Annotated in this window: 101 protein-coding genes, 1 tRNA gene, 2 pseudogenes and 1 riboswitch (2 of these 105 cut by a window edge); of the genes and pseudogenes, 36 read left to right on the plus strand and 68 right to left on the minus strand. The window is 41.7% G+C overall.

The features are described from left to right. From G4407_RS01545 to G4407_RS01670, 26 genes and pseudogenes are all read left to right on the plus strand, one after another. Nucleotides 1-662, plus strand: the 3' portion of a protein-coding gene (locus tag G4407_RS01545; RefSeq protein ID WP_173687501.1) for a phospholipase D-like domain-containing protein. It extends 181 nt beyond the left edge of the window; the window shows 662 of its 843 coding nt (coding positions 182-843); its start codon lies off the left edge, out of view; its stop codon occupies nt 660-662. Between the two features lie 189 nt (nt 663-851). Further along, complete coding sequence (locus G4407_RS01550; RefSeq protein WP_173687502.1) at nt 852-1,631, plus strand: hypothetical protein; 780 nt, start codon at nt 852-854, stop codon at nt 1,629-1,631. A gap of 164 nt (nt 1,632-1,795) precedes the next feature. Next, nucleotides 1,796-2,284, plus strand: coding sequence for a TnpV protein (locus tag G4407_RS01555; RefSeq protein ID WP_173687503.1), 489 nt, complete (start codon nt 1,796-1,798; stop codon nt 2,282-2,284). A 4-nt stretch (nt 2,285-2,288) separates the two neighbouring features. Beyond that, nucleotides 2,289-3,194 (plus strand): ParM/StbA family protein, encoded by a 906-nt coding sequence (locus tag G4407_RS01560; protein ID WP_173687504.1) that lies wholly within the window; start codon nt 2,289-2,291, stop codon nt 3,192-3,194. 21 nt (nt 3,195-3,215) lie between these two features. After that, a complete protein-coding gene (locus G4407_RS01565; protein WP_173687505.1) occupies nt 3,216-3,647 on the plus strand; it encodes a hypothetical protein in 432 nt (143 codons plus the stop codon). A gap of 448 nt (nt 3,648-4,095) precedes the next feature. Continuing rightward, complete coding sequence (locus G4407_RS01570; protein WP_173687506.1) at nt 4,096-4,464, plus strand: plasmid mobilization protein; 369 nt, start codon at nt 4,096-4,098, stop codon at nt 4,462-4,464. Then, entirely contained in the window at nt 4,437-4,892 is a 456-nt protein-coding gene (locus G4407_RS01575) for a relaxase/mobilization nuclease domain-containing protein (RefSeq protein WP_173687507.1), read from the plus strand. The genes G4407_RS01570 and G4407_RS01575 overlap by 28 nt, the downstream gene beginning before the upstream one ends. Next, the gene (locus tag G4407_RS01580) at nt 4,864-6,417 is read left to right on the plus strand and encodes a hypothetical protein (RefSeq protein WP_173687508.1); all 1,554 of its coding nucleotides are present in this window, start codon (nt 4,864-4,866) and stop codon (nt 6,415-6,417) included. The genes G4407_RS01575 and G4407_RS01580 overlap by 29 nt, the downstream gene beginning before the upstream one ends. A gap of 171 nt (nt 6,418-6,588) precedes the next feature. Further along, on the plus strand, nt 6,589-9,402 hold the full coding sequence (locus tag G4407_RS01585; RefSeq protein ID WP_243868740.1) for a Z1 domain-containing protein: 2,814 nt from the start codon (nt 6,589-6,591) through the stop codon (nt 9,400-9,402). Further along, nucleotides 9,392-11,479, plus strand: a complete 2,088-nt coding sequence (locus G4407_RS01590) for a hypothetical protein (RefSeq protein ID WP_173687510.1) — start codon at nt 9,392-9,394, stop codon at nt 11,477-11,479. The genes G4407_RS01585 and G4407_RS01590 overlap by 11 nt, the downstream gene beginning before the upstream one ends. Continuing rightward, nucleotides 11,479-12,420 carry a hypothetical protein gene (locus tag G4407_RS01595; protein ID WP_173687511.1) on the plus strand — a complete coding sequence of 314 codons (942 nt, stop codon included), beginning with the start codon at nt 11,479-11,481 and terminating at the stop codon, nt 12,418-12,420. Before G4407_RS01590 ends, G4407_RS01595 begins: the two co-directional genes overlap by 1 nt. Nucleotides 12,421-12,425: 5 nt before the next feature. Then, entirely contained in the window at nt 12,426-13,148 is a 723-nt protein-coding gene (locus tag G4407_RS01600) for a hypothetical protein (RefSeq protein WP_173687512.1), read from the plus strand. Further along, nucleotides 13,148-14,479, plus strand: a complete 1,332-nt coding sequence (locus G4407_RS01605; RefSeq protein ID WP_173687513.1) for a DNA cytosine methyltransferase — start codon at nt 13,148-13,150, stop codon at nt 14,477-14,479. The genes G4407_RS01600 and G4407_RS01605 overlap by 1 nt, the downstream gene beginning before the upstream one ends. A gap of 3 nt (nt 14,480-14,482) precedes the next feature. Further along, complete coding sequence (locus G4407_RS01610; RefSeq protein ID WP_173687514.1) at nt 14,483-15,382, plus strand: PD-(D/E)XK motif protein; 900 nt, start codon at nt 14,483-14,485, stop codon at nt 15,380-15,382. 16 nt (nt 15,383-15,398) lie between these two features. Further along, nucleotides 15,399-16,658: a DNA (cytosine-5-)-methyltransferase gene (gene dcm, locus G4407_RS01615; protein WP_243868741.1), complete on the plus strand. Its 1,260-nt coding sequence runs from the start codon at nt 15,399-15,401 to the stop codon at nt 16,656-16,658. Further along, nucleotides 16,655-17,410, plus strand: coding sequence for an HNH endonuclease (locus G4407_RS01620; RefSeq protein WP_173687516.1), 756 nt, complete (start codon nt 16,655-16,657; stop codon nt 17,408-17,410). Before dcm ends, G4407_RS01620 begins: the two co-directional genes overlap by 4 nt. Nucleotides 17,411-17,412: 2 nt before the next feature. Next, nucleotides 17,413-17,622, plus strand: coding sequence for a helix-turn-helix domain-containing protein (locus G4407_RS01625; RefSeq protein ID WP_012741086.1), 210 nt, complete (start codon nt 17,413-17,415; stop codon nt 17,620-17,622). A 13-nt stretch (nt 17,623-17,635) separates the two neighbouring features. Then, the gene (locus G4407_RS01630; RefSeq protein ID WP_173687517.1) at nt 17,636-18,079 is read left to right on the plus strand and encodes a very short patch repair endonuclease; all 444 of its coding nucleotides are present in this window, start codon (nt 17,636-17,638) and stop codon (nt 18,077-18,079) included. 52 nt (nt 18,080-18,131) lie between these two features. Beyond that, on the plus strand, nt 18,132-19,109 hold the full coding sequence (locus G4407_RS01635; RefSeq protein WP_173687518.1) for an Abi family protein: 978 nt from the start codon (nt 18,132-18,134) through the stop codon (nt 19,107-19,109). An 887-nt stretch (nt 19,110-19,996) separates the two neighbouring features. Continuing rightward, nucleotides 19,997-20,155, plus strand: coding sequence for a hypothetical protein (locus G4407_RS01640; protein WP_156331049.1), 159 nt, complete (start codon nt 19,997-19,999; stop codon nt 20,153-20,155). Nucleotides 20,156-20,179: 24 nt separating this feature from the next. Next, nucleotides 20,180-22,366, plus strand: a pseudogene (locus G4407_RS16990) (DUF3427 domain-containing protein); the annotation flags it as partial. Nucleotides 22,367-22,410: 44 nt separating this feature from the next. Further along, nucleotides 22,411-22,809, plus strand: coding sequence for a (deoxy)nucleoside triphosphate pyrophosphohydrolase (locus G4407_RS01650; protein WP_173687519.1), 399 nt, complete (start codon nt 22,411-22,413; stop codon nt 22,807-22,809). Between the two features lie 2 nt (nt 22,810-22,811). Then, on the plus strand, nt 22,812-23,831 hold the full coding sequence (locus G4407_RS01655; protein ID WP_173687520.1) for an O-acetyl-ADP-ribose deacetylase: 1,020 nt from the start codon (nt 22,812-22,814) through the stop codon (nt 23,829-23,831). A gap of 93 nt (nt 23,832-23,924) precedes the next feature. After that, on the plus strand, nt 23,925-24,584 hold the full coding sequence (locus tag G4407_RS01660) for a vWA domain-containing protein (RefSeq protein ID WP_173687521.1): 660 nt from the start codon (nt 23,925-23,927) through the stop codon (nt 24,582-24,584). Between the two features lie 70 nt (nt 24,585-24,654). Further along, a complete protein-coding gene (locus G4407_RS16995; protein ID WP_173687522.1) occupies nt 24,655-24,825 on the plus strand; it encodes an alpha/beta hydrolase in 171 nt (56 codons plus the stop codon). 95 nt (nt 24,826-24,920) lie between these two features. Beyond that, entirely contained in the window at nt 24,921-26,612 is a 1,692-nt protein-coding gene (locus tag G4407_RS01670; protein ID WP_173687523.1) for an AAA family ATPase, read from the plus strand. Nucleotides 26,613-26,792: 180 nt separating this feature from the next. Here the strand turns inward: G4407_RS01670 and G4407_RS01675 are convergent, their stop codons facing one another. Then, a complete protein-coding gene (locus G4407_RS01675; protein WP_173687524.1) occupies nt 26,793-28,679 on the minus strand; it encodes an ATP-binding response regulator in 1,887 nt (628 codons plus the stop codon). 113 nt (nt 28,680-28,792) lie between these two features. Here G4407_RS01675 and G4407_RS01680 point away from each other — a divergent pair, with 113 nt between their 5' ends. Both G4407_RS01680 and G4407_RS01685 read left to right on the plus strand, forming a co-directional pair. Continuing rightward, a complete protein-coding gene (locus G4407_RS01680; RefSeq protein ID WP_173687525.1) occupies nt 28,793-29,680 on the plus strand; it encodes a NifB/NifX family molybdenum-iron cluster-binding protein in 888 nt (295 codons plus the stop codon). 209 nt (nt 29,681-29,889) lie between these two features. Continuing rightward, nucleotides 29,890-31,422 carry a hypothetical protein gene (locus G4407_RS01685; RefSeq protein WP_173687526.1) on the plus strand — a complete coding sequence of 511 codons (1,533 nt, stop codon included), beginning with the start codon at nt 29,890-29,892 and terminating at the stop codon, nt 31,420-31,422. 68 nt (nt 31,423-31,490) lie between these two features. Here G4407_RS01685 and G4407_RS01690 read toward each other — a convergent pair whose 3' ends face one another. Next, nucleotides 31,491-32,348, minus strand: coding sequence for a LysR family transcriptional regulator (locus G4407_RS01690; RefSeq protein ID WP_173687527.1), 858 nt, complete (start codon nt 32,346-32,348; stop codon nt 31,491-31,493). 152 nt (nt 32,349-32,500) lie between these two features. On the opposite strand from G4407_RS01690, the gene G4407_RS01695 reads away from it, so the two are divergent. Together G4407_RS01695 and G4407_RS01700 are read left to right on the plus strand one after the other, a co-directional pair. After that, complete coding sequence (locus G4407_RS01695) at nt 32,501-33,895, plus strand: MATE family efflux transporter (protein WP_173687528.1); 1,395 nt, start codon at nt 32,501-32,503, stop codon at nt 33,893-33,895. Between the two features lie 91 nt (nt 33,896-33,986). Further along, entirely contained in the window at nt 33,987-34,688 is a 702-nt protein-coding gene (locus G4407_RS01700; RefSeq protein WP_173687529.1) for a DNA alkylation repair protein, read from the plus strand. A gap of 121 nt (nt 34,689-34,809) precedes the next feature. On the opposite strand, the gene G4407_RS01705 is transcribed toward G4407_RS01700, so the two are convergent. The 5 genes from G4407_RS01705 to G4407_RS01725 all read right to left on the minus strand — a co-directional run bounded on the left by G4407_RS01705 (nt 34,810) and on the right by G4407_RS01725 (nt 40,317). Then, nucleotides 34,810-35,886: a tyrosine-type recombinase/integrase gene (locus tag G4407_RS01705; protein ID WP_173687530.1), complete on the minus strand. Its 1,077-nt coding sequence runs from the start codon at nt 35,884-35,886 to the stop codon at nt 34,810-34,812. A gap of 205 nt (nt 35,887-36,091) precedes the next feature. Next, nucleotides 36,092-37,078 (minus strand): Gfo/Idh/MocA family protein, encoded by a 987-nt coding sequence (locus G4407_RS01710; protein ID WP_173687610.1) that lies wholly within the window; start codon nt 37,076-37,078, stop codon nt 36,092-36,094. Nucleotides 37,079-37,181: 103 nt separating this feature from the next. Continuing rightward, entirely contained in the window at nt 37,182-38,552 is a 1,371-nt protein-coding gene (locus G4407_RS01715) for a sodium-dependent transporter (RefSeq protein ID WP_173687531.1), read from the minus strand. A gap of 119 nt (nt 38,553-38,671) precedes the next feature. Beyond that, complete coding sequence (locus G4407_RS01720) at nt 38,672-39,631, minus strand: aldo/keto reductase (protein ID WP_173687532.1); 960 nt, start codon at nt 39,629-39,631, stop codon at nt 38,672-38,674. Between the two features lie 260 nt (nt 39,632-39,891). Continuing rightward, nucleotides 39,892-40,317, minus strand: a complete 426-nt coding sequence (locus G4407_RS01725) for a LysM peptidoglycan-binding domain-containing protein (protein WP_173687533.1) — start codon at nt 40,315-40,317, stop codon at nt 39,892-39,894. A 236-nt stretch (nt 40,318-40,553) separates the two neighbouring features. Here G4407_RS01725 and lexA point away from each other — a divergent pair, with 236 nt between their 5' ends. Further along, the gene (lexA, locus tag G4407_RS01730) at nt 40,554-41,174 is read left to right on the plus strand and encodes a transcriptional repressor LexA (protein ID WP_117834762.1); all 621 of its coding nucleotides are present in this window, start codon (nt 40,554-40,556) and stop codon (nt 41,172-41,174) included. 178 nt (nt 41,175-41,352) lie between these two features. Here lexA and pepV read toward each other — a convergent pair whose 3' ends face one another. The 10 genes from pepV to mnmL all read right to left on the minus strand — a co-directional run bounded on the left by pepV (nt 41,353) and on the right by mnmL (nt 50,028). Then, entirely contained in the window at nt 41,353-42,720 is a 1,368-nt protein-coding gene (gene pepV, locus G4407_RS01735) for a dipeptidase PepV (protein WP_173687534.1), read from the minus strand. Between the two features lie 78 nt (nt 42,721-42,798). Next, nucleotides 42,799-43,248 carry a D-aminoacyl-tRNA deacylase gene (gene dtd / locus G4407_RS01740; protein ID WP_173687535.1) on the minus strand — a complete coding sequence of 150 codons (450 nt, stop codon included), beginning with the start codon at nt 43,246-43,248 and terminating at the stop codon, nt 42,799-42,801. Nucleotides 43,249-43,387: 139 nt separating this feature from the next. Beyond that, nucleotides 43,388-44,023 carry a cytidylate kinase-like family protein gene (locus G4407_RS01745; RefSeq protein WP_173687536.1) on the minus strand — a complete coding sequence of 212 codons (636 nt, stop codon included), beginning with the start codon at nt 44,021-44,023 and terminating at the stop codon, nt 43,388-43,390. Nucleotides 44,024-44,106: 83 nt separating this feature from the next. After that, complete coding sequence (locus G4407_RS01750) at nt 44,107-45,024, minus strand: RluA family pseudouridine synthase (protein WP_173687537.1); 918 nt, start codon at nt 45,022-45,024, stop codon at nt 44,107-44,109. After that, nucleotides 45,014-45,541: a signal peptidase II gene (gene lspA / locus G4407_RS01755; protein ID WP_173687538.1), complete on the minus strand. Its 528-nt coding sequence runs from the start codon at nt 45,539-45,541 to the stop codon at nt 45,014-45,016. Before lspA ends, G4407_RS01750 begins: the two co-directional genes overlap by 11 nt. A 25-nt stretch (nt 45,542-45,566) precedes the next feature. Further along, nucleotides 45,567-46,343: a YlmH/Sll1252 family protein gene (locus G4407_RS01760; RefSeq protein WP_173687539.1), complete on the minus strand. Its 777-nt coding sequence runs from the start codon at nt 46,341-46,343 to the stop codon at nt 45,567-45,569. Nucleotides 46,344-46,360: 17 nt separating this feature from the next. Next, nucleotides 46,361-46,906, minus strand: a complete 546-nt coding sequence (locus tag G4407_RS01765) for a cell division protein SepF (protein WP_173687540.1) — start codon at nt 46,904-46,906, stop codon at nt 46,361-46,363. A 28-nt stretch (nt 46,907-46,934) separates the two neighbouring features. Further along, nucleotides 46,935-47,633 (minus strand): YggS family pyridoxal phosphate-dependent enzyme, encoded by a 699-nt coding sequence (locus tag G4407_RS01770; protein ID WP_173687541.1) that lies wholly within the window; start codon nt 47,631-47,633, stop codon nt 46,935-46,937. Between the two features lie 17 nt (nt 47,634-47,650). After that, nucleotides 47,651-49,066, minus strand: a complete 1,416-nt coding sequence (locus G4407_RS01775) for an HlyD family efflux transporter periplasmic adaptor subunit (protein WP_173687542.1) — start codon at nt 49,064-49,066, stop codon at nt 47,651-47,653. Between the two features lie 17 nt (nt 49,067-49,083). Beyond that, nucleotides 49,084-50,028 (minus strand): tRNA modification radical SAM protein MnmL/YtqA, encoded by a 945-nt coding sequence (gene mnmL / locus G4407_RS01780; RefSeq protein ID WP_173687543.1) that lies wholly within the window; start codon nt 50,026-50,028, stop codon nt 49,084-49,086. A gap of 80 nt (nt 50,029-50,108) precedes the next feature. Between mnmL and G4407_RS01785 the strand changes: the two genes are divergently transcribed. Then, nucleotides 50,109-50,315: a DUF378 domain-containing protein gene (locus tag G4407_RS01785; RefSeq protein ID WP_022221010.1), complete on the plus strand. Its 207-nt coding sequence runs from the start codon at nt 50,109-50,111 to the stop codon at nt 50,313-50,315. Between the two features lie 122 nt (nt 50,316-50,437). Here the strand turns inward: G4407_RS01785 and G4407_RS01790 are convergent, their stop codons facing one another. The 25 genes from G4407_RS01790 to G4407_RS01910 form a co-directional block, all read right to left on the minus strand. Continuing rightward, the gene (locus G4407_RS01790) at nt 50,438-51,424 is read right to left on the minus strand and encodes a D-alanyl-D-alanine carboxypeptidase family protein (protein ID WP_330585914.1); all 987 of its coding nucleotides are present in this window, start codon (nt 51,422-51,424) and stop codon (nt 50,438-50,440) included. Then, a complete protein-coding gene (locus tag G4407_RS01795) occupies nt 51,408-51,803 on the minus strand; it encodes a methylglyoxal synthase (RefSeq protein WP_008370250.1) in 396 nt (131 codons plus the stop codon). The genes G4407_RS01790 and G4407_RS01795 overlap by 17 nt, the downstream gene beginning before the upstream one ends. Before the next feature lie 14 nt (nt 51,804-51,817). Beyond that, nucleotides 51,818-52,942 (minus strand): FtsW/RodA/SpoVE family cell cycle protein, encoded by a 1,125-nt coding sequence (locus G4407_RS01800; RefSeq protein WP_173687544.1) that lies wholly within the window; start codon nt 52,940-52,942, stop codon nt 51,818-51,820. Beyond that, nucleotides 52,939-53,169, minus strand: coding sequence for a cell division topological specificity factor MinE (locus tag G4407_RS01805; protein ID WP_243259116.1), 231 nt, complete (start codon nt 53,167-53,169; stop codon nt 52,939-52,941). The genes G4407_RS01800 and G4407_RS01805 overlap by 4 nt, the downstream gene beginning before the upstream one ends. Nucleotides 53,170-53,180: 11 nt before the next feature. Then, on the minus strand, nt 53,181-53,972 hold the full coding sequence (minD, locus tag G4407_RS01810) for a septum site-determining protein MinD (RefSeq protein ID WP_173687545.1): 792 nt from the start codon (nt 53,970-53,972) through the stop codon (nt 53,181-53,183). Between the two features lie 13 nt (nt 53,973-53,985). Then, nucleotides 53,986-54,630, minus strand: a complete 645-nt coding sequence (locus G4407_RS01815) for a septum site-determining protein MinC (RefSeq protein ID WP_173687546.1) — start codon at nt 54,628-54,630, stop codon at nt 53,986-53,988. Nucleotides 54,631-54,648: 18 nt separating this feature from the next. Then, nucleotides 54,649-57,489: a penicillin-binding transpeptidase domain-containing protein gene (locus G4407_RS01820; protein WP_420314995.1), complete on the minus strand. Its 2,841-nt coding sequence runs from the start codon at nt 57,487-57,489 to the stop codon at nt 54,649-54,651. 61 nt (nt 57,490-57,550) lie between these two features. Beyond that, the gene (gene mreD, locus G4407_RS01825) at nt 57,551-58,078 is read right to left on the minus strand and encodes a rod shape-determining protein MreD (RefSeq protein ID WP_173687548.1); all 528 of its coding nucleotides are present in this window, start codon (nt 58,076-58,078) and stop codon (nt 57,551-57,553) included. A 2-nt stretch (nt 58,079-58,080) separates the two neighbouring features. Beyond that, nucleotides 58,081-58,968, minus strand: coding sequence for a rod shape-determining protein MreC (mreC, locus tag G4407_RS01830; RefSeq protein ID WP_173687549.1), 888 nt, complete (start codon nt 58,966-58,968; stop codon nt 58,081-58,083). After that, nucleotides 58,969-59,991: a rod shape-determining protein gene (locus tag G4407_RS01835; RefSeq protein ID WP_173687550.1), complete on the minus strand. Its 1,023-nt coding sequence runs from the start codon at nt 59,989-59,991 to the stop codon at nt 58,969-58,971. Nucleotides 59,992-60,012: 21 nt separating this feature from the next. Further along, nucleotides 60,013-60,696, minus strand: coding sequence for a RadC family protein (radC, locus tag G4407_RS01840; RefSeq protein ID WP_173687551.1), 684 nt, complete (start codon nt 60,694-60,696; stop codon nt 60,013-60,015). Between the two features lie 93 nt (nt 60,697-60,789). Further along, on the minus strand, nt 60,790-61,050 hold the full coding sequence (locus G4407_RS01845) for a DUF4321 domain-containing protein (protein ID WP_008370229.1): 261 nt from the start codon (nt 61,048-61,050) through the stop codon (nt 60,790-60,792). 105 nt (nt 61,051-61,155) lie between these two features. Further along, nucleotides 61,156-62,808, minus strand: coding sequence for an NAD(P)/FAD-dependent oxidoreductase (locus tag G4407_RS01850; RefSeq protein WP_173687552.1), 1,653 nt, complete (start codon nt 62,806-62,808; stop codon nt 61,156-61,158). Further along, nucleotides 62,801-64,036 carry a BaiN/RdsA family NAD(P)/FAD-dependent oxidoreductase gene (locus tag G4407_RS01855; protein ID WP_173687553.1) on the minus strand — a complete coding sequence of 412 codons (1,236 nt, stop codon included), beginning with the start codon at nt 64,034-64,036 and terminating at the stop codon, nt 62,801-62,803. Before G4407_RS01855 ends, G4407_RS01850 begins: the two co-directional genes overlap by 8 nt. Nucleotide 64,037: 1 nt before the next feature. Then, a complete protein-coding gene (locus G4407_RS01860) occupies nt 64,038-65,333 on the minus strand; it encodes a methionine gamma-lyase family protein (RefSeq protein WP_173687554.1) in 1,296 nt (431 codons plus the stop codon). After that, nucleotides 65,333-66,298, minus strand: coding sequence for a tRNA (adenosine(37)-N6)-dimethylallyltransferase MiaA (gene miaA / locus G4407_RS01865; protein ID WP_173687555.1), 966 nt, complete (start codon nt 66,296-66,298; stop codon nt 65,333-65,335). The genes G4407_RS01860 and miaA overlap by 1 nt, the downstream gene beginning before the upstream one ends. Before the next feature lie 9 nt (nt 66,299-66,307). Continuing rightward, nucleotides 66,308-68,428 carry a DNA mismatch repair endonuclease MutL gene (gene mutL / locus G4407_RS01870; protein WP_173687556.1) on the minus strand — a complete coding sequence of 707 codons (2,121 nt, stop codon included), beginning with the start codon at nt 68,426-68,428 and terminating at the stop codon, nt 66,308-66,310. A 22-nt stretch (nt 68,429-68,450) separates the two neighbouring features. Next, complete coding sequence (gene mutS, locus G4407_RS01875; RefSeq protein ID WP_330585917.1) at nt 68,451-71,108, minus strand: DNA mismatch repair protein MutS; 2,658 nt, start codon at nt 71,106-71,108, stop codon at nt 68,451-68,453. An 876-nt stretch (nt 71,109-71,984) separates the two neighbouring features. Continuing rightward, on the minus strand, nt 71,985-73,535 hold the full coding sequence (locus G4407_RS01880) for a peptide MFS transporter (RefSeq protein WP_330585918.1): 1,551 nt from the start codon (nt 73,533-73,535) through the stop codon (nt 71,985-71,987). A 274-nt stretch (nt 73,536-73,809) separates the two neighbouring features. Then, complete coding sequence (locus tag G4407_RS01885; RefSeq protein ID WP_173687558.1) at nt 73,810-74,241, minus strand: putative ABC transporter permease; 432 nt, start codon at nt 74,239-74,241, stop codon at nt 73,810-73,812. A gap of 75 nt (nt 74,242-74,316) precedes the next feature. After that, a complete protein-coding gene (gene miaB / locus G4407_RS01890; protein WP_173687559.1) occupies nt 74,317-75,765 on the minus strand; it encodes a tRNA (N6-isopentenyl adenosine(37)-C2)-methylthiotransferase MiaB in 1,449 nt (482 codons plus the stop codon). A gap of 15 nt (nt 75,766-75,780) precedes the next feature. Next, a complete protein-coding gene (locus G4407_RS01895) occupies nt 75,781-75,960 on the minus strand; it encodes a DUF4250 domain-containing protein (protein WP_008375347.1) in 180 nt (59 codons plus the stop codon). A 17-nt stretch (nt 75,961-75,977) separates the two neighbouring features. Then, a complete protein-coding gene (locus tag G4407_RS01900; RefSeq protein ID WP_173687560.1) occupies nt 75,978-76,517 on the minus strand; it encodes a DUF5662 family protein in 540 nt (179 codons plus the stop codon). Continuing rightward, the gene (locus tag G4407_RS01905) at nt 76,514-78,235 is read right to left on the minus strand and encodes an alpha-amylase family glycosyl hydrolase (RefSeq protein WP_243868742.1); all 1,722 of its coding nucleotides are present in this window, start codon (nt 78,233-78,235) and stop codon (nt 76,514-76,516) included. Before G4407_RS01905 ends, G4407_RS01900 begins: the two co-directional genes overlap by 4 nt. Continuing rightward, on the minus strand, nt 78,226-79,218 hold the full coding sequence (locus G4407_RS01910) for a sugar ABC transporter substrate-binding protein (RefSeq protein ID WP_173687561.1): 993 nt from the start codon (nt 79,216-79,218) through the stop codon (nt 78,226-78,228). The genes G4407_RS01905 and G4407_RS01910 overlap by 10 nt, the downstream gene beginning before the upstream one ends. A 129-nt stretch (nt 79,219-79,347) precedes the next feature. On the opposite strand from G4407_RS01910, the gene G4407_RS01915 reads away from it, so the two are divergent. Continuing rightward, a complete protein-coding gene (locus G4407_RS01915) occupies nt 79,348-79,662 on the plus strand; it encodes a DUF1292 domain-containing protein (protein WP_173687562.1) in 315 nt (104 codons plus the stop codon). On the opposite strand, the gene G4407_RS01920 is transcribed toward G4407_RS01915, so the two are convergent. The 18 genes from G4407_RS01920 to G4407_RS02005 all read right to left on the minus strand — a co-directional run bounded on the left by G4407_RS01920 (nt 79,663) and on the right by G4407_RS02005 (nt 103,418). Further along, entirely contained in the window at nt 79,663-81,525 is a 1,863-nt protein-coding gene (locus tag G4407_RS01920; protein WP_173687563.1) for an ATP-dependent helicase, read from the minus strand. Between the two features lie 99 nt (nt 81,526-81,624). Beyond that, nucleotides 81,625-83,082, minus strand: coding sequence for a glutamate--tRNA ligase (gene gltX, locus G4407_RS01925; RefSeq protein ID WP_173687564.1), 1,458 nt, complete (start codon nt 83,080-83,082; stop codon nt 81,625-81,627). Between the two features lie 139 nt (nt 83,083-83,221). Further along, entirely contained in the window at nt 83,222-83,746 is a 525-nt protein-coding gene (locus G4407_RS01930; RefSeq protein ID WP_243259120.1) for a threonine/serine exporter family protein, read from the minus strand. Between the two features lie 19 nt (nt 83,747-83,765). Continuing rightward, entirely contained in the window at nt 83,766-84,527 is a 762-nt protein-coding gene (locus tag G4407_RS01935; protein ID WP_173687565.1) for a threonine/serine exporter family protein, read from the minus strand. 247 nt (nt 84,528-84,774) lie between these two features. Then, nucleotides 84,775-85,929 (minus strand): glycine/sarcosine/betaine reductase complex component C subunit alpha, encoded by a 1,155-nt coding sequence (grdD, locus tag G4407_RS01940; protein WP_118217888.1) that lies wholly within the window; start codon nt 85,927-85,929, stop codon nt 84,775-84,777. Between the two features lie 18 nt (nt 85,930-85,947). Beyond that, nucleotides 85,948-87,486, minus strand: coding sequence for a glycine/sarcosine/betaine reductase complex component C subunit beta (gene grdC / locus G4407_RS01945; RefSeq protein WP_173687566.1), 1,539 nt, complete (start codon nt 87,484-87,486; stop codon nt 85,948-85,950). Between the two features lie 295 nt (nt 87,487-87,781). Beyond that, nucleotides 87,782-88,255, minus strand: a complete 474-nt coding sequence (gene grdA / locus G4407_RS01950) for a glycine/sarcosine/betaine reductase complex selenoprotein A (RefSeq protein WP_117558227.1) — start codon at nt 88,253-88,255, stop codon at nt 87,782-87,784. Nucleotides 88,256-88,388: 133 nt separating this feature from the next. Further along, entirely contained in the window at nt 88,389-88,706 is a 318-nt protein-coding gene (gene trxA, locus G4407_RS01955; protein WP_008375313.1) for a thioredoxin TrxA, read from the minus strand. A gap of 37 nt (nt 88,707-88,743) precedes the next feature. Then, nucleotides 88,744-89,688: a thioredoxin-disulfide reductase gene (gene trxB, locus G4407_RS01960; RefSeq protein WP_173687567.1), complete on the minus strand. Its 945-nt coding sequence runs from the start codon at nt 89,686-89,688 to the stop codon at nt 88,744-88,746. A gap of 48 nt (nt 89,689-89,736) precedes the next feature. Next, nucleotides 89,737-91,050 carry a glycine reductase complex selenoprotein B gene (gene grdB / locus G4407_RS01965; protein WP_173687568.1) on the minus strand — a complete coding sequence of 438 codons (1,314 nt, stop codon included), beginning with the start codon at nt 91,048-91,050 and terminating at the stop codon, nt 89,737-89,739. 20 nt (nt 91,051-91,070) lie between these two features. Next, entirely contained in the window at nt 91,071-92,351 is a 1,281-nt protein-coding gene (locus G4407_RS01970) for a glycine/sarcosine/betaine reductase component B subunit (protein WP_173687569.1), read from the minus strand. Nucleotides 92,352-92,432: 81 nt separating this feature from the next. Continuing rightward, nucleotides 92,433-92,819 carry a GrdX family protein gene (locus G4407_RS01975; protein WP_173687570.1) on the minus strand — a complete coding sequence of 129 codons (387 nt, stop codon included), beginning with the start codon at nt 92,817-92,819 and terminating at the stop codon, nt 92,433-92,435. Between the two features lie 183 nt (nt 92,820-93,002). Beyond that, nucleotides 93,003-93,127: riboswitch (glycine riboswitch) on the minus strand. A 167-nt stretch (nt 93,128-93,294) separates the two neighbouring features. Then, complete coding sequence (locus tag G4407_RS01980) at nt 93,295-94,668, minus strand: alanine/glycine:cation symporter family protein (RefSeq protein ID WP_173687571.1); 1,374 nt, start codon at nt 94,666-94,668, stop codon at nt 93,295-93,297. 426 nt (nt 94,669-95,094) lie between these two features. Next, a complete protein-coding gene (purB, locus tag G4407_RS01985; protein WP_173687572.1) occupies nt 95,095-96,528 on the minus strand; it encodes an adenylosuccinate lyase in 1,434 nt (477 codons plus the stop codon). A 13-nt stretch (nt 96,529-96,541) separates the two neighbouring features. Next, nucleotides 96,542-97,978, minus strand: coding sequence for an amidophosphoribosyltransferase (gene purF, locus G4407_RS01990; RefSeq protein WP_173687573.1), 1,437 nt, complete (start codon nt 97,976-97,978; stop codon nt 96,542-96,544). 105 nt (nt 97,979-98,083) lie between these two features. Next, a complete protein-coding gene (locus tag G4407_RS01995; RefSeq protein ID WP_173687574.1) occupies nt 98,084-98,845 on the minus strand; it encodes a hypothetical protein in 762 nt (253 codons plus the stop codon). Beyond that, a complete protein-coding gene (locus G4407_RS02000; RefSeq protein WP_173687575.1) occupies nt 98,820-100,109 on the minus strand; it encodes a DUF5716 family protein in 1,290 nt (429 codons plus the stop codon). The genes G4407_RS01995 and G4407_RS02000 overlap by 26 nt, the downstream gene beginning before the upstream one ends. 15 nt (nt 100,110-100,124) lie before the next feature. Next, nucleotides 100,125-103,418, minus strand: a complete 3,294-nt coding sequence (locus G4407_RS02005) for a DUF5717 family protein (RefSeq protein WP_420314993.1) — start codon at nt 103,416-103,418, stop codon at nt 100,125-100,127. Between the two features lie 132 nt (nt 103,419-103,550). On the opposite strand from G4407_RS02005, the gene G4407_RS02010 reads away from it, so the two are divergent. After that, a complete protein-coding gene (locus G4407_RS02010; RefSeq protein WP_173687577.1) occupies nt 103,551-104,645 on the plus strand; it encodes a pyridoxal phosphate-dependent aminotransferase in 1,095 nt (364 codons plus the stop codon). A 158-nt stretch (nt 104,646-104,803) separates the two neighbouring features. Here the strand turns inward: G4407_RS02010 and G4407_RS02015 are convergent, their stop codons facing one another. From G4407_RS02015 to G4407_RS02040, 6 genes are all read right to left on the minus strand, one after another. Beyond that, complete coding sequence (locus G4407_RS02015; protein ID WP_173687578.1) at nt 104,804-105,148, minus strand: cupin domain-containing protein; 345 nt, start codon at nt 105,146-105,148, stop codon at nt 104,804-104,806. A gap of 52 nt (nt 105,149-105,200) precedes the next feature. Continuing rightward, a complete protein-coding gene (locus tag G4407_RS02020) occupies nt 105,201-106,487 on the minus strand; it encodes an O-acetylhomoserine aminocarboxypropyltransferase/cysteine synthase family protein (RefSeq protein WP_173687579.1) in 1,287 nt (428 codons plus the stop codon). A 154-nt stretch (nt 106,488-106,641) separates the two neighbouring features. Then, nucleotides 106,642-107,625, minus strand: a complete 984-nt coding sequence (locus G4407_RS02025) for a DNA/RNA non-specific endonuclease (protein ID WP_173687580.1) — start codon at nt 107,623-107,625, stop codon at nt 106,642-106,644. Further along, a complete protein-coding gene (locus tag G4407_RS02030) occupies nt 107,622-108,113 on the minus strand; it encodes a ribonuclease Z (RefSeq protein ID WP_173687581.1) in 492 nt (163 codons plus the stop codon). Before G4407_RS02030 ends, G4407_RS02025 begins: the two co-directional genes overlap by 4 nt. Nucleotides 108,114-108,267: 154 nt before the next feature. Then, complete coding sequence (gene carB / locus G4407_RS02035) at nt 108,268-111,468, minus strand: carbamoyl-phosphate synthase large subunit (protein ID WP_173687582.1); 3,201 nt, start codon at nt 111,466-111,468, stop codon at nt 108,268-108,270. Further along, a complete protein-coding gene (locus G4407_RS02040) occupies nt 111,468-112,538 on the minus strand; it encodes a carbamoyl phosphate synthase small subunit (protein WP_173687583.1) in 1,071 nt (356 codons plus the stop codon). Before G4407_RS02040 ends, carB begins: the two co-directional genes overlap by 1 nt. Before the next feature lie 237 nt (nt 112,539-112,775). Between G4407_RS02040 and G4407_RS02045 the strand changes: the two genes are divergently transcribed. Further along, a tRNA-Thr gene (locus tag G4407_RS02045) sits at nt 112,776-112,848 on the plus strand. Nucleotides 112,849-112,938: 90 nt separating this feature from the next. Here the strand turns inward: G4407_RS02045 and G4407_RS02050 are convergent. Together G4407_RS02050 and G4407_RS02055 are read right to left on the minus strand one after the other, a co-directional pair. After that, the gene (locus G4407_RS02050; RefSeq protein WP_022220917.1) at nt 112,939-113,145 is read right to left on the minus strand and encodes an alpha/beta-type small acid-soluble spore protein; all 207 of its coding nucleotides are present in this window, start codon (nt 113,143-113,145) and stop codon (nt 112,939-112,941) included. A 227-nt stretch (nt 113,146-113,372) separates the two neighbouring features. Beyond that, nucleotides 113,373-114,634, minus strand: a pseudogene (locus tag G4407_RS02055) (peptidoglycan-binding protein). 128 nt (nt 114,635-114,762) lie between these two features. Between G4407_RS02055 and G4407_RS02060 the strand changes: the two are divergent. Then, nucleotides 114,763-115,343 carry the 5' end (the start) of a transglutaminase domain-containing protein gene (locus G4407_RS02060; RefSeq protein WP_173687584.1) on the plus strand. The gene runs 643 nt beyond the window's last position, so 581 of the gene's 1,224 nt are visible here — the first part of the coding sequence; its start codon is at nt 114,763-114,765; its stop codon lies off the right edge, out of view.

The raw sequence follows: 115,343 nt of genomic DNA on the forward strand, positions 1-115,343 counted from the left end.
TAGCTTTTATCACTCAAGGTGGAATCACACCTCTTCTCCAGACTTTACGTGAACTGGAGCAACGCGGGATCCCAGGTAAAATCCTTACAACCGATTATCTGATATTCAGTGAACCGAAAGCTCTCAAGAGGTTGGCGAATTTTAAAAATATTGAGCTTAAAATGTTCATGTCAGAAGGTCCCAAAGATGGTTTCCATACCAAGGGGTATATTTTCAAAAAAGAAGACATCTATCAGATTATTGTTGGAAGCTCCAATATGACACTTACAGCACTTACAACGAATCGGGAATGGAATACCAAGATTGTTTCTACAGAAGATGGCGAGTATACGCATACCATATTGGATGAATTTAATCAGCTCTGGAATGCCGAGCAGGCTTTACCTTATGAACAGTTTATCGATGCATATAGTGCGCTTTATACGAAAAATAAAATTATTCAGAAGCAAAAAGAAATTGCACGGCAGGCAGAAATTCCTTCATTGGAGATTTATCGGCTTCAGCCAAATTCAATGCAAGTTGGATTTATTAATAATCTGCGAAAAATTTATGAGGCAGGAGAGGACAGAGCCTTACTGATTTCTGCGACTGGGGAACGTGGTATATTTGTGACAGGTGGAAGAAACCTAGGATTTACAAGGGTTTCGGAAGCCTGGTCCTAGACGTTTCCGTGTGATAATTGTCCGGATTGGCTCCGGACGGGAAAACTTAACAGGTATTTTTACTGATAGGACTAAATTGACACAGAGAATCGGAGATTTAATCGGTTTCATATTGAAGTCAATATGGTCTTATTTTTTATACCCTTTTTTCGGGTGGCTCCCGATGGGTGGAAAGGATTGGTGATTGATATGAAGAAGAGATTTTTATTAGCAACTTTATCGGTGATTGTTATTGGAGTCGGATGTTCAGGTTGTGGTCAGTCGGTGGGGAATGATTTGGCAACTACAATGGAAACGAGTGCATCTGATATTGTAGCGGTAGATGAATCAGAGAATACAGAAAATAAGGATATATCTGATACAAGTTTTTCAGATACCGAAAATTCTGTAGTGCACGATGAGGAGACTGTTGTAGCTGATATCTCGAGCCATGAAACGGAGATTCCTAAAACAGTTCCGGATAAGAAGGGGGCGGAAGAAGAGACAGTAGTGTCGGTAGAAGCTTCATCAGCAAAAGAGGAAGAAACAACCGAAGCAACTGCTGAAAATTGTCCTTCTACAGATGTTTCGGAGGAAAAACCAAAGGAAGATGTCGTGGATGACAAATTTGTTGCTTATGATCCGAAATATGTTGTTTCACTGGCCATCGAAAAGACCAAAGCATATGGAAAAATACTTGTCTGGGAGAATCTTGACCGGATGCTTACAGAAGGAAAGATAACCCAGGAGGAATACGATGAGTATTATCCATATGACGGATTGGAGAACAGTTATTACAGCGTATTTGTTGAGGCAGATTTAAGTAAGGCATCAACCATTTCCGGAGAATTGCTTGGTTCAGAGGATGCAATTGCAAATTATATTGCAGAGATGATGGCATTGGAGACAGAACCATATTTTGCAATATCTTACGCTGGTATCCATAAAGGAGTAAATGGTGATTTTTATGAGTTCAGATGTCATAGATGATTTGACTGTCAGGCGTGGACAGTTTTGATACATAGCTTCGCAAGAGGCATTGAGAAAGGAGGTTTTTCTGCATGGCAGAACATTTGAGAGCAGTAACTCTCCGCAAGCCGGCGTTAAGGTAAATAACAATAATTTTAAGGCGTAAGACGCAGAAAGGAGCTTTTATGGAAGAAAAGGTAAAGGTGACTGCAGTACCTACAATTGCAGAAATGTGTGGCATTAAGTACAAAGAGGTGGATGGATTGTTTTATCCGATTTTTGGAGAGTCGGAGCCAGAGAGTTATGCAAGCCTTGGAAAGTACGGACACCGTTATCTCAGAGTTTTGATGGAGAATGACCGTTATCTGTATAACAAGTATTTTATGCAAGGGGTACTTTTTGATAAGGCAGCAGAATATGAGAATTATGCATGGCAACTGTATGACACTGTTTTACAGGGAATAAGCAAGGTAAGAGGCATTGGTTTGCATACTTTGGAGGAAAAAGGATTTCAGGTAACATTTCAGGAAAATATGCAGGCGGCAATGACGGCAGATGAGATTGTAACAGAGGATTTGTTTGCAACAATTGATTACAACAAGCGTGTACGCCTGGAACATGCAAAGGAAAATATCGCGTTTGAACAGGCGGAGACACAGAGAAAGGAGGCATGAGTTTATGGAAGAAAATAGAATCTATTATGTGGGCATTGACCATGGAAATCACTTGATGAAAACATCAAACCATGTGTTTGAAAACGGTGTGGAAAGGCAGGCGGTAAAGCCTACCTTCCAGGCTAATACACTGGTTTATGATGGTGCATTTTATAAGATTGGAGAAAAGCGTAACAGTGTGAAGGACAGTAAGCTTGCGGATGATGATTATTATCTGTTGACACTTGCGGCACTGGCAAAGGAATGTCAGTCAGGGAATATTCCAAATGGTGCCAGAGTGGTGCTTGGAGTCGGACTTCCTTTAAAACAGTTTGCAATGGTAAGGAGGCAGTTTGTGAAGTATCTGAAACGTGGAAATCAGCCGGTGCATTTTAAGTTTGAGGATGTGGCATATGACTTTACAATTGAAAATGTGCTGGCATTTCCGCAGTGTTATGCAGCAGTGGCAGACAGGCTTGGCAGTATGAAGGGTGAATATCTGATTGTGGATGTTGGTTCCTGGACGATTGATATTATGCATGTTAAGGATGGCGTTCCAGTGGAAAGCAAATGCGAGACATTCACAGAGTCCATGATTTCTGTTATTCAGGAAATCAAAAGCAGAAGCAGTGAGGTTTTTGGCAAGGAGATTTCGGAGAATGTGATTACAGATTATATCAGTAATTTTAGCAACAATTATCCGGAGAAATATGCAAGGATTATGGACGAGGCACTTGAAAAGTTTGTTGCAAGAGTGGAAGGAATTCTGAAAGAGAATGGGCACGATACGGAATTTACCAACATCATTTATGTGGGTGGTGGAGCAAAGGCAATGGAGAGATTTGGAAAACATGGGGATAACATTTCTTATGTGACGGATGTCAGAGCCAATGCAAAGGGCTATGAGTTTCTTGCGAAACAGATGGCATAAAGGCAGGTGGTACACATGGTAATGGGATTTAGAGAGAGGCGGCTTGGCTGCCGTCTCTATGTGGACCGCCAGTCGGATGCAAACATTTTGAAAAAGCTGGACAGGATGCTTGTGGATGGAAGCTTTTCAAATCAGACGGAGCTAATTAAGCGTGGCATTGAACTGGCTTATGAAGAAGTGTACGGGGAAGAAGGTGCCAGGTCCTTTGGTATGTCAGATGTTGGTATAAGTAAGCTTGCAGGAGAGATTGTTGGGGCATTGAAGCCGGAAATTGAGAAGTTACTTGTGGAGTATGAGGCGAGAGTTGCCACAGCGGAAAGGCCAGCATCACCAACACCTGCTTTAGCATCAACGCATGATGTTCCACAGGATAATACAGCACCTGTAACTGGTAATGAAGTCATTCTTCCAAGTCAGACATTCGATTTTCTAAAAGGACTGAATGATGATTAGGAAGATGAGCAAACGACGTCGAATTGACGACAGCAAAAGCACAATTGACGTCAACCATATATAAAATAAATATATCTGACGGCAAACTGACGCCGGTTGGCGAATGGTTTGCTGTCGATATTTTGGCACATATTTTGTGCCATATATTGGGTGCAGGAGCTCCTGCCAAGACGAAAAAATGGTAATTGCGGTCAGCAATTATATTTTTTTCGGGGAAAGGTCCGACCTTTCCCGAATCTTGCAAAACAAGCGAACAGTATTCAGGGCATGCTTGCATGAGGATGGATACTGTGAGCGACAAATACACCGAGCACGAAGTGTGAGGTGTAAAACAAGTGAACAGCAACAGAAGCAGGTTCTAAAGAAGAATTGAAAAAGGAGGTCACAGCCATGAGCATGGTAAGTGAAAATTTGATGAGATTAATTTTGAGGATCGGAGGTTATGTGTATGGCAGATGGAAACAGAAGATACAGGTCTAACAAAAAGCTATATAAGGTTTCTTTTAAGTTGTCGGAGGAAGATAAGAGACTGCTGGAAGATGGGGCGCAGAAGGCTGGAATGAATATCAGTGAATATTTACGCAATCTGGTACGTGGTGGCGGAAATATGGATGCATCTTTTGCGACAGACAGAGGAAATTTTATCAGACAGATAACAGGAATTGCTACCAATGTGAATCAGATTGCGAAGGTAGTAAATACCCAGGGATATGGTTACGCGAGTGATATCCTTTCTGTTAAGCAGGATTTGGAGGATGTCAAGATGCTGACGCAGGAGGTGCTTACGGTATGGCAATCACTAAGATACAGTGCCTGAATGAGGCACATACTGGGAATCCGGCGGCACATCTTAAGAATGCTCTTTCATATATTCAGAATCCGGAGAAAACAGAGGAAAATGTTCTGGTGGGCAGTATAAACTGCCTGCCGGATACAGCCTTTGAGCAGATGATGGATACGAAGGTTACTTTCGGAAAAACAGATAAACGACAGGGATATCACATTATCATTTCCTTTGCGCCGGGAGAAGCGACAGAGGAACAGGCACTGGATATAGTGGCACGTTTTGCGCAGGAATATCTGAAGGATAAATATGAGGCAGTATATGCAGTGCATAATGATAAAAAGCATATGCATGGGCACATTGTTTTCAATAGTGTCAGCTTTGAGACAGGTATGAAGCATGAATGTAAAAAAGGGGAATGGGAAGCATCGTATGCAGCCGATTACAAACAGATTATGTAAAGAGTATGGACTGTCTATTGTGCCGGCTGAGTACGTAAAGGAGCCTAAGAATTTATCAAGGAAGGAATGGGAGCGTGAACAATGCTTTCGCAAAATGATTCTGGCAGATGCAGAGTTTTGTCAGAGTCAGGCGGGAAGCTTTGACCATTTTATATTCCTGATGAAGAGAATCGGGTATCAGTTTGAGTATGGGAAGTACCTTTCGGTAAAGGTTCCGGGTGGTAAATGGTATCATGAACTGGATAAGCTGGATGAACGCTTTTCGGAAGAAAAATTCCGATTTTACCTGGATATGCCTTTTACCCGTCCTATATTTGTTGTGGGTAATACTGTGGCAATTCATAAACGTGGAATAACTGATTTTCAGATGAAGTATTACCGCAGAATCTACCAGGCGAGAATGGTGGAACAGCGTCGATTTGATAAGCATTCTGCATATCTTGCGAAGGAACTGGAGCGTATGAATCAGTTGCAGGAACAGTATCTTTTCCTTGTGAATAACAATATCAAGACGGTGGAGGGACTTGTGACTTATCAGGTTCTGGGAGAGCGGGATGTAGAGAAAATCTCTGAGCGTCAGCAGGAATTATATCAGCAAAACAGAGTAAGAAAACGCACTTGTAAAACAGAGGAGGATATTCGTGATTACCAGATCTGGCATATGGGAGTACAGGCGGAATTGGACAAACTTAAGACGGAGAAGAAAACGCTTAATAAGAATTTGAGGATTGCTGAAGGTTGTGTAGAAGAGTATAAGAAGTTTTCAATGCTGGATTTTTCAACTATTGAAGATGAGATTCGGAATTCAATAGAGGTACCGGAGTACCCGTATGCGGAGGAGAAAGATATTGTGTTATCTGTTAATGATGCAGTGTCTGATATAGATATGGATGGTATATCAGTGATGGATGAATCGGAGGATTATGATACTTCGCTAGGCGTAGAGGTATGTGAGCAGATTTCAGCAGAAGATACCATGAATGCAACAGTAGGAGTTGGCAGTGAAGCGAATATTGTGGAGAAATATGTTGGTGATCGGTCAAATGATAAAGGCGGCTATGAGGCGTACAAAAAGATGACACCTTTGAAAAAGGCTCAGACGTATGGATTCGGGGAACTGAAGAGTTACAACACAGTTAGGTCTATTGTAAAGATGAAGTTTCTGGATATGGGGCATATGGCAGATGTGGATGAACTTCTAGAAGAAACGGATTTGCTTTATAAGGGCATGTGTGAATTGGTTGTCAGAAACAAAACAGAAGAGGTATTGGATGAGATTAAACACCGAGGAACTTCTTTTGATGATTTGTCTGTTGTCGAGAAGGCAAGGATGTTACAGTTTCAGCCAGATAATAATTCATACAATATTCAGCTTTATAGTGCTGTTTGTAAGGCATGTGGAGTTGATACTTCTGATGAGGATAAGATATTTGAAGATTATCAGGTTATTTATGAAAAGACATTGGAGATGAAGCAAGAGCTGGTTATGGAAAGAAATGATGGAGGCAGAGAGAGGGCACGATAGGCGTGCCCTCTGTTAATATAGGGGCTTATTGATTGGAAATTTTGATTGGAGACATTTCCCTGAAAAGTAAAAAACAAAGTTGACGATATAAAACTCTGGTTTTATAATAGGGCTATGGAAAAGGTAAAAAATTGTCGATAAAATTTCAAATGTACCAATGGAGGAATGCATATGTCTAATTTTGGTTTGCCTGAATATGATCAACACAGAGAATGGATTCGTAATGCGAGAAATCGTAACATGAAGTGGGAAGAGATTGATTATGCGGGGCGTGGTAATGATGAAGGATTATCAGAATTCCTAACCCAACAGTCCTTATTGAATTTTTGGAAAGAAGTTAGTTGCAGTGAATGGAAAGAACTCGTTCGCTTACAAAAAGAGGCAGAAGAACAGACACAGGTTATAGATTATCTTAGTGGTCAGGCTATGATTATGGGTGAAGGCGAAGATAATGATGTTACGGTACCAGCAGATCCACAATCCGCATGGCAGTTATATAGAAAAAAATTGATTAAGGGTGGTTTTAAAGAAGAAATCGTTGATGAGATGGAGAGAACTACATTAAAGATTTTGAAGAGACTGAGCAGTGACACAACCGAAATGAAACCAGTTAAGGGATTGGTTATTGGTAATGTTCAGTCTGGAAAAACTGCAAATATGGCAGCTTTAATGGCTATGGCGGCTGACTGGGGATGGAATATGTTTATAGTTTTATCTGGAACCATCGAAAATCTTAGACAACAAACACAAAACCGGTTATTAAATGATTTAAATTGTCAGGGCAATCTCAATTGGAATGGTTTAGAGCATTTATCTAAAAAACCAATGCTAGGACAAAGGACACAGGATTTGCACTTTGATAAAACGTCAAAACAGAGATATTTTACAGTTTGTCTGAAAAATCCGGGAAGACTTAGGGGGCTTATACAATGGCTGCAATCTGATGGTAATAAACAAAAACAGATGAAGATACTGGTTATAGATGATGAGGCTGACCAGGCTGGTATTAACACAGCAAATGTTAATAGTTCAACGATTAGAACAATTAATAGATTGATAAGAGATTTGGTAAATGGAAGAAATGAGAAATCGCAGGAAATCAGTAATAAATATAAGGCGATGAATTATATTGGATATACAGCCACGCCATATGCAAATATATTAAATGAGGCTGGAGAAGATTCGTTATATCCTAGAAATTTTATATCAACATTAAGCGTGTCAAAGGAATATTTTGGACCACAACAGATATTTGGACTTGAGGGTGGGGATTATGATTATGATGGTTTAGATATCGTGAGAATTATTGATGAGGATGATCTTCAGGCAATCAAAGAAATTCATGAAGAAGGATCCCCGTATGTTCCGCTTGCGTTACAGGATGCTATATGCTGGTTTCTGTGTGGCGTAGCCTGTATGAGAATATGGGGATACGGAAAGCCGATTAGTATGCTGATACATACAAGTCAGAAAACTGATCATCATCAGAATATTGCAGAAGCGGTCAGAGATTGGATTGTGAGCAAAGATGTAGATGAGATGATTAGAAGATGTGAAAAAGTATGGAATACAGAAACCAGTCAATTTACATTTGAAAAGTTTAGAGAACAATATCCACAATACGATAGGAAGGATGAAGAAATAAACAGATATCCTTCATTTGAGGACATACGTAAGGAAATTACAATTTTGTTGAGTAAAGAACCAACTAATATTCCATTGGATGAGGACGATGAGTTCGCATATCACGAAGGAATTCATATGTGTATTGATAATTGCAAGAATAATGGAATTACCGACGATGGAATGTATGTCAGATTGGCATATCCTACGGCTGATAATATGCCAACACCAGCACCGGCGTTTATTGTTGTGGGTGGAGCAACTTTGTCCAGAGGTTTAACAATTGAAGGACTTATCAGCACATTTTTTCTTCGTTCTGTCAGTCAGGCGGATACACTTATGCAAATGGGGAGATGGTTTGGATACAGAAAAGGGTATGAGTTGTTGCCGAGATTATGGATTACATCTAAGACAAATGATCAATTTAAATTTCTTGCAGCGCTGGATCAGGAGTTACGTGATGAAATACATGAAATGGACACCTTAGGAAAGAGTCCAGCAAATTATGGACCAAGAGTGAAAAATACTCCTAAAGCAAGTTTTATACGTATAACTGCAAAAAACAGAATGCAGAGCGCACAAGCAACAGATATGGATTTCAGTGGCTCTTTTAATCAGACATATTTGTTTGATAATGATGTAGCAGTGCTGAAACATAACATTGTTGAGACTGAAAAGTTTATTGCTTCATTAGGACAACCGGAAGAACGAAAAGAATGCAATCAACATGCGGAAAATTCTTTTATTTGGAGGAATGTTGAATTCTCTTTGGTGAAAAAATATCTTGAAGAGTACAAATTTAATTCGAGATTAGGAGTTTTCAATGATATAGCTTCTGTTATTGCTTGGATTGAAAAAATTTCAGCAGAAGGGAAACTTGAAAATTGGAATATTATTTTGGCTGGAAAAGGTAGTGGTTCTGTTTGGAATTCACCAGTAGGTCCGGTAAAAAAAGTAAGCCGTACAAGGAAGAAATTGAAGAATGAATCGGATACGGTAATAAATATTGGTGTTTTAAGGGATCCAAAAGATATTATAGCTGATATAGATTTGGAAGGACAGCCGCAAGAGATTGTGAGCAAGGTTAAGGATTTTAAATCAAAATATGCAAAAGAGATTAGAAGTTTAGCTGGTTTAGATTCAACTCCACAGTTGATTGTTTATGTAATAGATAAAGATTCAAAAGCGGTAAAAGGCTCTGATACGAGAGAAGATCTAAATTCGGTTGAGGATATTGTAGGTATTTGTATGAATATTCCGGGTGGAAAGCGCGGAACAGATTATACAGCGACTGTATCTATACATATGCAAAATAATCCGTTTGACGACGAAGGTGACTTGGAGGGAACAAATGAAAATTGAAATTGCTGAACCTGGTAGAATGACCCAGTCGGGGAGTTCATTACTAAAATTGATACAAAATAATAACATGCCTATTTTAGATTTGTTGGTTCGAGAATCCATACAGAATAGTCTGGATGCAAAAAATGATACAGACCCATATGTGACTGTAGATTTTTTTACAGGAGAATTTAATAAAATATCTTTAAATAAGGAATTAGAGGGCATAACAGAAACTTTAAATAGAAAATATTGGAAAGACACGTACAAATTCATAGCAGTACGTGATTCAAATACTGTTGGATTGACGGGCAAGCTGCATTATGATGAAGTAACAGATAACCAGTATGGAAATTTATTAAAGTTGATTTATGAAATAAGTAAACCACAGGAAGCAGAAGGTGCAGGTGGTTCATGGGGACTTGGTAAAACTGTATATTTCAGAGTTGGAATAGGACTGGTTGTTTATTATAGCAGAATACTGAATGAAGAAGGAATATATGAGTCGCGATTAGCAGCTTCACTGGTGGAAAATGAAATGAATGCTGACTCACTTATTCCTGCTTTGCCGGGAAAATCAAAGCGAGGTATAGCATGGTGGGGACAGGAAATCGGAAGCAACAAAACAAAACCTATTACAGATGAAAAGTATATTGAAAAAATTTTAAATATATTTGGAATTGAACCATATGAAGGTGATTTAACAGGAACCACAATAATCATTCCTTATATTGATGAACAGATGTTACTTGAAAATAATCAGATAGAATATAAAGATAGTGAAGATAATAGAATACGTCCTTTTTGGAGATGCAGTATTGAAGATTATCTTCGAATCGCTATACAAAGATGGTATGCTCCGAGATTAAACAATGAAAAATATCCATATGGGAAATTTCTACGCGCACGAATCAATAAAAAAGGAATTGGTTTAGACAATATGGAACCTGCATTTCAGATTGTACAAGCACTTTACAATAGGGCTGTGTCAGAAGAGGCTGGGAATGATATTTTGGCACAAGACGGCGTGGAGTGTAAATCAGAAGACATTCTTTTGCGTAAGGTATTGGAAACAACAAAGGCTGGTACGATTGCGTATACGAAAGTTCCACGTAAAATATTGAAAACAGGATATCCAGATAACAAACCAGAGCCGTACATGTATTTTAATTGTGAAATGAAGGATAAAGAAAAGAATAAACCTGTTTTATTTTTTACTCGTAAACCAGGGATGATTGTATCATATGAGGATGTGGGAAACTGGGTTGATGGAATAAGTGCTTCTAATAAAGATGAATTTATTTTTGCTATTTTTGTGCTAAACTCAGAAAATAAACTTACTAATACAAGAGAGCCATATAGTCTTGAGGAATATGTAAGAAAAAGTGAGATGGCCGATCATACTTCTTGGGGAGACTTTAGTATGGGTAATAATAACCCGAGAATTGTGTCAAAGGTACAAGCGCAGGTTAATAGTAAAATTTCTAAGGAATTTTTTGTAGAGGAAGAAGATACAACTAGCAGATTAAACTCTGGTCTTGGAAAAATGTTTGGAGATTTGTTATTACCACCTGAAAATTTTGGTAAAAAGCCAAGTGGCGGAACAAGTGGTGGACAAGGCGGAAGTGGACACACCGAAACACATAAAAATGTTGTTTTTGGTTATGAATCATCAAAAACAAAATATTTTGCAAATGGGATGACGGTTAAGTTAACAATCAAATCGCGAAGAAAGATTTTGGCTACAGGGATTAATTTGGCAATTGATTCTGAGACAGGTGCAATTAAACCTAAAGACTGGGAAGAAAAAATGGGATTATCCATGCCGTTCGAGATAGTTTCTGCAGATATTGTTGTTACAAAAGTAGATAAACTTAAAACAAATTTAAAAATGACAGTAGATAGCAGTAATGAAAGAGCTGGAATAAGTGACATTTCCTGTGAATTACTTAAAACGAAAAATGGTGCTGGCTATGGTATACATGTAAGGTCAGATGTTGAGCATTTGATAGAAATGGAACTTGATATTACTTTGCAGTTGAATAGAAAAGATATTAAACCATTGTTTAATGTTGAAAAGAATGAAGGTGATAAATAATGGCAGCGAATATTTCACTTTTTCCGGTAATAACGGATGATTTGTTAAGTAAAACTAGATTCCAGGCATCACCATATCAGCTTTATTATGTAAGAGATGAACAGGAATATGTATTGCGTACGGAAGAAGTAGATAGCAGTACTATAGTTCATAAAGTGATCGATGATGAGGGAATATGGTCTCCGGATGATTATCAGCTATGTATTAGAAGAAAATATTCAATTCGTACATATCAGTGTTTGTTTGGACCAAACGGAATAGCATGTAATAATGCAAAACTGGGAATAGCATTAATGTGGACATCCCCTGATTCAAAGCAAAGAGGCGTTATTCCGATTGGAGAGATAGAAAATTCTCAAAGAGATTTGGAATTTGAGTTAAATTATGAATTCTCAGAAGCTCAATTAAGAGGAAGTGTAGAATTTTCGACAATTATTTATTTGAAAGAAGCAGGCACTCCGCTTTGGGGAGAGGAACATCTGGCTAATCAATATGGATGTATTTTAGGAGAGTTAGATAATAAATTTGTAATAAGGCTAGATGGAAATGGTTCAGTATTTCCTATGTATGAAATACATGAACCGGGTCAGCCATTGTGGTATGTAAAATGTGATTGGATAGATCCTACATATGACCTGTTTTCAGACAGTGTTTCTATATACATAAATACTGCACACAAAAATTACAAGTATTTAGATAAAACGAAAAGAACATTTGATGAGCAACTTTTAAAGGAAATAATGGCAAGTGCACTAGGTGTTATTATTACAAAATTAAAAGAACAGGAAGATTATTGGGATGTAACTACTTCTGGTGAGGATTTGCAAAGTGGTAGTGTGTCCGAAGCTATCCACTATTTCATTGATACATTGGAGTGGGATGTTTCTGGACCGGAGGCAATGTCATTGTCTATAAGAAAATTTTTTGATCAAAGGATATAGAAAGTATGATTATTAAAACATTAAATCGTTCGGAGGCTCAGAATGCAATGAAAGAATGGGTTTTGAATTATCCTTCATTGCCGGAAGTCGAGGGAGATTATTTGAAGATACGTAAAGATATACAAGAGTTTAATCAAAAGGTGAGAAGTGAGTGCCCGGATAGTATAGCAAAAAAAGACTACTACATAGATGCTCACATTGGAATTTTGTTGTACGACTATTTGTGGCGTGTGCCGGGATTTAACCTTAGAGCTGCAGCTAATGACGATTTTTGGAGATATCTTTCGATAAAGGTTATACCAGATGTCGTTGCTGAAAGATGGGGATATGATAATGAGAGTCATTATTGGAGCAAACCTGCAAGAATATGGCTTAGATCAATTTGGTGGTACGTACATTTGTCGTGGCAGGGAGATATGCAGACAACTGCCAAAGTATTGGAGGCTCCATGCTTTACAACTGACAGTATATTGAATTTAGAGGAAAGAACAGGACGTAAGGGAACGTTTATAAATGTATATAGATACATTATGTATTACTATAGTCATATACCGCAACAGGTTCTTGATGAATACAATAAGAACACAAAAACGCAGCAGGATGATTTATTCAGAATTGTAATGAAATTGAACACTGCTAAAGTGATGGTTGTGGATCCGGCATTATATTTGGGTGGCGAAAAAGAATATGTACGCTCTTTATTTATGGACGCGGGGGTGCGTGTGTAATGTTACCTAAAATTATTGATCTGTTTTCAGGGTGTGGTGGATTGGCACTCGGATTTGAAAAAGCGGGTTTTGATATTGTGGCAGGAATTGAATTGATGCCAGAAGCATGTAAAACCATTTCTTACAATCTTTCCTGGCGCTATGGAAAAAAAGAAACACATATATGTGGAGATATAACAGAAATAGAAGCAAGTGTGTTTAAAAATAGTTTTGGAGATGAGGGGTGTATTGTTATAGGAGGACCGCCATGCCAGGCGTATTCTATGGCAGGTCGCGGAAAACTTAGATCACTCGGTGAAGATAGAGTAAATATAAAAGATGCAAGAGGATATCTGTATCAGGATTTTTTGAGGTTTGTATTCGAATTGGAAGCAAGAGCTGTTGTGATGGAGAATGTTCCGGAATCAACAAATTTTGGCGGTAAAAATATACCAGAAATAGTATGTACTGAGTTAACTAAAAAAGGTTATAAGGCATATTGGACAATACTTAATTCTGCCGACTATGGTGTTCCACAGGTAAGAGAGAGAGTTTTTGTTGTAGCAATCAAGGGGGATGAAGGAAAAGAGATAAAATTACCAAATCCAACACATCGAAATGAGGTTGATGTATTGACCCAGCATCAAAAACGATTTGAGGGATATAAGCAATGTCAATTTTTTGTGGAACCCAATGGAACAACAGATGAATTAAAACCATGGGTTACTGTAGGAGATGCTTTTTCAGATTTACCAGAAGTATTCCCGACAACAGACTCAAAATACAAATTGGTGTCATTAAATATTGAGTATCCATATAAGACGGAAGCACAGAATGAATATCAAAAATTAATGAGAACCTGGTATGGTAAAGAGGGATTTGGTGTTTCGGCAAATGCATTCAGAAGGAATACCAGAGATTTCCCGATCTTTGAGAGAATGCAACAAGGAGATAATTATATTGCGGCGACAAAGATAGCAGAAGAGCTATTCTATGAAGAGGCAAAACTTTTTGGGTATGAGAAGGATAGTGAGGAATACATTAGTCTCTATAATAAAATGGTTCCGCAATATGATAAAGATAAATTCGAAAATAAATGGAAGCGGTTGGATGAAACGAAACCATCACATACATTAGTGGCACATTTGGCAAAGGACACGTATAGTCATATTCATCCGATTGAACCAAGAGGAATTACAGTAAGAGAGGCAGCAAGGTTACAATCTTTTCCGGATGATTTTTTCTTTGATTGTTCTATGGGGGATGCATTTAAGCAAATTGGAAATGCGGTGCCTCCGCTATTGGCGTATGGAGTTGCAAGAACAGTGTTGAATACTTTTGAGGAGGAATAGACCATGGGAATACTAGAGGAGATTAGAGAGTATTTTGCATCGACACAAAATGGTGCAAGAGAAATTAAAGCGTTGCCAAAAGAATATTCAGCAATGGTTATCCGTAATAATGAAGGATATGGTGTTGCTATTGAATTTAATGATACTAGAGATATTTCAGAAAAATTTGCCAATAGCAGATTGTTTTCAAGAACTCTTGCAATTGGCGGGATAGAAAAGAAGTATCTTATACTGAGTTGTATGCTGGATAGTTTACGATATGAATTTGCTACGGTCTGTGCGCAATTTGTAGAGCCTGGGATTGATGGTATAGATAGAAAAAATCTTATGTCTGAACCATTGGAATGGTGGAAAAAGTGGCGTGAGTTAATGGGAAATACCATTTCTAATAAGGAAGCCTACAGTGTAATTGCAGAAATGATGGTTTTAGATGATTTATACACTCAGGATAATACTGTGGAATGGACAGCTGTTAATTCTGGGAGCCACGATATAGAGGGAAACGAGAGCAGCTATGAAGTTAAGTCAACAGTAAAACGTTATGGTGCTACTATTACTATATCTGGACAGCATCAGCTCCAAAGTTTAAAAAGATTACAGCTATATTTCTGTAGATTAGAACAGTCAAGAACAGGAATATCTATAAATGATATGAAGGATAGACTGGTTGCAGATGGATATGATAAAGATAAGATTGAACAGCAGTTATATCAGTTAGGATATGAGCGGGGTGCAAGTATAAGGGAAGAAAAATACAAAGTACTAGAAAAAAGAAAATATGAGGTCGATGATACATTTCCGAAGATAACAAAAGCCTCATTTAAGGATGATCATATACCGGAGTCAATAACGCAAATTACATATACCATTGATTTGGATGGCTTGGAATATACTGTATGGTGATCCCGGGAGAAAAGAAATGTTTAGAGTAATTGAAACCTTTAGTGGAATTGGCAGTCAGGCAAAAGCATTAACCAGGATAGGAAAACCTTTTGAAATTGTAAATACTGCAGATTGGGATATTAACGCAATACTGGCATATTGTCTGATACATAAAGGCAAAATTGATATTAATAAATATGCAGGAATTTCAGATGAAGATGTTATAAATTTTTTAAAAGGTTTATCGCTGAGTTCTGATGGAAAGAAACCTATGAGTGATGAGGCGTTCAGGCGAATGCCAATGCATTTGAAACGAAGATTGTATGTAGCAATAAAAGAAACAAGAAACATGGTAAGTATTACGGATGTTATGGGAAGTGATATACCTGACAATATTGATTTATTCACATATTCATTTCCTTGCCAGGATTTATCATTATGTGGATGTTGGCATGGAAATAAAAGTGGAATAGCAAGGGATGCACATAATCGTTCTGGTATGCTTTGGGAAGTTGAACGTATATTGCTTGAAATGAATGAAATGGGAAAAGAATTACCTCGTTTTCTGCTTATGGAAAACGTGACCAATATTCTGTCAAAACCACATGCTGCAGATTTTGGTGATTGGAAGGCAACTTTAGAAAATCTGGGATATTATAATAAAATATATAGGCTTAATGCTCAAAATTTTGGTATTCCTCAAAAAAGAGAAAGAGCATATATGATCAGTATATTGTGCAAAAATAATGCAGAAACAATAGAACAGGTAGAAAAGTACTTTGAAGAACATAATTTGGAAAAGGATGAGGCAACACATTTAAAGCAAAGAGATTTAAGGTTAAAAGACATTCTTTGTTTAGATTACGATAATGTTCCCCAATATAAGGAAGAAGCTGATGCAAGTAAACCTAATGATACGCCTTCCAGAAGAAAAATATGGGAAGATAATGAATTGCTGTATGATGGAAAAGAGATTAGGGACATAGTTGTTAATACAGTAACGACAAAGCAAGACCGTAATCCTAATTCTGGATTGATTATTTATAAGAATCGGGCAAGAGGAAAGACAAAATGGCGATATCTGACTCCAAGAGAGTGTTTTAAGTTGATGGGGTTTGATGAATCGGATTTTGACAGGATAATCAGTGACAATCCTATGGTAACAAAGAACAGATATTTGTATTCAACAGAGAAGCTTATTAAACTGGCAGGTAATAGTATCGTGGTTGATGTTTTGGAAGCTATTTTCCGACAGATAATGGATATTAATGAGAAGATTTTAGGTGAAAGAAAATGACAATAAATCAGAAAAAGTCACTAGTGGCATTTTATATTTCAAAGTTCAATGATGATGCATTTCGTGAATTGGGATATGGTGGACCGGTGTCAAAAGCGATGGATGACTTATCCGTACGAATTACTGGTCCGGGTGTTGCACCTAATGCTTATTTAAGACGAAGACGGGATGAATTTGATGTGTTTTTTGATAATGGAAGAGCTGGACAATGTAACAGAAAACCAACAGCGACTGTAACAGAACTTTATGAGCAATGGGATGTAATGGAGTTTGAAGAAATAACAGAAATTGTGAAATCAGTTTTGGATGGAACAATGGAAGAAACTCAGGTGATAAATTTAGATGTTGATGGAGAAAAAGTTTCAGAATATGATGTTGAACAGTATTTAAACTTTGATGATAATACAGCAGCATTAAATAAGACGGTAAAATCTGTGATAGAACGTACCTATTCTAAAAAGAAAGTAGATATGTTAAAGCGTCTATATGCGTATAGATGTCAGATATGTGGTCAAAATGTTGGTGAAGAACATGGCGTTAATATTGCGGAAGCTCATCATATTAAGTATTTTTCAAAGAGTGTTGATAATTCATCAGATAATCTTCTTATATTGTGTCCAAATCATCATAGTCTGATTCATGCATTAAATCCAGAATTTGATTATGATGAATTGCAGTATATCTATCCGGACGGAACGATTGATAAAATTGTATTGGATTTGCATTTGACCCGTGGTAAGGAGGAAGAATAAAAATGACAATATCTGAGCAAATAAAAGTATTATGTGTTAGACAGAAAATAAGTCTGGCAGAGTTGGCAAGGAGATTGGGAACAACACCTCAAAATTTTAATGCAAAACTGAAAAGAGAAAGTTTTACTGTGGCAGAGCTGGAGGATATAGCAGAAGCTGCGGGTGTTACTTTTGAAAGAAGTTTTGTGTTGGATGATGGAGATACAGTATAAGAAGGTGATATATATGGCGGATGTTTTGACTAAAGAACAACGGCATAAAAACATGAAAAATATCCATGGAAAAGATACTAAAATTGAAATTATCCTTAGAAAAGCTTTATGGGCAAAAGGTTATCGGTACCGGAAGAATTATAAAAAGTTACCGGGAAATCCGGATATTGTGCTGACAAAATATAAGATAGCAATTTTCTGTGACGGAGAATTTTTCCATGGAAAGGACTGGGAAGTATTAAAACCAAGGCTGGAGAAGAGCAATAATAGTGAGTTTTGGATAAGCAAGATATCTCGCAACAGAGAGAGGGATGACGAAGTAAACAAGAGATTATTATTTGAAGGATGGACGGTTATCCGCTTTTGGGGTGATGATATTAAGAAGCACACGGATGAGTGCGTGAAGGTTGTGGAAGAAGCAATACAGGATATGGTACTTGAGGATATGGAATTGTAAATGGTAATAGTAGTATATAAATGAAACAGATAGTTTGGTGAGTGGGGCGAAGATGAATAGAACAGATAAACCAAAGATGACATCAAAAGCATTAGTAGATAAATTACGTGATGAAAAGGGTGTCTCATTCAAATATGTAACAGAAGATAATGCAGAAAAATATTTAGCGCAAATAAATAATTATTTGCGTACTGCGTCATATAGAAAAAATTATCAGAAATACTTAAATGGTCCGTCAAAAGGAAAATACATTGATTTAGATTTTGCATATTTACAGGAATTGTCGACGGTGGATATGCATCTGAGAAATTTGGTTACAAAGATGTGCATTGATATTGAACATGATCTAAAGGTGTTACTTTTGGAGAATCTTGAAAATGATTCCGGGGAAGATGGTTATGATATAGTTGATAATTTTTTGAGTAATAATCCATATATTGTTGGTAAAATAGAAGCTGCAAGTTCATCTCCATTTACCGGGAACCTAATCAATAAGTATTTTACGGTACATAGAGTATATAATGCCCAGAAAGGAAAAACGGAAAATAGAATAACAGCATTTGACTGTCCGGCCTGGGTATTGATGGAATTATTGAGTTTTGGAGATTTCATTCGTTTTTATGAATATTATTATGGATTGAAGGGTGGTATGCCAGTTGATATATCTATGATTAATCTGGTAAAGAGTTTAAGAAATGGATGTGCACATAATAATTGTATCATTGCGGATTTGAATCCGGGAAGTTCTATAGCACCGGCAGCCATATATCGAATAATCAAGACAATGCCAGATATAAATAAAAATCAGAGGCAAAAGAAATTGTCCTGTCGTGCGGTTTTAGAGTTCGTTAGTATGCTTTGTGTATATGATATGGTCGTATCCGAAAAAGTAAAAAAACACCGAATTAATGAGCTTAAGCGATTGTTTGATGTTCGTATTAGAGAAAAAAAGGGATTTTTCCAAAAGAATCAGCTGATAACAAGTACTTTTGATTTTGTTTACAAAGTTATAAAAAATTTGTTTGGATAAATTTGGACAAGTAGATTTTAGGAAAAGTATTGACTTTTTCAAAAAAACTACATATACTATGAATAGAATCATAAAACACTTATGTGTTTTTGTAAGGGCGGCGTTGCGACGGCGCTCTATTTTTTTGTTTAAATGCAAGCACTAAAAGCACCAAATCCCGGTGCAAATTTCCCCAAAAAACACCACCCCTGTCCATAGACAAACACAAAACCCCATCGTATAATGAACACACGGTTTGCAAATTTCATACTCTGCAGAAGTGTACAATTACTGGCCGTAGCAGTATGATATTTTGCGGAAATCAGAAAAAGGTCAAAAATTGGCGCTTTTTAGAAAAAATAAACCATGATAGTCCCTTGTGGACGGCACAGGATTGGTTTATCCTATATCCAGGCTTGAGACAAGCCAATGAGAAAATGAAAATTGACAACTGAATAGCAGTTACAGATTTGAGTAAAATTACGGATCATATACCCGCAGGATGAAAGTCACAGTTATCATATTAGTAGGCTGATGGATTGAGAGATGAAGGCTGAGAGGCTGGACGGAAGTCTGGGCAATGCGGGAGCAGGTATGTTGCGTAAGGATAATAACCCATGAGGGGCGAGAAGATCGTCCCGATCCCCGCAATGCAGGTAGGGGAGATAGTGCTTCTCCAGAATGGAGGAGGGCGTCGTGAACACAGCTAGTGGCTCGTCTGTAATTCCCGGAGGTGAGTACACCTTTACGTATACGGGGCGATGAGGGGTCAGGAAGACCGGCGTATACCTTCATAGGACGTTAAGAGAAGTCCAAAACAGAATTAGTGATAATCAGAATCGTTATCCATAGTTTATGCATTTTCGAATGAGCTATGGGTAGCGATTTTTTTAATGGAGGTAACTCAGATGGAGGAAAAAATAGATATTAAAGCAAAAACAATTAAGGTGGATACGGGTAAAGGAAATGCCATAAAAGTAACCATGTCATATGGTGAACAATCAACGCTGGAAGAGTTGTTGATAGCATATCTGGGACAGGAAATAGCAGGCGACAGTGCAGCATAATAGCGGCTACCCGATGATGCATAAGGTACTGGAAAAACATACGCCTCTGCATTTGCAACGCGTGAATTAGGCTTTAAACGTGTTCTCTTTTTGGTACATCGGAATCAAATTGCAAAGCAGGCAATGAAATCCTATCGTAAGGTATTTAATGGAACAGTATCTATGGGAATGGTTACTGGGAAACAACAGGATTATGATGCAGATTTTGTTTTCGGAACCATCCAGACAATCAGCAAAGAAGAAACTTTGAAACACTATGAGCGGGATCACTGGGACTTGATTATTATTGATGAAGCTCACCACAGTTCTGCTGCCAGTTACAAACGCATCATGGACTATTTTACCCCTCGTCTCTGGCTTGGAATGACTGCCACACCGGATAAACGAGATGACAATCTGGAAGGCAGAAATATTTATGAGATTTTCAATCATCAGATTGCTTATGAAATCCGTTTGCAAAATGCGATGGAAGAGGATTTACTTTGTCCTTTTCACTATTTCGGCATTACGGATCTGGAAATTATCAGTGACTGTGGAAAATCATCGGAAGAAAAGATGGAAAACTTCCGGTATTTAACTTCGGATACCAGAGTCTTAAACGTTATGAAACAGGCTGAATTTTTCGGGTACAGTGGAGAACGTGTCAAAGGACTTATTTTCTGCAGCCGGATTGATGAAGCAAAAGAATTATCTGCCAAATTCAATGAAAAAGGGTGGCGGACGCTTGTTCTCAGCGGAAGTGACTCAGAATCAGTACGTGAAGACGCCATTGACCGCCTTACGGGAGATGACAACCAAAATGCATTAGACTATGTCATTTCTGTGGATATATTTTCTGAAGGTGTGGACGCACCAGAGATCAATCAGGTGATCATGCTACGTCCAACTGAATCACCGATTGTATTTATCCAACAGCTAGGACGTGGTCTCCGAAAAGCAGAAGGGAAAGAATATGTGGTTGTATTGGATTTCATTGGAAATTATCGGAATAATTTTATGATTCCAATTGCCCTGTCCGGCGATCGCAGCTACAATAAAGATAATATCCGCCGTTACATCACAGAAGGTGGCAGGGTAATTCCTGGCGCAAGCACGATCCATTTTGATGCGATTTCCAGAAAACGAATTTTCCAGGCGATTGATAATGCAAATTTCAGCGATATCAAGTTAATCCGCGAAAATTATACAAACCTGAAAAATAAACTTGGACATATTCCTGCGCTTGCTGATTTTGATAAATATGGTGAGATGGATGTTTTGAGAATCTTTGATAATAACAGTCTGGGGTCTTATTATAAATTCCTTGTGAAATATGAGAAAGAATATAAAATCCGTTTATCTGCTGATGAAGAGAAAGTAATTGAGTTTGTTTCAAAGAAACTGGCAAGTGGTAAACGAATCCATGAACTGGAATTGCTGAAACGTTCATTAAAATATCATCACGGTCTGCTTGGGCTTTTGCAGGAATCACTTTCTGAAAATTATCAGCAGTCCATGAATGAAAATTGTGCTGAGAATATCGTAAACTTGCTGACCAATCATTTTCCGACAAACGCTGCACAAAAAACTTATGCAAACTGTGTTTTCCTTGAAAAAGAAGATGGGGATTATGCCATTTCCAAGACTTTTGAAGCAATGCTGCAAAACCCGGATTTCTATCATATTTTAGAGGAATTAGTGGACTTTGGCATTTCACGATATCATGCAAACTACAGTAACCGCTATCAGAATACAGATCTGGTATTATACCAAAAATATACATATGAAGATGTCTGCCGATTGCTGAACTGGGAACGAAATGAAGTTCCTCTCAATATTGGTGGTTATAAGTTTGATAAAAAAACAAAGACTTTCCCGATTTTTATCAATTATGATAAACAGGATGATATTAGTGATACCACCAAATATGAAGATCATTTTGTAGGTTATAACTGTTTGATTGCTATTTCCAAAAGCGGAAGAACTCTTGTTTCAGAAGATGTACAGAATTTTCTGCATGCGAAAGAACGTGGCATTGATGTTCAGCTTTTTGTGAGAAAGAATAAAGATGATAAGATTTCCAAAGAATTTTATTATCTTGGACGCGTGAATGCGACCGGGCAGGTAAAGGAATTCGTGATGCCGAATACGGATAAGACAGCAGTGGAGATCGAATGGATTCTGGATACACCGGTGAGAGAAGATATTTATGAATATATTGTAAATGGATAAAACGAAAACACTTTAACACTACTATACAACAGGAGATAACTACCATGAAAACAATCAGAGTTGTTGCAGCAATCATTCTTGCTGACAATAAAATATTTGCAACCCAGCGAGGCTATGGAGAATTTAAAGACGGCTGGGAATTCCCCGGTGGAAAGATAGAACCAGATGAAACGCCAGAACATGCCATCATAAGAGAAATTAAAGAGGAATTAGATACAGAAATCGAGGTCATTCAGTTACTTGACACCGTAGAATATGACTACCCAAAATTCCACTTATCGATGGATTGTTTTATCTGTCATATAAAATCCGGTGATCTGGTCCTGAAAGAGCATGAAGCTGCCAAATGGCTCACAAAAGAGACACTTTATAGCGTGGACTGGCTTCCGGCGGATCAGGCACTGATTGGAAAGATTGAAAAATATTTAGAGGAGCATGCCTAACTATGCCATTACAAATCGTCAGAAATGATATCACCAAAATGTCCGTAGATGCCATCGTCAATGCCGCGAATTCCTCCCTGCTTGGCGGCGGTGGAGTCGATGGCTGCATTCACCGCGCCGCAGGACCAAAGCTTTTACAGGAATGCCGCACTTTAGGCGGCTGTCAGACCGGATATGCGAAGATTACAAACGCGTATGATCTGCCTTGTAATTATGTCATTCACGCAGTAGGTCCTATATGGAGAGGCGGACAGTTTCATGAACGGGAGCTGCTTACTTCCTGCTATGAAAAATCTTTAGCACTTGCCAAAGAAAAACATTGCGAAAGCATTGCATTTCCACTGATTTCTTCCGGAATTTACGGCTATCCGAAGGACCAGGCACTGAAAATTGCGATCGACACGATCAGTGCATTTCTTATGGAAAATGATATGATGGTCTACATCGTTATTTTCGATAAAGCAGCTTATCAGATCAGCAGCAAACTGTTTTCTGATGTTGCTGCGTATATTGACGATCATTATGTGGAAACACACATTGATAGAAAATCCGAAGCACTGAGACGCCAGAAGCAGTTCCGGGAAATGGATTTCTGCGAAAGTGCAAGTGTGTCATCATTGCCACAACAGTCCATTGCACCATTAAACAAAAGCATGACACTGGAAGATGCCTTGCAGCAAATGGATGAAAGCTTTTCCGAAATGCTGATCCGGAAGATTGATGAAAGTGGAATGACCGATTCTCAGTGTTATAAGAAAGCTAATATTGATCGGAAACTATTTTCCAAGATTAAGAATGACAAGTATTATAAGCCATCAAAGCCAACGGTTCTTGCATTTGCGCTGGCACTTGAGCTGTCGCTTGTGGAAATCCAGGATATGCTGATGAAAGCAGGCTTTGCCTTATCGCATTCCAGTAAATTTGATGTGATCGTTGAATATTTTATTTTGAAGCAAAATTATAATATTTACGAAATCAATGAAGCGCTGTTTGCCTTTGATCAGAATCTGATCGGAGGCTAAAAAGTGTCGCTTTCCATGCGACCATTTCTCCTGAAAATGGCTGTATCTTATAGTTACAGACAAAAACAAGCCATTACTTAGGAGGAATTTATCATGAGAAAAAATCTGACAGAAGTTGTATTTATTTTAGATCGCAGCGGTTCCATGAGCGGACTGGAAACAGACACCATAGGTGGATTTAATTCTATGATCCAAAAGCAGAAAATGGAAGCCGGACAGGCTCTGATTTCTACCGTTCTTTTTAACAATTACAGCAAGGTACTGTATGACAGAGCCGATGTGCAGAAAATCCCACAAATGACAGAAGCCGATTTTTTTGTGCACGGCTGCACGGCACTGCTGGACGCAATCGGCGGTGCCATCCATCACATTGGAAATGTCCACAAATACGCACGTCCGGAAGATGTACCGGAGCATACCATCTTTATTATCATGACCGATGGTATGGAAAATGCAAGCCATATTTACAGCAGTGATAAGGTAAAGCAAATGATTGAACGACAGAAAGAAAAATATGGCTGGGAATTTCTCTTTCTCGGCGCAAATATTGATGCGATTGAAACAGCCGGTCATTTTGGAATTGACGCAGATAAAGCTGCCAATTATCAGTGTGACGGCGAAGGAACTGCACTGAATTATGAAGTATTAAATGATGCCATATCTGCGGTCCGGTGTAATGCAGCACTTGATTCCAATTGGAAGAAGCGCATTGATAAAGATTACGAAAAGCGTAGACAGCACACTCGTGTATAGAGTGTATACCGATGAAAGCAGATGAACATATCCAGGCGCAAAAGTAGACACAGCTGCTTACGCACGACTGATGCGAAGGCTTGCGAGTTTCGCAACAAAGCATACAAATCAGATAGACGGACTGCTGCTCCTTGCTTCTTATACAACAAAAGATTTATCCGATACGGATCTTTCGGTTGTGACAGTATATGGAAGTGAAGACGGCGTGCTGAACCGGGAATTTTACTTGGATAGGAAATAGAAAGCGAAAAAATAGTAATTGCGAAAAAATCTGACCTGCGATACTATTATAATAACACGATAATCATTCCATATTTTAGGAAGGCAGAATCATTTATGGTAAAAAAGAAAAAACTGCCAATTGGCATCGAAAGCTTTGAAGAGCTTCGGAAAGAAGATTTTTATTACGTCGATAAAACAAAACTAATCGAACAGGTTTTAAATAAATGTGGAAAAGCAAATCTGTTTACCCGCCCACGCCGCTTTGGAAAATCATTAAACATGAGTATGCTTCGGCATTTCTTTGAAATTGGAGCAGATCCTGCATTATTTGAAGGGCTTTATATTTCTGAAAATCCGGCACTTTGTGAAGCATATATGGGGAAATTTCCGGTTGTATCGATCAGTTTGAAAGGGATCAATGCCAGTTCCTTTGATGGAGCCTGCAGATTACTGAGCAAGGTTATTAATGAAGAATGCAGACGTCTTGGATTTCTGGAAGAAAGTCCAAATCTTACAGAAAATGAAAAAACTATCTTTCGCGAGCTACTGAAAAATAATTTAAGTGAAGATACATTGGCTTACAGCCTCAGAGAACTGACAGAACTTCTGGAAAAGCATTACCAACAAAAGGTTATCGTTCTTATTGATGAATATGATGTCCCACTTGCCAAAGCAAATGAACAGGGGTATTACGATGAGATAACACTTCTCATCCGGAATCTTTTTGAAAATGCATTAAAAACAAATGACAGTCTCAAATTTGCAGTTCTTACAGGTTGTCTTCGTGTTGCAAAAGAAAGCATTTTTACAGGACTAAATAACTTCAAAGTATTTCCTGTTACTAAAGTAATGTTTGATGAATGCTTTGGTTTCACGGATGCAGAAGTAAAAGAGATGCTTCACTATTATCAGCAGGATGAACTGTACGATACCGTAAAAGAATGGTACGATGGATACCGTTTTGGAAATGTAGACGTCTATTGCCCATGGGATGTCATTAATTACTGTGACGAACATTTGGATGATCCTTCTGCAAAGCCAAGAAATTATTGGTCAAATACAAGTGGAAATGATATTATCCAGCATTTTATCACAGATATCTATAGTGGAAAGGATACCGCAAAAGCAGAATTGGAGCGTCTGGTAAATGGAGAATCCATTCAAAAAGAAATCAGCGAAGAATTGACCTATAAAGAATTATATACGTCTATTGAAAATATCTGGAGTACACTTTTCATGACCGGATATCTGACGCAGAGAGGGGAAGCGGAAGATAACCGCTATAATCTCGTCATTCCGAACCGGGAAATTCGGAATATTATGACCGAGCATATTATGAAAATGTTCAAATCGGATGTTTCAAAAGATGGTGCAATGGTTGATTCTTTCTGTAATGCACTTTCCGATGGAAAACCAGAAGTAATCGAAACGCTGTTTACCGAATATATGAAAAAAACAATCAACGTCCGGGATACCTTTGTCAGAAAGCCGATAAAAGAAAATTTTTATCATGGTATTTTATTAGGCATTCTGTGTTTCAAAGGTGGATGGATTGTCAAGTCAAACAAAGAAGCTGGAAATGGTTTTAGTGATATCCTGATCTGGATTGATAATTTGAGCCTTGGCATTGTGATTGAAATAAAATATGCAGAAGTTGATTCTTTGGAAGATGAGTGCAAAGAAGCACTCAAGCAAATCCAAGATAAACATTATACCAATGTATTTGATGAAGATGATATTCACACCATATTAAAATATGGAATTGCCTGCAATCGTAAAAAATGCAGGGTTTTGATGGAAAAATGACATATTTTTATAAATGCCTCAAAACATGGCGCAGTGCAAAATAGCAGTTCCTCTGCTACAATGTCTACATCATAATTTGAGGCATTTTTTATGCCGCTTTTTTAACCGACGACATTCCGGAAGTTCTTCTTTCTGATCATGGAAGATGTCTATCTAAGATTTCAGAATGTTCCAGGTATTTTATCCCATCACTTTCCCAATCACTTTCATCATCTCATCTACCCGGAACGGCTTCGTAATAAACCCGTCCATTCCGGCATCCAATGCATGTTTCCGGTCTTCTTCAAATGCATTTGCAGTCATGGCAACGATCGGGATCTGTGCTTTCTGCGCATCTGCCATCTGGCGGATCTTCCGTGTGGCTTCGTATCCATTCATCCGCGGCATCTGCACATCCATCAGGATAAACTGATAGGTACCTGCTGCTTTATCCTGGATTTCTTTCACGCAGGCGCATCCATCCGGAACCCAGGTTACAAGAACCTCTTTGTTTTTTAGAACTTCCATCGCAATTTCTGCATTTAACTCATTATCCTCAACCAGCAGCACATGTATTCCGGTCAGATCGAATTTGTGTTCCCTTGCTTTATCTGACGGATGCAACTGATTTTCCGTTGCAATCCGAAGTGGAAGTGTAATCTGGATCCTGGTTCCCTGACCAGATTTGCTGTAAATATTTACCTCACCATTCATCAGATTCACCAGCTTCTTGACAATTGCAAGTCCAAGTCCCGTACCTTCCGTTTTACTTTCAGTCGAAGTCCTTTCTCTTTCAAATGCCTCAAATGCATGCTTCTGAAATTCTTCTGTCATTCCGATTCCGGTATCCTTTACCGTGAACTGATATTCACCCAGCCCAGGAGCAATCATTCGTTCTGTAGTACTAAATACGATTGTTCCTCTCTCCGGGGTAAACTTAACTGCATTGTTTAATACATTTACCAGAATCTGTTGCAGCTTTGTCGCATCACACCATACCAGACGATTTTCTATATGGCTTTCAACCCTGAAATCTATTTTCCCTTTATTGATACTGTATTCCAGCATCATTTCCAGCTTTTCTGTCATCTGTTCCAGATCCGTTACCGTCTCCACAACTTCTGCCTTGCCACTCTCAATCTTGGACAGATCCAGCACATCATTGATAATCTTCAGAAGGACATCGCCCGATGCCTGGATTTTCGTAACAGCATTTCTGACAACGACCTCATCATCCGGGTGCTTCGCTATGATATCAGCAAATCCTATGATTGCATTCATCGGAGTACGGATATCATGGGACATATTTGCAAGGAAGGTATTCTTGACCGCACTGGCCGCTTTCGCTTTCCTGGTCGATTCCTTTTCCAGTTCTAATGCATTGGAAAGTTTTTCCCTGTGCTCCGATTCCAGCTGATTCTGCTGGTGCTCGACCATGAACAGGTAGGATAGCAGTGCGCCGATGACCAGACAGTACGGCTGAAACGGACACACACCATAAAATGGGATCACGTAGGTATTTACCAGAATCCCAATCAGCGGAATTGCTGAGAACAGTGCCGATTTTATGAGATATTTGATTCCCCCGGTATTGTTCATAAATAAAATGCAGAATGTCTGTGCAAATGCATAAAAATAATAGAACAGGTTGAGTACGGTAAATACGCCAAAAAATGTACCACGTATATAAGTCCGGTTTCTTGAAAATCCCCATACAATTCCGGTCGGAACAGAAAGCAGCACCATCGCAGTCAGAAGAAGCAGCGGAATCATTTCTACGAATCTTCGCTTCTTCGAACTGCTGATTCCCATATAGTTCTGCATAAACAAATGCCACACATACGGCATGATCACGTAGATCAGATAAAAGAAAAATACAATCAGCTTAAACTGCAGGATACTTCCTGTCTTACTTAAGAATTCCCGCATAAACAGGGCGTCCAGTAACACGTAAAGCTCTACCACACCAATAAAGATCATCGCATATTTTTTACTCGGACTCCATGTAATATAATACCGGATCCTTAGCAGGATGATCGTCAGTATTACCATCATAAATACTGCGTTGTTCAAATAAATACTACTCATTTTCTATTCCCTTTTTTCTTTCGTTTTCTAGGATTATTGTATACTTTTTCTATGCGTTTCGCAATCCATATGTTATACTATTAAATAAAGGTATTTCAAGGAGGATTTTAGAAATGAAAATAGCAGTAACATACGAAGGCGGATCGATTTTCCAGCACTTCGGTAAGACAGAAGCTTTTAAAATGTATGAAGTAGAAGACGGCAAGATCACTTCCATGCAGATTGTTCATGCTGGTGGCGCCGGACACAGCGCACTTGCAGGCTTCCTTTCTGAGCAAGGCGCAAATGTTCTGATCTGTGGCGGGATCGGAGAAGGTGCACAGACAGCACTGAAGGAAGCTGGCATTGAAGTTATATCCGGTGCAGCAGGAGAAGTAGATGCAGCAGTCAATGCATATCTTGCAGGAGAACTGGAATCTGCCGGAACTAATTGTGACCATCATCACGAAGAAGGACATTCCTGCTGTGGACATCATGAGGAAGAAGCAGAAAAAGCTCCGGAAGAAGAACATTCCTGTGGCGGACACTGCAGTGGATGCAGCGGATGTGGCGGCGCACAAGTACCGGATTTTGAAGGTCCGAATGTGGGAAAGACCTGCCGTACTCATTACAGAGGAACCTTCGATGACGGTACCCAGTTTGATTCTTCCTATGACCGCGGAGAACCACTGGAATTCGTATGCGGAGCCGGACAGATGATCCACGGATACGACAAGGCGGTTGCAACAATGGAAGTAGGACAGACCATTAACATCCATCTGATGCCGGAAGAAGCTTATGGTATGCCGGATCCACGCGCCATTTTCACGCTGGAGATCGCACAGCTTCCGGGATCTGAAGATCTGGAAGTCGGCGCACGCGCATATCTGACCAACCAGTACGGTCAGCCATTCCCGGTAACTGTAACCGAAAAGACAGAGACCAACATCACGTTTGATGCCAACCATGAGATGGCTGGAAAAGAACTGAATTTCCAGATTGAACTGGTAGAAGTAAAATAACACATACAAACTATCATTTTCAGGCGCCCCCTTTATTTCATCGTAAAGGAGGCGCTTAAGTTATAAGACCAGAATGATACAAAAGAAGAAAGCGTACCGTCTTTTTGAAAATTAAGTAATTCATAAGACAATCCTTGTTCGGATTGTTATATACTAAGATTATATTTTTTCGGAAATCGATAATTAGACAACGGAAAGGAAATTTGCCCGTGCTAAATTTAGAATTTAAAAATTATCCATGGAAGCAGACCGTGAAAAAGAAAGCCCGCCGCGTGTTCATGCTGAGATGGATGATTGTCATTCTGGCTATCCTTGCGATCTTTTTTCTGACCTGTCAGAAACTTATCTCCAATGTCTGGACACTTCCTGCATTCCTGTGCCAGCTTCTTGCTGTTATTGAACTGGCTTTCGGGATGCAGGCTGTGGAAGCAGGCTGGAGCAGAAAAATATCAAGCAGGATGCCATTAGACGAACATTATGAGTATGCTCTTTATATGTATCATGCACAGTCAATCCGTGATCTTGCTACAAATAATCGCATGCTGTTACTGATTGCGCGTCTTGAAATCCAGCTTGGAAAATACGAGCAAGCCACACAGACCATCACACAGATTTCTACTGAAAAATGTACACCAGTCCAGTTAAAGCAGTTATATTATATGCAGATTTTGCTGGCAGCAGAAGCGGACGACACTGATGCATGGAACCAGTTTTTAACCCGTTATACCGGAATCCCGGACACAAATGGAATCTATCCATCGGAAACAGAACTGACCACCTGGATCGAACAAAACGAAATGGATCAGCTGATTTCTGCATTAAAGAAATTCACTCCCACAAGAAAAGAACATCCCCTGCGTACCTGTCTGATTACAATCATTCTGGCATACAGTACCTTTTTCTACGGTGCATGGTATGGAATTAACAAAAGCGCAGGGTATGCGATCCGTTACTATTTTGCGGAAATATCCGGTGTCTGTGTTTCCATCAGTTTGTCTTGTCTGCTGATATGGGGCATGATCTGTCTGTATAAAAAGCAAAAAAGTCTTCTGAATGGAAAAGCAGCCAGACGGATAATTGCGGTTTCTTATGCTGTGCTGACTCTTTTCTTACTTTCGTTAATCGGTTACAGCTTTTTAAATGTAAGCTTTGGCGTAGAAGGAACAGAAACCGTAACCGGTCAGGATCAGCAGTATACCTACCTTTCTGTACAGCCTGATTATGGTTATGTTACGCAGTATCGGACTGATAATTTTATTTACATGCAAAAAACAGGTTTGCTTTTACCAAATACAGATACCCTGACAGAATCTTCTGAACCTGATTCTGACCTGAATGGTTCCGAAACACAAGATAGTAGTACCACTGATTCCACCGAAAATTCTCCGGCACAGGAATCACAGAAGGCTTCACCGCTCCAGGACGAAATGCGTGCTGTTTATCAGTATATCCAGCAGAAGAATATGCTTCCAGATATGAACTTTACTTACACGGCGAATGCAAAAGGTGAAAACTATGCCATCCTCTGTGAGACAACAGAAGAGAAGGATGGCACAACAGTAAATGTCAATTACTGTCTGTATGATAACGGGTCGAAAACGGACGAAAACAATACTACCTTCGAGGAGCTGGTTCTGGAAAAGGTATATCCGGATGGTGGATATGAGACAGAACTGGTTGATTTCTATCTGGTAAATCCAGAGACTCTGGAAGTTATGGATGAACACAAATCAAGCTGGTAATTATTTTTTCTGAAATATTTATTAGAAAGAGCAGAGTCATCATTCGGATGTACCTCTGCTCTTTTGCTTTATATTATTTCATCAAATAACTTTAGAAAATCCTGCAATTCCACCGGCATCCTGCCTTTCCTCCACGCAAGAAGAATCTCAGTTGTAAGATCAGCTCCTGTGATATCATATGCTTTTAATTTATTAGAGAGTTTCAACATGGACTCTGGAAGAATTGCGATTCCGAGTCCTTTTTCTGCCATCGTCATCGCAGTCCGGGCATCCTCGCAGGCAAAATAAATATCGCAGACCAGTCCGGCACTTTCAAATGCGGCAAGCATGTATTTGCGGTAGCGGTGGGAGAGGATCAGCGGCTGTTCAGAAAGTTCCTGAAGGCTGACCGATGAATGCTGACCTTGCAGAATAGGATGATCCGGAACTGCCATCACAAGCAGCTTTTCCCTGGAAAGAGACTTGGTTTCGCAGCCGTTTAATACGATCGGTGTACGAAGTGTAGTCAGATCGATCATTCCGTTTTCCAACTGATCTTTCAGTGTAAATGTGGATCCCTCATGTACATCAAAATGAATCTGTGGATATTTTTTTGCAAAGCGTAGCAGATGTTCGGACATCATCGATACGGTGGATGGCGTGATCCCAATGTGCAAGGTGGCTGCCTGACCGGATTTAACGACCTCCTGTTTGGTCAGATCTGCAAGCATCAGAAGATTCCCGGCCTGCTCATAAAGCGTCTTTCCTGCATCTGTAAGCGTAATTTTCTTCGTTCCACGCAAGAAGAGCGGCACTTGCAACTCTTCCTCCAACATCTTCATCTGATAACTCAGTGGCGGCTGTGTCATGTGAAGTGCCCTTGCCGCACCGCTGATCGTTCCGGCATCTACGATCGCACGGAAGTATTCTAACTGTCTGATTTCCATAAAATGTATTTCCTTTCCTCATTATATAAAATGAAAAACTTATATTCTATATAAATTTTATTGAATTACCATACAAAAACAATAATTTACATATATAATATCAGATGTTATACTAGGAAAGCAAGAACAAGAAAAAAGGAATGAATTTACAAATGAAACGAGTTGATTTTGAAAATGGAACAATAACCAGCAACATTCTTGGAGCAGCACTCCCGATGCTGGTTGCCCAGATCTTAAGCTTACTTTATAACATTGTAGACCGCATCTATATTGCACGTATCCCAAATGTCGGAACTGCAGCACTTGGTGGGGTCGGTCTTTGCTTCCCGGTAATTGTTATTATTACCGCATTCAGCAATCTGTTCGGAAGCGGCGGTGCACCATTATTTTCGATTGAGCGCGGAAAAAATGAACCACAGGAAGCTAAGAAGATCATGAACACTTCTTTTTCCATGGTTTGTATCTGTGCCGTTGTCCTGATGGCCATTGGCTTTTTATTTGCCCGCCCGATTCTGGTGCTGTTTGGCGCATCAAAAGACGCCCTGGTCTATGCATACCCGTACTTGATGCTTTATCTGATTGGAACGTTGCCATCGATGATTGCAACCGGTATGAACCCGTTTATCAACGCACAAGGATATTCAACAATCGGTATGCTTTCAGTTACCATCGGAGCAGTGGCGAATCTGCTGCTTGACCCGTTATTCATTTTTGTATTTGGGCTTGGCGTGCGTGGAGCGGCAATTGCAACGGTAATTTCACAGACACTCTCTGCTGCATTTGTCTTTTTCTTTCTTACCCGAAGAGCTGAGTTGAAAATGCGGCTTCTCAAAAAAGAAGAATTTGCAGCGTGTACTGTCTATGCAAAGAATATTGTCAGCCTGGGAACTGCCGGATTTATCATGCAGCTGACAAACAGCCTGGTAACGATTGTCTGCAACAATGTACTTTCTGTCACAGGTGGAGATATCTACATTTCTGTTATGACCATCGTATCCAGTGTCAGACAGCTTGTAGAAACTCCGATTTATGCAATCAACGAAGGAACTTCGCCAATCCTGAGTTATAATTACGGTGCAAGACGCCCGTCCCGTGTGAGAAAAGCCGGTGTCATGATGGCACTTATGATCCTCGGATATACGGCAGTGATGTGGAGTATTATTATCATCGCGCCAAAAACCCTGATCGGTATTTTCAGTTCGGATGCTACGTTAATGAAAGATGCTGTTCCAGCCCTGAAGCAATATTTCGCAGCCTTTATCTGCATGGATATGCAATATATTGGTCAGACGGTCTTTAAATCCCTAAATAAGAAGAAACACGCAATCTTTTTCTCCCTGCTTCGGAAGGTATTTATTGTTGTCCCTCTGACCTACCTGATGCCGTATGCCCTGAATATGGGTACAGACGGCGTATTTCTCGCAGAACCGGTTTCTAACGTCATTGGTGGTGGATTATGCTTCATCACCATGTTACTTACCATATTGCCGGAATTAAAGCGTATGGAGCGGAAGAATACGCTCTATGAGACAGGAGTGCTCTTGTAATGCACGAATTTTGTTTGGAAATTTCTGTTAAAACGGACGGATTTTTGCTATACTGAATGACATATTTAACAATATCCAGGAGAAATGACAAATGAACAGAAGAGAAGTAATAGAAAAAGTGCAGGCAGAACTTTTTGAAATGCAGGATCTTACTTACCGTGATTTTCATGCAAAGCTGATGCCAACCATTGATAAAGAAACAGTCATCGGTGTACGGACTCCGATGTTACGTGCCTATGCGAAAAAGTTTGGAAAAACGGCTGATGCGGTTACCTTTCTTGAAGTGCTTCCACACAAGTATTACGAAGAAAACAACCTGCACGGACTGCTAATTGAACAGATCAAAGATTATCCAGCCTGTATTGCCGCGATAGAACGTTTTCTCCCTTATGTGGACAACTGGGCAACCTGCGATATGATCGCACTTCGTACAATGAAAAAGCATCTGGATGTATTTATCCAGGAAGTCTACAGCTGGATGGCATCGGATCACCCTTATATCGTCCGTTTTGGAATTGGAATGCTGATGCGGTATTATCTGGACGAACAGTTTAAACCAGAATATCCGGAAAAAGTAGCCGAAATCAAATCAGACGAGTATTATGTCAATATGATGCGCGCCTGGTATTTTGCGACCGCACTTGCCAAACAGTATGATCAGATTCTGCCTTATCTGGAAGAGAAAAAGCTGGACACCTGGACACATAATAAGACCATTCAGAAAGCGGTTGAAAGCTACCGGATCGCACCGGAGCAGAAGTGTTATCTGAGAACATTAAGGATAAAGAAATAATAAAATTCCATCACCATTTCATCTATGTGATTGATATGATGATGGAATTTTATTATTCACCAATTTATCATTTATAAAAATTTAACCATATTAGGATATTATTTAACCGTACCTTGACAATTTACGGTTCCCGCAATTTTACCACATTTGCAGCACTGCGCCGCCTTTCTTCATCAATTGCAGCGTAGTGCTTTTTCGTTGTATTGACATCTTTGTGCCCCAGGACATCCGCTACCAGATAAATATCCCCCGTTTCCTTATAAAGGGCAGTACCATAGGTACTTCTGAGCTTATGTGGCGTGATTCTTTTATTTGTAATCTGACAGGCATACTTTTTGACCATATTTTCAACCGCCTGTACACCGATCCGGCGTCTTTGGGTTGATAAAAACAGAGCATTTTCATATCCGGCGAGGGGCGTTACCGCTTTACGGTATGTCTCCAGATAATTGCGAAGTGCTTTTTCCACCTCTTCACCAAAATAAACAACCATCTGGCTTCCGCCTTTTCGTGTCACCATAATCCCATTATTGTTAAAATCCACATCCGACAGGTCCAGTCCAACTAACTCTGATACTCGAATACCTGTTCCCAGCAGGAGAGTAATGATCGCAATATCGCGTTCTTTCGTCTTATTATAATAGGAGAGTGCCTGTCCTGTTAATTTGGATCCACAGGATTCCACATAATCTAAAAGCTTTGCGACCTCATCCGTATCCAAACGTATGATCGCCTTATCATGTAACTTTGGCATATCTACAAATAAAGTCGGATTTTTCTGAATAATCTGTCTTTTAAAGAAATAATTATAAAAGCTGCGTAAGGCAGACATTTTGCGAAATAATCCACGTTCAGAATTCGTGACCTGTTTGGTTTCTTTGGTATGAACGTCCGTGGTATCATAAACCTTCAGATATTCCAGATATTCCTCTATATCAACAGGCTGAATAGCTTCCAGATCCTGTACCTGAAAGTCCTTCAGTGAGTGATGTTTATAAACAGGATTTTCTTCAATTAAGAACTGAAAGAACAAACGGATGTCATATGCATAAGATATTCGCGTCTTTGGTGATGTGGTTGGTTCAATGGCACGAAAATAATCACGTGCAAAGTCCGGCATGGTATTTAGAACACCACGAAGACGAATGGTATTATCAATATAAGTTTCTTCCTGATATGTTTTTGTATCAGATGGCATGATCGTAAGAACCTCCTAAATTCCATAAATTTCCCCGATATAGGTATGATTATAGCATGGTTTCAGAAGATTTGTCTATATCTTTTTGAAAAATCGGTATTTGTCGTATAGATTGGTTATTCAAAATACTGCTGTCCCAAGACAACTTTTTGCCAGAGACAGCTGATATTTCTTATTTAGTGATTTAAACAGCTAATTATAATTACTAGCACGGTCTGTTTCCTTTTTCAAATGGATATTCAATCCCCCAGTCTTTTCTAAGTCCATCCATCTGTTCCATGATACGAATACTTTCTTCATGCGGCATTTCTATACATTCAAGTTTTCCTTCACGGATAGCCTTCATAGAAGCGCGTACTTCATATTCAAAACCTGTGATCTGTTCAGGCATTGTAATCTCTCTTACAAATTCCCGATCTGGTGTATATACTTTTACCGCTGTAATATCATTGATATTTTCCGCAATCAGATATCCCTTGGTGCCATATATCATACCATATTGTTCAGTGCCTGTTAGTGCACTGCTTTGTATAGAAGCCATCGATCCATTTTTATATTTCAGAATGATAGAATTCTGTGCATCCACTCCACTGTCAAATTTTACGCAGGAAGAAATTGTTTCTTCAACATCATCTCCTAAAACCATACTTGCAAAATTCAGCGGATAAATACCTACATCTAATAGTGCTCCTCCTGCAAGTTCCGGATTGATCAGACGTTCTTTTGTTCGCATATCGTACCCAAGATTTGCTGAAATTCCCTTTAATTCTCCAATTTCTCCGCTTGCAATAATATCATCGATTATTTTACGGGATGGAAGGTATCTTGTCCAAATTGCTTCCGTAATAAAGACTTCTTTTTCCTTTGCAAGAGCAAATACTTCTTTTGCTCCGGCAGCATTTACAGTAAATGGTTTTTCACAAAGTACCGGTTTCCCGTGAGTGATACAAAGTTTGGCATGCTCTATATGAAATGGATGTGGGGTTGCAATATAAATCAGCTCTACTTCCGGATCATTTACCAGCTCTTCGTATGAGCCATATGCCTTTTCAAATCCCCATTCTTTAGCAAATTTCTGTGCTCTGTCAAGATTTCTTGCAGCAATGGCATATGCCACTGCATCGTCCATACCGTTCAGTGTTTTCGCCATATTTGCCGCGATTCGACCAGCGCCAATAATTCCAACTTTCATCTGTTCCATATTTCACATTCCTCCAAACGCATATTGTTTAAATTTTATTCTTTACTTTTGTTTATCCGTTTTTTCATTTTTAATTTCTATCCATACTTTTATTCTACATAGAAATCCATCCAAACGCATTCGCCACGGAACTGATCAAAATGATCAGAACAAAAATCGGACACAGATATTTGATCATAACAACAAAAATTTTCTTTCTCCGGAATGTACTTTCTCCATGCATAACCTCTTCTTCTATCCTCTTTATCCCAACAACCCTCGCTACTAAAAGGCATGTCATAAGTGCTGCAACCGGCATCATTACTGAATTAGTCAGGAAATCAAAGAAATCCAGAAACTGCATACCAATAATTTTTACAAATGCAAGTGGTCCATATCCAAGTGAAGACAAACTTCCAAGTGCTATCATAATCACGCCAACAAGCACAGTGGATTTTTTCCGGCTCCAGCCGATTTCGTCCTCAAATGTAGATACAGCGCTTTCTGTCAATGCAATTGAACTGGTCAGCGCTGCAAAAAGGACAAGCAAAAAGAATACAATTCCAATTAACGTTCCAAACCCCATATTTTCAAAGACTTTTGGAATCGTAATAAACATCAGCGCCGGTCCTGCCTGCAAAGTATCTGGATTTCCACCTGAAAATGCAAACACAGCTGGAATGATCATAAGTCCTGCCATAATTGCAATTGCTGTATCGAATACTTCTACATTTCTTGTTGAGTCTTCGATTGAAATCTCGCTCTTCATATAAGAACCAAATGTGATTAGAATTCCCATAGCGATCGACAAGGAATAAAACATCTGTCCCATAGCAGCTACCACAGACATCCATGAGAAATTCTTTGGATTTGGCACCAGGAAATACTTCACGCCTTCCATTGCACCTGGTCGTGTTACTGAATAGATGGTAATGATCAGCGAAAGCACGATCAAAATTGGCATCATAAACTTTGAAACACGCTCAATTCCATTTCGGACACCTGCATAAATAATAATCAATGTAATCAGACAGAATATGATAAAACAGATTTCTGTAGAAAATCCATTTGAAATAAACTCTGAAAAATATCCATCTTGAGCCAGACTACTGCTGTTTCCTTTTACATATTCCCAAAGGTACTTGATAACCCATCCTCCAATTACAGAATAATATGGTACAATCAGAACCGGAATAATCGCATTAATCCATCCACCAAAAGAAATCCATTTTGACTTTCCGAAAGATTTGAACGCACCTACCGGACTTTTTCTTGTCATACGGCCAATTGCTGATTCGGCTACTATCATCGTGTATCCAAAGGTAAGGGCTAGCAGAATATAGATAAGTAAGAAAATTCCTCCACCATATTTCGCCGCAAGATAAGGAAACCTCCAGATATTTCCAAGACCTACAGAAGCCCCTGCTGCTGACAGTACATATCCTAATTTACCGGAAAATGTACTCCTTTTTTTATGATTATCCATAACAAAATCTCCTTTTTTATTCTAAAATTAAATACACTCGTTTGATTTTATCATGATAATCCTTTAAAGTCACTAGTAAAATCAAGTATAACCTTAAAAATATAAAAATAAGTTTTGTCTTATAATTTATCCATACATTCCGTGTATTCTTTTAAAGCCTGTTCCAGTAACTGAATCTCATCACTGTTCAGTTTCCATTCAAATACTTTACAGTTTTCTTCAATCTTATCACGGCTCTGCGCTCCAATAATACAGGAAGAAATAAAAGGCTTCTGCAAAGCCCAGTTCAATGCAATCTGTGTCAATGGAACATTTCGCTCCATACTAATCTGATCCATCGTTCTTAAAAGAATCATTATTTTTGAGAACAATGGATCTTTAAAATATGGGTAAAACCGATTTCGATTGTCATTCACCCCATATTCTTTGAGCTGCCTGTACTTTCCGGTTAAAATACCGCCTCCAAGTGTTCCATAAGTCATAACTCCTATTCTTTGCGCATAGGCCCACTGAATCAGTTGTTCCCCCTTACGATCCACCATAGAATACTGTGGCTGATATACTTCAATGTCACAATATTTTTCTGCTTCTTCAATCTGTTCTTTTGTAAAATTCGATACTCCGATATGCAAAATTTTACCTTGCTTTTTCAGTGTGTTAAGTGCATCCATTGTTTCTTCCATTGGAACATTCGGATCCGGCCAATGAACCAGATATACATCAATATAATCTGTCTTCAGATTATGGAGTGATTCTTCGCATTCCCGCATGATCTTATCTGCTGCCCCACAGCGTATATACTTTCCATCAATAAATTCATTTCCACACTTCGTAGACAGGATTACTTCTTTTCTTACACCAAGTTTATGCAAAACCTGTCCAATATACTGTTCTGCCCTTCCACCATTATAAGCAGGCGCTGTATCAATAAAATTAATTCCACAATCCACTGCTGCTTTAATCGCATCCATTCGGCTTTCGTCGGAATAAGTATCCCATCCGACACCTCCGATTCCCCATGTACCAAGGCACATCCTGGATACATGAAGCCGGGTCTTTCCCAATTCTGTATACTCCATTTTCTTGTTCGCCTCCGTTATTACTCTATTTTTTGATTATACCACTTTCTGATTGTGAAACAAATCTCTGTCTCCTGTTTTATCGTAAAAATTTTTACCATAAAATAAAAAAGTCCGGAAAGACTAAGACGGGGTGAGCGATGGGATCTTGGTTAGAGACCTAAAAATGTCCTAGTCTTTTAGACTTTTATAAAAAATAAGAGTGTATATAATGTGCTGTCAGACAGATTTTCGCTGCTGCCTGACAGCACAGGTCGTCTTTAATAAACAGCTTCCTCACCATAATAGGAAACAACCAGATAATCCCCTTCCTGAAGATTATTTCTGTCTTTCATGCTTAAATGATTCGCCTCTGCCAGTTCATCCATATATTCATAAACAGAATCTTCCGATCCCATGTACTGCTGTGCAATGCTCCAAAGTGAATCCCCTTTTTCAATCTGAACACTTTTATAATACCGCTCTTCAGAAGGAACAGAAGTCTCTGTCCCACTGTCATGAGCACTCGAAAAGAAACTTCCAAAACCAAAGCTCATAGACATGATCAAAACAACTGCTGCTATTCCAGTCACAAAACGTCTAAAAAAACCGGTTCTGCGGAACTTTGCATAGTGACAGTATTTCCGTCTCTTCTCTCCGGCATGATATCGATCCATAGGTATGTCTGTTCTTTTCTCTGATCTCATGATAAAATCCTCCCTTTTCTTCTTCAACTTTCGCGTACTATTTATCGAAAGTATGTTCCCGAACAGTTGTTCTGCTATTAATATACAACAAGAACATATGTTTGTCAATACACAATCGAACATATTTTCTAAACATTTGTTTGCTATTTCCTATTTGGTATGGTATGATAATTTTAATAGTGTGAATACTTATATGAATGGATATAAATATAACTACAGACACAGGAGGTTCTTTTATGAGTAAAGGTAATATTAGCAAGAAACAGGAAGAGATACTTGAATATATCAAATCCCAGATTCTGGAACGCGGTTTCCCACCGGCTGTCCGTGAGATTTGTGATGCTGTGAATCTGAAGTCAACTTCTTCTGTACATTCTCATCTCGAAACTCTTGAGAAGAATGGATACATACACCGCGATCCTACCAAACCGCGCGCAATTGAAATTCTCGATGACTCTTTTAATCTAACCAGACGCGAGATGGTACAGATTCCGATCGTTGGGCGTGTTGCCGCCGGAGAACCAATCCTGGCAGAGGAAAATATTGAAGACTATTATCCGGTACCTACCGAGTATATTTCTTCGAACAAGGAACTTTTTATGCTGAAGGTTCAGGGTGAAAGTATGGTAAATGCAGGTATTCTGGATGGTGATTATGTTGTTGTAGAAAAGCAGCCAACTGCGGAGAATGGAGATATGGTTGTTGCCCTGATTGAAGATGGCGCAACAGTCAAGACCTTTTACAGAGAAGAAGGTGTCATCCGTCTCCAGCCGGAGAATGATGCAATGGAACCTTTTATTCTGGAGGATGTCACAATTTTAGGAAAAGTTGTAGCTGTTATGCGTTTCTTCCGTTAATACGAAGTTCTGTTTTACAGCTGGTATTGCCACACGTTATGGTTCCCCTTTTTTTACAAAGTAATCTATAGCACAACAGGTGATAAACTGCAGATTTCTTTATCCAAAAGATAATATGCGGTTCATCACCTGTTTTTATATTGACATTTTTATTTTCTATATGTCTTTCTCTTAGTATTTATTTTTTTGCAAGTTCATACATCGCTGCTGCTGTAATCTGCAGTGCACGGAGAAGCCTTTCTACTTCTACATGTTCATCCGGCTGATGGATCACGTCTGCTTCTCCTGGAAATACTGGTCCAAATGCTACCATATTCGGGAATTTCTTTGCATAAGTTCCACCACCGATTGCAAGCGGCTCCAGATGCTCGCCGGTCTCCTCCTCATATACATGAACAAGCTTTGTCACCAGTTCAGAGTCCTTTGGTACATAAAGAATTTTGTGGTTATTTTTCCGAAGAACGTCAAATGTATAGCTGTTGATATGATTGACCAGTGTATCATCGACAACTTTCTGATCTGCATTTTTCGGATAACGGACATCTAATGTAAAATAGGTCTTTTCTCCGTCATAATGGACGATACCAAGGTTTACGGTCGTCTCACCGGTTTCTTCATCCACATAATGTACACCAAGTGATTCTCCGTTTGTCTCTGTTCCAATCTCTTTCAGCAGAAATTCCATCAGTTGCTGGAATTCTCCACCAAATTCATTCTCTTTGACAGCATTCAGGAGCAGGATCGCTGCATTCACTCCAAGATGAGGTGTGCTTCCATGTGCACTTCTTCCTACCGCTTCAACAATTGTTTTCCCATCTTCATGTGTCACAGTAATACCTTCTGATTCTGTAACTTTAATATCGCCTTTTACAACCAGTTTACATGTCGGAATCACAACATTATCAGCAATTCCACCCCCAAAATATTCTACTTCGATATGTCCCTTGTCATAAACCTTTGAACCGCCCTTGATGCCAGTCGTTCCTTTTTCACAGAAAATAACCGGGAAATCTGCATCCGGAGTAAATCCGATCGTCGGCATCTCATATCCGTTCTCTACGTAATACGCCGCACATGAAGAGCCACATTCCTCATCAGATCCAAAAATAACACGGATTCTGCGGTCAATTGGAAGATTCAGGTCACGGATCGCCTTCAATGCATAAATCGATCCAATGATCGGTCCCTTATCATCCAGACATCCTCTTCCCCAAAGGATTCCATCGTGGATCTCGGCACCATAGGCAGGATAAGTCCAGCCGGTATCACCAGCCGGTACAACGTCTACATGGCCGAGAACGCCTACCATCTCTTTTCCTTCTCCATATTCTACCCAGCCGATACGATTGTCTGCCTGCCCAACCTTGAAGCCAAGTTTGCGGCCAAGTTCAAGGGCATCTTCCAGAGCAGCCTTCGGTCCAGGACCATATGGCGCGTCTGGCTGTGCCTCACCACGCACGCTTTCAATTCTCATGTTCTGTTGGATTCCAGCAAGAATTTCATCCTTCATCTCCATAATCCTGCTGTTTAATGCTTCATAACTCATTATTACATTCCCCACTTTCTTGTGTATTCCATCTGTATTCTATTATACACGATACATCTTTAGAAACCAAATAATATTTTAACAAATCTGTTCCGAATCCAGCACGATCGTAAATGGACCGTCATTCAAAAGAGATACCTTCATATCCGCACCAAAGTTTCCTCTTTCCACAACCGGGATCACTTTCTTACATTCTTCAATAATATATTCATACAGTTCATTTGCCATATCCGGTGCACCTGCCTCAATAAAACTTGGGCGGAATCCTTTTTTACAGTTTGCGTATAAGGTAAACTGGGAAATAAGAAGAAGTTCTCCATCCACATCCTTCAGGGCAAGATTGGTCTTTCCGTTCTCATCTTCAAAAATGCGGAGTCCTGTCAGCTTCTTTACCATTTTGTCTGCAATCTCCCTGGTATCATCCTGTGCCACTCCGATCAGCACCATAAATCCTTTTCCAATCTTTCCGATCACTTCTCCTTCTACCGCAACCTCGGCATGTGCTACTCTCTGAATTACAAATTTCATGTTTCCTTGTCTCCTCTTCTTTTTATTTGACACTATAATGCCTGTGTTCCGAAAATATCAGAACATAAGTATTCTGCTACAGGCCTAAAAAACGGGGGATTTTTATTTCCCCCGTTTTATAACATTATAATCGCTGTTCTTACTCTTCCATGCTTTCCTTTAATTCAAGAAGGTCTTTGATAGCTTTCACACATCCGTCAACACCAAACTTGGAACTGTTCATACAAATATCATAACTTTCGGCATCGCCCCATTTTTTGTTGGTATAATAATTGTAATAGCTTGCCCTGCGTTTATCTGTCTTATGTATCAGATCTTTTGCCTTGTTATCTGGCAGTTCATTCAGCTTCGCTACATTTTTGATCCTGTCTTCCAGATCTGCATGAATGAATACACTTAGTACATCATCCCGCTCTTCCAGTGCATAGTCCGCACATCTTCCTACCAGTACACACGGTCCTTCCTCCGCAATCTTTTTGATCGCATCAAACTGTGCAAGGAAAATCTTGTGATTTAGTGGCATTTCATTGACAGAACCGGATGCAAATCCCATAGAATATGTATCCATTACCAATGAATATAGAAAACTGTTCGTCGGTTTTTCATCATGTGTCTCAAAAAGCTCTTTGCATATCTTACTGTCCTTTGCTGCCCGTGACAACAACTCTTTATCATAAAACTTAATTCCCAGTTCATCTGCCAGGCGTTTTCCAATTTCGTGTCCTCCGCTTCCAAACTGACGACCTATCGTTATAATTGTATGTGTTTTACTCATAAACGTCACGCTCCTTTACAGGTCATTACTCCTTGATTGTTCTATACATATTATATAACAATTCCAGGTAAATGTATAGATTTCTATGACATTCTGCGTAGTTTTTTCAATAAATTTTCAAAATATTCTGGAAGTGGGGCATCAAATTCCATATATTCTCCGGTTCTCGGATGGATAATTCCAAGAATTTTCGCATGAAGTGTCTGCCCCTGTAGTGTCCACGGACATTTTGCAGGACCATATACACAGTCTCCAAGCAATGGATGATGGATACTTGCCATATGCACACGGATCTGATGTGTACGACCGGTTTCAAGCTCACAGGCAATATAAGTATAATCGCCAAACCGCTCCAGTACCCGGTAGTGTGTCACCGCATCTCTGCCGTTTTTTTCATTGATACTCATTTTCTTCCGGTCAATCGGATGGCGTCCGACCGGCGCATTCACAGTGCCGGAGTCTTCCTTGATATTGCCATGTACAATTGCATGATAAACCCGCTTAATGCTGTGTTCTTTTAACTGCTCTGCAAGGATCTGGTGTGCGGTATCATTTTTACATACCAGAAGAGAACCGGTAGTATCCATATCGATCCGGTGTACGATTCCCGGACGCATTACACCGTTGATTCCTGAAAGCTGGTCTTTGCAATGATACATGATCGCATTGACCAGAGTTCCGGTATAATGACCTGCTGCCGGGTGCACTACCATCCCTTTCGGCTTATTAACCACCAGGATATCTTCATCTTCATAGAGAATATCCAGTGGTATATTTTCCGGCAGGATATCCGGTTCCGTCAAATCCGGTATCGTAATCCGGATCTGATCTCCCTTTGCAACCTTATAGTTAGATTTGATTACCGCAGAATTCACCTTTACATTTTTTTCTTTTATCAGTTTCTGAATATAAGAACGGGAAAGCTCCGGCACTTTCTCTGTGAGAAATTTGTCGATTCTCTCCCCTGCATTTTCTTCACTCTGAAATTCTTTAATCTGCATGCTTCTGCTCCTGTCTGCGCGAATAAATAGAAAAATCTTCATCTTTATAATAAAAGAAGATCAGCAGAACCAGAACGATAAACGTCACAGTCACATAAACATCCGCCACGTTGAAAATCGGGAAATCAATCAGTGAAAAATAAAAAAAGTCCACCACATATCCTCTGATCAGACGGTCAATAAAATTTCCGATTGCTCCGGCTGTCAGAACGATCATACAGATTCTGAGTGGCAGATATCTTTTTTCTACCGGAGTTCTGCCATAAAACCAGCTCACAACAACAAGGATCACAACGGTCATGATGACAAAAAACCATCGCTGGTTCTGAAAAATCCCAAATGCGGCTCCTCTGTTTTCAAGATAATGCAATTCAAAAACATTATTCCACAACACAAATGCGGACTGATCCTTCAAATGTGCAATTGCCAGAAGCTTTGTATACTGATCCAGAAGCACCAGGATTACGACTCCAAGTGCTGCAAAAATATACTGTTTTAAACCTGGTCTGTTCTTCATATGCTCTCCTTTACTGCTAATGCCATTAGGTATACTTTCGGATTGTAACATAATAACGTCCCTTTTTTGTCTCAGAAAGAACTCCTTCGTACTGAAAACGTCCCATCTGCCTTACGGATATGATATCGTTGTCCTTTACATGATATCCATTACTGGTAATCAGCTTTCCGTTTACATATACACGCCCAGCCTCAATCAATGCAGTTAGTTTACTTCTGGACGAAGAAAAAGCCAGCGAAAGAAGGGAATCCAGGCGTACTGACGCAACAGTCCCCTTAATCTCTTCGTACTTTGGCTCCCATTTAAAATCTGCATTTTCTACTTCTACGGCACGGACAGTTGTATGACGCACCCTGGTCAGTTCTTTTGCAAGAAACTCCGTCAGTTCCTGATGTACAAAAACATAAGCTTCCTTATCGTGAATCAGAATATCTCCCGTCTTTGCCCGTGTGATCCCAAGGTTCAGAAGTGCACCCAGATAATCTCTGTGTGATAATTCCTCAGCAAATTTCGGCTGCAGCGGACTAATTTTCAGAATGCGGATCGGATATGTACTGTGGATACTATCCTCGTCCATATACATATAAAAAGCATCAGGTAGAAATGCTGCCATCTGACGCTCTGACGGATCATACCCGCCAAAGGTCCTGTATGGAACAGGGAACGAATCCTTCGGCGTAGTATGTAATATATTCAGTTCATTCAGGTTCAGGAAATCGGAATACATAATGATTCCTCTCTGATAAGCAATGTTAGACAGCTCAATCAGACGCTTGCGAAGTAAAGTCTCTTCTTTTTCCATACCCTGTCTTCTTTCTTCTAGTAACGGTTCTGGATCGGTACATCGAACGAAGTATTCAGAAGATCCTGCATATCGCCGGAAATATCAACATTTGCCGGTGTTACCAGGAAAATATAACTTGAAATCTTCTGAAGATTACCATCAATTGCAAAAGCAGATCCTGATGTGAAATCAATAATTCTCTGCGCAATCTCAAGATCCATACCTTCCAGATTCAAAATAACAGTTCTTCCTGCAAGAAGAGTCTCTGTGATCTCGCGTGTATCATCCATTGCGTTTGGTTTGATTACGCAAACTTCCATTGCAGGGGCATTTCTGCGTGTGGAAGGCTGGCGCATCGGGGTAACTTTATTTGAACGACCTGATTTTTTAAGCTGATAGTCTTCCTCTTCTTCTTCGTAAGCAGCCGGTTTGTCTTTCTTTCCAAAAATATTCTTTTTTGGCTTCTCATCCTCATATGACTCATCTTCAAAATCGTCATCATCATCGTAGAAATCATCATCATACTCATCATCATCGCCGTTTAATTTCATAACGTCTAAAAACTTATCTAATACTCCCATTTTTCTTATACACTCCTATCTGTAGTATCTAAATCTGATGAGCATAATTTCGCTCGCCAAAAATTGCTGTCCCTATTCGAACCATGGTGGCTCCCTCTTCTATAGCAACTTCAAAATCATTGGTCATCCCCATTGAAAGAATACTCATGTTAACATTATCAACTTTTTCCTTTGCAATGTCAACAGATAATTTTCGTAAGTTTGCAAAATGTATACGATTTTCTTCCGGGTTTTCTACAAACGGAGCAATTGTCATCAATCCTTGTACTTTTATATTCTGAAATCTGACAATTTCATGAATAAAATCCATAACTTCCTCTGGCATCAGGCCGAATTTTGTATCTTCTTTTGCCATGTTTACTTCGAGAAGCACATTTGCAACAATACCTTTTTTTGCTGCTTCTTTATCAATTGTTTCCGCAAGACGGATAGAATCAACGGAATGGATCAGCTCTGCCTTATCGATGATATATTTTACTTTGTTGCGCTGCAGATGACCAATCATCTGCCAGTGAATATCCTTCGGCATTACGTCATATTTTTCATCCAGTTCCTGTACTTTATTTTCACCAAAATAACGGCAGCCGTAAGCATACGCTTCTTCCAGCATTTCTACCGGTTTGGTCTTGCTGACAGCAATCAGTGTTACATCCTCCCGCTTCCTGCCGGAGCGCTCGCATGCAGCGCATACACGTGCTTCCACATCTTTTAAGTTTTCTGTGATCATTTCTTTCACTCCATTTCTTATTGACTTACTATCTGATTATCCCGAACAGAATCTCCGTTCAGGGCAATATGATCATAATTGGAAAGACTGTAGCTGTTTCCTTCTGCAATAATATAGTATTCATCACCCTCGCTCAGGATCTGAACCTGCCTGAATACAGCATAGCCTTTATTGACATTATAAACTCCTTTGATGCTTTCGGTTTTCACAAGATCCATCGTATCGGAAGATTCCGGCAGCAAAAGAGTATCTCCTTTTTTCAGATTCTCTGTATCCAGATATGCAATACCCGATTCCGTATCCTCGTTAATGATCGTCACCGGAATAAATTCCGTTGTCGTCTTTCCTTTTTTGGTCGTCTGCCTGTAGACACCTTCGTTCTGAGAAGCTCCGCCACTCGTAATATAATCTACCGGAACAGCATAACAGTCTTTCTCCGTTACCGAGGTTTTCGGAATCTTAAGCCCGGACTCGTCTTCCAGGATCAGTTCAATATTCACAAACCGTTCATCTGCATACCGGATCATGGAGTCCTTAAAAGTAATATTAGCGTAAACATCATTTTTCTTTTCCGTAAGCCGCATGGTTCCCCACTGGCTCTTATTATCCTTCAGGAATTTTACCTCAACAGAAAGGGAATCTTCCCCGTTCATTTTTTTCTGGAAGGTTTCTGCCAGATCAGAGGTCAGGCGTATCGTTACCGTCCACTCTTCATCTGTGACCAGACGGTATACCGGCTGCCCTGCATCAATCTTTTGGTTGCCCGAAAGCTCTGTGACACTATAATTTGCCTTATCAAACATCTCATCCGTGATATTATCTGTCGTCAGATTTTCATAGCCATCTACCGAAAGCTCAACGATTCCGTCATCCTGGCTTTGAAATGCATCTACATTTCCGGACTGCAGAATAGAATTCAGCTGTGCAACCCTGCTCTGTGTTGTATTGTTCTGTAAGATCGCTGTTACTTCACTTTTCAGATTTGATGCCGTCTTAAACTCCTCCGGCGAATAGGATTCATTAAATCCCTGTGCCTTCAGCAGAATACTGTTCCATTCATCTGCATTCAAGGAAACTTCTTCATTGCTGTCCTGATCCGTCTGTGTCTCGAGCTTGGAAGACGTAATTGTGTAAATATTGGTTCCAAGTGCAACCTTTTGTGCATCGTCTACAAAATAATTGACATATCCGCTTTTTTCAGCATTTACCACCGTTTCTTTTCTGAGAATCATTCCGGTAAGATTTCTGTCTTTTAAGATGCTTCCTTCCCGTACCTCATATACACTCACTCTGTCTTTTGTAAAATAGATCAGAACGGTAAAAACAAGATATACAAAAATAATTCCAAACAGAATCGTACCAATATTTAAATGTCCTTTTCGTTTATACTTCTGGAGGCTGACAACCTCCGTATTCTTCTTTTTCCCAGCCAAAAATCAAGCCTCCAAATCTATTCGGATTTTAACAGGCGCAGTGCCGCACCATTCAGATAATCACAGCACCTGCCCTGATACCTGCCTTCCTCTTCCATCTTCTGCAGCAGTTCATCCCTCAGCCTCCACCAGCTGCATCCCCAGTTACAGAACACCGCATCTTTCTCAGGAATTCTTGAAAACATTCGTTCTACTGCCACGGTTTCCGGAATCTGTTCAAGAAACGTAATCACTCTTTCAAAGTATTCTTCCTTTGAACATACCGTTATTTTACCATTTTCATACCAATCACACAACCGTGTATTTCTGGCAATATAAAGCGAGTGCAGTTTCACAATATCCACGCCGAGCGCAGTAAGGATTCTTGCAGTCTCTTTTGCATCCGCTGCCGTATCTCCCGGAAGATTAAGAATCACATGGGTACAGATTGAAATAGCGGTATAGCTTTTGATCCGCAGTACTGCATCAATAAATTCAGCGAGACCATGTCCCCTGTCGATCATCTGCAGTGTATGATAATTTGCCGTCTGTAGTCCAAGTTCTACATTCATCTGAATTCCGGTCATCGCGCGGATATCTCTCATAATATCAAGATACTCAGCCGAAACACAATCCGGTCTTGTAGAAACAGATATCTCCACGACACCCGGAATTCTGGTAGCCTCCATCAGATAACTGCGAAATCTGTCCGGAGGAAGAAAAGTATTGGTATAATTCTGAAAATATGCAATATATTTGTTGGCATGGTATTTTCTCGTGATCATCTGTCTGGTCCGTGTCAGCTGTTCTGTGACAGGAACCACAGCCGCCATTGCCTCAAATCCGGTTCCTGCACCGGCACAGAATGCACATCCATCTCCGTCAAGACGGTTCGGACATGTGACCGGAAGATTCACCGGAAGCTTGTATACTTTTTCACCATATTTGTTTTTCAGGTAATCCGAATATTTATAATATAACATATTTTTCCTCTCATTTATGAATAATCACATAATTTTAACACATACTAACCGCATAGAATCGTATAAGGAGGATGTTTTACATGAAATGGTTTGATAATACAGCACTCACAGTCGTGATCATCGGTGCTGTGAACTGGCTTCTGATCGGTATATTCCGTCTGGACCTTATTGCCTGGCTTTTTGGAAATATGTCATGGCTCTCACGTATCGTCTACACGATCGTCGGACTGTGCGGTCTCTACCTGATCAGTCTTTTTGGCAGGATCGGATCCATGTCTGAATCTTAATATGCCCAGGTAATGTACCCGATATCATCCCGGTGTATTTTTTACATGCCTGAAAAAAGAAAGGGGCTCCCCAGACAAGAGATGCCCCTTTTTGTGTATACGATAAGATCCACACACCACATTTACTGCTGACCAGACGGGATTGCCTCGATCAGTGATGTCATATCCTCATACAGAACCGGTTTTTCTGAGGCTCCCATTACAATCGATATGTATGGATTGTCACTGGAATCTTTTTCCATCAGAATCAGACAATATCCTGCTTCATCCGTCGTCCCGGTCTTCCCTCCTACAATCGTAACATTCTCCGGCACATCCACCTCTCCCTGTGCATAGAGATTGGTCGGTGTAAACATCGCCTCCTGGCTGTTACCGTCCACATCTGTATAATGTGCGGTATATGCTTCACTCTGTATAATATTTACAAAATCTTCATGCTTTATGCACTCATTAAATATCAGATAAAGGTCATACGCTGTTGTATAATGATTGTCATCATGCAGTCCGTGCGGATTCATAAAATGAGTCCCGTTCGCCATCAATTCCTGGGCTCTGCGGTTCATCATATTAACAAACGCATCTTCTGATCCACCTACATATTCCGCGATCGCAGTTGCTGCATCATTTCCAGAATACAAAAGAAGCGCTCCCAAAAGATCCCTGAGCGTCCAGACTTCTCCTTTCACAAGTCCGCACACCTGTGCATCCGCCGAAAAGCTGGATGCATCTGCGTTTCCACTAATCGTCACCTGGGCATCCAGATCTGCATTCTCTATAGCGAGAAGTGCCGTCATGATCTTGGTTGTACTGGCAGGATACAGTCGTTCATGCGCTTTATAAGAATATAATACACGTTCTCCTGTAAGATCAAATAATGCGGCACTGTGCAATTCTGTATCTTCTGTATAACCCTCTAACGCCACATCATTCTGTGCTACACACAGATCCTCTGCATAAAGCTTTCCCTGATATAAATTCTGATTATAATTTTTAAGTTCATATGCTGTCACAGGCGTTGCTCCTTTACCTCCGATGCAACCACCTGTAAACAGACTTACCGATACCACACATACCAGTGCGGCACTTTTTGCTCTACTTATACATCTCACGCCAATCCAAGTCTCCTCTGTCTAATGCAAGTATAATGATTTCTGCCGTTGCAAGATTGGTAGCCATCGGGATGTTGTGCATGTCACAAAGACGAATGACATCATTTACATCCGGTTCATGTGGCTTTGGATTCTGTGGATCCCGAAGAAAGATCAGAGCATCAATTCCATTCTGTGCAATCTGCGCACCGAGCTGTTGTTTGCCGCCCAGCGGTCCCGCAAGATATTTGTGAATAGAAAGATTAGTAACTTCTTCGATCAGCCGGCCGGTTGTACCGGTCGCATACAACTCATGCTTGCTCAAAATCCCACGATATGCAATACAGAAATTCTGCATCAGTGTTTTCTTAGAGTCATGCGCAATAAGTCCGATATTCATTTTCTCAGCTCCTTTTACTGATATTTTTTAGGCTGAAGCCCTATATTTAATACAATGCCAATTCCCATATATAAGCTGATAAGCGAAGTCAGTCCATAACTAACAAACGGAAGGGGAATTCCTGTATTTGGTAAGATCCCTGTTGCCACGCCGATATTGATAAACGACTGAAATCCTATCTGCGCGGCTACACCGCAGCAAATAATCCGCCCCGCCAGATCTTGTGCCCTGAGTCCTATCAATATACATTGTACTACAATCAATAATAACAGACCAATCACGATACAGCAACCCACAAAACCTAATTCTTCACCTACAATTGCAAAAATAAAGTCTGTCTGTGGCTCAGAAATAAAATTTCCGTTCTTCACGGATGTGGTCGTATTATTATTCAGTCCTTTACCGGTAAGCTGTCCGGACCCAATCGCCATAATCGCATTATTCTGCTGGTAAGCTTCATCACTTGCATATTTCTGCGGTTCCAGCCATGCCAGAATACGCTTTTGCTGATAATCATGCAGAAATGGCTGATTTGGCTGTACAACAATACTGATAAAAATAATCGTAACCGGAACCAGAATCGCAATCAGGGTTCCGATAAATCGATAACTCAGTCCCGCCAGATACATCATAGCACAAAAGACAAGCGCTATGGATAAGGTTGTTGAAAGGTCCGGCTGAAGAACGATCAGGATCAGTGTTGGTGCGATCAATCCTACTGCTTTCAGGATGGTTGCTGCACTGTTCAGATCATCCTCATGATTCATCAGAAATTTTGCAAAGAATAAGACAACCAGTATTTTGCTGAGCTCTGATGGCTGAAAATTCGTCACTCCGATATCAATCCACCGCTGTGCACCGTTTACATTGGTTCCAAACAGCTTTACACATACCAGTGCAATGATATTGATCCCGTATAAAATCCAGTAAAAATTCAGAAGCCATACATAGTCTATCATTGAAAGAATGATCATCAGGATCACTCCGGCGACAAGTCCTATGATCTGTCTTCCCTGTACTGCCTGCTTTGCACTTCCGATTACCATAACTCCGATAATCGATATAGCAAGAACAGAAATGATCAGACCGAATTTCACATCTTTTAAATGATAAGGTTTTGTCTTTTTTGGTAATCTCACGATTTTTCTCCTGTCAAGTTGATTCTAATCTGTGAACGTGTTATTTCCACTTTAAAATTATCTTCGGTTATCTTCATGTATTTTCCGATTGTGTGGTATAATTCTCCGCACAAAAGATCATAAGTATCCGGCTGACACTGCACCCGGTCCGAAACAAGAAGGCTTTTCAGACGTTCTTTTGCAATACGGACAGATGAATGGTGCATACCTCTTTCAAATACATGCATGATACATCCTCCTAATTTCTTTTAAACATATGGGAAAGCTTGTGGAACAGACCTTCCTGTTTATCAAGATCGAGAAACGGTACTTCTTCACCGGTTATACGCCGGCAGATATTGGTATATGCTTTTCCTGCCAGCGAATCCATATCTACAACCGTCTCTCCCTGGTTCGTTCCGATCACGACCTGTTCATCATCCGGAATTGCTCCGATCAGGTCGATGGGAAGAATCTCTGTCACATCTTCTACTGACATCATCTCTCCTCTTTTCACCATATCCATCCGGATACGGTTAATAATCAGATTCAGTTTTTTCATGTGATTCTGTTCCAGCAGCCCAATGATACGGTCAGCATCACGAATGGAGGATACTTCCGGCGTCGTCACAACAAATGCCCTGTCAGCTCCGGCAATCGCATTCTGGAATCCCTGCTCAATCCCTGCCGGACAATCCAGTAAAACGTAATCAAATTCATCTCGAAGCTCATTAGTAAGCTTGATCATCTGCTCCGGTGTGATCGCTGACTTATCTTTTGTCTGTGCCGATGGCAGCAGATACAGATTTTCATGACGCTTATCACTGATCATCGCCTGCTTCAAACGGCAGCCACCTTCGATCACATCGACCAGATTATATACGATCCGGTTTTCAAGTCCCATGACAACATCCAGATTCCGAAGGCCCAGATCCGTATCGATCACCAGTACCTTTTTCCCGAGCTTTGAAAGTCCGGCACCTATATTTGCTGTCGTTGTTGTTTTTCCGACACCGCCTTTTCCCGATGTCACTACAATAATTTCACCCATTTTTCAGATCCTCCTACCACTCTAAATTCTCCAGTGGATCGATATAAATGCGCTTGCCGTCAAGACGGGCGATACTTGGTCTTACGGTTTCGTCCTGAAGATATGTATGTGTTGATACAATATCTGCAATCTTCATCACATGCGGTCTCATCGACAACGCCGTAATAAACGCATCACGATCTCCTGTTGCCCCGGCATGTACCGTTCCCCTTACCGCACCCAGCACAACAATATTGCCCTTGGATACTACGGTTGCACCAAACTCTACATCGCCAAGTATAATAATACTCTGCTCTGTCTCCAGTACCTGCCTTTGTCTGAGCGTACCTTTGTAGAACTGACCTTCTTTTCTGGATAAACTGTTAAGAGAGTCTTCTACTACTTTTTTGTATAATCTTTCTGTATTTTCATTAGTATCAAAAATACAGACAATATGGATATGAGCGACATCAGTGATCAGACCGATGACCTCTTCTTCCTGTGGTTTTGTAAGAATCCGCCCTTCAAACGTTACCGCCATGGTCGCATCTTTGAAAAAGCGGGCAGATTCGGTAAATTTTTCTCTCAATTCCTTCAGAATCTCTGTATACTCTGCATCAGGATCCATATGAACAATCAGACCGTATTTATTACTTTTAATGATGACTTTCTGTTTCATACCTGTGATCCCCCTCAATTAGTCTCCATGTGTCGATGATGAACCTGCTGCTGATGCATGCCCTGTGATCAGCTCATCACGGCTTGTCTCTCCATAATAATAGCGCATCAGGTCTCTTCCAATCTCTGACGGATATAAAGATTCATAACCATTTTTGATACGGATCGCAAATGCGACTTCCGGATCGTCACTTGGCGCATATCCAACAAACAGACCGTGATCCGGATGTGTAGTACTCTGCTGTGCCGTACCGGTTTTACCTGACATGGTAATATCTCCCAGTGAGGAATAGGTACTGTTGCTGGTTACAACTGCCCGCATTCCCGACTGAACAGCATCCCATGTATTTCCGGAAACACCCTCTATCTGGTTCAGCACATCCGGTTCGTAAGTTTTTGTCACCTTACCATCCTTATTTTCTACATGATCCAGAAGAGAAAGATTATAAACAGTTCCTCTGTTTGCAATTGCTGTAACATATCTTGCAAGCTGGGTTGTCGTATAGTTATTGGTACCCTGACCGATTGCAGAACGTACAGAGTCCTGGTCAGATACCTGAGGCGACGATTCCGGAATTTCGATTCCCGTTGTCTGGTTCAGTCCAAACATAGTCGCATACTTCAGAAGCGTCTCACATCCCTGGTCAGAGGAATATCCAGACTCGCTGCTCTTTGCATTACTGAGCATCTGGTTTGCAAGTCCCAGACGGTATCCAACTTCATAGAAGAACATATTGCAGGAATGCTGGATCGCACTCGTCACATTCAGACTTCCATGTGACCCAGGATAAATCCAGCATCGTGGACTCGGTGAAATTTTCTCATAGAGTCCGCCACAGCTGATATACGTACTGGTATCAATGACGCCTTCTGTCAGTCCGGCAACAGCAACCAGTGGTTTGTAAGTAGATCCCGGTGCCGTCTTCTCCTGCGTCGCATTATTATATAACGGTGCCGACTGATCATTTAAAAGCTTTGTATAATAGCCTGAATCCATGGTATTTGCAAGCCGGTTATTATCATATCCCGGATAGGATACACAGGCAAGAAGCTGTCCGGTCTTCGTGTCCGTTACTACAACTGATCCGGTAGATGGTTCCAGCCCAAGCTGTCCCGGTGTGATTTCCAGATCTTCAATCTTGGAATACATGAAATCATAGGCAGTCATTGTACCATCCGCAAGCTTATTATAAACATCTTCATCATAATCCAGAATTCCCTGCTCATAAAGCATCATACCGATCTGGCTTCCTGTGATTTCTTCATTGCGTATCATATATTTGTAGATCAGTTTGTCAAATCCGGAATCCTTTGGAAGATTTGCACTGATATACGCCAGAATCCCCTGATACACTTCGTTCTGATCCGAATACTCACTGTCACTGTTCATATAATCAGTCAGTTTTGATGTATCGACCCAGTTCTTGGAGATCGCATAATTCAGGTAAGTATAGAGACTGATGCTCTCATCATTTTCCCATGCAATATAGGTAGAATCACTTGTATCAATCGAATCCTTCTGGATGATTGCTGCATTCTGGGTAAGTACAGTACTGATAATATAACTGAGATATGCCTGCATATCCTCATCACAGTCTTTGTATGCCGGCGCACCCGAATCACTCAGCTGTGCCATCACATCTGCAAGCACTGCCTCCTTTTTGGAAGAAAATGACGCATACACACTTTTCTCAGTCTCCCCGGCATCCGCAGCCTCAAAATGTCCCACATTCAGGATCTCATTGGAAATAAATGCATTGTAAACATCACCAATCGGTATCTTCACATCACTTCCCTCTTCTGCCTGTGTACGGTCATAGGTCAGAGACGTAGTCAGATTGGAAAGGATGATTCCGGCAAGCTTTTCTTCCAGGAGATCATAAGCTGCCTTTTGCAGATTGGCATCAATAGAAAGATAGACATCATTTCCTGCCTTTGCCTTTTTCCCCTGCTTGGACTCAATGACCTTTCCCACACTGTTAACATAAAGTTTGATTTCACCTTTTTCACCCTGAAGTGTTTTATCCAGGGTCTGCTCCAGCCCTGCTTTTCCAACCACATCAGTAAGAGAATACGAGTCCTGCTCCTTTTCATCCAGCGCATCATATTCATCCTGTGAAATCACGCCCGTATAACCAAGAATAGACGCAAAATATTTGCTGTCCGGATAATAACGGATTGAATCCTCTTCAATGTTAACTCCCTGAAGCGTATCCAGGTTCTCCATGATAGCAGCCGTTGTACTTTCACTGACATCACTTGCAACCGTTGTAGCCACATACTTCTGATAGCGATTCAGTCCCATGGAATACCGGATTGTTACCAGCTTCAGGATTTCTTCTTTGGACATTTTTTGTTCGTCCAGCCCATAGCCGTAGGTCTCATCTGTACAGAGATAATGCATCAGATCTGCCGCACTGTATGCCTTCTGCTTGTCACTGAGCTTATCAATGGTTGCTTTTCCAAACACATCCGCAAGGAATCGCAGACGCTGCACCTCGCTTGTCATGGAATAAGCATATTCTCCGTTATCATTGAGAATAATTTTGAAATCATTGACAATAGAATCTCCATTCGATTCAACAATACTGATCACTTTTTCAATTGTTGCATTGATGATTTTATTTTTCTCTTTGACCGTATCATAGTCACCGTTATCTTCAATCGTGACGGAATATGCGAGCTTGTTATCTGCCAGAACCACTCCGTTCCGGTCCAGGATGCGGCCTCTGGTTCCCTGTACCTCTTTTGTTTTCTGGATCTGAAGCTTATAGTCATCCAGATATGCCTGTCCATTTACGATCTGTAAAACAAACACACGCTGTATCAAGATTGCAGAAAGCACAATAAACACAAGCATCAGCACAAACACTCTAGATTTTACCAAGTCGATAAACCATCTTTTCAGACGATCCAATAAATCAAACAAATCTGCTAGCACTCCTTTTTTCTTCTTCTTCAAGTCTTCGGTTAATATGCAGAATGATCTGATACAGAACAAGTGTAACCAGAATCGTATAAACCAGTTCCGGCATGATCACATGTCTCAGATAATTCAAAAAATGGAAATCACTTTTCAACATGAATAAAAGTACATAAATCACCATACCATATAAAAACTCACTGCCGGCAATAAGCGCCAACGGGAGCTTGATGTCTTCATCATAAAATACTCTCTGGAAAAATCCGTTGCCATATCCGATCAGCATATAGATCAGCGCATAAAACCCAAGCAGATCTCCACCTAGTATATCTTTTAAAAGTCCACAGAAAAAGCCGATGATCATTCCCTCTTTTTGTCCCCTCATAAATCCAAATGAAGACGTCACGATTATCAGGAGATTCGGAATAATTGAGGCAAACGTCAGTTTTTGAAACACCGTTGTCTCCAGAAGAAAACAGACAATGATCAACACCGCACAGATCAGGATCCTTTTAATCTTTTTCATGTCTATTCGCCTCCGTTATCGCTTCCACTTTCACCTTTTCCATCGATCAGATCCTGCTTTGTTGTTGTAATAACAAGAACTTCCTGTAATTCCTTAAAATCCGTTGCCGGAATGATATATCCGGATCTTGTCAGGTTATTGGAATCTACATTCACCTCTGAAATATATCCAACCAGAAGTCCCTGCAGATATTTGCTGCTGATATTCGATGTTACAACCTGTTCTCCAACCGCCACTTCATTTTCATTATTGGCAAGCTGTTCAAATTTTAAAAGTCCGTCCTGCACCGTCTGCAGATCTCCGCTTACAATACATTTGTCAAAGGTTGTCAGGATCATGGCACTTACATTTTTATCATCGATAATCGAACTTACTGTTGCCCAGTTCGGTCCGACTTCTGTGACAATTCCGACCAGTCCGGTTCCAGATAAGACATTCATATCTTCCCTGATTCCATCATTGCTTCCCTTATCGATCGTAAATTTCGAAAACCAGTTGCTATTCTCACTGGCGATTACATTCGCAGCAACTTTCGGATAATCCGCTGTATTCTGATCCATCTTATATAATTCTTTATATCTTTCCAGCGTTGCTGAATTCTGCTGCAACCGGTTATTCTCAGTCGTCATCTCCTCCAGGCGGGATTTCAGTTCTTTGTTTTCTTTTTTTACTTCCTGAAGTGTTGCAAAATTCTCAGAAACATCGCCGATCCACATCCCGACACGGTTGATTCCTTTCTGCATCGGCACGATCGTGTAACCTGCTGCCCAGGAAAGCGGTCCTTTCCCGGACTCTGCAAATCCGGAAAGTCCCATCAGTACAATACATATGATAACAAGGATCAGCAACCAGTATTTATTTGATGTCGAAAATTGATTCTTTCTTTTCATCTATCTTATCCACCTATAATTTTCATCCAACATTGAGTACGAAAGTTTTTTAAGTTCTTTTGAATTGATCATTCGTCGCAGTCCTTCTACTGCACACAGATCCGGCTTAGCAGCCACATGCACCGGATATCCTGTCACAGCTTCTATGTACCGGTCAAGCCCCGGTAACCGGGAAACGCCACCCGTCAGACAGATTCCATTCTTTCTGATTGAACGGGCTACCTCCGGTGGGGTACGTTCAATCAACTGCCCAATCTGCGAAGTGCAGGCTTCCAGAGATTCTTTCATCGCAGCCCGTACCGCACTGCTTGGAATTTCCTGGTATCTTGGTACACCAACAACCAGATTACGTCCGGCAATCACCATGGAAGCTTTTCCGTTTCCGCCAAGCACTCCAAAACGTTTCCGGAGAGCCTCGGCTGTCTGTCTTCCGATCAGAAAATCATAATTCCGGCGGACCATATTCTGAACTGCCACATCAAATGTCATACCGCCGATCTTAAGCATTTTATTAAGTACCATGCCACCTGAACCTACTACAGATAATTCGGTTGTAGCCGCACCAAAATCAGCGATCAGCATCCCTTTCGTCTTCCTGACATCAACTCCCATTCCGATACACTGCGCAACTCCGCGTTCTACAATACTCACTTCTTTTGCTTTCGCCGTTGAATGAACAACCAGATCAAAAAACGCCCTTTTTTCAACTTCTGTGACATCCGTAGGTACTGCGATCAGATATTCTGATCCTCTTGCAAAACGGCGCTCTTTCTTCAGCAGATTCTGAAGAAGATACTGCATATCCGTAAATCTGCTGATTACACCTTCTTTCATCGGAAACACCACTTCAATATTTCCCGGTGTTCTCTCGAACATCGCATATGCTTCATCGCCGACAGCCAAGATCTCTTTTCCGTCCACAATAGCAATTACATTCTTCTCTTTCCACGTACTGTCCTGCTTTTTATCATACACCTTGATCTCATAAGTCCCGAGATCAAGACCGTAAATATTTCGCGCCATAATCTAAAGTTCCTTTCCATACTACTTTTCCTTAAGCAGCTTCTGCTCTGCGAGTGATACATAGCAGTTATCACCAATAATGATATGATCCAGAAGTTCAATTCCAAGAAGACTTCCGCCCTCCCGGATGCGCTGCGTCACAAGAATGTCTTCCCTGCTCGGCATCGGATCACCACTTGGATGATTGTGCAACAGTATAATATAGACTGCGTTCTTTTGCAATGCCTCTATAAAGAGTTCTCTCGGAGAAATTACGGACATATTCACTGTCCCTCTCGAAATTTCACTTTCTCCGATCAGCCTGGAACGCGTATTCAGCATCAGCAGTTTCAAATGCTCCTGCCTGTAATAGCGCATATCTTCCATATAATATGCTGCAATTGTATCCGGTCTTGAAAAATCCAGATCTTCTCTGGCCGAAAGCTGGGACATTCTCTTGGAAAGCTCACAAAGGCATAAAATCTGAATAGCCTTTACTCTTCCGATTCCACTGATTTTCAGCAGTTCTTCTTTTGTCCAGCTTTGAAGATGGGCTTTGGTTTGTGGCTGTGTACCTTCTCCAGGATAAAAAAGCTTCCTGGCAAGATCCAGTGCACTCTCTCCCTTTGTTCCAGTCCTTAACAGAACAGCGAGCAATTCAATATCTGTTAAACTGCCCGCCCCAAAACGTTCACATTTTTCATATGGCCGCTCTTCTGATAACATTTCTCAAATGGTATTTTTTTGATTCATCCTTTTGCAGGATTTGTTGATTCACACCAGACTCTCCACCCTTGTATATGGGATGCTTTATACATCCTATAAGAAACGATAAATGAATATGGAGATAATCACTCCAATAATGCTTGCGATCGTGATCTTAATCGTAAGACCAAACGTAATAACGACAAGTCCGAGGTTCAAAACAATCGGTGTCTCTACCCCGAAAGTCTGTCCATAAGAAAGCCAGCTAAGTGCTGGAACCCCTTCTGCAAGCACACCGATAAAGCCACCCAGAACAATCCCTGCCAGAATCAGCAAAAATAAAGCCCAGGCATTCTTACTTCCGGCTCCTCTCATCTGTACTCCTCCTCTTTTGAATCACAAACTGGTATCATTTTAGCATATTTTAAAAAACGTGTATAGACTTTTTAAATATTATTTTTTTCTTAACACAGCTGTTTTCTATAAAAACGGTGCATATTTTTGTCGAATTTTTTCTGCGATTTTAATACCGTCTGCTGCCGCCGATGTAATCCCGCCGGCATATCCTGCGCCCTCTCCGCAAGGATAAAGTCCTCCAATCACGCTTTCCAGCGAATGATTATCTCTTACGATCCGTACCGGCGAAGAGGTTCTGCTCTCCACTCCGGAAAGAATGGAAAGAGGATGCGAAAATCCTCGAATTTTCTTGTTAAAATCTTCCATCCCGTCCACCAGCGCGCTACCGATCTTTGCCGGAAAAATCCCCGCCAGGTCTGTCTCTTCATACGCACCCTTCATACATGGCTCATGCCCCTGATACCAGACCTCTGCATCAGTCTTTTCCTTTTCTTTTCCGGTCACACTCCGGTAAAAATCCCCGTATCTCTGTACCGGGATTTTTCCTTTTCCTGCTTCGTAAGCTGCCTTTTCCAGTTCTCTCTGGAATGCAATTCCGGCAAGGGGATGGTCGCTTTCAAAATCCTCCGGTGTAACCGTCACAACGATTGCACTGTTGGCATTGCGGCTGTCACGGGCATGATAGCTCATTCCGTTGACCGCAAGATATCCCTCCTCCGAAGACGCATTAACCACATAGCCTCCCGGACACATACAGAACGAGTATACACCCCTTCCATCCGGCAGTTTTGCAGTCAGCTTATAGGCTGCCGCCGGAAGAGATGCATTTGCATCCCCATACTGGGAATGATTGATCAGCTCCTGCGGGTGTTCTGCGCGAACACCAACTGCAAAGGATTTTGCCTCCATCGGAACCTTTTTCCCGAAGAGCATCGCAAAGGTCTCCCGCGCACTGTGTCCCGGTGCCAGAACCAGCGTCTCCGTCTGTATTTCTTCTTTTTCTTTTTTCAGAAGATCTTCATATATGATCCCTCTGATCCGCCTTGTATCTTCTGTAAAAAGAATCTCTGTCATCTGTGTATGAAAATGGATTTCACCACCCCACACAAGGATTCTCTCACGCATATTTCTGATCACAGTCTGTAGAATATCCGTTCCGATGTGTGGTTTATTCACATAAAGAATGTCTTTTGGGGCTCCGTTTTCCACGAAAATCTCCAGCACCTTACGATTGCGCCCCACCGGATCCTTGATCAGTGTATTTAGTTTTCCGTCTGAAAACGTCCCTGCTCCGCCTTCTCCAAACTGCACATTAGAATCCGGTTTCAGTACCCCCGTCTTCCAGAACTCCTCAACATCTTTCTGTCGTTCTTCCACCGGTGCTCCCTGTTCCAGAAGAAACGGCCGATATCCATATTCTGCAAGAAAATATGCACAGAAAAGTCCGGCAGGGCCGCATCCGACAACCACCGGACGTGACTTCAATTTTTCGTTGCCTCCTGCCGGAAAAATATATGGCATTGCTTCATGGAGTTGCACATTGCCCACACGCTTTTTTCGGGTAAGCATCTTCAAGAGCTGCTTTTCATTGTCCGCTTTTACATCCACAGTATAGACATAGAACAGCTCCGGCTTCTTTCTGGCATCCAGAGACTGCTTGATAATCTCATAGCTCTGAACCTCTTCTGTCCTGCACATCAGTGTGTGCACAATCTTTTTCTTCAAATCCTCTTCCGTATGCGTAACCGGAAGCTTCAGCTGACTGATTCTAAGCATTTGCCGCTCCTTTCCCTGCCAGATAACCACTGGTCCATGCCCACTGCAGATTGTAACCTCCGCAGATTCCATCTACATCTAGAATTTCTCCCGCAAAATAAAGTCCTTTTACAAGCTCCGACTCCATCGTGTCCGGATCAATTTCTCTTGTATCTACACCGCCTGCACAGATCTGCGCCTGTTCAAACGGATTTGTCTTATCAATATAAGTCCGGAAATGCTTACAGATCCGGCAAAGTCTTTCCAGATTCTCTTCACTAAGGTCATGCACCGGCATTGTTCCCGAAATTCCAATTCTCTTCAGAAGTGCACCGGCAAGCTTTTTGTGGAACAACCCATTAAAATACTGTTCCATCACAAGACCATCCAGCCTTATCCTTCGTTCCTTTAACATCTGCAAAAATTCTATATCTCCAAAATCCGGCATAAAATCCAGCTCTGCAAAAACTTCTTTCTTTTCATACAGACCTCTCGCCGCATAACGGCTGATCTGAAAGACCGGTATCCCGGAAATACCATAATCTGTAAGCTGTAGCTCGCCGATATCGGAAGCCTTTTCTGTCCCGTCGATAAAAACCGTTACTTTTCCATGAGTACGCACGCCTGCAACCTGCCGGTACAGCTTTTCCCTGCAACGGAGCTGTACCAGAGCCGGGACAACCGGAACCAGTTTATGTCCCAGCATTTTTGCCAGGTCATACCCACTTCCGTCACTTCCAAGCTTTGCAGCTGCCTTCGATCCGGTCGCAAGGATCACAGCCTCACCGGAAATCATTCCTTTTTTTCCGTCTTTTGAAAAACTGATCTGAAAACCGTTTTTCTTTGGTATGATCCCAAATACGCGTACTCCGGTATGAATCCGGATCTTTGCCAGTTCCAGCGCAGACTCCAGTGCTTCCCTCACTGCCGAGGCCTGTTCGGACCAGGGATACAGATAGCCATTTTTATCCTTCGGATAAATTCCAAGATTTTCAAAAAAAGACGTTGTCTCAGGCTCTGAAAATTTTCCGATTGATTTCCATGCAAATCCGCTATTGTCGCTTCGATAGCAGGATGGATCCTGAAAGCGATTGGTAAAGTTGCATCTGCCATTACCCGTTGACAGTATTTTTCTGCCAATCATTTCATTCTGTTCCAGAAGCAGTACATCTGCACCATTCTGTGCCGCCGTAAGTGCAGCCATACTGCCAGCTGCTCCGCCGCCGATGATGATGACTCTTTTTTTCATTCTATAATTCCTTTACAATTCCTTTTTCATATAACTTCTGAAGAGACATTAAAATACCAAGTTTTGCATGCGCCCAGGTAAGGCCTCCCTGGAAATATACTGCATACGGTTCTTTGATCGGTCCATCTGCACTCAGTTCGATGGACGAGCCCTGTACAAATGCCCCTGCCGCCATAATCACATCACTGTCGTATCCCGGCATTGCCCACGGTTCCGGTGTTACATAACTGTCAACCGGTGCCGCCGCCTGGATTCCCTGGCAGAATGCGATTACACCTTCCGCACTTCCAAGTGTTACTGCCTGAATGATATCGTGGCGTTCCTCTTTTCCGTCCGGTACAACTGCATAACCAAGCTTTTCATATACATTCGCCGCAAAAATAGCTCCTTTTAATGCACCTGCAACAACCGTCGGTGCAAGAAAAAGTCCCTGATAGAATGACTGCATCACACCAAGAGAAGCCCCCACTTCTTTTCCAAGTCCCGGAGAAGTCAGGCGGTAAGCACACTGCTCGATCAGATCCTTTCTTCCAGCCACATAGCCACCGATCGGGGCAAGTCCGCCACCCGGATTCTTGATCAGAGAACCGACAACCAGATCCGCACCCACGTCACTTGGCTCCTTTTCTTCTACGAATTCACCATAGCAGTTATCCACCATACAGATGACTTCCGGTTTGATCTTCTTGACAAATGCGATTGCTTCCCCAATCTGATCCACAGAAAAACTCGGTCTTGTCTGATATCCTTTGGAACGCTGAATCGTGATCAGCTTTGTTTTCTCACCAATCGCTTTTTCAATCGAATCAAAGTCAAAGCTTCCGTCCGGCAGCAGGTCCACCTGATTATAGATTACTCCATATTCTGCAAGGGAACCTGTGGATGGGCGGATTCCAATGACCTCTTCCAGTGTGTCATACGGCTTTCCTGCGATGGAAAGCAGTTCATCACCAGGTCTTAAATTTGCAGAAAGCGTTAAAGCAAGCGCATGGGTTCCGCAGGTAATCTGTGGTCTTACCAGTGCATCTTCGGTATGAAAAACATTCGCATACACCTTTTCCAGCGTATCTCTTCCGAAATCATTGTATCCATAGCCGGATGCATAGTTGAAGCATTCTGCATTTACTCTTGCTTCCTGCATGGCATGAATGACCTTCAGCTGGTTCAACTCTGCCATCTTATCGATCTTATCAAAACGTTCTTTCAGTGATTTTTCAATTTGTTCTCCAAATGCATGAACTTCCGGTGAAATTCCGGTCTGTCCATATAATTTCTGTATTTTCTGACTGATATCCATTAGTCTGTAATCTCCTTTTCTTTCAATATCGCAAGCATTGCCTGCAAAATCTTCTCTTCATCGTATCCGAATTCCTCTTTCTGGATCCAGTTCACATCCCGCTCTCTGCGGAACCAGGTCAACTGGCGTTTTGCGAAATGACGGGTATCCCTTTTCAGGATCGTTACCGCTTCTTCAAGTGAATCCTTTCCATCCAGATAATCCAGGATTTCCTTATATCCAAGTCCCTGCATTGAAACCATTTCCCTTGTGCATCCTCTGGCCTTTAAAGCAGCCACCTCTTCTACCAGTCCCTGCTCCACCATCAGATCCACACGTTGGTCAATTCTTTCATACAAATGACTCCTTACATCATTCAACACAAAATATGCAAACTGATATGGGGATTTTTTCTCCCGTTCTGTCTCATTATGCTCTGAAATCTGCATTCCTGTCTCATGATAATATTCCAGAGCCCGAATCACCCGTTTTACGTTATTGGCATGAATTGCATCGGCTGATTTCGAATCTACTTCCCGAAGCCGGTCATGAAGTGCCTGCACTCCCTGCTCCTTGGCATATATTTCCAGTTTTCTTCGGTATTCCGTATTTTCTTCCCCTTTTTCAAAATCAATATCATATAAAAGAGCCTGAATATAAAATCCCGTACCGCCAACTACGATTGGAATGTTCCCTCTTTCATAAATCCCTTCCATTGCTTCTTTTGCCATCTTTTGAAAAACAGCCACATTAAATTCCGCTTCAGGCTCCAGGACATCGATCAGATGGTGTTTCACACCATCCATCTCCTCCGGCATGATCTTCGCCGAACCGATATCCATGTGCCGGTATACCTGCATCGAATCTGCCGAGATGATCTCTCCTCCAATTGCTTTTGCAAGACCGATCGACGCAGCCGTTTTCCCAACAGCAGTCGGCCCTGTCAGAATGATCAGCGGCTTTTTCTTTTCTGCTAACTGTGTCATTTTCTTCTCCTAAACAATACGCTTAAATTTCTTTTCTAACTCCCGCTTCGTCATTGCTATAATCGTTGGTCTGCCATGCGGACAATGATATGGGTTGTCAAGGGACAGGAGTTCATTGATCAGCTCATCCATTTCCGCATAGGACAGCTTCATATTTCCTTTGACAGCTGCCTTACAGGACATGGACGCAATCTTTTCGTCAATTGATTCCGGCTCCAGACTGGTGGACAGACCATCTGACAGGGAATCCAGCATTTCAAGAAGCAGTTCCTTTTTCGCAATTCCAAACAGGTTATCAGGAATTGCACGCACCGCATACTCATCACCGCCAAAAGGTTCAATCTCAAACCCGATTTCCGTAAAACGATCTTTAAAAGTCTCCAGCACATTGATTTCCTGCATGGAAAGACTCAGGATGATCGGTGGGCTCAAATATTGCGAAGTATACTCTCTCTTCTTCATTCCTGAAAGAGTCTTTTCATAAAGGACTCTTTCATGTGCGGCATGCTGATCAATAATATAGAGACTGTCGCGATATTGGATCAGCCAGTAGGTTTCAAAGACCTGTCCGATGATCCGGTATTCCTGTCTTGCCTCTTTCTTTAAAATCTGTTCTTCAAACAGGTTTAATTGTTTTGGTTTTTCTGCTTTCAAATCCTCCAGGAACAGATCTGGCTCTGTTTTTTCTGGATCGCGCTCTGTTTTTTCTTCACTTTTATCAGAATACGCTCTGTTTTCTGTTCCTTCATTCCGGATATCTGCAGACGGATTTTCATCTAACGCAGCCATCTTTGACTCTTTGGCATCGATATCCTTCTCTTGTTCTTCTTTTGCTTCTGCAAGATGACCGGCATAAACCCGCTCCCTCATCTTCTGCATAAAATAATCCAGCTTTTTGTCACCGGTTGCGACTGTCTTTTCTGCATTCTTCTGTGTCTGAAGTTCCGCAGGCGGCATCTCTGACCGCGACCAGGATGCCGTCTGCCCTGAGCCCTCCTGGACGGAACTCTTTCCCACCTTAGGTGAAGTTCCACCTGTCCGATATGGATTCCCTGCATCTCTTATAACAGTTTTCTTTTCCTGTCTTTCCTCAGACATTCCCGGTACTTTGATCTCCGACATTTCTACTTCTGGGATCAGCTCCGGCTCATGCAGTCCCTTACTGATTGCCTCATAAAGCAGATTGTAAATCCCCTGCTGGTTGCTGAACCTGAGTTCCATCTTGGATGGATGCACATTTACATCAATTTTTTCCGGATCGATCTCAATCCGGAATGCAACAAACGGATAACGATGCTGCATAGTAAAATCTTTGTATCCATCTTCAATCGCTTTTGCGAGAATGCTGTTCCTTACATAACGCCCGTTGACAAAATAATTTTCAAAATTACGGTTTCCACGGTTAATCACTGGCTTTCCCAGATATCCGGACAACCTTACACCATCTTTTTCAAATTCCAGTGGGATCAGATTGTTCGCAATTTCCCGTCCGTAAATGTGGTAAATGACATCTTTCATTTTCCCGTTCCCGGAAGTATGCAGTTTTACCTGTCCATTGTTGATAAACCGGAAGGAAATATCCGGATGGGAAAGGGCAAGTCTGGTCAGCAGATCACTGATATGGCTTGCCTCTGTCATCGGCGTTTTCAGGAATTTGCGTCTGGCAGGTGTATTGAAAAACAGCTGACGCACCAGAAAAGTCGTTCCATCCGGCGCACCGGTATCCTCCGGCGTTCTTCCTTTTCCGCCCTCTATAATATATTTGGTTCCAAATACATCTTCTCTTGTCTTGGTAATCAGTTCTACCCTTGCAACTGCTGAAATACTTGACAGCGCTTCTCCGCGGAATCCGAGTGATGACAAATGCATCAAATCCTCGGCACTGCGGATTTTACTGGTTGAATGACGCAGGAATGCATTTTCCACGTCCTGCTTTGCAATTCCACAACCATTATCCGTGATCCTCATCAAAGAGATCCCGCCCTCTTCGATTTCCACGGTCACTGCCGTAGAACCTGCGTCAATTGCGTTTTCCACCAGCTCTTTCACAACAGAAGCCGGGCGTTCGATTACTTCCCCGGCTGCTATTTTATCAATTGTAATCTGATCCAGCAATTCTATATGCGGCATTCGATTTTTTCCTTTCTATTCATCAGGCCTGCCATCTGTTACGCAGCTTGTTCTGTAGCTGATACAGTTTATTCATCGCGTCCATCGGCGTCATATGGCTGATATCAAGTTCCTTTAACTCATTTAACACATCATCATCTTTTACGGTATCAAACAGAGAAAACTGTGTCAGATCTACCTCGTCCAGTTTCTTCTGCGGCTTTTTCTTTGTCTCACTGCCCTGTACTGCAATATCCTTGACCTTGCCGGTGATATCCGCCGTTACCAACTCTTCCACAATCTCCTTGGCACGGTTAATGACCGGATCCGGCACGCCTGCAAGCTTTGCGACCTGAATACCATAACTCTTGTCTGCTCCGCCCTTTACGATCTTACGCAGGAATACGATATCATCGCCCTTTTCTTTGACTGCAATACAATAGTTGTTGACATTGCTGATCTTGCCTTCCAGTTCGGTAAGCTCATGATAATGGGTGGCAAATAAAGTCTTTGCTCCCAGAAGCTTGCTGTTGCTGATATACTCGACAACCGCCCATGCGATACTCAGTCCGTCAAAGGTACTGGTTCCTCTTCCGATCTCATCCAGGATCAGAAGACTCTTGTTTGTTGCATTTCGCAAAATATTCGCCACCTCGTTCATCTCTACCATAAAAGTACTCTGCCCGCTCGCCAGGTCATCCGATGCCCCTACACGGGTGAAAATACGGTCTACAAGCCCGATATTTGCCGAAGATGCCGGCACAAAGGATCCCAGCTGTGCCATCAGTACGATCAGCGCCGCCTGACGCATATAGGTGGATTTACCAGCCATGTTTGGACCGGTAATGATGGAAATCCGCTGCTTTTTATCGTCCAGATACGTATCATTGGCGATAAACATATCGTTTGGAATCATCTTTTCCACAACCGGATGGCGCCCATCACGAATGTCGATCACGCCCTTTTCATTGATTTTCGGGCGTACATAATTGTTGCGCTCGGCAACCAGTGCAAGAGAAGCTATCACATCCAGCTTTGCAACCGCCTTTGCTGTTCTCTGTATCCTGGTCAGCTCTGCTGCGATCGTATTTCTCACCTCACAGTAAAGCTCATATTCCAGTGCACACAGTTTGTCCTCTGCTCCTAAAATCGTATCTTCCAGCTCTTTCAGTTCCGGAATGATGTAACGCTCTGCATTGGCAAGGGTCTGCTTTCTTGTATAATAATCCGGAACCAGCTCCTTGAACGAATTGGTAACTTCCAGATAATAACCAAATACTTTATTATAGCGGATCCGCAGGTTTTTAATCCCGGTCTTTTCCCGTTCCCTGGTCTCCAGATCAGCGAGCCAGTTCTTTCCTTCCGATTTTGCTTTTCGAAGACGGTCTACTTCATCATTATAACCATCTTTGATGATTCCGCCTTCTTTCATAGCAAGCGGCGGTTCTTCCTGGATTGCCCGTCCGACCAGATCACAAAGCTCTTCCAGCGGATCCAGTTCTTCATAAATTTCCCTCAAAAGATCACTTTCCATGTCTTTTAATATGTATTTTACTGACGGCAGCATGGAAAGGGAACTCTGAAATGCGATCAGGTCTCTTGGATTTGCGGACTGATAGGTGATTTTCCCAACCAGACGCTCCAGATCGTACACCGGATTCAAATATTCCCGGATTTCTTCTCTGCAAATAGCGTTATCCTTCAGCTCCGCAACTGCATCCAGCCTTTTGACAATGGATTCTTTGTCGATCAACGGCTGTTCTACATATTTTCGAAGGGTTCTCGCTCCCATTGCTGTCTTTGTCTTATCAAGTACCCACAGAAGTGAACCTCTTTTCTGCTTTTCACGTAAAGTCTCAACCAGTTCCAGATTGCGTCTTGTAGCACTGTCCAGAACCATGTAATTTCCGGTTGCATAACGTGTCAGCCGGCTCATGTGGGACAGAGAATTCTTCTGCGTTTCTTCCAGATATTTTAAAAGCGCACCAGATGCGATCATGCCACATTCACAATCCGAAAGTCCAATCCCTTCAAGAGAAGCCACCTTAAAATGCTCCTGCAAAGTTTCCCGGCAGAGTGCATCATCAAAATACCATGCTTCCAGTGAATAAATTGCCATATGCAGGCGGTTTTTCAGATCATCCAGATCCATTCCACTCATGTAAAATGCTTCATTGCAGACAATCTCAGACGGCATAAATTTGTAAAGCTCATCCAACAGTTTTGTCTGGGAATCCAGTTCTGTCACCAGATATTCCCCGGTTGTAACATCCGCAATCGAAAGTCCGTACCGGTCTGCCATATAGACAATACACATAATGTAATTGTTCTTTGTTTCATCCAGTCCCTGAGTATCCAGGTTGGTTCCAGGTGTTACTACACGGATAACTTCCCGTTTTACAATTCCTTTTGCTGTTTTCGGATCTTCTACCTGCTCACAGATTGCCACCTTATAGCCTTTTGATACCAGACGGTTCAGATAACTGTCAACTGCGTGGTACGGGATTCCGCACATCGGTGCCCGTTCTTCCAGTCCGCAGTTCTTTCCGGTCAGAGTGATTTCCAGCTCTTTTGATGCTGTGAGAGCATCGTCAAAGAACATTTCATAAAAATCTCCTAAGCGGTAAAAGAGTATACAATCCTTATATTCCTCTTTTGTCTGCATATATTGCTTCATCATCGGTGTAAGTTCACCAGTCATATCAAAATCTCCTTATTTTACAAGGGTTTCAGCACTTTTTTCTATATTTTCAACCATGTTTTAGCCATGTTTTTTGTGCTTTTCTTATACTATTCCCTTACTGTTTTTAGTCACATATTGCATGACAATTCGTGCAATATTTCGTACTTTTCTTTATTTTTATCTGATAATATGCGAGAAAATTGAATTTTCAATATTCTCTCGCACATTCAGGTAATTTCACTTTTAATCCTAAATCAAATCAATAGTATTGAATTTATAAAAATAATTATTCTAATCCCTAATCCCACATCAGAAATATGAAATTTTTACGAATATTTTCTCTTCTCTTTTATAAATTTCTTTACTTATTTTGTATTTTATCAAACTCTTTTCCATTCAGCTCCTTAGCCATAACGCTCACCTGTCCTTTCTTCAATTGGACAGATGACCACTTGTTACATCTTAACAAATTTTCAAATTCATTTCAAGACAAGCTCAAAAATCACATTCCATCCGATCAAAAAAACATTTCTTATTTCGTATTTATCCTGCAACACATAACTGAATTCCAATTGTTTCTGGTTTATGGCGCAGGATTAAACTTACAAACTTACTTGTACTTGTTAAATTCATTTTTATTCTCTTTTCTTTTGAAAAATTCATATCTTTATATTACCATAACCAGATATACTGCACAATAAATGACTTGACTTATCTATACCAATTTCTGTGTAAATAAATCAGGTCATTCCCTTATCACTCTTAATCAACGCAATATCAATTTATACGCACTTAGGACACTCCTTTATTACAAAATATTGCAAAATGTTATAGAATTAAAAGATCCTTGCCTAACATCTCTGCCTGACAAGGATCTTTTTTCGATACTTTTTATTACTTCTTCTTTAAGAGGACATTTATTTGATTTATTCTCGAGAAACTTCCTACGCTTCTCATTCCCATTCCTTCTGCAAGCTTCTTGCTGAAAGCGAGTACGGCCGCACCAAGGATAGCTACAACCGCACCGATTCCGATAAAGAACGGTACTTCGCTTCCTTCTTTATAGAAGTTAACGAGGATCATGTTAAGAGCAGCTCCTACTGACTGAGACATCGACCATACAGTCATCATCTGTGTTACAAAGGCTTTTGGTGCTGCTACTGCTGTAATGGAGTAACCGATCGGACATGTAAATCCTTCTGCAAACATCAGTACTGCATAGAACAATATGATCCACCATGCATTTACTTTTGCATCGCCTGGGTAGATGACATAAAGGAGTGCAATGATCATTGCGCCAAGTCCCCATAAAATCGTTCCGAATCCCATCTTTGTTGTTCCGAATGGCTGTTTCTTGCCAAGTTTTGTCCAAAGCATGGTAAGAAGACTACCGAAGCAAACTGCAAAGATTGCCGGGATTGTCTGGAATGAAGCTGCCGGAATTTCTACTCCGAAGATCACACGGTTTACTTTTTCTTCATAGAAGATAGCAAGGATTGAAATTGTCTGTGTCCAGATCAAAAGTGTAACGGCGTTACAGATAAATGGCGGAAGCAGGCAAAGTACTTTCTTTTTCTCGTGCTTTTCTGTCTTCTTGCTTGAGTAGATGAAGACAAGATAAGCAAGCGGGATAAAGATAGAAATAGTACTTACTACATTTGCAAAGGAAGATATTTTCAGCTTTCCTGTTGCAAATGAAACTGCTAAAGCTGTTCCTACGATAGCAACAACAATAAGCATTTTTACAACAAAAGAACGTTTCTTATCTGCCGGAAGCGGATCATCCGGTTCCAGACCGATATTTCCGAAGAATTTTTTGTAGGTAGCAATATAAGCAACAGTACCTAAGAATGAGAGAACTGCTGATAATGCGAATGCTGCGTGGTATCCGCATTTCGCTGCGATTACACCTGCAAGAGCCGGAGCCGCTGCACCGATATTGGAAATTACGTAAGAAATTGTGAAGGCACTGTCACGTCTTCCATCGTTCTCATCGTAGAATTTACCGATCAGAGTTTCGATACATCTTCCTGCGAAGAGTGAACCGAATACCATACACCCCATAGCTGCTGCATATCCTACTACCCCAAGTGGAAATGCAAGTAACGTATAACCGATAAATCCGGTAACTCTGGCTACAAGCAATGACCTACGACATCCAAGGATACGGTCGCAGACATAGCTTCCGATGATGGTTGTCATTCCGACTACAGTTGCGTATAAAGAAATCAACTGTGCTGCATCCGCTTTATCGAATCCAAGACCTGCAGGTGCATTTGCATACAGGTAATAGATCATTACGGCACTCATTGCGTAACTTGAGAAAGATGAACAAAGCTGTACAAAACTGAGGGTCCCCACCCCCCTAGGCTGACCTAAAAACGCGGTCTCCTTTTTTAAGGCTTCATCATATTGATTCATTTTTATTTTTCCTCCAAATAACATATACTTCTCATTCAATAAAAAACAGTTTATATTTTCCCCGATTTTTCCTGCTGCCCTCCTTTTCCCATGATTATATTCACTTGTTTTTTATCTTGAACCTTTCTTGTATCTTACTGAATTTTTCTAAAATTGTCAACATTTTACATTTACAAAATGCATTTATGCTCATTTTTGTAACCATCCACAAAAAAAGATGAAAAGAGTTTGGTTTCCCACGACTCTTTTCATCTTAATTTCGTCATTTTTCACATATAAAAAAATGCTTAAGTCCCTTTTACAACACATGAAACTCCGGCTTTTCCTCCCCATATACGCCCCAGAGCACCACTCCTCCAAACACGATCGCCAGGCATAAAAGTCCCGAAAACATCACCACAAATGGCAGGCAGATCTGACCATACAGCTGGAATGGCTGATCCCGGTAATCCCAGATTCCGATCTTCAGCCATTTATTGCAGATAATCCCCGTCACAAATTCCAGGGATGTCAGGAAAAGCACTGCCCGGATAATCTGAATCCACATCGGCTCAGACCAGTGCATTACCTCGCCCTGAAAACTGCAAAATGTCAATGCAACTCCCCCAAGCACAAACATGGTCCAATGAGAAAATCCACGAAACCAGATCTCGATCAGATAATAGGTGCTTCCCCCTGCTGCTATCAGAAAGACTATCTCACTTACCCTCTTACTCACTCTTTTCACCATAAAAAACGCCCTCACTATGCAAATCTCTTACATAGTGTGAGCGTTTCTTTTGGATTTTATCACAAATCATTGGATTTATTTACAAAGCTCGCCCATATAATAGAAGCCTTTTGCCTCTTTTAAGTAAACCGTCACGATCTTACCGATCATGCTTTCATCTCCCGGGAAATGTACCAGGAGGTTGTTGCTCATTCGTCCTGTCACCAGTGACGAATCATGATCGTTGACACTTTCTACCAGCACATCCTGTATGGTTCCCTGATGTACAGAGCATACTTCCGCTGAAATCTGCTGCACCTCTTTTAAAAGGCGGTCAAAACGGTCTTTTACCACATCGTCAGGAACCTGATCTTCCATTGCTGCCGCAGGGGTTCCTGTTCTCTTGGAATAGATAAAAGTAAAGGCACTGTCATAACGCACCTGTCTTACAATATCCAGAGTATCCTGGAAGTCTTCCTCTGTCTCCCCAGGAAATCCGACGATAATATCCGTTGTAAGGGAAATATCCGGCACTGCTTCGCGAATCTTTCTTACCACCTCAAGATAATGCTCCTTGGTATAATGGCGGTTCATCTTCTGCAGGATCCGGCTGCTTCCTGACTGAACCGGAAGATGCAGATGCTTGCATATCTTCTTGGAATGTGCCATCACATCAATCAGTTCATCCGATAAATCCTTCGGATGGGAAGTCATAAAGCGGATTCTCTCCAGTCCTTCAATCTTCTCAATCTCCTGAAGAAGCTGTGCAAATGTCATCGGCTCTTCCAGATTCTTTCCATAAGAGTTTACGTTCTGCCCAAGGAGCATAACTTCTACCACACCATCTGCCACAAGTCCTTCAATCTCGCGAACGATATCTTTTGGATTACGGCTTCTCTCACGTCCACGCACATACGGTACGATACAGTAGCTGCAGAAATTGTTACATCCGAACATGATATTAACACCGGATTTGAAGGAAAATTTACGTTCGCTCGGAAGATCCTCCACAATCTTATCGGTATCCTTCCAGATATCGATCACCATTCTCTCAGACTCAAATCTTGTCACGATCAGTTCTGCAAATTTATAAATATTGTGAGTTCCAAAGATCAGATCGACAAACCGGTAGCTCTTCTTGATCTTCTCTACAACAGTCGGTTCCTGCATCATACATCCGCAGAGTCCGATGAACATATGCGGATTCTTTTTCTTCTTCGCACCAAGCTGTCCCAGACGTCCGTATACTCGCAGATTTGCATTTTCACGGACGGTACAAGTGTTGTAGATAACAAAATCTGCCTTCTCTTCATCCAGCTCTTCCTTGTATCCGATCAGTTCCAGAACACCGACCAGCTTTTCCGAGTCACGAGCGTTCATCTGACAACCGAAAGTCGTCACGCAAAAAGTCAGATCTCTTCCGATCTCCTGTGCTTTTTCGCTTACATACTTCCGCGCTTTGGCAATGTAATAGTACTGTCTCTCCGGCTCAGTAACCGGAGCTTCTTTTGTAAGATCTATTGCATCAAAATCAATATTATTCATGTGTTATTAACCTCTCTATACAAACTGGTTCAACCCTGCATCATATTCATAATCAATGGATGCCAGTTTCTCTGTCAGTTCTTTTTTCTCAATCTGCATTTCCTGGCAAAGGGTATCCAGATCTGCATAAAAATCCCGTAATTTTGTATTGACCACACTCAGAAGGATCATTGGATCCTTTGGTAAATCTGCCATGTTTTTATCCTCTTTTTCTAATAATCATTCGTTTTCAACACGGTATTCCGGATATAATCAAAAGTTTTTTCTTCCCCGTCTGCCGCGAGCATATAGAGAAGTTCTTCCAGAAGTGCCCTGGTATCCTTATGCATCCAGTCTCCTGCAATACCGTGAAGATAATATTCAAGCGGTGATGCATCCGTGTATTTATCTTTCATATAAATCTTGGATGCTGCGATCCGGTCCATAAACATCTCGACCACATACTTTTTGGGCATCTTCATCCCGGTAAGCATTGGTTCCCCTTCCAGTCCGTAGTCAATCCAGTATTCATAATGATGTTTATTGCGCCCTTTATGGTGAAGCCATGCCGAAGAATAGCCCTTTTCTTCTCTTTCCGCGTTATTCGGACTCCGGTTCCCCTGGAAATACCTGCACCCAACCCAGAATTCCGCCGGAGAGTACTTCGACATATCATGCAAAAGTCCCTGCCTGTAAAGTCCTACCTTAAAGCAGTTCTTCATAACCAGATATTTGTGATGTGTTATGGTGCAAAAATGTTTCCAGATTTTCATTCTTTAGCCTGCCTTCCAACAAAAACTTTGATCGTTCGTTCCTCCAGCTGAACCTTCTTATCTTTTACCGGAACTGCTTCTTTTTCATCCAGGACCCCTTCTTTTGTCCCTGCCATGCACGCCCATTCCATTCCTTTTGGAAGGGAAGGAAGTGCAAACGAATGAGAAAGCCAGTGCATATTATATGCAATATAAAAGTTCTTCTCTGTACTTTCTTCATGATAGAATACACCAAGCTGTCTGCTTGCACGCCCTGCCGGCATCTGCCACGCATCCTCCCCATGATAGGAAATCTGAGGGATTCCGCTTCTGCCCATCGTGTCTTCTGATTTTTTCGCTATCTGCTTCATACAGGCTTTGCGAAGTGCAATCAGTCGGCATACAAATGTATATAATTCTTCCTGTCTGGAAAGCTGGTTCCAGTCAAGCCATGATATCAGATTATCCTGACAGTATGCATTATTATTCCCTTTCTGGGTATTCATAAATTCATCCCCAGAAAGGATACACGGCATTCCCTGTGCAAATAAAAGCAAAAAGAACGCATTAAATATCTGATTCTTCCGCAGCTCGTTAACCGCCTTTTTCCGGCTGTTCCCTTCTGCCCCACAGTTCCAGCTGTAATTGTAATCCGGACCATCCAGATTATTCTCACCATTTGCTTCGTTGTGCTTTCCATCATAGGAAACTACATCACAGAGCGTAAATCCGTTGTGGCTTGCAATATAATTATACAGCTGTGTATCCTGATTCTTCAGTTGCCAGATCACATCCCGGATCATGCCCTCGTCTCCCTTTAAGAAACGGCGCATCACATTCTGGAATCCGTCTTCTTTTTTGAGGATCTTACTTTTCGCAAGCACCGGATCCTTTGCAAGTTCATCCGGATTGCAGATATATGGATTTACAATAAATCCATCCACATGATACTGCATCACCCAGTAACGCAGACAATCCAAAATCAAAGAAAACGTAGTTCCCTCTGTGAAAGGCATCTCAAGAATAACCTCAATTCCTGCAAGATGCATCTGACGAACAAGTGTCTTCATCTCAGTCACCGGATCTCCTGCCGCATATGATGCTTTCGGTGCAAAGAAATACGCTTTTCCATATCCCCAGTAATTCACATGTCTCTGATTCTCATCAAATTCATAAACCGGCATCAGATGGATCTGGTTAATCCCCAATTTCTGAAGATAGGGCAGTTTCTCCGTAACTCCGTCAAACGTTCCTTTGTGTGCGACTCCGGACGAACTGTGTTTTGTAAATCCACGGACATGAAGACTGTAGGCGATCACATCTTCCTTATCCAGATGCGGAAACTGTGACTTTCCCCAGTCAAATGTATCTGCTACGATCCGGGTACGCAGTTTTCTCTTTTCCTTTTCCTTTGACACAGACCAGTGTTCTCTGCCAGAAAATGCCTTTCCATATGGATCCGGAACTATCTTTCCACCGATTTTATAACAATATTCATAAGCTTCCGGACGTTCCAGCACCACTGAGAGAAAGCGTAGATTTCCTGCCACATCAGAGTATGGCATCTCCTGTGAAAATACTGATGCCCTGGCACCTTTTTTATAAATGATCAGTTCACATGTCTGTCCTTCCGGAACTGCTACCGAAAAATTCACTGTCTGTCCTTCCACAGTACATCCCTGTGGAAACGGAAATCCCGCTGCTGTCTTCATATCCACTGTTCCCCCTGTTACTGCCATCCGTCAGCTCCATACATATCTACATTCGAGGCATCAATAAAAAATACATCCAGATACGTTGTCTTTTCATAATCATCCCCGTTTAAAATAGCAAAACCGATTTTGGCTGATTCTTTTCCAAGATTGATCGGTGACTGCGCACTTGTTCCGCGAATCAGGGAATCCGTCTTCTGAAGTTCTTTTTTCAAATCCGGAGAACCATCTACCCCGTAAATCTTTACATCAGTAAGACCAGCTGTTCTTGCTGCAACCAGTGCCCCAAGCGCAATCTGGTCGTTCCCGCACATTACTGCCGTAACATCCTTATTCTCTGCAAAAATCTTGTTAGCTGCTTCTCTTGCCTCGTTCAAATCTCCGCTGACATCTGCTCTTCCTACAATCTCAAATCCCTTTCCGGCAATTGCTTCTTCAAAGCCTGTAATCCTCTCTACAATAGAATTCTGGGTAAGAGCTTCCAGAATTACAATCTTTCCACTATCCGGGTTCTGCTGTATCAGATTTTCTCCGCAAAGCTGTCCGGCAGCTTTATTATCTGAACCAATATATGCATCAATATAATCCGTATCCTTAACTTCCGTATCAATATTGATGATCTTTACACCGGCTTCCTTAAGCTCTTCCAGAGCGGGTGTGATCGCATCTCTTGATACCGGACACAGAAAAATGGCATCCAGTCCGTCTTCGATCATCTGATGGATCTGCTCGATCTGGGTGTCTACATTCAGCGCCGGATCTTTTGTCACCAGCGTACTTCCCTGTGCTTCGATCGCTTCTCTCAGTGCCTGCTCAAGTGTAATATAGTATGGATTTTCCATGGTAATACAACTAAATCCAAAACGATAGCTTTTTGCCTCTTCCTTGCTGTCATCGTCCTCTTCTGTTATTGCATTGTCCTGGCTTGTCCCAACATTCTTCTTACAGCCTGCAGTCATGCCAATACAGAGAACCATCACAAGAAAGATGGAAAAAATCTTTTTCTTCATATAAATAAACCTCCCTGAAACCTTTCTTTTATTGTATCTTTTTTACCGCTAATGTCAATACTTTTCCCCTTGCAAATATCCCCATACTCTGTTAGAGTGATAGTATCAGATTGAAAGGAGAACTGAACAATGGAAAAGGAACATAATCTGCTTGAATCCGATGTTGTCACACTGACACTCGATGACGACGAGGAAATCGAATGCGCCATTATCACAACTTTTAATATGGATTCTACCGAATACATTGCACTTCTTCCGCTCGATGAAGACGGGGGAAATGAGGACGGAGACGTATGGATCTATCGCTTTATCCGTGATACCACAGGCGGCTCCGATCATGATCTTCAGAATATCGAAGATGATGATGAGTATGACCGCGCTGCGGATAAGTTTGATGAATGGCTTGATACACAGGAATTTGAAGGTTTTGATATTGAAGAATAATTATTTTATTCTCTGACCTAAAAGCTCTTCCACAAAACGGGACGGTTTGATACTGTTCCCGTTTTTTTGTGTAATATAGGAAATACAGAGATTATTTTTCGCACGGGTCAGTGCTACATAAAAAAGTCTTCTCTCTTCTTCGATCTCGTCTTTCTTTTCTGCCTTCTGATGCGGGATCTCACCCTCATTGGCATGGATCACAAATACATCCTCAAATTCCAGTCCTTTCGCTGAATGGATCGTCATCAGCTGTACCTTATTCTCCCGCTCTCCTTTGATCTTCCTTGCCTTTGCCTGCTGTTCTTCCAGCTCCTGCGTATATTTTGCAATATGGATTTCCCATTCATCATAGGATTTGAAGTTTTTACTCCTCTCCTCAAGCTCTGCCATCACATCCATCAGCTGCTTCCACGGAATCTGATGTTTTTCGGCATATTCCTTCAGGAAATCATCATATCCGATCTTTTTCCGGATATACTGGATTGCCGCATAAGGTGCCATATTCTTCATCATACGGACATCCACATCAAACTGATCAATAATATCCAGCATCCAGTCCTTATCACAATAAAATTTACGAAGATCCTCAAAATTCACCTGCCGGTTCTCCATACTGTTCCGTGCCAGATACCTGAGCGGCCGGTTACAGATTGTCAGAAAAAGCGACCTGTCCCGCTTTCCTGCTGCCAACTGCAGATATGCCATCATATCTTTTACAATAAAATGCCTGTAAAAATTAGTCACATAATCCCGCATTTCAAATGGGATTCGGTGTTCGCTTAATATTTCCGAAATCATTCGTGCCTGGACTGCTGTCCGAAAAAGCACCGCAATTTCTCCCGGCTTTATTCCCTGGTCCAGTTTCTTCTGGATCTCTTCCGTTACATACTGCGCCTCTTCCTGTTCATCCAGGACTTCCTGCACATGAACATTCTGCCCTCTTCCCCGGAATGACTGTACACGCTTGTAAAAACGGGTATCGTTATGCAAAATCACCCTTGCCGCTGCTCCGGTAATAAATTCGGTAGAACGATAATTCACCGTCAGTGAAATGGTCCGAAGTGCCGGAAATTCCTGCTTCATATAAAGCATCAGCTCCGGCTTTGCTCCACGGAATCCGTAAATGGACTGATCATCATCCCCAACTACAAACAAATTGTATCTCGGTGCTGCAAGCATCCGGATCACTTCATACTGCACACGGTTGATATCCTGGAATTCATCGATCAGGATATACTGAAAACGCTTCTGCCATCCTTGCAGAATCTCCGGCTTTTTCCGGAAAAGTGCATAACACTGTACCAGCATATCATCAAAATCAAATTTTTTCAGTTCTTTTTTCTGATGCTCATAACTGCGGAACACTTCTGCAAACTCATCTTGTGTAAGATACTTACTGTGAAAATCTTTCAGATGATAAAGTCCGTTCTTTACCATACCGACTTCCCGCAGAAGTTCTCTCACCAGTTCCTCTTCATCTTCTACCTCAGGTGTTGATTCAATATCGGTCTGATCTAAGACCTCCTGTAAAAGTACAGAGGACTCTTTTTCAGACATCAGATTATTCGCACCAATCCCATAGGCACATTTTAGAATTCCATAAAAAATACTGTGAAAGGTCCCAAACGTTACCGGATAATTTTTCCCGGCAGTCAGCCTTTCAAAGCGTTCCTTCATTTCACGTGCTGCATATCTTGTAAAAGTAATTACAAGGATCTGATCCGGGCGTACTTCGCTCTCCTCGATCAGATAACGGGTACGTTCTGTGACAATAAGCGTCTTTCCCGAACCCGGCGGTGCCAGCACCATACACGGTCCATTCCCGTGCTTTATCGCTTCATCCTGTCCTCTGTTTAGTTTCATGAACTCCCCTTCTCATATGTAATACAACAGAACGGATTCCCCTTCCGCATTATGCGAAAAAAGAAATCCGTCCCCCATGCATACTTTTATATCTGTATATTATCTGCTTAATAATTCAATTGCATTCTTGATTCTTTCTACAGATTCTGCCTTACCAAGAACTTCCATGATCTCAGTCGCTCCACCCGGAGTATTCTGCTTTCCTGAAACTGCAGTTCTTACCGGCCACATCACATATCCGTTCTTATAACCTTTTTCCTCTGCAAATCCCTTCAGCAGTCCGAATAATGCGTCATTACTGTAATCATCCCATGCTTCCAGTCTCGGAAGAATTTCTTTTAATACTTCCAGAGAAGTTTCTTCGTTGGTCTTCATCTTCTTATGGCAGTACATTGCAGTATCGTATTCCGGAACGGCTTCAAAGAAATCAATCTGTTCTTTGATATCCGGAAGGATTTCAATACGGCTCTTGATCAGAGATGCAATCTTCTTCAGATCATAATCCTTTGTGATCACTTTCTTGATATATGGCTCTGCAAGCTCATAGAATTTGTCGAAATCCATAGTTTTCAGGTATTCGCCATTCATCCATTTCAACTTATTGATATCAAATACAGCCGGTGATTTGCTCATATGATGATAGTCAAATGCTTCAACAAGTTCCGGCAGCGAGAAGATTTCTCTGTTATCCTGCGGACACCATCCAAGAAGTGCCACATAATTTACAATTGCTTCACTTACAAATCCCTGATCCAGAAGATCTTCGTAAGAAGAATGACCACATCTCTTGCTGAGCTTTTTGTGGTTCTCATCTGTAATCAGCGGGCAATGTACATAGACCGGTACTTCCCATCCAAATGCTTCGTAAAGACGGTTGTACTTCGGTGCTGAAGAAAGATATTCATTTCCACGGACAACGTGTGTAATATTCATCAAATGATCATCAATAACGTTCGCAAAATTATAGGTCGGATATCCGTCTGATTTGATCAGGATCATATCATCCAGTTCTGCATTCGGAACGGTAATATCTCCATAAATTTCATCATGGAAAGTTGTGGTTCCCTCTGTCGGCATATTGATACGGATAACGTATGGCTTTCCGGCTGCAAGATTTGCTTCTATCTCTTCTTTACTCAGATGCAGACAATGCTTGTCGTAATTTACAATCTGTGTTCCATCCTCTGATACAGAAGTCTTCAAGGATTCCAGACGTTCTTTATCACAGAAACAATAGTATGCATCTCCCTGTTCAATTAACTGCTTGGCATACTTCATGTAAATTCCTGAAGCCTGTCTTTCACTCTGAACGTATGGTCCGACACCGCCATCTTTATCTGGTCCTTCATCATGAACAAGGCCTGTCTTCTCCAGTGTTCTGTAAATAATATCCAATGCACCTTCTACATATCTTTCCTGATCTGTATCTTCAATACGGAGCATAAAATCTCCGCCTTCATGTTTTGCGATCAGGTATGCATATAATGCAGTACGCAAATTACCGACATGCATTCTACCTGTCGGACTCGGTGCAAATCTTGTTCTGACTTTTTTCATTTTAGTGTTCCTCTCTTTAACTTCTGTTTTATTTTCACTGTGAAAATAAACTCTTCACAGTTCTCTATGACATTCAAATATATGTTCATCTTTATAATACTAACACATTCCCTTTTTTACTTCAAGCATTCCGAAGCCACTATTTTTCCCATTTTTCTGTATTTTGCGGTTCCTCAGCTCCAGGAACGATCTTTCGTACATACTTCATGGAATTCTGCTTCCACTCACTCTTCTGAAAAGCCTGGAAAAAGGTATCCACGACAAAAATTGCAAGAGAGATTACGCCTGCGATCTCTAATGTCTGGATCAGATAAAATTCGGACATCGCCTCGTTCCCGTCGATCAGATAATGAACCGTCTGGTACATCCCGTTTCCGGGAACAGTCGGAAGGACCCCGGCAATCAGGAACAAAGTAACCGGTGTCTTATAAACTCTCGCAAAAATATGCGAAACAACCGCAGCTGCAACTGCTGAATATAAAGATGCCATCACATCTCCCCTGCCAAAATGTATTGCAAGCAGATAAACAAATCCGCCAATTGCTCCTACGATACCAGCCTGAAGAACAAAGCGGCGCGGAACCTGAAGGAGAACCGCAAAACTGTAAATAGATAAAAACGCTCCAAATACCCGGATGATCATTTCCAAAACAGTACTGTTCATTTTTGTACTCTCCTTCCTGTTAAAAAATTTTTGCGCAAAGCGCCAGCCCAATACCAATTCCAATTGCAATCCCAAGTGCTTTTAAGAAAGCTTCCATCACTCTTGCACCACCGGAAAGATAATCCCCCCGCAAGGTATCCCTGACAGCATTAGTGATTGCCATTCCCGGTACAAGAGGCATGAAACTTCCTATCATAACAGTATCCATATTCATCTGATCACCCAGACCTTCTTTCAGAAGGCAGCAGGCAAATGCAACACCAAATCCTGCGAAAATATCCTGAATAAATGGGTGAAATTTCAGATCCTGTCCCGCTGATACAAAAGCCACAAGGAAAAGACCTACAACAATCGCTGCCCCGGTATCCGCAATGGATCCGCCAAAAAAAATTGTAAATCCCACACCAACCCCCATCATTGCCAGGTTGGTTGTCTTGCGGCTGAACTCGAACTGTTTTAACGTCGAAAGCTTCTCATATGCCTGCTCTAGTGTCAGATCATCTCCACAATACTGCCTGGAAATCTCATTAACATCTACGACAAGCTTTAGATTGGTATCCCGTTCTTCTACTCTCTTTGTAACACTAACTGCCTTTTCATTCTCCAGTTTGATCGTCGCGGAAATTCCGGTCATGATCACCAGAACTTCTGCCATCTCGATGTGATCCGCCGTCTTCAGTATATGATGCATGGTATCTTCCACACGATACGTTTCCGCTCCGCTTCGCAGCATCATTTCACCGGCAAGCATCGCCGTTTTCAGTAATAATTGCGTATCCATGACTTGCTCCCTCTCACTTTCTCGGATTTATAACTGTCATGATACTATTTCCTATTCTAAAAATCAACCAAAAATTTTTTCGTACACAAAACAGTACAATCATTACTGTTCACAGTATCTGTGACAAACAACGTACAATCTTTCTGCATAAACAGTTTTTCGCAAGGAAAAAGGCTTCCCGGTCTTACGACCGGAAAGCCCATCTTCCTGAATTAGAGTGAGAGTGTTTATAAAAAGGCAGATTTTATTAGTTAATATATCCGCTCTTTTTCAGTTCTTCCTCAGCTTTTGCGAGGTTTGCGTCTGATACACGGATGATTGGTCCTGTGCATCCCATTCCGCTTTCTGCGTAAATGCCGAGTTTCCACAGTACTTTGACTGCGTCTTCCAGATCCATAACTTCAATTCCAGGGATCTGTGCTGTAACGATTTCCTTCGGTGGCTCTTTTACTTCTTCTTCAGCCGCTGCCGGTTTCTGAGAAGCTTTGTGCTCATCGAGGATTTCTTTTAATCCAGCTTTCTTAACAGCTGCAAATTCTTCTTTTGCTACTTCAAATACTTTTCCTCTTACCAGCTGTGCTGCGTAGCGGATAGCATTTGCGATAACCGGTGCTCCGGATGCTCTGGATACGATCATAACGAGCTGTTCATATCCTTCTCCGATTCCTGGTCCATATCCAAATCCTGTAGCTTCAAAGCTTCCGCCTGTTGTGAAAGAAGAAAGCATTTTTACCATGATATTTCCGGTCAGGGAATCAGTTACCATGATATCCGGTGATGCCTGGAGAACGTCATTTCCTCTCATAACGCATCCGCCGTCTGCTCTTCCTGATTCTGCAAATTCGATCGGATATCCGTTCTCCTGCAGTTTCTTCAGAGCTTTTTCTGTCTGACGTGCACCGTCTACATTCAGGATACCAACTGTCGGATTCTTTTTGCCGCAAGCTTTTGCAGCGATGATTCCGTAGATCGCATTTTTGATCATTCCTTCAATACGGTCTGTGCTGGATGTTCCTGTTGTATTAGCGATGAACATTTCTTTTGCAGTTGCCGGTGTTACACAACGTCCTACTGTAGATACACCGATCGGGAATGGGAAGTGCATGGTTACTGCTGCATCTACTTCCCCATTCTTCAGCATTTCTTCCATCTTGTCATGACCTTCTTCATCGTTAGCCACTTTGACAGTTGTTACGCCTTCTGCTTCTAATGTTCCGATATAATATACATCAATTCCGTCTTTTGCCGCTTCAATTGCCGCTGCCATAGAGTTTTCTTCTCCATGTTCGCTTCCCATTCCGGTCAGTGCAACTTTCGGGCGCTTTCCGAAGCTTCCTGTCTCCAGTCCCTGCGCCATCTCCATAAAGGTGTCGGCAATCATTCTTTCAATTCCATTTGCCATTTTGTTTGTCCACCTTTCTTATTCTTCTGTTGCCATTAATGATGCTGCAAAATCTTTCATTGCTTTTGCGATCAGTCCTTTTACTTCTTCTTCTGATACACCGCTGTTATCTTCTGCTCCAGTGTTTGCCTGGATTACGAAAGATACACCGTCGAAGAGGTTGGTCATACGTCCAAGGAACAGACTTCCTTTTCCGATGATCATGGCTTTATTGATCTTTCCTGCAAGGATATCTTCTCTTGCAAATCCGATGTACGGTACACCTGAAGGAATATGTCCCTGAGTCGGTGCCCATCCTGTCAGTCCGTGTTCTCCTGCGAAGCTTGCAAGTTCTTTTCTGTCAAGTTCGCCTCTCTTAACTGCAAGAGCTGCGATCATCTTGTAGTTAGCAAGCGGTACATCTCCGGCTCCTGCCGGTTTTGTGATATCCGGATTCTGCATTTCCGGAGAGAATTTATCGATATCTGTGATCTTAAGTCCTGCTCTTTCCAGTGGATCAGCTACAAGGCTTCCGATTACGTTCTGCGGAGCACTTCCTGTTCCTACTGTATGGCGTCCAAGGATATCCAGGTTGATTTCCGGGTTTACGCCATCGTTTTCTGCGATGATTACACAGAATCCGCCAAGGCAGTCTTCCAGGATCGGAAGACCTTTCTTTACATGGTCTTTACCGTTCATACCAAGTTTTGCTGTACAACCACCAGCTGTTACAGCTACACATTTGTATGCGCCTGATTTTACGAGAGCTGCTGCTTCGATCAGTGCGTGAGATGGTCCGGCACAGAATCCACGTGAGTCAGAACCTGTTGCGTTCAGAAGTCCTGCAACTTCAGCTGCTGCTTTTGCGAAGTTACCACCACCACGCTGGTTCATATCACCACAAGCTTCTTCTGCACAGTCGATGACATACTCAACGTCTGTCTTTTCGATTCCTGCATTTCTTACACCATAGAGGAGGGCGAGCACGCTGGATGCCTTACTCATAATGTTTTCATGCATAACATGAGCTGAAAGGTTTGCATCAATGTCATGCGCTCTCTTTACACAGCCTACCAGTTTGTTTTCATGATACAGACCTTCAGCATGCTCTTCATTAACAAAGTGTTCGATTTCTGAGATTTCGAATCCTTCGATTACTTTTTCTACGATATCGTCTGTGATGATCGGATCTGCTGCAAATTTTTCTTTTGTAGCTGCTACAAATCCTTTCTCAAGCATAACAACTTCGAACATGTCGCAAGCCTGAGCTAAAAGAAGGAATTCGTCTTCCGGCATGATCTCACCGTATTTTCCGTAACGCTCTGCGCCTTCTTTTACTTTATCGTAGTAAGGAAATTCAACCTGGGTAAGGTCGTCCGGTGTTGCATTTCCAATATATACCTGATTCGGCCAATAATTTACACATGTTTCATATGACCGAAGATGATCTCTAAGTTCTTTTAAATATTCTGATTCCGGATTAACAACTCTTTCTGTTGTCTGTGTTGTTCCGTTGTAAACTACCATTTCCGGGGTATGTACGAGTACATATCCTGCTCCTTTAATTACACTGTTCATCGCTGGTTTCCACCTTTCCTGACATTCTTTTCTGCGAATGTCACCATCATTCATTTCTCCGTGATATGCGCGTATAATCTACCTGTCCTGAATTCAAAAGAATTTTGGCAGAATGCGCTAAACAAGCTTTCATCAGAAATGTATCACTGGCACATTTCTGATCTGCTAGGCAATTCACTAATGCAATACCAGCATGTTCCCAATATGCCTGGCAATAAAACAGGCGGCAGGAAGAATCCTGCCGCCTGTACCTCTATCTCAGATATTCCGCTTTGAAGGTATACCCCTCTTTATCTTAGAGGTATTTGCAATATTCGTCGCGGATTGCTGACATTTCGTCTACGATATCATCAACATCAAGCACCATTTCCATCATGCCTACCTGTTCATCGTAAACAGCCGGGTCAAATTCTTCTTTTAACTCTGGTTCACATACATGATAAGTCGTGAGTCCAAGCTGGACCCCTGTCAACGGACCTGCGAATGTCGGGTCTCCTGCTGTAACGGTTTCTGCAGCAAGTCCTGCTGCTTCTCCCTCAGCTGCGCCTACGATTACGACTACGTTTTCCGGGCCGTACTCCTCAGCAAATTCTTTTACCCTTTTCTGATTCTCCAGATCCATTGCGCCTGCGCTAGTTCAGACGAAACATTCTGTTGAAGAAAAAACTACATCTCCGCCAGCTGTCTTAACGCATTCTGCGATTGCTGGTCCCGGTACACCGTCACGGTCACCGATGATAACAACTTTTTTATCTTTTAAAATTGCCATGATGTCTTTTCCTCCTTCCTTTCTTTTAAAATTTTGTTTTGTTAATAGTTTTACACGCTTTACGCGATTATATATTGTGAGCACACAGACAGCTCTTGCCGCCTGTGCGCGGCTCACCAAATTTAAATAATGATTAAATATATTTCTTAATCATTGCTTCGATGCTTTCCTGTGTAGCATCGTCTTTTACTACTTCTTCTACTTTTTCGCCATCTTTGTAAATAGCCATAACCGGAAGACCAAGGATCTTCTGTCCGATAGCAAGACGACGAGCTTTTGTTGTATTCAGAGATGTAAATTTGATCTTATCTCCGTATTTGTCTGCCATTTCATGTACGAACGGCATCAGAGCCTGGCATGGAACGCATCCATCACCAAAGAAATCTACGAATACATAACCTTCTGCTTTTAAGACTTCGTCTTCAAATGTTTTCTTATCTACTTCTAACATGTCAAATGTCCTCCTCACTCTATTAAATAGTGTGTTCTTATAATTCGTTAATGTACTTTTCTGCCTGTGTAGCTGCAATAGCTCCATCAGCAGCGGCTGTAACAACCTGTCTTAAGCTCTTAACGCGGATATCGCCTGCTGCGAATACACCTGGGATATTGGTATGCATATCTGCATCTGTCGGGATATATCCTCTCTCATCCATCTCAAGACCTGTTCCTTCATAGATCTTAGAGTTTGGAAGTGTTCCGATAAATCCGAATACACCGAACATTCCGTCATCTTCATCAGCTACGATCTTAGTGAGTTCACCTGTTTTAACATTCTTAACAGTCATCTCAGAAAGGATTCCGTCACCGCCGACTTCTTCTACAACTGTATCCCACATAAAGTGAAGTTTTTCGTTCTTGAATGCTTTCTCCTGAATGGATTTTGCTGCACGAAGTTCATCACGTCTGTGAATAATTGTAACTTTTCTTGCGAATTTTGTAAGGTACATAGCTTCTTCTACTGCAGAGTCTCCTCCACCTACTACGTATACTTCAAAATCTTCGAAGAAGTTTGCATCACAGGTAGCGCAGTAAGAAACGCCCTTACCCATGAATTCTTTTTCTCCTTTGCATCCGATCGGTCTTGCAAAAGCTCCGGTTGCGATGATAACCGTTTTTGCCTGATATTCGGCTTTCGCACTCTTCAGTACTTTGATATCGCCTTCCAGATGTGCTTCATTAATTACGTCTGATGCTCTCTCAACGCCGAATTTTTCACACTGCTGTGTCATTCTTGCGATAAGAGAAGGACCGCTTTCCCCTTCTACGATCTGTCCAGGATAATTTTCGATTTCATCTGTGATTGCGATCTGTCCACCATCTTTTCCTTTTTCAATTACCAGTGTTGAAAGACGGCTTCTTCCTGCGTACAGACCTGCAGATAAACCTGCAGGTCCGCCACCCAGGACGATCACGTCATAAACTTTGCTCATAACGTTCTCTCCTTTTTTAATAAAATTACATGACCTTCTAACTTATGTTTAGTTGTCAAAAATTGTCTGTCCGTCTACTTCTGTTGTCAGAGCTTTCAGAGCTTTTTCAACAAGTCCCTTACGAAGAGCGTACTCTTCATCTTTTTCAAGGGCCGGATTTCCAAGTGGATGCGGAATAGCGATCGTAGGAACGATTCTGTTCGCACCAACTGTCATGGAAATCGGAGTTACTGTACACATATGAACTACCGGGAGTCCAGCTGCTTCAATTGCTTTTACCATTGTTGCACCGCAACGTGTACAGGTACCTCAAGTAGAGGTCATGATAACTGCGTCAACACCGTCTGCGATAAGTTTCTGAGCATATTCCTCAGCGAAAGCTTTTGCAGAAGCTACGGCTGTACCGTTACCAACTGTTGTATAGAATTTGTTGTGAAGTTTTCCGATAACGCCTTCTTTTTCGAATTCACGCATAACATCTACCGGAAGTACACGGTCTGCATCTTCGTTAGCATATACCGGGTCATATCCACCATGAGCTGTTTCGTATGTTTCTTCTGTAAGATCCATAACACCTGTGATGTCATATTCTCCGTAGTGAGAAGCATTTGAACTTTCAATGTGGTCCGGATTTCCTTTCGGAACGATTCCGCCTGAAGTACAAAGTGCGATTGTAGCCTTGCTAAGATCTTTGATAGCCGGCTGTGGATCAACACGGTCGAATGATGGCATTGGATACTCTGTCTCGAATGGCTTGTCTGCCAGTTTCTTAAGGAGCATCTTAACAGCTCTCTTAGATCCACGTTCTTTTTCGAAGAAGTTTACACGAACTCCGTTCGGCATGTAACCTTCCTCACAAGAAGCACCGATTTTTTCGCCTTTAGCGATCTTAAGAGCAAGAGGAGCAAGTTTCTTAACTGCATCTCTCATACCAGCTGCGCTGTTCTTAGTAGATACTGTATAAACTTTGTTCTTGAACATATCAGCACCTGGGTTTTCTACATACATACCAGTTACTGCAGGGATTCCGAGTTCTTCCTGTACTGCATCACAGATAGTTCCGCAAGCAACACCATAACGTCCGGCATTGAAAGCAGGTCCTGCGATGAAGATATCAGGATTCTGGCTCTTAACCATTTCAAGAATATCAGCTTTTGCTTTGTCAAGGTTTTCATTGAAGTAAGAGTCACCACAAACGATTGTAGCTACAATCTCTGCTTCTTCTCCAAACTGCTGTGTCAGAGCCTGTCCAGGTCCAACGATTTCGCCTACGCGAAGTTCAGCAGGATAATCAGCTTTTTCTTCTCCACCGATCTGAGCGAAGAACTGATTGATATAATGTACAACTTTAATTTTACTCATTATCTTTACGTCCTCCATTCCTAGCGTGCACTCAGATATCCAAATCCGGTTTCATTTGTAGCACCGGTAATGGCCTGAATTTCAACTTCGATTGTTCCATCTTCACGATGAGAATGTTCATTACCACCAGCAATGATTGTAACGAATTCTTCTGTTCCGATTACTTTATCCATCTTAGGAAGTACGATTACCTGGTTAGCATTTCCACCAGTTACAACTGCATCTGCAGCTGGATCAGCATCTGCGAGTGACTGAGATTTTCCGTCACGTCCGGCATATTCGTCTGTAATGATTACAGTCTTAACACCTTCAGCTTCGATCTTCTTGCAGTTCATGATAAGGTCAGTATCCGGGTTACCGAATCCTTCCTGAGATACGATAACTGCATCAAGGTCTAACAGACGGCACATCTTAGCTGTCCAGTCAGATGAACGCATCTTATCAGCAAGGTATACGTTTTCGTTTGTAAGAATCTGGCAAACGAAGTTGATTGTTTTTCCGTGTTCTTCGAACAGGTCATGTACAACCGGGTTGTTTTCATGAACGTATGTCGGGTTCTTATCACAAGCGGATACGCAGTTACCAGATACGATAGCTCCGTCCATAACTTCTGTTGGGTTCATGATTGTAGAAAGTGTTCTCTTTGCATCAACACCGTATACATATGTGTCATGAAGAAGTCCCTGACTCTGAAGCATCTGTACATAAGCAACTCTCGGAAGATTCGGGAATTTTTCTTTTCCTTCCATGATTCCGTATGTTTCATATGTCTTTGTCTCGTCTGGTGTGAGTTCACGAGCAAGTTCCCCAAGATAAACTGCTACTCTGAATCCAGCAAGACGAACAGCTTTTTCATATTCATGCTGTTTGATTCCGTCAACTGGTTCACAAACAACTACTAAGTTGTTCAGTTTAGAGAATGGTGTGTATTCTGCACCCGGGCCAGACATATCGATGATACCTTCCTGGAATCCAACGATCTTACCAGCTGTTACAACAGCCATTCCTTTTAATGCATATGTCTTACCACTTCCTACAGTGTCAACTTTTGCGATAACGCCTGGGAAGACTCCCCCTCTTCCTTCAACTTTAACACGTGGTTCAATAACATCTTTAACCGGAGTGATACGAACGCTTTCACCTGGTTTTGCGATATCAAATTTAACACCTTTGATTTTTTCGTCCTCAAGAACGATTGCCTTTACAGCTTCTTCGTCAACATAAAGAACACCATTTTCGATCTTTGATTCAGATGCGAACTGAATGTCGTTAATAAAAATGTGACCTACTTCTAATTTCACTGTAAATTCCCTCCTTTTTTGAATGTGTTTGTTATATGCTCAAAAGTACACCAAACCGCATGTACTTCTACAGCCTTTTTTCTATCGCCAGCTTTCTGCTGACGGCAGTGCGCTTGAGATCAGTGTATAATCTACAAGCTGGAAGTCTGCATAAACCTGAGGTTTATAAAGATCAGACTTAAACTGAAATTTGCCACACGCCTGAATGGCACTTGCGATGATCTGCATTGCCTGCGCATCCAGACCTTCCGGCGATTCCGAGAGCATAACCGACTTATATGGAGTCTCATTCGGTTTTACGCTTCCGGACAGTGGATGTGTCAGAAGTTTGTATCCCTGGAAGATCATCTTCTGAACTTTTTTAAGTGTGTCCTCATAAGAAAGTTCTTCATATTCCACATGATAATCTTCCCCGAGTTTTTCTTTTACCAGTGGATTATTTGTGATAATCATAAATCCAGTATTCATAGCCGCTTCTTCCTTTCGTCCCCTGTCCGTTTATGCGGTCTTTTTTGACTCCCTGTGTCTGAAATACTCCAGATAATTTTTTAACATATATCTGGTATCAAAAAAGGACGTCAAAACAACCTCTCTGTTTTAAACGCCCTTTCTGTTTCCTTGTAAATTCGGTAATTCCGGATTCAGAGTGTAGTACCTTTCCCGATCCTTTTGCCTGAAAGTTTCACCATTCAACGAGCTTTACTGCTCTACGGTTTGCATCTTCGGCGACCATTTATCAAATATCTTTATAAATGATTCTCTCGCAGGAAATATCAACCTACTATCTAATTGACTGCATCTTTTATTCATTTTGCATCAGCTCTCTTGCTGGCATGATTACTATAACACACATTTATACAAAATGCTAGTCTTTTTATAGATTTTTTTGTATATTTCTTATTGTTTTTTTCTATAACTATTTCTCAGCTATTATACAAATTATCTATTTTCCCTTTTTCTGATTTGGCAGGAAATTATTATAGTAATCATCGTGCGTCTTCTTAACAAGACCGCTGAGTGCTACCAGTGCAATCGCATTCGGGATAACCATCATACTGTTGAAGCAGTCTGCCATATTCCATACAAGATCTACTTCCTGAAGTGATCCGAGCGCTACGCAGATACATACAATGATTGAGTAAATTTTAACAGCTTTTGCTCCAAACAGGTAACGGATGTTTGCTTCACCGAAGAAATACCATCCGATGATCGTTGAGAATGCGAAGAATAACATACAGATCGCGATAAAGATCTCACCGAACTTACCATATAATGTAGAGAATGCATACTGGCTCAGCTGTGCGCCTGTAAGACCAGATGTTCTTGAACCGGTTGTGATGATTACAAGAGCTGTCAGGTTCAGGATTACAAATGTATCGATAAATACACCAATCATTGCTACAAAGCCCTGTTCTACCGGATGATTAACTTTTGCTACTGCATGTGCATGCGGTGTAGAACCCATACCAGCTTCATTTGAGAAGAGACCTCTTGCCACACCTTTCTGTACTGCAAGCTTCAAGGTTGCGCCCATTGCACCACCTGCTACTGCTGCTGGTTTAAACGCACCGACAATAATGTCATGGAATGCTGACGGGATTGCTGTAACGTTTGCAAAAATTACGATCAAAGAACCTACTATGTAAAACGCTGCCATGATCGGCACGATCAGTTCAGTAACTTTTGCGATTCGCTTCATACCACCTGTGAATACAAACAGAGAAACAACTGCTACAAAAATACCCATTGCAATCTTCGGAATTCCGAATGCAGTGTTCCATGATGCTGCAATTGAGTTAGACTGAACCGCATTGCCCATGAATCCAAGTGCAAAGATGATCAGGACTGCAAAAATAGCTGCCAGAACTTTTCCGAACGCTCCTTTAAATGCTCCTCGTATGTAATATACCGGACCACCGGTTACGGTTCCGTCATCACTGACTTGCTTGAACTTCTGAGCCATAACCGCTTCTGCGAAGATCGTTGACATTCCGAGAAATGCACTGATCCACATCCAGAAGATTGCTCCCGGACCACCGACTGCAATTGCGGTTGCAGCTCCGGCGATATTTCCGGTACCAACCTGAGCAGCGATCGCTGTTGCAAGTGCCTGGAAAGAAGACATTCCGTCTTTTCCGGCATCCCCTTTCTTGCCAAAAAGTCCGCCAAAGGTTCTGTTCCATCCATCTTTAAAGCCACGGATCTGGATAAATCCAAGCTTAAATGTGAACAGCAAGCCAATACCTACAAGTGCTATGATCAGCACCGATCCTGTTAGGACATCATTTACCTTTAATACTAAATCGTTAATGTTCATACAATAACCCTCCTTTTTAATAGACATCCCTTATAGTTTTTATCTGTTGAATCTATAATAACTTATTTATAGTTTTTATGCAATATTTTCAGTTAACTTATTTATTTTTTGTATATTATCACCATGTTACTGCGATAACATAATAAATTCACTCTAAATAAGTGCGTTTTTTCGCGCTTTTCTATGTTTGTCAAAAATGCTGTTTTTATGTTTTTCGTCAAATTGTCTAATTAATGACGATTTAATATCTATACATTTCCATGGGATTTATAGATTCTTTCACATGAACACGTTAATTCTTTACTATATTGATATTTCAAAGAAGTTATTTTCAGACCATGAAACATAAATAAAAAGCAGGAAACATTCTTCCGTCTTACCCGGAAATCTGCTTCCTGCTCTTCTATTTTTGTTTATTCAGATATTCTATACATTAATCTCTGCTTTTACACCAAGCAGCTCTTTATTTTCATCCAGGATCGGCCGGATCACATTCTTAAGGAATGCTTCGACCTGTTCTTTGGAACGTCCTACATATTTGGATGGATCCATTGTTTTCTTAAGATCCTCCAGGCTCAGATTAAATGCATCATCTGCCGCGATCAGTTCAAGAAGGTTGTTGTCCAGACCTTTTTCTTTAACATTCTTTCCTGCTTCCATCGAAAGTTCACGGATTCTTTCATGCAGTTCCTGACGGTCTCCACCAGCTTTCACTGCATCCATCATAATATTCTCTGTTGCCATGAACGGAAGTTCAGACATCAGACGTTTTTCAATTACTTTCGGATATACAACCAGTCCGTCAACGACATTCAGGCACAGATCCAGAATACCGTCAATCGCGAGGAAACCTTCCGGTACACTCAGGCGCTTGTTTGCAGAGTCATCCAGAGTACGTTCAAACCACTGTGTAGCAGAAGTGATCGCCGGGTTCAGTGCATCAATCATCACGTAGCGGGACAGAGATGCGATTCGTTCGCTTCTCATTGGATTTCTCTTATATGCCATTGCAGAAGATCCGATCTGCGTCTTTTCAAACGGCTCTTCCACTTCTTTCAGATGCTGGAGAAGACGGATGTCATTGGAGAATTTGTGTGCACTTGCTGCAATTCCGGCAAGAACATTCACAACTCTTGTATCCACTTTACGGGAATAGGTCTGTCCGGATACCGGATAGCATGCTTCAAATCCCATCTTCTTAGCAATCATCGGATCAATCTTATCAATGGTTTCCTGATCCCCCTCAAACAGTTCCAGGAAACTTGCCTGTGTACCGGTTGTTCCTTTTGATCCAAGAAGCTTCAGGCTCCCAAGTACATAATCAAGATCCGCAAGATCCATGGAAAATTCCTGCATCCACAGAGTTGCTCTCTTTCCAACCGTTGTCGGCTGTGCTGGCTGAAAATGAGTAAATGCAAGTGTCGGAAGATCTTTATACTGATCTGCGAACTTTGAAAGTTCATCCAGAACATTAACCAGCTTTTTCTTAACAAGTTTCAGGGCCTCTGCCATAACAATGATATCGGTATTATCACCTACATAGCAGGAAGTTGCTCCCAGATGGATGATTCCTTTTGCTTTCGGACACTGCTGTCCATATGCATAGACATGAGACATCACATCATGACGCACTACTTTTTCACGTGCTTTTGCGACATCGTAATTGATATCCTCTGCATGCTCTTTCAGTTCTGCGATCTGTTCATCTGTAATATTGAGCCCCAGCTCTTTTTCCGTCTCTGCAAGTGCGATCCAGAGTTTTCTCCATGTCTTAAATTTCATGTCCGGAGAAAAAATATACTGCATCTCCTTGCTGGCATACCGCTCTGAAAGCGGACTTACATACTTGTCGTATCCCATAGTCTTATCCTCCCTATTCTTCTGACTCAAACGCGTGGGAAATATCTTTTCCCGGAACGCGCATCGGGTAATTTCCTGTAAAACATGCATCGCAGTATCCAAGATCTCCAACCATGTCTTTCAGCTTATCTATTTCCATATATCCAAGAGAATCTGCTCCGATCATTTCACGGATCTGCTCCGTTGTATGTGAATGAGCAATGAGCTGATCATTCGACGGTACATCCGTACCAAAATAGCAAGGATGTAAAAACGGTGGCGAACTGATTCTTACATGAACTTCTTTTGCTCCTGCTTTCTTGAGCATCTTGATGATATTTGCACAGGTCGTTCCACGGACGATGGAATCATCTACCATAACAATACGCTTGCCCCGTACAACCTCTTCAATGACATTCAGTTTGATCTTCACACTGGACTCTCTCTGGCTCTGCTTCGGCTTGATAAAGGTTCTTCCTACATAACTGTTCTTATGAAACGCCATGCCATAAGGAATTCCGGAATATTCCGAATATCCTTTTGCCGCAACAAGTCCGGAATCCGGTACACCGACTACCAGATCAGCCTCTACCGGATAAGACTGTGCAAGAGCTTTTCCCGCAACAATCCTTGCATGATATACATTGATGCTGTCGATCACACTGTCCATACGTGCGAAATAAATATACTCAAAAATACAACGCGCCTGCTTTTCAGGTGGAATCTGCATACTCTTGTCCGAAGACACACCATGCTTTGTAAAACTGACAATCTCTCCCGGCTCTACATCACGGACAAAATCTGCTCCAACAGCCGCAAGCGCACAGCTTTCTGATGCCAGAAACCAGGTATTATCACGCTTACCGATACAGAGTGGTTTGAGGCCAAACGGATCTCTCGCTCCGATCATCTTACGCGGGCTTGATACAACCAGTGCATATGCACCCTCAATCTTCTTCATCGCATTCTTGACCGCATCCTCTGCCTTCGAAACCTTCAAACGCTCTCTTGCAATGTGATAGGCAATCACTTCTGAATCAATGGTTGTCTGGAAGATAGCTCCTGTATATTCCAGCTCATGACGAAGCTCAATTGCATTTGTCAGATTACCATTGTGGGCAATTACCAATGTACCTTTCACATAATTCAGAACCAGTGGCTGTGCATTTTCCGCACGCGTTCCTCCTGCTGTCGAATACCGCACATGTCCGACGCCGAGGTTTCCCTTTAATTTGTCAAGCTCTTCCTCATTGAATACTTCGTTGACAAGTCCAAGCCCTTTCCTGAAATGGACTTTCCGCTTGCCATAGGTATCTGTCACTGCAATTCCGCAGCTTTCCTGCCCTCTGTGCTGAAGGGCAAACAAACCATAGTACACCGACGGTGCAACATCGCCGCCATCCATATCATAGGCTCCGAATACACCACATTCTTCACCTAACCCAGTCTCTACTCTTTCAAGTTCGCTCATCGTTTTGTCTTCTCCTATTTGTTGTATCCGCTTATTTTTTACATAGAGAGTATAATACATGATTTTCCGAAAATCAATACACAGCCTTGAACTTTCTCCCGAACACTATGCTCTTCTGTACTCTTTTTTCCATTCTTCAAACAATTCCCTTGACGGTTCGATGTTGATATTTTCTCTCACATTTTCTATCTTTTCTGTAAGTTTATTGTCAATTTCCAAAAGGATTTCATTGCCCATAACCATCTTCTGATATTCATCCTGCGGCATGTATCTGGAACTTGCATACAGATAACCTTCCAGCATTTTATTATCTTCACAGATCTTATACGCCTTCTCATACATTCTCGCCGACTCTTCATACAGAAATGCTCTCCCATATGCTCCGGCAAGGCACGCATACACGCGGCCATAAAAACGCTTATCTACCGAATCATCCTTTTCTCCGTTGATAATCGACATGTAAACCAGGATTGCCGATTCCAGTTCTCCGCTTTCCATCAGCGTATCTGCTTTGTATTTCTGGCGTTCTACTTCTTTCTGGTTCTTGAGTTTTTCCAGAACATTCTGGATGTGTGCCATTTCACCCGGTGTGTAGATTCTGGATTCATGCAGCACAAGAACCACAAATTTCTCCACGGAACCATGATTCCGGATCAATTCCACCAGCTTTACTGCAAGATCCTGCATTTCCAGTTCATCTGCAATCCATCTGCAGAGCTGCTCATTCATGATCGTATAATCGATCAGATACAGATTGTTGCACAGATAATAACACAGTTCTTCAAGTGTACTGATCCTTGTATGGATCCTCGAAATTTCATATGGATGTTTTGCCTTTTTCTTATGACAAAGAATTAAACTGCCCATTGCTGCCTCCTAATTCAATGATCTTCTCCACCCGGAATCCTGATGGCGCAAAAAATTCACCAAATCCCATATCTTCAAAAATAATATGACAGGTCTTTTCATCCGAGAAAAATGTATTAATCTTCAGACGAAGCGCATAATTTTTCCGGTCCGGCATACCTTTCAGGGAAACCGGCTCCACAAGATGCCTGCCGGTCACCAGAGAATCTACATGGATTTCAATATTCTCTGTATCACCAAGAAGCACCTCGAACTGTCTGTCTGATTCGTACCAGTGATTGCCCCAGGATACCAGTGGATACCAGCCTTCTTCTCCATTCACGCGCATCCGCACAGAAATCTGCTCGGTCAGCTTTGTCTCATCCAGGTAGACCGGTGCATCTGACTGTTCCTCTTTTCTGCGCTGCGCCGTATAACACGCCCCTTTACTGTACAGATTATTTCCCATAAACGCACGGCGTCCGTTACAAAGAACGCGCAGAGAATTCGGATACCAGTTATTTTCAAACCCATCCCCTGTCAAAAAGACAGAAGAGATCATCTTCTTGTTGAATACACTCTGGATAAAACGTTTAAAATGCTCATCTGCCGCTTTTGCCTTCTCAACATGCAGCACCGGATAAACTGCTTCCAGTTCTTCCATACGCGCATCCGCCACCTTGTCCACTGTCACAAAGCTTTCCCTGCTTTTCTGCGAACTGTTCTTCAGTTCCCGCAGCATATATGCCCGGATCACATCCTCGTCACAGTAGAAAAGTGCCGCTTCATACTGCCATAATTCTTTCGGCTGGTTAAACATATAATGACAGAAGCTTTCCTTGTAGTCCTGAACATAAATATTTTCCTTTGCCACTCCGAGCTTCTGTCCGATTCCCTTCAGCAGGACGCGGATGTCTTCGTTTTTCTCCGGGACTGTAAACGTGATGCTTTCAATTTCTTCAAATCCATTCAACGTGTACTTTACAAAATCTGCCAGAAGCTGGACACCTTCATATTCCTGTCCGTCTACCTCGATTTTCCTATTGCCAAGCGCACATTCCCAGATTCCTTCCACGCAGATACTGTCCCTTACCGTAGACATTCTTCTTGCCTGTCTTCCGTAAGTCCAGGTCTCTTTGTAATAGTTCATCACCAGAGGGATCTGATTGTTTTCCTTTTCAATCCCTGTATCTACCGTCTCCGGTTCCTGTGTTTGTTCATTATAATAACTGATCTGACACATCTTTGCATTGATGTCATATCCTATGATACTTCCATGTGCCATGAAGTATTTCCTCCTTTAGTAAGCAACAAAAATATCATCAGCAAGCTGTTTTTCTGTTGCAAATTCCTTCATTGCGATTGCCAGCGCTTCATCCTTCAGCGATGTCATATCATTCAGTCTTCCAAATCTTCCGATCGGCCTTACCTCCCGCGGTTTATAATCACGTTTTTCCGTGACTGTCACCTTATCTTTATTCGTCTCTGTAAAATAATAACGAAGAGATTCATCACCGAACAAAATAAAGCTCTTGATATAAGTATCTTCATACGCTGGAAGCAGTATTTCTTCCTGGTAGTTCATATTGTCGCTTTCACCCTTACGTATCTGATAAGAAATCGCCACCTTGCTACCAGGCTTTGCGTGATATTCAATCATCGTCTTATCATAAAGCTGCACCTCTCTCAGCCAGCTCTCCGGATATTTTAAATAGAAAGAAAAATACAGCTGTTTCTCACACATTTCACGCAAAAATTCACGCAGCATCGGTTCCAGTTCCTGATGCACTTCCCTGCTGGAATAATATTTCAGCAGAGCAATCTTGCAGATATCCGGAAGATCCTCCTCTTTGCGGTATTCATTTGCAATGATCACAAAAATACATCCTTTTACCTGGCGTCCATTTACCACATACTCTCTTGAAACATAGGCAAGATATGCTCTCTTCAAGCGGAAATACGTTCTTCCTTCATAATAATCCGCAAAAATCTCTTCCTCACCAAACATCGTTTCCGAGAAAAGCATCTGCGTAATGATCCTCTCTGAAAGCTTGTAAGTCGTAATATCATAATCTCTCGCCACATGCCAGAGCCTCTTCATGTTACGGGTAGAGCCACAATAATACTCAGCAAGATAAGAAAGTGTCTGCTTATCATACTGGTCTTTCAGGAACAGTTCAAAACAAAGTGCCAGAAGGAAATCATCCTCCTCCGCACCTTCTTCGCGCAGGCGCATGCTGCACATTTTAAATACTTCTTTTTCATCTGCCGTCTCAAGTCCGTGCTTTCTAAGCATATCCCAGGTCAGTTCTTTTTTCTCTTTTTTTCGTTCCTCTTCCTCATGCTCTTCCTGATATTTTCTGCAGATTTCCATATACCGGTTCTCATAGAACATCCGCATAGTTTCATATGGAATGGAATCAATATAATGACGGCCGTCTTTTGATTCCCAGACGATCCGCGCGTCCTTACTGTACAGATATACAATCACACCATCTGCACTGTACTGTACTTTCTGACTGATTGTTCCATCCGGTTCGATCACCATGACAAACGCCATGTTCTTTGCCGTTGTCTTAATCTCATAAGCATGACAGATATCATAAACCGCCCGGATCCTTTCCGGTGTCATATCCCGCTCGGTGCAGCAGCGTTTGTAAATGATATGTAAGATATCATTGATTCTGCGGTTCTCAAGCTGTGTCCATGCAAACCGTTCCATCTGCTCTCTGTAAGCACTGTAAAGCTCACTGCTTTCTTCTTCGCAGTTGATCAGATTCGCATAAAGTACTGCTGCTTTTTTATATTCCAGTGTATTTCCATGCCGGAAGTAAAGCAGTACCGATTTCGGAAACTGTCTGTCCAGATATTTATCATCTACAGTCATCATATAATATTCAAAAAGCTGCGCGATCTTCAGATCTTCTTTTACTGCTGATGCATACCACTCAAAGCAGTCAGGCGTTGTGCGATTGCCACGGATCAGGTGAGTACAGATCGCTGTCAGGATCTGTGGATCCTGGAAAATCCGATACACTTTCCGCATCACTTTGTCCAGATTCTTATCATAGGTCCGCTGCTGGGATGCCAGGTTTGCCATGTAAAGTGCAATTTCCTTTGTCAGGACTCCGTGTTTCTGTGCAAAATTAAGAATCTGCACTTCAAATGCTGATAGTTTTTTCAGACAGGTTGGTTTCTCCAGAAAACACCGGTATGCCTGCCAGTACAGGATCACCTGATTCGCACCGTTGCTGCAATGGCGTTCCAGAACCTGTAATTTTTTGCTGTAGTTTTTATATTCCGGATCAATGTCAATCAGCATACACACAAGCTGCCATGACGTCGGTTCTTTCATATATGCCTTATTCAGTTCTTCTATCGCTTTGTTGACCTGGCTGCCTGATTTTCTTAAAAGCGCAGTCAGATACAGATAATACGATGAAATGACGGAATCCTTATTCACCGAGAAACGGCTGTAATTGTAATCATCCAGAATATCACTTGCCTTGTCCGGCTCCTTGCAGAGCAGGTTAAGATGCGCATCAAACAGTGGATAAACATCTCCGTCTTCTGAATATATATCCAGTCCCTTCAGTTTTTCTCTTGTCGCATCCGCCCAGGCTGTCAGATTTTTTCCGTCTGCCTTGTACGCAAGAAATTCCTTTATGATCGATGCGATCGTCTTATCTGCCACACGTCTGTTCTCCGCATGATCCTTGTGATTAGCCAGCATTACCTCATAGGTCAGCGATTCATACGGACTTTCAAAAACAATCTGTCCATAATTATTTCCCGCATGAGCCTTTTCCGGATGAATGATATAACTGAAATCAAACAGATTTCCCACAAAATCATCCGTTGTAAAGTTATCTCTTCCAATCTGGATAAAGTCACCACTCACATGTACCTTTACCGGCATAAACCCCCAGGTATTCTTTGTGAAGTGAATAATCTCGCGGGTTGCTTCTTTTAAATTGCGGAATGTTCTCTGATTCCGTCCCATCGTCAGGAAAATACATTCTTTCTGTTTGATTCCGACCAGAAATTCTTCCATCGCCTGTTCACCGAGAGACCATTTCCTAATATTATCATAAAGTGCCTTTATCCTTGGCTCTTCATACTTTATCACATCATAAAAATCGCGTGATCTGAAAAGACGGTGTGCCTCAATAAAGTTTTCCATCGCCAGCCTTTTAAAATCACGGATATTCTGTACTCTTCCACAGGAAGTCTCGATTGATGGTTTTTCAATGATCGCAGTAAAGTTTACCTCAAATTCTCCACCGTTACATACGATCGTAAACTTTCCCTGTTCAACATGCCCGGGAGCAAGTCCGCTTCCATCATAAGTAAAACGGATTTCCACCGGGTTTCCCTCAAATCCCTGTTCTTCTAAATGTACACGAAAAGAAGAAGAATATACAAGTCCTCTGATATCTCCTTCTTTCCTGTTCTTCATAATGAAACTTCCCTGGCAGGACTCTCCTTCCCCGATCGTCATCTCAAGATTCGTTACCGGCAGTACAATCTCCGGATGAATGGTTCGGAAATCTCCTTTGGAAAATTTTTTTATTTTATTCTTCAAGCTTGCCACCTACTTCTGCATTGCATTTTTTCAAAAAGACATTATAATAAATTATAACATTATTCTGCATATCAGGCAATGCGGAATACCCGATTTTTTTAATTCACAGTTTTTTGTTATACACAAAGGAGAATACTATTTATGAAAGCGAAACCGCAGTTTCATGGAAGCGACACCTCTGCTGTCGCCGCATTTTATCATGTACCGGCGGACGAGATCGTCTGCTTTGGAGCCAATGTCAACCCACTTGGTTTATCCGAAAAGCTCAAAGAAGATCTCTCAGCACATCTGGATCTTCTAAGCAGCTATCCGGACCGTAACTACACTGCTCTGAAGAAAGTAATCGCCGGTTATTGCCAGATTTTACCGGAACACGTGATCGTCGGAAACGGTTCTACTGAACTGATCTCTCTTCTGATCCAGACACGGAAACCTCAGAAAACACTGGTACTGGGTCCGACCTATTCCGAATACGGCCGGGAACTGGATCTGATTGGGAGTTCGGTCCACACTTATTTATTAAAGGAGGCAGATCAGTTCCATCTTGATATCGATGATTTCTGTGCCGAAATCAAAAAAGGCTATGAGTTGGTGATCTTATGCAATCCGAACAATCCAACTTCCTCTGCCCTTAGAGCTTCTGAGGTCCAGACCATTCTGGACTGCTGCCGGGAAACCGGTTCTTTCCTGATGATTGACGAGACTTACGTTGAATTTGCACCGGATATCGATGCAATTTCTTCCATGTCGCTGATCGAAAGTTATGACAATCTGATGATCCTGCGTGGGGTATCCAAATTCTATGCAGCTCCGGGTCTCCGGCTTGGCTACGGCGCAACCAGCAACCGGCAGTTTCTTCAGGATCTTCTGCTGATGCAGAATCCATGGAGTCTCAACAGCCTCGGCGCTTATGCCGGTGAGAAAATGCTTCAGGATCAGGACTATATTCAGAAAACGCGGGAGCTGATCCTCTCCGAAAGAGAGAAAATGTGCGATCAGATTTCCAGGATTGATGGACTGACCGTCTATCCGGCCTATGCAAATTTTGTTCTGGTGAAGATTGAAAAAGAAGGAGTTACTTCTGCGGATGTATTTGAATTTCTGATCAAGCAGGGTCTGATGGTGAGAGACTGCTCCAGCTTTCAAGAACTGGGGGGAGAATACTTCCGGTTCTGCATTATGGCTCCGGAAGATAATAAGAGACTGCTTCAAGGAATACAGGATTTCTTTGCATAATGTTCTCCACAAAAATAGGGATGGTGTCCGTGTTCACACGAACATCATCCCCTTTTTGTACGAACTTCGGAGTTGCCATGCATCCGTATGAAACTGCCAGTGACAGTTTCATAGGTGACGATCAATATCATTTGCGCCGGGCTCCGTCCCTCTTCACACTATTCTTTCAAAATAAGCGCCACAAACACAAGGTCTTCTTCCCCCGCATTTTTGATGCCGTGACCATTTCCATCTGCACAGAAGGTCACATCTCCGACTTCTACCGGATACTCTTTTCCGTTATCATTATAAATGCCGGCTCCTTTTGTCAGATAATAAGTTTCCGTCTCTCCGTGATGCTCATGATATCCAATCTCACATCCCGGCTTTAAGGTAACTTCATTGAACATCTTGCAGTGTGCGCCCAGCTGTTCATCTTTGATCAGTTCTTCCTTCAGGATATAGCCTGCGCCGCCTGCTACATTTTCTGCTTTGATTGGTTGTCTTTCTGCTTTCTTTGTCATGACTCTTTTCCTCCTGTCTGATCAGATTTCTTTATCTGTCATTGTGACAAAATTATTGAATTGCGTCAAGTGCCGCAGAAATATCTGCGATCAGATCCTCTTTATCTTCAAGTCCCAGGCTGATACGGATCAGTTCTGCCGGAACTCCTGCTTCTTTTAACTGCTCATCATTCATCTGGCGATGTGTGGATGTTGCCGGGTTCAGACAACAGGTTCTCGCATCTGCCACATGGGTTTCAATCGCTCCAAGCTTCAGATTCTGCATGAATACGGAAGCAGCTTCTCTTCCACCTTTCAGTCCGAAAGATACTACTCCACAGCCTCCGTCTGGCATGTATTTCTTTGCTCTTTCATAGTATTTGCTGGATGGAAGTCCCGGATAATTGACATAAGCAACCTTTGGGTGCTGCTCCAGAAATTCTGCCACAGCCTGTCCGTTCTCCACGTGTCTTGGCATACGCACATGAAGAGATTCCAGTCCGAGATTCAGGATAAATGCATTCTGTGGTGCCTGGATCGATCCGAGATCACGCATCAGCTGGGAAGTACATTTTGTGATAAATGCGCCTTCTTTTCCGAATTTCTCAGCATAGGTGATTCCATGATAGCTTTCATCCGGTGTGCAAAGTCCGGGATATTTATCTGCATAAGCCATCCAGTCAAATTTACCACTGTCTACGATTGCTCCACCGACTGCTGCTCCATGTCCATCCATATATTTTGTAGTCGAATGTGTCACAATATCTGCTCCCCATTCGATCGGACGACAGTTGACCGGTGTCGGGAAGGTATTATCCACGATCAGCGGTACACCATGTGCATGTGCAACCTTTGCAAAAAGCTCAATATCCAGAACAGTAAGAGCCGGATTGGCAATCGTCTCACCAAACATCAGCTTTGTATTTGGCTGGAATGCCGCATTTAACTCTTCTTCTGTTGCATCCGGCGAAACAAATGTTGCGTTAATTCCCATTTTCTTCATTGTCACACTGATCAGATTGAAGGTTCCACCATAAATCGAGGAGGAAGCCACAATATGATCTCCTGCTTCACAGATATTGAACATAGCAAAGAAATTCGCTGCCTGTCCGGAAGAAGTCAACATTGCAGCTGTTCCGCCTTCCATCGCCGCGATCTTTGCCGCTACGTGGTCGTTAGTTGGATTCTGCAGACGGGTGTAGAAATATCCGGATGCCTCCAGATCAAATAATTTTCCCATATCTTCACTTGTATTGTATTTGAATGTCGTAGACTGAATGATCGGAACCTGTCTCGGCTCTCCATTTCCAGGTGTATAACCTCCCTGTACGCATTTTGTTCCCATATGATAAGTATTCATGAGAAAGTTCCTCCTTTTTCTTTTATACATTTCCTCTAATGTATAGTCATTAAGTATGTTTTCTATTATAGCAGAAAACAGGAGATTTTGTTTAAAAATCTCCCATTTGTTTTATATTTTTCGTAGAATATGCAGTTTTTCTTTTGTTTTCCTCTTACGGTTTACATCTCCCACACGGGCTATACCCCTCTTTGATCAGTTCTTCTCTTGAACCTGTAAATGTTTTTTTATTTCCTTCTTTGATATCTTTTACTCCTGAGCACTCCGGCGTATGGAACTTCTTTGTATTTTCATTCAACACATACGTCTTTTCCTCTGTATTTACACTGGTTTTTCCCGTACCCGCTGACGTATCCGCATCGGAAAGTGCTGCCTTTCCCGTTGCATAATCAATCGTAATTCCCGGCTGTACATTATAGACATACACATTAAATTTCACACCTTCTCCTTGATCCTCCACTGATTCTGCTTCCATTAAAACTCCGGATGCAACCAGGTTCTCCCCTTCAAATACCGGTGTAACACGATACATTACATGATTATCTGTCTCTTTGATGTAATCGGCAACCATATTTTCAAATGGCAGCATCCCATCCACGTTCATATAGCGGGTTCCTGTAATCAGATTCTTTTCGTTCGCATTTTCTGCTGTCAGCTGATAGCCAATCAGATGACAGCGGTTGTAAAGATATTTTCCATCCACATTGTCAAATTTTATTGTCTGCCACCCGGACGGTTTCACCTGTCCAATCTTTCCTCTTTTCCCGGTCGGCATCAGTTCTGTCCCAATGCTGGACTCGGCAACACCGCACCGCCCCAGTTCATCCAGATCACTGTAGCTTTCATAAGACTGATCTGTCAGCTCATCTTCGGTAAAATCCGGTTCATTATCGTCGATCACTACATACGGCGTTCCGCTGTATGCCGGAATATTATCTAATGTAGCGCTCACCGGCTCCTGGCTGCCACCTGCTGCCGATTCATTTTCTCCGCTACCTGACTGCCTTTCAATTACTGTTGCCTGACTGTCGCCATACGATACGCTTTGTGCATCTGTTCCACCTGCACCACAAGCTGTCAGAAACAATGCACACACCAGAAGCAGCGCACCTCTCATTTTTCCAATTTTCTTCTTCATAGCACTCCCTGCCTGTTGTAAATTTCTTTTGTAATCTTCTCATGGGAGTAACCGGAAAATTCTTTTCTCTCTTCCAGTCTCCACTTGCTTAAATCTACCTCAAAAAATACATCTGCCGGATAATCCCGGTTCCATTTATACAGAACAATCTCTGTAATCTTCCCCTCATATCCAGCCAGATTCTCCCCCTCAACAAAACAGAAATCCTCTTCTTCTGCCTTTTCCAGAAAATCCCGGTCAACCTTCCACATTTTTTCATTCTCCGGTCGTCCTGCGTCCTGCATTTTCTTCCCAATTCCAGGCTCCCGGCATACCTCTTCTTTTGCTTTAAAGACTTCTTCAAAAAGCTTATCTGCCCCCGGCGCCATCCAGAGCACATTCCCTCTCGTCATCTCAAGAATATCCCCCGACACCATCCGATCCCGGCTCACTCTCCTGCCATTAAAACACACACCCATCCGGTTATCCACACACACAATAATTCTCACACCACTAAACTCCTTCCCTACAATTTCCACCAGTTTGCACAACTTGAATTTGAACACATTCTTTTGCCACAGTAGCGTCCGTCTTACTATTACACATTTTCATAACACAAACAGGCAGAGAATCCAATCCCTGCCTGTCCGCATTCATAACATCTTATTCAACTTTCGCAATATCAATCAGTGTAAGCTGACGGATATCTGTATTTTCCAGACTTGTTACAAGTGCTCTTGCGGTATCCATAGCTGTCAGTACATTGACACCTGTCTCGATCGCATTACGACGGATCACAAATCCATCTCGTGCATGATCTGCTCCCTGCGGAGGAGTATCGATGACAAGATCGATCTCATGTCCAAGGATCAGATCCATCAGATTCGGTGATTCCTGCTCAATCTTATTGACCGGAATTGCTTTTACGCCGCCTTCTTTTAATGCATCAGCTGTACCGCGTGTTGCAAAGATACGGTAGCCGAGCGCCTCAAATCTGCGTCCGATCTCAACAGCCTCTCCCTTATCCTCATCACGAACAGTCATGATCATGTTCTTGTATTTCGGAAGGTTGATTCCAGCTCCAAGGAACGCTTTGTAAAGTGCCTCGTTAAATGTAGTTGCAATTCCCAGACACTCACCTGTAGACTTCATTTCCGGTCCAAGGCTGATATCTGCACCACGGATCTTCTCAAATGAGAATACCGGCATCTTGATTGCAATATAATCAGCTTCTTTCTGAAGTCCCGGTGTGTAACCCATCTCTTTGATCTTGTGTCCGATGATCGCTCTTGTAGCAAGCGGAACGATCGGGATACCTGTTACCTTACTGATATAAGGAACGGTACGGCTTGAACGTGGGTTTACTTCGATGACATAAACATCTTCGCCACATACGATAAACTGGATGTTGATCATACCAATTACATGAAGGGCTTTTGCAAGACGCTTTGTATATTCTTCAATTTTACGCTTTGTCACTTCGGAAATGCTCTGTGCAGGGTATACGGAAATACTGTCACCAGAATGGATTCCGGCACGCTCGATATGTTCCATGATACCAGGGATCAGGATGTCTGTTCCGTCACATACTGCATCGACCTCGATCTCTTTACCAACTAGGTATTTATCAACCAGAATCGGGTGATCCTGTGCAATACGGTTGATGATTCCGATGAATTCATCGATATCATGATCGTTGATCGCAATCTGCATTCCCTGTCCGCCAAGTACATAAGAAGGACGAACCAGTACCGGATAGCCGAGACGGTTGGCAACTTCTTTTGCTTCTTCAGCGGTAAATACGGTATCTCCCTTCGGACGCGGAATGTTGCACTGTGCAAGGATCTCATCAAAGAGCTCTCTGTCTTCTGCTGCATCTACGTTTTCTGCGGAAGTTCCAAGGATCGGCACTCCCATCTTCATCAGGGATTCAGTTAATTTGATCGCAGTCTGTCCACCAAACTGAACAACAGCTCCGTCCGGTTTTTCCAGATTTACAATGCTCTCTACATCTTCCGGAGTCAGCGGCTCGAAATACAGCTTATCTGCAATATCGAAGTCCGTACTTACAGTTTCCGGGTTGTTATTTACGATAATCGTCTCGTATCCTTCTTTTGCGAATGCCCATGTACAGTGTACAGAACAGAAGTCGAACTCGATACCCTGTCCGATACGGATCGGACCAGATCCAAGTACGAGGACTTTCTTCTTGCCGGAAGTCTCTTCTACTTCGTTCTGGCTTCCGAATACAGAGTAATAGTATGGTGTCTCTGCTGCGAACTCAGCTGCACAGGTATCAACCATCTTGTATGCTGCAACGATTCCGTTTGCATGACGCATATCGTGGATTTCTCTCTCATCTTTTCCGGTCAGTCGTGCGATGACATTATCCGGGAACTCGATACGTTTTGCTTCTTTCAGAAGTTCCGGTGTCAGTTCCTGTGTCTTCAGAGCCTGTTCCATCTCAACAAGGATTGCAATCTTGTCGATGAACCATTTGTCGATCTTTGTGATCGCATGGATCTCGTCATAAGAAATTCCTTTGCGGAGTGCTTCGGCGATCATCCAGATTCTGCGGTCATCTACGATTTCCAGTTTTTCCAGAATTTCTTCTTTGGAAAGTGCTGAAAAATCATAAGAAAGCAGGCAGTCTACATGCTGTTCCAGAGAACGGATCGCTTTCATAAGCGCTCCTTCAAAGTTATCGCAAATACTCATAACTTCTCCGGTAGCTTTCATCTGTGTCGTCAACGTTCTCTTTGCACTGATAAATTTATCGAATGGAAGTCTCGGCATCTTAACAACACAGTAGTCAAGCATTGGCTCGAAGCTTGCATAAGTTTTCTTTGTAACTGCATTCTTGATCTCGTCCAATGTATATCCAAGAGCGATCTTTGCAGCAACTTTTGCGATCGGGTATCCTGTCGCTTTGGAAGCCAGTGCAGAAGAACGGCTTACACGCGGGTTTACCTCAATTACGCAATATTCAAAAGAGTCTGGATGTAATGCGTACTGTACATTACATCCACCGGTAATATTCAGTTCTGTAATGATATTCAGTGCCGAAGTACGCAGCATCTGATATTCTTTATCTCCAAGAGTCTGGGAAGGTGCAACAACGATACTGTCACCAGTATGAACTCCGACCGGATCAATATTTTCCATATTACATACAGTAATACAGTTTCCGGCACTGTCTCGCATTACTTCGTACTCGATTTCTTTCCATCCTGCAATGCAGCGCTCTACAAGAACCTGTCCTACACGTGACAGACGGAGTCCGTTCTCAAGGATTTCTTCCAATTGTTCCTGATCATGTGCGATACCACCACCGCTTCCGCCGAGGGTATATGCCGGACGAAGAACAACCGGATATCCGATCTTATCTGCAAACGCAACACCATCTTCTATATTTTCAACGACCAGTGAAGCTGCAACCGGCTCACCGATCTTTTCCATGGTATCTTTAAATTCCAGACGGTCTTCTGCTTTCTTAATGGTTTCCGCCGTTGTACCGATCAGTCTTACATTATGTTCCTTAAGGAATCCTGCTTCTTCCAGCTCCATTGCAAGATTCAGTCCGGCCTGGCCTCCAAGGGTAGGAAGTACGCTGTCCGGTTTTTCTTTAAGGATCAGCTGTTCTACAACTTCTACCGTAAGTGGTTCGATATAAACGCGGTCTGCAATATCTTTGTCTGTCATGATCGTTGCCGGGTTCGAGTTCAGAAGTACAACTTCAAGTCCTTCTTCCTTCAGTGAACGGCATGCCTGTGTTCCGGCATAGTCAAATTCTGCTGCCTGTCCGATTACGATTGGACCGGAACCAATAACTAATACTTTCTTTATGTCTTTATTTCTTGGCATTATTTTGTTCCTCCCATCATATCCATAAATCTGTCAAACAAGTAACCAGAATCCTGTGGTCCCGGGCAAGCTTCCGGATGGAACTGTACTGTGAAAATATTCTTTCCAACGTATGACATTCCTTCGTTTGTCTTGTCATTGACGTTCACAAATGCAGGTACTGCAACGCTTTCCGGAATGCTATCAGCATCTACAGCATAACCATGGTTCTGGGAAGAAATATAAACTCTTCCTGTCTGCAGATCTTTTACCGGATGATTTCCACCTCTGTGTCCGTATTTCAACTTATAGGTCTTACCACCGTTGGCGAGTGCCATCAGCTGATGGCCCAGACAGATTGCAAAGATCGGGATCTCTGAATCGTATAATTTTCTGATTTCTTTAATAATGGAAGTGCAATCCGCCGGATCGCCAGGTCCGTTCGACAGCATGATACCGTCCGGATTTGCGGAAATGATCTCTTCTGCAGGTGTATTTGCCGGGTAAACGGTAACTTCACAGCCACGATCATTTAAAGATCTTGCAATGTTGTTCTTCGCACCAAAGTCCATCAATGCAACTTTTGGTCCATTGCCTTCTAAGACATATTTTTCACTGCAGGTTACTTTGGAAACTACATCTCCTACTTTGTATGCATGAAGTTTCGGAAGTACCTCATCCAGATTGTAATTTTCATTCGTTGTGATCATACCATTCATTGTACCCTTTTCCCGGAGGATTTTGGTAAGTGCTCTGGTATCAATTCCTGCAATTCCCGGAATATCCTGTTCTTTCAGGAAATCCTGAATTGTACCTTCACAACGGAAGTTGCTTGGCATTCTGGACAATTCTCTTACAATATAACCATCCGGCCACGCCTTCTTGGACTCCATATCCGGTGTAATACCATAGTTTCCGATCAGCGGATATGTCATGACAACGGCCTGTCCGGCGTAAGAAGGGTCTGTCAGCACCTCTAAGTATCCAGTCATTGAAGTATTGAATACAATCTCACTAATCATATCTTTTGTTGAGCCGATGCTTGTGCCTTCAAACACAGTTCCGTCTTCTAAAATTAGAAACGCTTTCATATGTTCACCTTATCCCTTCGTAATACTCTTTTATTCTCAAAAAAGGGGCACTCTTGGAGTCTTTTCAATTCCAGAGCGCCCACACTTTCTCAAATTGTAAAAAGTTTACCATATCTGGTTTCAGATTTCAATACCTATTTTCTATGTTTATTTTAAAGTGTAATTTTTTTAAAAAAGAGTTGCTTTTATTCAAAAATTTGATATAATATAATTCGTGACTGCGAAAGTAGTACGAATGCTGGAATAGCTCAGTCGGTAGAGCACTTCACTCGTAATGAAGGGGTCGTCGGTTCAAGTCCGATTTCCAGCTTAGTGACCAGTGAAAAAGGGAGTGCCTGTTTATCAGACATTCCCTTTTTTGTATCCGGCAGAAATGCCTATGATACCTTCACTGACTGTCCTATCGACCGGACATCTGTTTTTCCTGTTCTTCGATCATTTTCTTGACCATATAACCTCCGACAGATCCGTTCTGTCTTGAAGTTAAGTCTCCGTTGTACCCGTCTGATAACGGTACTCCCAGTTCACTTGCAACCTCGTATTTAAATTTGTCCAGTGCACCTTTTGCTTCTGGCACGGCTGCTCTGTTTGATGAACGACTTGCCATATTCATTTCCTCCTTTTTTGTAACATTTTGTTTTGTGTTACGCTCTTAGTATATGGAGAATAATCCAGATTACACTGGGAGGTTTTGTTAATTTTAGCATTTTTTATTTTGCAGTAAACTGCGCCAGATGAGTATGAAACATTTTAAGCTGAAGCATCACACATTTGGTATTCTTTGCATAAAAGCAGACTTTGGGAGAAAATTCAGATTATAATATAAAATCCAAGTCAGGATAATTCTGCAATTCTGGATACACCCACATAAATTTCGGAAATTTTATACCATGTACGGTAATCAACAGTTCCGGTTACCGGAAGACCGAACACCGACTGGAATTTGCTGACGGACGCTGCTGTTGCCGGGCCATAAATACCGTCAACTGTGATTTTCGGAATCACCGGGTATGCACCGGCAATAACATTTAGCTGTTCCTGCATTTGCCGGACTTTTGTACCAGAAGAGCCCTGGGAAAGGGTATACCCTGGCCATGAAGACGGAATGCCTGAAATTTCTTCTGCGGTGTTGATGTAAATATCATCTCCGTAATAATAGCGGAGGATTTCCGATGGAGAATACCCCTGATCACCAAGTGCTTTAGAACCCCATTGGGTCATCCAGTTCGGACACTGAACCTGTCTTCCGTCACAGTATTGTGTCAGAATCGGCTGCCTTACATTCGGTCTGGAAAGATAATCTGCAAACAGTTCGTCCACCACTGTAGAAATGGAGTCAAAAACATTACGTTCCGGAATCCATTTGTGATCAAAAGCCGTAGAAGATGTAATTGTGAAATCATAGCCCTGATTGCGATACCATTCGGTGTAAACCCGGTTCAGCGTAAAAGACATGATTGCCAGTACATTTGCCCGGATCGTATTTTCCGGCCAGGTTGCATAGATTTCACTGGAAGCAACATTTTTGATATAATCTTTATATTTTACATAATAATTCTGTGCGGTAGAATCGCGTGGTGAGCCATTGTGCACAACGATGTATTCCGGCACGACAACTCTGCTTAGCACAATCTCACCGGTTTCGTTTACTGGTTTAATCTCATTTTCCGGGATTTTCGGCGGATACACACCGTACAGAGTATGTGCAGGAATCACAAAGATTTCCGGGGTCTGGTCTTCCGGGACAAGTGGACGCAGACGAATCTTCTGAATTGCCGTCACACCGGCCAGTATCTCCGTTCCTGCGATGCTGACCGGCTCGAATCCCGGAGCGTTTACTTCCAGGGTATATTCCGCATATGGCTGTTCTTCATTTGTCACATCCAGGCTATACTCCACAGGCGGTGCGTCAAGCTCAATGGTTTCACTTTGTCCGGAGCTGTCGGTTGTCAGTTCTTCCAGGGGGGGGTTTCCGGAATACCTGTATAGGAAATACGGATTGACGCATCTGGAACGGGAAAAGAATCAATAGACGAAGTAATCTGTATCTGCAACTTCCCCCGGTCAGAAGTCTGCATGGCTTTCAAAAATCTCATAGCTGATATCCTCAAGGCTTTTTATACTGTCAGAAACACTATATGCAAAAAATATCCTTGTTGTGCAAAAATGAAGGGTATGTTATGATGAAACATACAGATGAGTATTTGGAGGAATTGAATAGATTATGCGAAAAAAGAGGCATCAAACCGGAAAAATTTTTTCGTTCATTCTTTTGGGGCTTGGCTGTCTCTGTCTTATATCCGGAGGAATCCTGATCGGCAGACAAATGTCAGCCAATCCGAAGGCAGAGAGTTCCGCGCGGGAAAAAGTTCCTTACGAACAGGAAAAAATTACGGATGCAGAGGTCACCGGAGAATTCTACTATGAACAGCTTTCTGATGAAGAGCAAACGGTTTATCGGGAAATTCTTCAGGGTATCCAGGAAAATAAAAAAGAAATTTATCTGCATTGCAGCAACGCGGATACTGCAAATGAAGTATTTCAGAATGTGTTAAATGACAGACCGGAAATTTTCTGGTGTGATGGAAATGCAACTTCCACAGAATATTCTCAGTCTGAAGGACAGAGCCGATATGTAGTAATAGAACCCAATTATCTTTATGAGGGAGAAGAAAAAGAACAACGGAATCAGGAGATTGAATCGGCAAGAGACACCTGTCTTTCTGGCATTTCAGACCTTTCAGATGAATATGAAAAGATCAAATACATTTACACCTATCTCATAGATAACGTAGATTATGATCT

The sequence above is a fragment of the Allocoprococcus comes genome, assembly GCF_013300725.1.
In the GTDB taxonomy this organism is placed as follows: domain Bacteria; phylum Bacillota; class Clostridia; order Lachnospirales; family Lachnospiraceae; genus Allocoprococcus; species Allocoprococcus comes_A.

Bases quoted from the DNA above. Each gene is read 5' to 3' on its own strand.
- G4407_RS02025 (WP_173687580.1), bottom strand. From the start codon at position 107,625: ATGAAGAAGAAAATTGGAAAAATGAGAGGTGCGCTGCTTCTGGTGTGT.
- G4407_RS01785 (WP_022221010.1), top strand. From the start codon at position 50,109: ATGAAATGGTTTGATAATACAGCACTCACAGTCGTGATCATCGGTGCT.
- G4407_RS01805 (WP_243259116.1), bottom strand. From the start codon at position 53,169: ATGCATGTATTTGAAAGAGGTATGCACCATTCATCTGTCCGTATTGCA.
- G4407_RS01660 (WP_173687521.1), top strand. From the start codon at position 23,925: ATGAGAAAAAATCTGACAGAAGTTGTATTTATTTTAGATCGCAGCGGT.
- gltX (WP_173687564.1), bottom strand. From the start codon at position 83,082: ATGAAAAAAGTCAGAACAAGATTTGCACCGAGTCCGACAGGTAGAATG.
- G4407_RS01920 (WP_173687563.1), bottom strand. From the start codon at position 81,525: ATGAAACTAAACAGAGGACAGGATGAAGCGATAAAGCACGGGAATGGA.
- G4407_RS01725 (WP_173687533.1), bottom strand. From the start codon at position 40,317: ATGAGATCAGAGAAAAGAACAGACATACCTATGGATCGATATCATGCC.
- grdD (WP_118217888.1), bottom strand. From the start codon at position 85,929: ATGGCAAATGGAATTGAAAGAATGATTGCCGACACCTTTATGGAGATG.
- G4407_RS01855 (WP_173687553.1), bottom strand. From the start codon at position 64,036: ATGAAAAAAAGAGTCATCATCATCGGCGGCGGAGCAGCTGGCAGTATG.
- G4407_RS02020 (WP_173687579.1), bottom strand. From the start codon at position 106,487: ATGAATACTTATCATATGGGAACAAAATGCGTACAGGGAGGTTATACA.
- G4407_RS01675 (WP_173687524.1), bottom strand. From the start codon at position 28,679: ATGAGTAGTATTTATTTGAACAACGCAGTATTTATGATGGTAATACTG.
- G4407_RS01720 (WP_173687532.1), bottom strand. From the start codon at position 39,631: ATGGAGTATACAGAATTGGGAAAGACCCGGCTTCATGTATCCAGGATG.
- dcm (WP_243868741.1), top strand. From the start codon at position 15,399: ATGTTTAGAGTAATTGAAACCTTTAGTGGAATTGGCAGTCAGGCAAAA.
- mnmL (WP_173687543.1), bottom strand. From the start codon at position 50,028: ATGTTATATTATAAATATTCGGATTACCTGAAAAACAAATATGGTGAA.
- trxA (WP_008375313.1), bottom strand. From the start codon at position 88,706: ATGTTAGAAGTAGATAAGAAAACATTTGAAGACGAAGTCTTAAAAGCA.
- G4407_RS01845 (WP_008370229.1), bottom strand. From the start codon at position 61,050: ATGAGAGGAGCCGGAAGTAAGAATGCCTGGGCTTTATTTTTGCTGATT.
- G4407_RS01905 (WP_243868742.1), bottom strand. From the start codon at position 78,235: ATGGCAGTAACAGGGGGAACAGTGGATATGAAGACAGCAGCGGGATTT.
- G4407_RS01610 (WP_173687514.1), top strand. From the start codon at position 14,483: ATGGGAATACTAGAGGAGATTAGAGAGTATTTTGCATCGACACAAAAT.
- G4407_RS01625 (WP_012741086.1), top strand. From the start codon at position 17,413: ATGACAATATCTGAGCAAATAAAAGTATTATGTGTTAGACAGAAAATA.
- purB (WP_173687572.1), bottom strand. From the start codon at position 96,528: ATGGGATACGACAAGTATGTAAGTCCGCTTTCAGAGCGGTATGCCAGC.
- G4407_RS16995 (WP_173687522.1), top strand. From the start codon at position 24,655: ATGCGAAGGCTTGCGAGTTTCGCAACAAAGCATACAAATCAGATAGAC.
- G4407_RS01710 (WP_173687610.1), bottom strand. From the start codon at position 37,078: ATGAAAGTTGGAATTATTGGCGCTGGTCGAATCGCGGCAAATATGGCG.
- G4407_RS02010 (WP_173687577.1), top strand. From the start codon at position 103,551: ATGAAAGCGAAACCGCAGTTTCATGGAAGCGACACCTCTGCTGTCGCC.
- G4407_RS01690 (WP_173687527.1), bottom strand. From the start codon at position 32,348: ATGGAAATCAGACAGTTAGAATACTTCCGTGCGATCGTAGATGCCGGA.
- G4407_RS02000 (WP_173687575.1), bottom strand. From the start codon at position 100,109: ATGGCACATGGAAGTATCATAGGATATGACATCAATGCAAAGATGTGT.
- G4407_RS01565 (WP_173687505.1), top strand. From the start codon at position 3,216: ATGGGATTTAGAGAGAGGCGGCTTGGCTGCCGTCTCTATGTGGACCGC.
- trxB (WP_173687567.1), bottom strand. From the start codon at position 89,688: ATGAGCAAAGTTTATGACGTGATCGTCCTGGGTGGCGGACCTGCAGGT.
- G4407_RS01555 (WP_173687503.1), top strand. From the start codon at position 1,796: ATGGAAGAAAAGGTAAAGGTGACTGCAGTACCTACAATTGCAGAAATG.
- G4407_RS01910 (WP_173687561.1), bottom strand. From the start codon at position 79,218: ATGAAGAAAAAGATTTTTTCCATCTTTCTTGTGATGGTTCTCTGTATT.
- G4407_RS01980 (WP_173687571.1), bottom strand. From the start codon at position 94,668: ATGAACATTAACGATTTAGTATTAAAGGTAAATGATGTCCTAACAGGA.
- G4407_RS01600 (WP_173687512.1), top strand. From the start codon at position 12,426: ATGATTATTAAAACATTAAATCGTTCGGAGGCTCAGAATGCAATGAAA.
- mutL (WP_173687556.1), bottom strand. From the start codon at position 68,428: ATGCCGCATATAGAATTGCTGGATCAGATTACAATTGATAAAATAGCA.
- miaB (WP_173687559.1), bottom strand. From the start codon at position 75,765: ATGAATAATATTGATTTTGATGCAATAGATCTTACAAAAGAAGCTCCG.
- G4407_RS01700 (WP_173687529.1), top strand. From the start codon at position 33,987: ATGAACAGAAGAGAAGTAATAGAAAAAGTGCAGGCAGAACTTTTTGAA.
- G4407_RS01750 (WP_173687537.1), bottom strand. From the start codon at position 45,024: ATGCAGATTAAAGAATTTCAGAGTGAAGAAAATGCAGGGGAGAGAATC.
- G4407_RS01605 (WP_173687513.1), top strand. From the start codon at position 13,148: ATGTTACCTAAAATTATTGATCTGTTTTCAGGGTGTGGTGGATTGGCA.
- mreC (WP_173687549.1), bottom strand. From the start codon at position 58,968: ATGAAAAGAAAGAATCAATTTTCGACATCAAATAAATACTGGTTGCTG.
- G4407_RS02050 (WP_022220917.1), bottom strand. From the start codon at position 113,145: ATGGCAAGTCGTTCATCAAACAGAGCAGCCGTGCCAGAAGCAAAAGGT.
- lspA (WP_173687538.1), bottom strand. From the start codon at position 45,541: ATGAAGAACAGACCAGGTTTAAAACAGTATATTTTTGCAGCACTTGGA.
- G4407_RS01635 (WP_173687518.1), top strand. From the start codon at position 18,132: ATGAATAGAACAGATAAACCAAAGATGACATCAAAAGCATTAGTAGAT.
- purF (WP_173687573.1), bottom strand. From the start codon at position 97,978: ATGAGCGAACTTGAAAGAGTAGAGACTGGGTTAGGTGAAGAATGTGGT.
- G4407_RS02040 (WP_173687583.1), bottom strand. From the start codon at position 112,538: ATGAAAGCGTTTCTAATTTTAGAAGACGGAACTGTGTTTGAAGGCACA.
- dtd (WP_173687535.1), bottom strand. From the start codon at position 43,248: ATGAAATTTGTAATTCAGAGAGTAGCACATGCCGAGGTTGCGGTAGAA.
- mreD (WP_173687548.1), bottom strand. From the start codon at position 58,078: ATGAAAAAGATTAAAAGGATCCTGATCTGTGCGGTGTTGATCATTGTC.
- G4407_RS01595 (WP_173687511.1), top strand. From the start codon at position 11,479: ATGGCAGCGAATATTTCACTTTTTCCGGTAATAACGGATGATTTGTTA.
- G4407_RS01640 (WP_156331049.1), top strand. From the start codon at position 19,997: ATGGAGGAAAAAATAGATATTAAAGCAAAAACAATTAAGGTGGATACG.
- G4407_RS01895 (WP_008375347.1), bottom strand. From the start codon at position 75,960: ATGGCAGATTTACCAAAGGATCCAATGATCCTTCTGAGTGTGGTCAAT.
- G4407_RS01765 (WP_173687540.1), bottom strand. From the start codon at position 46,906: ATGGGAGTATTAGATAAGTTTTTAGACGTTATGAAATTAAACGGCGAT.
- G4407_RS01715 (WP_173687531.1), bottom strand. From the start codon at position 38,552: ATGGATAATCATAAAAAAAGGAGTACATTTTCCGGTAAATTAGGATAT.
- pepV (WP_173687534.1), bottom strand. From the start codon at position 42,720: ATGAGTTATGAAGCATTAAACAGCAGGATTATGGAGATGAAGGATGAA.
- G4407_RS01575 (WP_173687507.1), top strand. From the start codon at position 4,437: ATGGCAATCACTAAGATACAGTGCCTGAATGAGGCACATACTGGGAAT.
- G4407_RS01695 (WP_173687528.1), top strand. From the start codon at position 32,501: ATGAAACGAGTTGATTTTGAAAATGGAACAATAACCAGCAACATTCTT.
- G4407_RS01820 (WP_420314995.1), bottom strand. From the start codon at position 57,489: ATGCTTGTGTTTATTGTGCTTTCTGCAATCTTGATACAGCGTGTGTTT.
- G4407_RS01835 (WP_173687550.1), bottom strand. From the start codon at position 59,991: ATGGCGCGAAATATTTACGGTCTTGATCTCGGGACTTATGAGATCAAG.
- G4407_RS01795 (WP_008370250.1), bottom strand. From the start codon at position 51,803: ATGAATATCGGACTTATTGCGCATGACTCTAAGAAAACACTGATGCAG.
- G4407_RS01930 (WP_243259120.1), bottom strand. From the start codon at position 83,746: ATGAACAGTACTGTTTTGGAAATGATCATCCGGGTATTTGGAGCGTTT.
- miaA (WP_173687555.1), bottom strand. From the start codon at position 66,298: ATGACACAGTTAGCAGAAAAGAAAAAGCCGCTGATCATTCTGACAGGG.
- G4407_RS01570 (WP_173687506.1), top strand. From the start codon at position 4,096: ATGGCAGATGGAAACAGAAGATACAGGTCTAACAAAAAGCTATATAAG.
- G4407_RS01655 (WP_173687520.1), top strand. From the start codon at position 22,812: ATGCCATTACAAATCGTCAGAAATGATATCACCAAAATGTCCGTAGAT.
- G4407_RS01550 (WP_173687502.1), top strand. From the start codon at position 852: ATGAAGAAGAGATTTTTATTAGCAACTTTATCGGTGATTGTTATTGGA.
- G4407_RS01995 (WP_173687574.1), bottom strand. From the start codon at position 98,845: ATGGGCAGTTTAATTCTTTGTCATAAGAAAAAGGCAAAACATCCATAT.
- G4407_RS01680 (WP_173687525.1), top strand. From the start codon at position 28,793: ATGAAAATAGCAGTAACATACGAAGGCGGATCGATTTTCCAGCACTTC.
- G4407_RS01880 (WP_330585918.1), bottom strand. From the start codon at position 73,535: ATGTTATTTGGAGGAAAAATAAAAATGAATCAATATGATGAAGCCTTA.
- G4407_RS01935 (WP_173687565.1), bottom strand. From the start codon at position 84,527: ATGGATACGCAATTATTACTGAAAACGGCGATGCTTGCCGGTGAAATG.
- G4407_RS01900 (WP_173687560.1), bottom strand. From the start codon at position 76,517: ATGAAAATCTGGAAACATTTTTGCACCATAACACATCACAAATATCTG.
- G4407_RS02015 (WP_173687578.1), bottom strand. From the start codon at position 105,148: ATGACAAAGAAAGCAGAAAGACAACCAATCAAAGCAGAAAATGTAGCA.
- G4407_RS01620 (WP_173687516.1), top strand. From the start codon at position 16,655: ATGACAATAAATCAGAAAAAGTCACTAGTGGCATTTTATATTTCAAAG.
- G4407_RS01760 (WP_173687539.1), bottom strand. From the start codon at position 46,343: ATGGAAAAAGAAGAGACTTTACTTCGCAAGCGTCTGATTGAGCTGTCT.
- lexA (WP_117834762.1), top strand. From the start codon at position 40,554: ATGAGTAAAGGTAATATTAGCAAGAAACAGGAAGAGATACTTGAATAT.
- G4407_RS01705 (WP_173687530.1), bottom strand. From the start codon at position 35,886: ATGCCATCTGATACAAAAACATATCAGGAAGAAACTTATATTGATAAT.
- G4407_RS01860 (WP_173687554.1), bottom strand. From the start codon at position 65,333: ATGGATATCAGTCAGAAAATACAGAAATTATATGGACAGACCGGAATT.
- G4407_RS01580 (WP_173687508.1), top strand. From the start codon at position 4,864: ATGCAGCCGATTACAAACAGATTATGTAAAGAGTATGGACTGTCTATT.
- G4407_RS01590 (WP_173687510.1), top strand. From the start codon at position 9,392: ATGAAAATTGAAATTGCTGAACCTGGTAGAATGACCCAGTCGGGGAGT.
- G4407_RS01630 (WP_173687517.1), top strand. From the start codon at position 17,636: ATGGCGGATGTTTTGACTAAAGAACAACGGCATAAAAACATGAAAAAT.
- G4407_RS01650 (WP_173687519.1), top strand. From the start codon at position 22,411: ATGAAAACAATCAGAGTTGTTGCAGCAATCATTCTTGCTGACAATAAA.
- G4407_RS01560 (WP_173687504.1), top strand. From the start codon at position 2,289: ATGGAAGAAAATAGAATCTATTATGTGGGCATTGACCATGGAAATCAC.
- G4407_RS01585 (WP_243868740.1), top strand. From the start codon at position 6,589: ATGTCTAATTTTGGTTTGCCTGAATATGATCAACACAGAGAATGGATT.
- G4407_RS01770 (WP_173687541.1), bottom strand. From the start codon at position 47,633: ATGATCACAGAAAACTTAAAAGATGTGGAAGCACGTGTATGCGCTGCA.
- grdC (WP_173687566.1), bottom strand. From the start codon at position 87,486: ATGAACAGTGTAATTAAAGGAGCAGGATATGTACTCGTACATACCCCG.
- G4407_RS01850 (WP_173687552.1), bottom strand. From the start codon at position 62,808: ATGCTTAGAATCAGTCAGCTGAAGCTTCCGGTTACGCATACGGAAGAG.
- G4407_RS01975 (WP_173687570.1), bottom strand. From the start codon at position 92,819: ATGAATACTGGATTTATGATTATCACAAATAATCCACTGGTAAAAGAA.
- mutS (WP_330585917.1), bottom strand. From the start codon at position 71,108: ATGACTGGTGAACTTACACCGATGATGAAGCAATATATGCAGACAAAA.
- G4407_RS01915 (WP_173687562.1), top strand. From the start codon at position 79,348: ATGGAAAAGGAACATAATCTGCTTGAATCCGATGTTGTCACACTGACA.
- G4407_RS01745 (WP_173687536.1), bottom strand. From the start codon at position 44,023: ATGAGTAAAACACATACAATTATAACGATAGGTCGTCAGTTTGGAAGC.
- G4407_RS01670 (WP_173687523.1), top strand. From the start codon at position 24,921: ATGGTAAAAAAGAAAAAACTGCCAATTGGCATCGAAAGCTTTGAAGAG.
- G4407_RS01885 (WP_173687558.1), bottom strand. From the start codon at position 74,241: ATGGTGAAAAGAGTGAGTAAGAGGGTAAGTGAGATAGTCTTTCTGATA.
- carB (WP_173687582.1), bottom strand. From the start codon at position 111,468: ATGCCAAGAAATAAAGACATAAAGAAAGTATTAGTTATTGGTTCCGGT.
- minD (WP_173687545.1), bottom strand. From the start codon at position 53,972: ATGGGTGAAATTATTGTAGTGACATCGGGAAAAGGCGGTGTCGGAAAA.
- radC (WP_173687551.1), bottom strand. From the start codon at position 60,696: ATGTTATCAGAAGAGCGGCCATATGAAAAATGTGAACGTTTTGGGGCG.
- G4407_RS01815 (WP_173687546.1), bottom strand. From the start codon at position 54,630: ATGAAACAGAAAGTCATCATTAAAAGTAATAAATACGGTCTGATTGTT.